The organism is Silvimonas terrae, from assembly GCF_014202765.1.
GTDB lineage: Bacteria > Pseudomonadota > Gammaproteobacteria > Burkholderiales > Chitinibacteraceae > Silvimonas > Silvimonas terrae.
Window position 1 is genome coordinate 233,195 of the sequence record NZ_JACHHN010000005.1, and the last position, 98,400, is coordinate 331,594.

Annotated in this window: 78 protein-coding genes, 1 tRNA gene, 1 pseudogene and 5 riboswitches (1 of these 85 running past the window's edge); of the genes and pseudogenes, 20 read left to right on the forward strand and 60 right to left on the reverse strand. The window is 60.2% G+C overall.

The window, feature by feature from the left end; translation table 11 throughout:
- The 9 genes from HNQ50_RS13905 to HNQ50_RS22495 all read right to left on the reverse strand — a co-directional run.
- A protein-coding gene (locus tag HNQ50_RS13905) for a nucleotide-binding protein (protein ID WP_184101746.1) crosses the window boundary here: on the reverse strand, positions 1 to 129 show its 5' end (the start). It extends 522 nt beyond the left edge of the window; 129 of the gene's 651 nt are visible here — the first part of the coding sequence; it begins with the start codon at positions 127 to 129; its stop codon lies off the left edge, out of view.
- Positions 126 to 734 (reverse strand): aminoacyl-tRNA hydrolase, encoded by a 609-nt coding sequence (gene pth / locus HNQ50_RS13910; protein WP_184101748.1) that lies wholly within the window; start codon positions 732 to 734, stop codon positions 126 to 128. Before pth ends, HNQ50_RS13905 begins: the two co-directional genes overlap by 4 nt.
- Before the next feature lie 83 nt (positions 735 to 817).
- Complete coding sequence (locus tag HNQ50_RS13915) at positions 818 to 1,411, reverse strand: hypothetical protein (RefSeq protein WP_184101750.1); 594 nt, start codon at positions 1,409 to 1,411, stop codon at positions 818 to 820.
- 160 nt (positions 1,412 to 1,571) lie between these two features.
- A complete protein-coding gene (locus HNQ50_RS13920) occupies positions 1,572 to 2,153 on the reverse strand; it encodes a 50S ribosomal protein L25/general stress protein Ctc (protein WP_184101752.1) in 582 nt (193 codons plus the stop codon).
- A 148-nt stretch (positions 2,154 to 2,301) separates the two neighbouring features.
- On the reverse strand, positions 2,302 to 3,252 hold the full coding sequence (locus tag HNQ50_RS13925) for a ribose-phosphate pyrophosphokinase (protein ID WP_184101754.1): 951 nt from the start codon (positions 3,250 to 3,252) through the stop codon (positions 2,302 to 2,304).
- Positions 3,253 to 3,317: 65 nt separating this feature from the next.
- Positions 3,318 to 3,394: transfer RNA gene (locus HNQ50_RS13930), tRNA-Gln, on the reverse strand.
- A gap of 19 nt (positions 3,395 to 3,413) precedes the next feature.
- Positions 3,414 to 4,322 (reverse strand): 4-(cytidine 5'-diphospho)-2-C-methyl-D-erythritol kinase, encoded by a 909-nt coding sequence (ispE, locus tag HNQ50_RS13935; protein ID WP_184101755.1) that lies wholly within the window; start codon positions 4,320 to 4,322, stop codon positions 3,414 to 3,416.
- Positions 4,310 to 4,864: a lipoprotein insertase outer membrane protein LolB gene (gene lolB / locus HNQ50_RS13940; protein WP_246428731.1), complete on the reverse strand. Its 555-nt coding sequence runs from the start codon at positions 4,862 to 4,864 to the stop codon at positions 4,310 to 4,312. Before lolB ends, ispE begins: the two co-directional genes overlap by 13 nt.
- Positions 4,864 to 6,579, reverse strand: a complete 1,716-nt coding sequence (locus tag HNQ50_RS22495) for a tetratricopeptide repeat protein (protein ID WP_184101759.1) — start codon at positions 6,577 to 6,579, stop codon at positions 4,864 to 4,866. The genes lolB and HNQ50_RS22495 overlap by 1 nt, the downstream gene beginning before the upstream one ends.
- A 284-nt stretch (positions 6,580 to 6,863) precedes the next feature.
- On the opposite strand from HNQ50_RS22495, the gene mutM reads away from it, so the two are divergent.
- The 4 genes from mutM (at position 6,864) to HNQ50_RS13965 (ending at position 11,612) form a co-directional block, all read left to right on the forward strand.
- Entirely contained in the window at positions 6,864 to 7,679 is an 816-nt protein-coding gene (mutM, locus tag HNQ50_RS13950; RefSeq protein ID WP_184101761.1) for a bifunctional DNA-formamidopyrimidine glycosylase/DNA-(apurinic or apyrimidinic site) lyase, read from the forward strand.
- Between the two features lie 136 nt (positions 7,680 to 7,815).
- Entirely contained in the window at positions 7,816 to 9,825 is a 2,010-nt protein-coding gene (locus HNQ50_RS13955) for a dynamin family protein (RefSeq protein WP_184101764.1), read from the forward strand.
- A 133-nt stretch (positions 9,826 to 9,958) separates the two neighbouring features.
- On the forward strand, positions 9,959 to 10,717 hold the full coding sequence (locus HNQ50_RS13960) for a copper homeostasis protein CutC (protein ID WP_184101766.1): 759 nt from the start codon (positions 9,959 to 9,961) through the stop codon (positions 10,715 to 10,717).
- A 268-nt stretch (positions 10,718 to 10,985) separates the two neighbouring features.
- Positions 10,986 to 11,612 carry an acid-shock protein gene (locus tag HNQ50_RS13965; RefSeq protein ID WP_184101768.1) on the forward strand — a complete coding sequence of 209 codons (627 nt, stop codon included), beginning with the start codon at positions 10,986 to 10,988 and terminating at the stop codon, positions 11,610 to 11,612.
- A 64-nt stretch (positions 11,613 to 11,676) separates the two neighbouring features.
- Here the strand turns inward: HNQ50_RS13965 and HNQ50_RS13970 are convergent, their stop codons facing one another.
- Positions 11,677 to 12,156, reverse strand: a complete 480-nt coding sequence (locus HNQ50_RS13970) for a GNAT family N-acetyltransferase (protein WP_184101770.1) — start codon at positions 12,154 to 12,156, stop codon at positions 11,677 to 11,679.
- 109 nt (positions 12,157 to 12,265) lie between these two features.
- Positions 12,266 to 13,684, reverse strand: a complete 1,419-nt coding sequence (ahcY, locus tag HNQ50_RS13975; protein WP_308419163.1) for an adenosylhomocysteinase — start codon at positions 13,682 to 13,684, stop codon at positions 12,266 to 12,268.
- 116 nt (positions 13,685 to 13,800) lie between these two features.
- A riboswitch (S-adenosyl-L-homocysteine riboswitch) is annotated at positions 13,801 to 13,869 on the reverse strand.
- A 963-nt stretch (positions 13,870 to 14,832) separates the two neighbouring features.
- Positions 14,833 to 14,929: riboswitch (glycine riboswitch) on the forward strand.
- Positions 14,930 to 14,964: 35 nt separating this feature from the next.
- Positions 14,965 to 15,076, forward strand: a riboswitch (glycine riboswitch).
- 47 nt (positions 15,077 to 15,123) lie between these two features.
- On the opposite strand from ahcY, the gene gcvT reads away from it, so the two are divergent.
- The 3 genes from gcvT (at position 15,124) to gcvP (ending at position 19,796) form a co-directional block, all read left to right on the forward strand.
- The gene (gcvT, locus tag HNQ50_RS13980) at positions 15,124 to 16,212 is read left to right on the forward strand and encodes a glycine cleavage system aminomethyltransferase GcvT (RefSeq protein ID WP_184101772.1); all 1,089 of its coding nucleotides are present in this window, start codon (positions 15,124 to 15,126) and stop codon (positions 16,210 to 16,212) included.
- A gap of 88 nt (positions 16,213 to 16,300) precedes the next feature.
- On the forward strand, positions 16,301 to 16,687 hold the full coding sequence (gcvH, locus tag HNQ50_RS13985; protein WP_184101774.1) for a glycine cleavage system protein GcvH: 387 nt from the start codon (positions 16,301 to 16,303) through the stop codon (positions 16,685 to 16,687).
- 250 nt (positions 16,688 to 16,937) lie between these two features.
- Complete coding sequence (gene gcvP, locus HNQ50_RS13990; RefSeq protein ID WP_184101776.1) at positions 16,938 to 19,796, forward strand: aminomethyl-transferring glycine dehydrogenase; 2,859 nt, start codon at positions 16,938 to 16,940, stop codon at positions 19,794 to 19,796.
- 64 nt (positions 19,797 to 19,860) lie between these two features.
- Here gcvP and HNQ50_RS13995 read toward each other — a convergent pair whose 3' ends face one another.
- Positions 19,861 to 20,115 carry a Txe/YoeB family addiction module toxin gene (locus tag HNQ50_RS13995; protein WP_184101778.1) on the reverse strand — a complete coding sequence of 85 codons (255 nt, stop codon included), beginning with the start codon at positions 20,113 to 20,115 and terminating at the stop codon, positions 19,861 to 19,863.
- Complete coding sequence (locus tag HNQ50_RS14000) at positions 20,099 to 20,395, reverse strand: type II toxin-antitoxin system prevent-host-death family antitoxin (protein WP_246428716.1); 297 nt, start codon at positions 20,393 to 20,395, stop codon at positions 20,099 to 20,101. Before HNQ50_RS14000 ends, HNQ50_RS13995 begins: the two co-directional genes overlap by 17 nt.
- A 213-nt stretch (positions 20,396 to 20,608) precedes the next feature.
- On the opposite strand from HNQ50_RS14000, the gene HNQ50_RS14005 reads away from it, so the two are divergent.
- Complete coding sequence (locus tag HNQ50_RS14005; RefSeq protein WP_221303181.1) at positions 20,609 to 21,076, forward strand: DUF1203 domain-containing protein; 468 nt, start codon at positions 20,609 to 20,611, stop codon at positions 21,074 to 21,076.
- Between the two features lie 119 nt (positions 21,077 to 21,195).
- On the opposite strand, the gene HNQ50_RS14010 is transcribed toward HNQ50_RS14005, so the two are convergent.
- The 14 genes from HNQ50_RS14010 to HNQ50_RS14075 form a co-directional block, all read right to left on the reverse strand.
- Complete coding sequence (locus HNQ50_RS14010; protein ID WP_184101780.1) at positions 21,196 to 22,290, reverse strand: sulfate/molybdate ABC transporter ATP-binding protein; 1,095 nt, start codon at positions 22,288 to 22,290, stop codon at positions 21,196 to 21,198.
- Positions 22,291 to 22,349: 59 nt separating this feature from the next.
- On the reverse strand, positions 22,350 to 23,216 hold the full coding sequence (gene cysW / locus HNQ50_RS14015) for a sulfate ABC transporter permease subunit CysW (protein ID WP_184101782.1): 867 nt from the start codon (positions 23,214 to 23,216) through the stop codon (positions 22,350 to 22,352).
- 3 nt (positions 23,217 to 23,219) lie between these two features.
- Complete coding sequence (gene cysT / locus HNQ50_RS14020) at positions 23,220 to 24,053, reverse strand: sulfate ABC transporter permease subunit CysT (RefSeq protein WP_188705245.1); 834 nt, start codon at positions 24,051 to 24,053, stop codon at positions 23,220 to 23,222.
- A gap of 111 nt (positions 24,054 to 24,164) precedes the next feature.
- Positions 24,165 to 25,175, reverse strand: a complete 1,011-nt coding sequence (locus tag HNQ50_RS14025; protein ID WP_184101786.1) for a sulfate ABC transporter substrate-binding protein — start codon at positions 25,173 to 25,175, stop codon at positions 24,165 to 24,167.
- Between the two features lie 337 nt (positions 25,176 to 25,512).
- On the reverse strand, positions 25,513 to 25,728 hold the full coding sequence (locus HNQ50_RS14030; protein ID WP_184101788.1) for a TOBE domain-containing protein: 216 nt from the start codon (positions 25,726 to 25,728) through the stop codon (positions 25,513 to 25,515).
- Between the two features lie 119 nt (positions 25,729 to 25,847).
- Complete coding sequence (locus HNQ50_RS14035) at positions 25,848 to 26,657, reverse strand: ATP-binding cassette domain-containing protein (RefSeq protein ID WP_184101790.1); 810 nt, start codon at positions 26,655 to 26,657, stop codon at positions 25,848 to 25,850.
- An 18-nt stretch (positions 26,658 to 26,675) separates the two neighbouring features.
- A complete protein-coding gene (gene ssuC, locus HNQ50_RS14040) occupies positions 26,676 to 27,455 on the reverse strand; it encodes an aliphatic sulfonate ABC transporter permease SsuC (protein WP_184101792.1) in 780 nt (259 codons plus the stop codon).
- Between the two features lie 980 nt (positions 27,456 to 28,435).
- Entirely contained in the window at positions 28,436 to 29,590 is a 1,155-nt protein-coding gene (gene ssuD, locus HNQ50_RS14045; RefSeq protein WP_221303182.1) for an FMNH2-dependent alkanesulfonate monooxygenase, read from the reverse strand.
- 30 nt (positions 29,591 to 29,620) lie between these two features.
- Positions 29,621 to 30,553 (reverse strand): sulfonate ABC transporter substrate-binding protein, encoded by a 933-nt coding sequence (locus tag HNQ50_RS14050; protein WP_184101794.1) that lies wholly within the window; start codon positions 30,551 to 30,553, stop codon positions 29,621 to 29,623.
- A gap of 17 nt (positions 30,554 to 30,570) precedes the next feature.
- The gene (locus tag HNQ50_RS14055) at positions 30,571 to 31,503 is read right to left on the reverse strand and encodes a sulfonate ABC transporter substrate-binding protein (RefSeq protein WP_184101796.1); all 933 of its coding nucleotides are present in this window, start codon (positions 31,501 to 31,503) and stop codon (positions 30,571 to 30,573) included.
- A gap of 34 nt (positions 31,504 to 31,537) precedes the next feature.
- Positions 31,538 to 32,131 (reverse strand): NADPH-dependent FMN reductase, encoded by a 594-nt coding sequence (gene ssuE / locus HNQ50_RS14060; RefSeq protein WP_184101798.1) that lies wholly within the window; start codon positions 32,129 to 32,131, stop codon positions 31,538 to 31,540.
- A 177-nt stretch (positions 32,132 to 32,308) separates the two neighbouring features.
- The gene (locus HNQ50_RS14065; RefSeq protein ID WP_184101800.1) at positions 32,309 to 32,764 is read right to left on the reverse strand and encodes a DUF1090 domain-containing protein; all 456 of its coding nucleotides are present in this window, start codon (positions 32,762 to 32,764) and stop codon (positions 32,309 to 32,311) included.
- A gap of 94 nt (positions 32,765 to 32,858) precedes the next feature.
- Positions 32,859 to 34,124, reverse strand: a complete 1,266-nt coding sequence (locus HNQ50_RS14070) for a voltage-gated chloride channel family protein (RefSeq protein ID WP_184101802.1) — start codon at positions 34,122 to 34,124, stop codon at positions 32,859 to 32,861.
- Between the two features lie 76 nt (positions 34,125 to 34,200).
- A riboswitch (Fluoride riboswitch) is annotated at positions 34,201 to 34,273 on the reverse strand.
- Between the two features lie 27 nt (positions 34,274 to 34,300).
- Entirely contained in the window at positions 34,301 to 35,221 is a 921-nt protein-coding gene (locus HNQ50_RS14075) for a LysR family transcriptional regulator (RefSeq protein ID WP_184101804.1), read from the reverse strand.
- A gap of 108 nt (positions 35,222 to 35,329) precedes the next feature.
- On the opposite strand from HNQ50_RS14075, the gene HNQ50_RS14080 reads away from it, so the two are divergent.
- Positions 35,330 to 36,346 (forward strand): bile acid:sodium symporter family protein, encoded by a 1,017-nt coding sequence (locus tag HNQ50_RS14080; RefSeq protein WP_184101806.1) that lies wholly within the window; start codon positions 35,330 to 35,332, stop codon positions 36,344 to 36,346.
- Between the two features lie 6 nt (positions 36,347 to 36,352).
- Here the strand turns inward: HNQ50_RS14080 and HNQ50_RS21950 are convergent, their stop codons facing one another.
- The 8 genes from HNQ50_RS21950 to HNQ50_RS14115 form a co-directional block, all read right to left on the reverse strand.
- Positions 36,353 to 37,072, reverse strand: a complete 720-nt coding sequence (locus tag HNQ50_RS21950; RefSeq protein ID WP_221303183.1) for a Gfo/Idh/MocA family protein — start codon at positions 37,070 to 37,072, stop codon at positions 36,353 to 36,355.
- A 23-nt stretch (positions 37,073 to 37,095) separates the two neighbouring features.
- On the reverse strand, positions 37,096 to 37,497 hold the full coding sequence (locus HNQ50_RS21955; RefSeq protein ID WP_221303184.1) for a Gfo/Idh/MocA family protein: 402 nt from the start codon (positions 37,495 to 37,497) through the stop codon (positions 37,096 to 37,098).
- A gap of 23 nt (positions 37,498 to 37,520) precedes the next feature.
- Positions 37,521 to 38,570, reverse strand: a complete 1,050-nt coding sequence (locus tag HNQ50_RS14090; protein ID WP_184101808.1) for a sugar phosphate isomerase/epimerase family protein — start codon at positions 38,568 to 38,570, stop codon at positions 37,521 to 37,523.
- Positions 38,571 to 38,640: 70 nt separating this feature from the next.
- On the reverse strand, positions 38,641 to 39,603 hold the full coding sequence (locus tag HNQ50_RS14095; RefSeq protein ID WP_184101810.1) for a substrate-binding domain-containing protein: 963 nt from the start codon (positions 39,601 to 39,603) through the stop codon (positions 38,641 to 38,643).
- A 91-nt stretch (positions 39,604 to 39,694) separates the two neighbouring features.
- Positions 39,695 to 40,696, reverse strand: a complete 1,002-nt coding sequence (locus tag HNQ50_RS14100; protein WP_184101812.1) for an ABC transporter permease — start codon at positions 40,694 to 40,696, stop codon at positions 39,695 to 39,697.
- The gene (locus HNQ50_RS14105; protein WP_184101814.1) at positions 40,677 to 42,164 is read right to left on the reverse strand and encodes a sugar ABC transporter ATP-binding protein; all 1,488 of its coding nucleotides are present in this window, start codon (positions 42,162 to 42,164) and stop codon (positions 40,677 to 40,679) included. The genes HNQ50_RS14100 and HNQ50_RS14105 overlap by 20 nt, the downstream gene beginning before the upstream one ends.
- 30 nt (positions 42,165 to 42,194) lie before the next feature.
- Positions 42,195 to 43,223, reverse strand: coding sequence for a LacI family DNA-binding transcriptional regulator (locus HNQ50_RS14110; RefSeq protein ID WP_184101816.1), 1,029 nt, complete (start codon positions 43,221 to 43,223; stop codon positions 42,195 to 42,197).
- 1,219 nt (positions 43,224 to 44,442) lie between these two features.
- Positions 44,443 to 45,441: a sodium:calcium antiporter gene (locus tag HNQ50_RS14115; protein WP_184101818.1), complete on the reverse strand. Its 999-nt coding sequence runs from the start codon at positions 45,439 to 45,441 to the stop codon at positions 44,443 to 44,445.
- A gap of 2 nt (positions 45,442 to 45,443) precedes the next feature.
- Positions 45,444 to 45,663: riboswitch (yybP-ykoY riboswitch) on the reverse strand.
- Positions 45,664 to 45,764: 101 nt separating this feature from the next.
- Here HNQ50_RS14115 and HNQ50_RS14120 point away from each other — a divergent pair.
- The gene (locus HNQ50_RS14120; protein ID WP_184101820.1) at positions 45,765 to 46,895 is read left to right on the forward strand and encodes a Card1-like endonuclease domain-containing protein; all 1,131 of its coding nucleotides are present in this window, start codon (positions 45,765 to 45,767) and stop codon (positions 46,893 to 46,895) included.
- 155 nt (positions 46,896 to 47,050) lie between these two features.
- Here HNQ50_RS14120 and HNQ50_RS14125 read toward each other — a convergent pair whose 3' ends face one another.
- From HNQ50_RS14125 to HNQ50_RS14165, 9 genes and pseudogenes are all read right to left on the reverse strand, one after another.
- Positions 47,051 to 47,941 carry a DUF4434 domain-containing protein gene (locus tag HNQ50_RS14125; RefSeq protein WP_184101822.1) on the reverse strand — a complete coding sequence of 297 codons (891 nt, stop codon included), beginning with the start codon at positions 47,939 to 47,941 and terminating at the stop codon, positions 47,051 to 47,053.
- Positions 47,941 to 50,964, reverse strand: a complete 3,024-nt coding sequence (locus tag HNQ50_RS14130) for an NfrA family protein (RefSeq protein ID WP_184101824.1) — start codon at positions 50,962 to 50,964, stop codon at positions 47,941 to 47,943. The genes HNQ50_RS14125 and HNQ50_RS14130 overlap by 1 nt, the downstream gene beginning before the upstream one ends.
- A complete protein-coding gene (gene nfrB, locus HNQ50_RS14135; RefSeq protein ID WP_184101826.1) occupies positions 50,961 to 53,198 on the reverse strand; it encodes a cyclic di-3',5'-guanylate-activated glycosyltransferase NfrB in 2,238 nt (745 codons plus the stop codon). Before nfrB ends, HNQ50_RS14130 begins: the two co-directional genes overlap by 4 nt.
- A gap of 14 nt (positions 53,199 to 53,212) precedes the next feature.
- Positions 53,213 to 54,307 carry a non-hydrolyzing UDP-N-acetylglucosamine 2-epimerase gene (gene wecB, locus HNQ50_RS14140; RefSeq protein WP_184101827.1) on the reverse strand — a complete coding sequence of 365 codons (1,095 nt, stop codon included), beginning with the start codon at positions 54,305 to 54,307 and terminating at the stop codon, positions 53,213 to 53,215.
- 347 nt (positions 54,308 to 54,654) lie between these two features.
- Positions 54,655 to 55,701, reverse strand: a complete 1,047-nt coding sequence (locus HNQ50_RS14145; protein ID WP_184101828.1) for an OmpA family protein — start codon at positions 55,699 to 55,701, stop codon at positions 54,655 to 54,657.
- Between the two features lie 467 nt (positions 55,702 to 56,168).
- Positions 56,169 to 56,729 carry a hypothetical protein gene (locus HNQ50_RS14150; protein ID WP_184101829.1) on the reverse strand — a complete coding sequence of 187 codons (561 nt, stop codon included), beginning with the start codon at positions 56,727 to 56,729 and terminating at the stop codon, positions 56,169 to 56,171.
- A gap of 5 nt (positions 56,730 to 56,734) precedes the next feature.
- Positions 56,735 to 57,001, reverse strand: a pseudogene (locus HNQ50_RS21960) (methyl-accepting chemotaxis protein); the annotation flags it as partial.
- A 523-nt stretch (positions 57,002 to 57,524) separates the two neighbouring features.
- Positions 57,525 to 57,890 (reverse strand): response regulator, encoded by a 366-nt coding sequence (locus HNQ50_RS14160; protein ID WP_184101830.1) that lies wholly within the window; start codon positions 57,888 to 57,890, stop codon positions 57,525 to 57,527.
- Positions 57,891 to 57,947: 57 nt separating this feature from the next.
- Positions 57,948 to 60,320, reverse strand: a complete 2,373-nt coding sequence (locus HNQ50_RS14165) for an ATP-binding protein (protein ID WP_184101831.1) — start codon at positions 60,318 to 60,320, stop codon at positions 57,948 to 57,950.
- Positions 60,321 to 60,771: 451 nt separating this feature from the next.
- Between HNQ50_RS14165 and HNQ50_RS14170 the strand changes: the two genes are divergently transcribed.
- Complete coding sequence (locus HNQ50_RS14170) at positions 60,772 to 61,380, forward strand: putative metalloprotease CJM1_0395 family protein (RefSeq protein WP_184101832.1); 609 nt, start codon at positions 60,772 to 60,774, stop codon at positions 61,378 to 61,380.
- Between the two features lie 45 nt (positions 61,381 to 61,425).
- Here HNQ50_RS14170 and HNQ50_RS14175 read toward each other — a convergent pair whose 3' ends face one another.
- The 4 genes from HNQ50_RS14175 to HNQ50_RS14190 all read right to left on the reverse strand — a co-directional run bounded on the left by HNQ50_RS14175 (position 61,426) and on the right by HNQ50_RS14190 (position 65,258).
- Entirely contained in the window at positions 61,426 to 62,169 is a 744-nt protein-coding gene (locus HNQ50_RS14175; RefSeq protein ID WP_184101833.1) for a DUF2278 family protein, read from the reverse strand.
- Positions 62,170 to 62,190: 21 nt separating this feature from the next.
- Positions 62,191 to 63,900, reverse strand: coding sequence for a phospholipase D-like domain-containing protein (locus HNQ50_RS14180; protein WP_184101834.1), 1,710 nt, complete (start codon positions 63,898 to 63,900; stop codon positions 62,191 to 62,193).
- Positions 63,901 to 64,092: 192 nt separating this feature from the next.
- On the reverse strand, positions 64,093 to 64,803 hold the full coding sequence (locus HNQ50_RS14185) for a glutamine amidotransferase (RefSeq protein WP_184101835.1): 711 nt from the start codon (positions 64,801 to 64,803) through the stop codon (positions 64,093 to 64,095).
- Positions 64,804 to 64,919: 116 nt separating this feature from the next.
- Positions 64,920 to 65,258, reverse strand: a complete 339-nt coding sequence (locus tag HNQ50_RS14190) for a DUF1484 family protein (RefSeq protein ID WP_184101836.1) — start codon at positions 65,256 to 65,258, stop codon at positions 64,920 to 64,922.
- 1,115 nt (positions 65,259 to 66,373) lie between these two features.
- Between HNQ50_RS14190 and dinB the strand changes: the two genes are divergently transcribed.
- Positions 66,374 to 67,429, forward strand: coding sequence for a DNA polymerase IV (dinB, locus tag HNQ50_RS14195; protein ID WP_184101837.1), 1,056 nt, complete (start codon positions 66,374 to 66,376; stop codon positions 67,427 to 67,429).
- 328 nt (positions 67,430 to 67,757) lie between these two features.
- On the opposite strand, the gene HNQ50_RS14200 is transcribed toward dinB, so the two are convergent.
- Positions 67,758 to 68,882, reverse strand: coding sequence for a YbdK family carboxylate-amine ligase (locus HNQ50_RS14200; RefSeq protein ID WP_184101838.1), 1,125 nt, complete (start codon positions 68,880 to 68,882; stop codon positions 67,758 to 67,760).
- 91 nt (positions 68,883 to 68,973) lie between these two features.
- The gene (locus HNQ50_RS14205; protein ID WP_184101839.1) at positions 68,974 to 70,176 is read right to left on the reverse strand and encodes a cation:proton antiporter; all 1,203 of its coding nucleotides are present in this window, start codon (positions 70,174 to 70,176) and stop codon (positions 68,974 to 68,976) included.
- A 313-nt stretch (positions 70,177 to 70,489) separates the two neighbouring features.
- On the opposite strand from HNQ50_RS14205, the gene HNQ50_RS14210 reads away from it, so the two are divergent.
- The 6 genes from HNQ50_RS14210 (at position 70,490) to HNQ50_RS22500 (ending at position 75,749) form a co-directional block, all read left to right on the forward strand.
- Positions 70,490 to 71,917, forward strand: a complete 1,428-nt coding sequence (locus HNQ50_RS14210) for a sensor histidine kinase (RefSeq protein WP_184101840.1) — start codon at positions 70,490 to 70,492, stop codon at positions 71,915 to 71,917.
- Positions 71,904 to 72,479, forward strand: coding sequence for a hypothetical protein (locus tag HNQ50_RS14215; protein WP_184101841.1), 576 nt, complete (start codon positions 71,904 to 71,906; stop codon positions 72,477 to 72,479). Before HNQ50_RS14210 ends, HNQ50_RS14215 begins: the two co-directional genes overlap by 14 nt.
- Positions 72,480 to 72,482: 3 nt before the next feature.
- A complete protein-coding gene (locus tag HNQ50_RS14220) occupies positions 72,483 to 73,847 on the forward strand; it encodes a sigma 54-interacting transcriptional regulator (protein ID WP_184101842.1) in 1,365 nt (454 codons plus the stop codon).
- A 247-nt stretch (positions 73,848 to 74,094) separates the two neighbouring features.
- The gene (locus HNQ50_RS14225; RefSeq protein ID WP_184101843.1) at positions 74,095 to 74,241 is read left to right on the forward strand and encodes a hypothetical protein; all 147 of its coding nucleotides are present in this window, start codon (positions 74,095 to 74,097) and stop codon (positions 74,239 to 74,241) included.
- 174 nt (positions 74,242 to 74,415) lie between these two features.
- Positions 74,416 to 75,060, forward strand: coding sequence for a 4'-phosphopantetheinyl transferase family protein (locus HNQ50_RS14230; RefSeq protein WP_184101844.1), 645 nt, complete (start codon positions 74,416 to 74,418; stop codon positions 75,058 to 75,060).
- Positions 75,057 to 75,749, forward strand: coding sequence for a GNAT family N-acetyltransferase (locus HNQ50_RS22500; RefSeq protein WP_184101845.1), 693 nt, complete (start codon positions 75,057 to 75,059; stop codon positions 75,747 to 75,749). Before HNQ50_RS14230 ends, HNQ50_RS22500 begins: the two co-directional genes overlap by 4 nt.
- A gap of 124 nt (positions 75,750 to 75,873) precedes the next feature.
- Here HNQ50_RS22500 and serA read toward each other — a convergent pair whose 3' ends face one another.
- Entirely contained in the window at positions 75,874 to 77,103 is a 1,230-nt protein-coding gene (serA, locus tag HNQ50_RS14240; RefSeq protein WP_184101846.1) for a phosphoglycerate dehydrogenase, read from the reverse strand.
- Positions 77,104 to 78,040: 937 nt separating this feature from the next.
- Here serA and HNQ50_RS14245 point away from each other — a divergent pair.
- Positions 78,041 to 86,734 carry a glycoside hydrolase family 94 protein gene (locus HNQ50_RS14245; protein ID WP_221303185.1) on the forward strand — a complete coding sequence of 2,898 codons (8,694 nt, stop codon included), beginning with the start codon at positions 78,041 to 78,043 and terminating at the stop codon, positions 86,732 to 86,734.
- A 46-nt stretch (positions 86,735 to 86,780) separates the two neighbouring features.
- Here the strand turns inward: HNQ50_RS14245 and HNQ50_RS14250 are convergent, their stop codons facing one another.
- The 3 genes from HNQ50_RS14250 to phhA all read right to left on the reverse strand — a co-directional run bounded on the left by HNQ50_RS14250 (position 86,781) and on the right by phhA (position 88,544).
- Entirely contained in the window at positions 86,781 to 87,077 is a 297-nt protein-coding gene (locus HNQ50_RS14250) for a GIY-YIG nuclease family protein (protein ID WP_184101847.1), read from the reverse strand.
- A gap of 269 nt (positions 87,078 to 87,346) precedes the next feature.
- Complete coding sequence (locus HNQ50_RS14255) at positions 87,347 to 87,643, reverse strand: 4a-hydroxytetrahydrobiopterin dehydratase (protein WP_184101848.1); 297 nt, start codon at positions 87,641 to 87,643, stop codon at positions 87,347 to 87,349.
- A gap of 10 nt (positions 87,644 to 87,653) precedes the next feature.
- Positions 87,654 to 88,544, reverse strand: a complete 891-nt coding sequence (phhA, locus tag HNQ50_RS14260) for a phenylalanine 4-monooxygenase (RefSeq protein WP_184101849.1) — start codon at positions 88,542 to 88,544, stop codon at positions 87,654 to 87,656.
- A gap of 138 nt (positions 88,545 to 88,682) precedes the next feature.
- Here phhA and HNQ50_RS14265 point away from each other — a divergent pair, with 138 nt between their 5' ends.
- A complete protein-coding gene (locus HNQ50_RS14265; RefSeq protein WP_184101850.1) occupies positions 88,683 to 89,159 on the forward strand; it encodes an Lrp/AsnC family transcriptional regulator in 477 nt (158 codons plus the stop codon).
- 168 nt (positions 89,160 to 89,327) lie between these two features.
- On the opposite strand, the gene HNQ50_RS14270 is transcribed toward HNQ50_RS14265, so the two are convergent.
- The 6 genes from HNQ50_RS14270 to HNQ50_RS14295 all read right to left on the reverse strand — a co-directional run bounded on the left by HNQ50_RS14270 (position 89,328) and on the right by HNQ50_RS14295 (position 98,195).
- The gene (locus tag HNQ50_RS14270; RefSeq protein ID WP_184101851.1) at positions 89,328 to 89,468 is read right to left on the reverse strand and encodes a hypothetical protein; all 141 of its coding nucleotides are present in this window, start codon (positions 89,466 to 89,468) and stop codon (positions 89,328 to 89,330) included.
- A 209-nt stretch (positions 89,469 to 89,677) separates the two neighbouring features.
- Positions 89,678 to 92,722, reverse strand: a complete 3,045-nt coding sequence (gene ydiJ / locus HNQ50_RS14275) for a D-2-hydroxyglutarate dehydrogenase YdiJ (protein WP_184101852.1) — start codon at positions 92,720 to 92,722, stop codon at positions 89,678 to 89,680.
- 859 nt (positions 92,723 to 93,581) lie between these two features.
- Positions 93,582 to 94,625, reverse strand: coding sequence for a DUF1338 domain-containing protein (locus HNQ50_RS14280; protein ID WP_308419164.1), 1,044 nt, complete (start codon positions 94,623 to 94,625; stop codon positions 93,582 to 93,584).
- Positions 94,626 to 94,645: 20 nt separating this feature from the next.
- A complete protein-coding gene (gene astA / locus HNQ50_RS14285) occupies positions 94,646 to 95,674 on the reverse strand; it encodes an arginine N-succinyltransferase (protein WP_184101853.1) in 1,029 nt (342 codons plus the stop codon).
- The gene (gene astA / locus HNQ50_RS14290; protein ID WP_184101854.1) at positions 95,671 to 96,708 is read right to left on the reverse strand and encodes an arginine N-succinyltransferase; all 1,038 of its coding nucleotides are present in this window, start codon (positions 96,706 to 96,708) and stop codon (positions 95,671 to 95,673) included. Before astA (HNQ50_RS14290) ends, astA (HNQ50_RS14285) begins: the two co-directional genes overlap by 4 nt.
- Positions 96,709 to 96,974: 266 nt before the next feature.
- Positions 96,975 to 98,195, reverse strand: coding sequence for an aspartate aminotransferase family protein (locus tag HNQ50_RS14295; RefSeq protein WP_184101855.1), 1,221 nt, complete (start codon positions 98,193 to 98,195; stop codon positions 96,975 to 96,977).
- Positions 98,196 to 98,400 lie beyond the last annotated feature (205 nt).

Genomic DNA, 98,400 nt, shown 5'->3' on the forward strand with positions numbered 1-98,400 from the left:
TCGATCCAGATCGCCCAGCGCTACTTTCTCTCCTTGCCAGGCAAAATGGCCGGCAAGATTGGTAGCGAGAGTGGATTTACCACTGCCCCCTTTGGGGTTGGCGATGAGGATGGACAGCGGTGTGGTCATGGGGCGGGTTTGTGTGGTCTTTGTTTTGATTCGTCGGTATGCAGTTGTTGCATGGCGATATTCATTTCGCCCTTGAGCATGCGCGGTAACAGGTTCTGTGCCCGCAGCATGGCAGCATCAATCAGCTCTTGTTCTTCCCGGCGCGGTGGCTTGAGCACATAGCTCACCACTTCGCCGCGATCACCCGGGTGGCCTACGCCCAGGCGCAAGCGCCAGAAAGCGGGCGTAGACAAATGAGACTGGATGTCCTTGAGGCCATTGTGCCCCCCATTGCCGCCACCTTGCTTGAGTTTGACCTGGCCGGCCGGGATATCCATTTCGTCGTGCACCACCAGGATCTGGTCCGGCAGGATTTTGTAGAACTGAGCCAGGGCCACCACAGACAGACCGCTACGATTCATGAAAGTTTGCGGTTGCAGCAACCAGATGTCTTCCCCGTGCAAGCGGGCTTTGCCGGCAAGGCCGTGAAACTTGCTGTCGTGGCGCAGCGTGGCACCGCCTTCACGCGCCAGTTCATCGACAAACCAGAAACCGGCGTTGTGACGGGTGGCGGCATATTCGGCGCCCGGGTTACCGAGGCCGACGATCAATTTGATAGCAGACATAAATACATGGCCGGATGCATCGGTGACACATCCGGCTAAGAAAGACAAAAACCGATGATAAAGGCTGGCGCGAACGCCCGCCACTAGCGAGGTGGCATGAATGGAATATGACGGATGACCCGGGGCTCACCGCCAAGGGTTAGATAGAGGGCGCTGTCACTGTAGATCTGCGGGGAGTTCACCGTAACGCGCCAGCCACCACACCAGGCCCAGCCACTGTCCTGCTGCGAAAAGCGCCAGTCGCCTGCATAGGGATTGCGGTCAAAACGTTGCTCCCACAGCTTGTTACCTTGCGCATCCTTGAGGGAGACATCGTAATACGCGACACCACCATCATGCTGTTCGACGCGCCAGCCCGGCCAGCTGCCGATCAAATTGAGCGTCGCGCTGGATAACAGCTTTTCATGCGGAAGGGCGTTGGTGACCGTGCCACCGACATCCGTGAAATAAGGGCGATAGTCCAGTTGATCCTGGCGGGTATGAAACGGCGACACCCCCCAGCGCGGCCCTAGCCAGTACGCCAGCAGCAAGACCGCACAAAGTGCGAAGAAGCCCCGAAACCACGGGCGAAAGCGCCGGGGGGTGACGGGCATGCTGGCCAGCAAGTCGAGCGGGCTGGCGCGGTAGCGGCGGTAGTAGTCAACGGTGGAATCGGATTCCTGCTCGCTGTGGTACATCGAACCCCTCCATATACATTGTTTGCCTTATAAGTAAGTCCAACAATAGCAGCAGAAAAGCTCGCAGACAGCTAAAAGAACCCGAACTGACGTGATAGATACAAAAAAGCCGGCTGGAGAACCAGCCGGCTTTTTGGCAACGCAGATGAAGCGGGGCGAATCAGTCGCCGCCCTTCTTTGCGTTGAAGGTTGCAACGGCCAGATCTTCGCCGCGAACCAGGGAACGGAGCTCAACACCAGCCGGCAGCTTGAGGTCGGAGAGGTGAACCGATGCATTGCCTGCACCGACTTCGCTCAGATCAACTTCAATGAATTCCGGCAGTTTGGTGGCGGCGCAACGCACAACCACTTCGTTCAGGATGTAGCCGATGGTACCGCCATCCAGCTTCACGCCCGGAGCCACATCAGCGTTCTTGAAGTGCAGCGGCACTTTCAGTTCAACGCTGGTGTTGTCGTCAACGCGCTGGAAATCGATGTGCAAGATCAGTTGCTTGAACGGGTGGTATTGCACCGAACGCAGCAGAACCTGTTCAGCGGAACCATCCACGATCACTTTTACGAGTGCGGTGTGGAAAGCTTCGTCTTTCAGGGTGTACCACATGCTGTTGTGATCGAACTCGACCGCAACCGGGGTTTTGCTGCCACCGTAAATGATGCCGGGCACCTTGCCGCTGTTACGCAGGCGGCGGCTCGCACCAGTACCTTGCGCAGCACGTGCTTGTGCTTGAATTTCGAAAGTCATGGTTGTTACTCCATCTCAGTTAAACACTTCGCCACCCGCGACCAGGACTGGCAAAGGACCCGGGGGACTATTCCCCCAAATAACGCAAACGGTGAAACAGGTTTGCCCGTTTCACCGTTTTGTAAATCTTGTGCTGCCAGTTATGCAATCAGTCCACAAACAAGGAAGAGACAGACTCTTCGTTGTTGATGCGGCGCATGGTCTCAGCCAGCAAACCGGCAATCGAAACAATGCGGATACGATCGCACTGGCGGGCGGCTTCCGACAATGGAATCGTGTCGGTTACCACCACTTCATCCAGTTCAGACTGGACAATGCGTTCTACGGCGGCGCCGGAGAACACGGCGTGGGTTGCATAAGCAATCACACGGGCTGCGCCGTGGGCTTTCAGGGCCTGGGCGGCTTTGACCAGCGTGTTGGCAGTATCGATCATGTCATCGATGATCACGCAGGTACGGCCGGATACATCACCGATGATGTGCATGACTTCTGCCACGTTCGCCTTGGGGCGACGCTTGTCGATAATGGCCATGTCCACGGTCAACTGCTTGGCCATGGCACGGGCGCGCAGTACACCGCCAACGTCCGGGCTGACCACCATCAACTGGTCGTGGTTCTTGGCGCGGATATCAGCCAGCAGAACCGGCGTGGAGTAGATGTTGTCGACCGGGATATCAAAGAAACCCTGAATCTGGTCAGCGTGAACATCTACCGTCAGGACGCGGTCAACACCCGCAACCTGCAACATGTTGGCGATCACCTTGGCCGAAATCGGCACACGGGCAGAACGCGGACGACGATCCTGGCGGGCGTAACCGAAATACGGAATCGCCGCAGTAATGCGCCCGGCCGAAGCGCGCTTGAGCGCGTCGACCATCAGCATGACTTCCATGATATTGTCGTTGGTCGGCACACACGTCGATTGCAGGACAAACACGTCGCGACCGCGCACGTTTTCCAGCAATTCAACCGTGACCTCACCATCCGAGAAGCGGCCAACTGTGGCGCGACCCAGAGAAATGTCGAGGTGATTGACGACACTTTCGGCAAGCTTGGGATTAGCGTTGCCGGTAAATACCATGAGGCTGTCGTAAGCCATTTTATGCGCCCTGAAAAAACGAAAAGCGTGTAACCGTAGGAGTACACGCTTTTCTATCTTCTAACTGGCAGGGGAAGAAGGATTCGAACCTTCGCATGTCGGAATCAAAATCCGATGCCTTAACCAACTTGGCGACTCCCCTATAAGAACCTGCCAATCAACTACTCACTGGCAAATTCACGAAGCTTATGCTGAGCGATGGACCTGATTGCAAACCCGGTCATCTCTTCAGGAGTCGAGGATATTACATTATCCGCGTCGCTTTGTGAAGCACATATTGTGAACACGCAGCTTCCTGATCCAGTCATCCGCGCGGGCCCGAACTGGCTTAGCCATTTCAGACATTCAGCAATACGCGGCTGCTGACTCATTGCTACTGCCTGCAAATCATTTCGCGTTGCAGCAACGTTGAGGCCGCGCATTGTGATTGAGGGCGTATTTCTTGTCAAGCGTTCATCTTTAAAAATTGCCGGGGTCGAAACATGGACTTGCGGGTGCAGCACCGCAAACCAGGCATCTGGCGTGTCATAGGCAGACATGATTTCGCCTACGCCTTCAACAAACGCATTACGGCCAAAGATGAAGAAAGGCACATCTGCACCCAGTTTCAGACCCAGTGTCATCAAGGCCTGGCGCGACAGTTTCACACCCCACAACTGGTTCAGCGCCAGCAACACGGTGGCGGCATCTGAGCTACCGCCGCCCATGCCGCCGCCCATGGGAATGCGCTTTTCCACCCGGATATCGACACCCGCACTGATATTGGCGTGTTGTTGCAAGAGGCGCGCCGCGCGCACGGTCAGATCATCTTGCGGGTCGACGCCCGGCAGCGGGTTGTGATGGACCACATCCTGGTCGGTACGTACACGCAGTTCGATGGTGTCGTTCAGATCAACCAATTGAAAGACCGACTGCAGCAGATGATAACCATCCGCCCGCCGGCCAATGATGTGCAAAAACAGATTGAGCTTGGCCGGTGCCGGAAAACTGCGCCAACCCTCGGGCGAGGGCGGAAAGTGGGCCAGCAGGGCAGATTCGGGAAGAGATGCGGGATGAATTACGGTAGCCATTGCCAGTCAGAAACCACGATTTTCAAATCCAGCCCGTTCTGGCTGGCGTGAATGCGCCACGGCAGTTTGCCTTCCCGACCTGCGTCGCGCAGATCGGTGGCGTCGATTTCCCAACCGTTTTGCGAAATATGTACACCGTCGCTGGTCGGCGTGACCTGCGCGGGCGTGGCCGGATCTGCCTTGCCGCGCAGCCACCAGCGCATGCCTTGCACCGGCAATTGCCAACCGGTGCGCGCTTGCAGCAGTTCTTCCGGGCTACCCGCGCTGGTTTCCTTACCACTGGAGTCCATCAGATGCGCGCTATTGGCGTCAAAAGTCAGCCTGGCGACGGTTTGGCCCAGCGGTGTACCCAAGTCCAGTGCCGCTTGCTGGCCATCATCACGCCAGGTGAAATTGGCGATCTGCGAGTCATTGGGTACGCGCAGGGCGACACGGCCGGTGGCGACCAGTTCACCGGCCCGCGTCGGGGCAGCCGGCGGCGTAGCACAAGCGGCCAGCCAGAGTACGGCCAGCAAACACCATAAACCCTTGAACCCACGCATCACGGCTTGCCGATTTCCTGACCAATGGCGATCACCGATTCGTTATCCGGGTCCAGTTTTTGGGCTTCGGCCATGACTTTGTGCGCGTCGCTTTTCTCGCCCATCTTGTACAGCGTGGCCGCCAGGTGAGCGCCCACTTCCGGATCGGGCATGGCCTTGTAGGCACGGGTCAGCAGGTCACGCGCCTCGGCAAGGCGGTTTTGTTTGTAGCGCAGCCAGCCCAGGCTATCCATGATCACGGGGTTGTTCGGGTCCAGCGTATTGGCTTTTTCCAGATAACCATTGGCTTCGTCAAAGCGGTCCGTGCGGTTGGCCAGCGTATAACCCAGCGCGTTCAGGCCCTGGGCGTTATCCGGTTGCAGTTCCAGATACTTGTGCAGATCCGCTTCTGCGGCCGGTACGTTGTGCTGCAGATCCGCAATCAAGGAGCGCTCGTAGAGCAGGTCGGCGTTTTTCGGGTCTTTGTTGATGGCATCCGTCAGCACTTGCCAGGCTTTGTCGTAGTTCTTCACCTCCCGCCATACCTGCGATTCCAGCAGGGTCTGGCGGGTTTGTTGTTCCGTGGTCAGGGCCACGTTTTCGTGGATCAGGTCGATGGCTTTTTCCGGCTGGCCGGAGTGGGCATACAGGCGGATCAGGCGCTCGGTGGCGGCGTCATGCATATCGCCTTCCACACTTTGATACCACGCAATGGCATCCTGGTTCTGCCCGCGGATTTCAGCAATCTGGCCCAGGTAGATACGCAGGTTGTTAGTGGTGCGCGGGCTCTTTTGTACTGCGGCATTCAGGTGCAACTGGGCGGTTTCAAAGTCGCGCAGCTCCAGCGATACAAGGCCGGAGCCGACCAGCGCTTCCAGATTATCTGGCTGGATTTTCAGAATGCCGTTGTATTCGTCCAGCGCATCCTTGACCTGTTTGTTGATCACCAGCTCACGTGCCAATGCGTTGCGGATGGCCAATGAATCCGGGTTCTTGCGCAGGGCCGAGCGCAAAAAGTCCACCCGCTCTTGTGATGGGCGATCAGACATTAATTGCACGCGGTACAGCACTGCCGGCTCCCAGCCTGGGCGCAGTGCGTCGGCGGCATCGACTTCCTTGACCGCGTCAGGGACACGGTTGGTATTGGCGTAGGCCACGGCACGGGCAAAGTGGGCTTCGGGCAAGTTCAGATACGGCGCAGTGACGTCTTCCGTGAGCTTGGCGGCGGCGTTGCGGTCGGTGTTTTTGTCCCACAGCGTATGCATGCGCAGGAAGAACGAAGGTGCATCCTGCGGTTTGGATTTAAGCAGCGCTTCCAGATGCGGCTTGGCTTCATCCAGACGGTTGGCGCGCAACAGCAAGCTGAGCATGACCTGCTGCGGGGCGATGGCATTGGGTGAGGCATTGATCCATTGGTTGGCCGAGTCCATGGCCAGGTTGAGCTGGCCTGCACCAATAGCGACTTCCGTGGCGCGCTTGGCTACCCGTGGGTCATGTGTGCGGCGGGCCAGATCGTTCCAGGTTTGCGCACTGAGTGTCGGCTGCCCGCGTTGCAGGGCGATATCCCCCACCAGGAAGCGCAGCACCAGTTCGTCGGTGAGTTCTTCATTGGGTAGCGGACCGTCTGCATTGGCAGCATCTTGTGCGGCGCTGGCGTCATCCGCGGCCGGCGCGCTGGCGGTCGGCGCTTTGCCACCCGCAGCCGGCTGGCCTACCGTCGCACAACCGGCAAGCACCGAGAGGCTCAGGCATACAAGAGTCAGGAGGGGTTTCCGGGAAAACGGAAAAGGCATGGCAAAGTCCGGCGGGTGGTGGAGTATGTGTCGCAGGCAATGACAGCGGCTGCGGCATGGTGCGGGCCGTATCATGATCCGGCCCGTGCTGCTTCATATTAAGGTAAATTCCGTCGCGAAGTCCAAGGCGTGAGGTGATAGTCCTTGCGCAACTTTTTAACCCCGTTGTGTTATGACGTGCGAAGGACAATCTATGTTCCATCTGTCTTTCACCGCCAGGTTGGATCATGCCTGAATTACCCGAAGTGGAAACGACGCGTCGCGGCATCAGCGACGCCTTGACCGGCAATACCGTTGCAGCCGTGACCATCCGTGATCCGCGCTTGCGCTGGCCGGTGCCCGATACGCTGCACAGCCTGCTGCAAGGGCAGCGGATTGTGTCGGTGGACCGGCGTGCCAAATATCTGCTGATCGGCTTTGCGCACGGTACGTTGATTGTCCATCTGGGCATGAGCGGCACCTTGCGGCTGGTCACGGCCGCGCGCCCGGTTGAAAAACATGACCATATTGACCTTATGCTGGAAGACGGCCGCATTTTGCGTTATCGCGATCCGCGCCGTTTTGGCTGCATGCTCTGGCACGAAGCCGCTGCGGCCACGCACCCCTTGCTGGCCAGACTGGGACCAGAGCCGTTATCTGATACTTTTGACGCCAGCTATCTGCAAGACGAGATCGCCCGTCGGCAGGCCGCGATCAAGCTGGTCATCATGGATCAACATGTCGTCGTTGGCGTCGGCAATATTTATGCGTCCGAGGCCTTGTTCCGTGCGCGCATTCACCCGGAGCGGCCAGCGGCCACACTGAAGAAACGTGAAATTGGCGCCCTGGTTGACGCCATCAAGGGCACTTTGTCAGATGCCATCCGCGCTGGCGGCACCACGCTGCGCGACTACGTGGATAGCAGTGGCAATACCGGGTATTTCCAGTTGCAGACATACGCCTACGACCGGGCGGGCGAGCCATGCCGGGTGTGCGCCAGGCCGATTGTGGAAATCCGCCAGGGTCAGCGCGCAACATTCTTCTGCTCAAACTGCCAGAAATAGTTCAGAAATAGTTGATTCCATTATCATTAGTCAGCGGATTGTGCGAATGTGCGTTAATCACGCGATCTGACTGATACGCAGGCGCCCGCAGTGCGGCCTGCCCCAAAGAGAGCCCGCCAAGGGCACGAGGACCGAGATGAGCACCGACTACCTCCATCGTGACGAGATAGCCGCCAACGATGTAGACAGCAACGATCGCCTTGCTGGTGATTTCCAGGCGTATAGCAGCTGGCGTGGCCAGTTGTCGCAACGGGTGGCGCACCTGTCGCGCTGGTTGTCCGAGCAAGACCTGGAAGACGCCCAAACGCAGTTGCGCATCCAGACGCTGCTGGAAAAACTCAAGGACGACAAACTCAATATCGCGTTTGTTGCCGAGTTCTCTCGTGGCAAGTCAGAACTGATCAACGCCATTTTCTTTGCGCACTATGGCAAGCGTGTGCTGCCGTCTTCGGCTGGCCGCACCACCATGTGCCCGACGGAAATCCTGTACGACCCAAGCCGTCCGCCCTCGATCCAGTTGTTGCCGATTGAGACCCGCGCCCAAAACGTGACCACCAGCGAATATCGCCGGTATACCGAAGAATGGGCCACCACCGAGCTTGAGATTGATGACGCCGACGCCATGCTGGCGGCGCTGGGTCAGGTGGGGCACACCAAGCGTGTCTCGATTGAAGTTGCCAAGAGCTTTGGCCTGTTTGATGAGGATGATCCCGATCAGGTGATCATGGTCAGTGCGGATGGCATGGTGGAAATCCCGGCCTGGCGTCACGCCGTGATCAATTTCCCGCATCCGTTGCTGGAGCAGGGCCTGGTGATTCTGGATACCCCGGGCCTGAATGCGATCGGTACCGAACCAGAACTGACGCTCAACCTGCTGCCCAACGCGCACGCCATTCTGTTTATCTTGTCTGCCGACACCGGCGTGACCAAGAGCGACATTGATGTCTGGCGCAACCACATTGGCAAGGCACAGGCGGGTTCGCGCGGCCGGTTGGTGGTGCTGAACAAGATTGACGGTCTGTGGGATGAACTCAAGACCCCGGCCCAGATTGATGCCGAAATTGACCGTCAGGTGGCGACCACCGCCAACCTGCTGGGTGTGGGCACCAATCAGGTGTTCCCGGTCTCCGCGCAGAAAGCGCTGGTAGCCAAGGTGCAACACGATGACGCGCTGCTGCAACGCGCGCACCTGATGGATCTGGAAGCCGCGCTGTCGGGTGAGTTGCTGCCAGCCAAGCAGGACATCGTGCGGGACAGCACGATCACCGAAGTGGAAGACATTGTGATGGCGACCCGCAATTTGCTGGGTACGCGCCGCACCAGCCTGCTGGAGCAACTGGACGAACTGGCCCGCCTGCGCGGCAAGAACCAGGACGTGGTCATGCAGATGATGGACAAGGTGCAGACCGACAAGCGTCACTTTGAACAAGGTCTGGTGCGCTTTCAGGCGCTGCGCAGCATCTTCAGCCAGCAAACCAACCAATTGCTGACGCTGTTGGGCATGGATTCGCTCAAGGCGGAGATCGCCCGCATTCGCGACGAAATGGAACGCAGCTGGTTCTCCTTTGGCGAAGGCGGCCTGCGCGCCACTATGGAACGCTTCTTCAAGGACACCAACGCCAACATCGCCAGCTCTGCCGAACAGGTGGCAGAAATCCAGGCCATGATGGCGGCCATGTACAAGAAGTTCAGCGAGGAACACGGTCTGGGCCAGGTCACACCGCCGCCGTTCTCCACGCTCAAGTACCACAAGGAAATCGCCCGCCTGGAGAAATCCTTCCGCGAGCATTTCAACACCGTGGGCCGGCTGCTGACCACCAGCCAGAGCCGCATCACCCGCAAGTTCTTCGAAACCGTCGCCAGCCGTGTGGTGTATGTGTTCGAAGTGGCCAACCGTGATGTGGAGAACTGGCTCAAGGCCGTGATGGCGCCGATGGAAACCCAGGTCCGTGAGCACCAGTTGCAGTTGCGTCGCCGCCTGGAAAGCATCAAGCGCATCCACAAGGCGACTGATACGCTGGAAGGCCGTATCGAAGAGCTGGAAGACATGGATCGCCAGCTGACCAGCCAGATGGAAGACCTGGATCAGTGCCATCGTCAGGTGCTGGCCGCGCTCAATAGCGAGATCGGTCGCCTGGCTGCCTGATCCGGTTCTCATCCGGTTCTTGCTTGTCTCTCGTAACGCCCGCAAAAGTTCTTGCGGGCGTTTTGTATTTTGCGCTTTGTATCGGTCAGCTGATTCGTTTACGCTTGCCCGACATTATATCGGAGCACCCGCTATGGCCCATCAAGACATCCTGCTGGAAATCTGTGCGGGCTCGGTGACTTCTTGTCTGGCCGCGCAGGAAGGTGGCGCCAGCCGTGTCGAGTTCTGCGACAACCTGCTGGAAGGCGGCACGACCCCTTCTCACGGGGCCATTGCCGCAGCGCGTGACCGCCTGTGGATCACCCTCAATGTCATCATTCGCCCGCGTGGCGGTGATTTTCTGTATTCAGATGTCGAGTTCGAAGTGATGCAACGCGATATCCTGGCCTGCAAAAAACTGGGTGTGGATGGCGTGGTCATTGGCCTGCTGACCGCCGAGGGCGATATCGACGTGGCGCGGACCAAGCAACTGGTCGAGCTGGCCATGCCCATGCAAGTGACTTTCCACCGCGCTTTTGATGTCGCGCGTGATCCGGTACAAGCCCTCAAGGATGTCATCAGCACCGGCTGCAACCGTCTGTTGACTTCTGGCCAGGCCCCCATGGCGCCAGAAGGGGCCCAACTGATCCGTCAATTGCGTGAACAGGCTGGCAACAAGCTGGTGGTGATGCCCGGCGCTGGGGTGCGCGTAAACAATATTGCGGATCTGGTGCGGGCGACCGGCTGCCAGGAGTTCCATACTTCCGGCCGGGCGCCATTCCCCAGCGGGATGCTGTACCGCAATGAGCGGGTCAAGATGGGGGCGCCGGGGCAGGATGAATACGCCATCGTTGAGACCTCCGCACCGCTGGTACAAGAGATTCTGGCGAATGCCCGCAGCGCGCTGGATTGATGATCTGTCCGGACCCCAAACAAAAACCCGCCTTCACGGCGGGTTTTTGTTTGCCTGGCAGGGCAATGTCGGCTGTCAGATAACAGCGGACACGATGAGGCACAACGGGAAAATTCTTAAATGGTTGACATGATTACCATTTGTTTCTCCTGCAGAACACGTCCTCACATACAAGCGGCGTGCGCTCTGTAATTCTGTGAGCGTGGACGGGCCACTCAACAAACCCGGCCCGAGCCCAGACAAAAGATTGACCCTTAGGAGAAATACCATGAAAGCCCTGATCGCCCTCGCTACTGCTGCTGGCCTGCTGTTCGGTACCCCGGTTTTTGCCGCTGACGCCAGCGCACCGGCGACCGCATCTGCACCGGCTGTTCATCACCACAAGACGACCAAGCATCACGCCAAGAAGGCGTCCGCTGCTTCGGCAACTGAACAAAAAGCGCAAGCCAAAAAACACAAAAAGGCTTCCGCCGCTTCCACCGTAGCCCAAAAGGCCCAAGCCAAGAAGCACAAGAAGGCATCCGCTGCTTCCGTAGCTCAAAAAGCACAGGCCAAGAAACATCATCACAAGAAGGCTGTAGCTGCACAAAAGGCCCAAGCCAAGAAGCACAAGAAGGCATCTGCCGCTTCCGTAGCCCAAAAAGCGCAAGCCAAGAAACATCATCACAAGAAGGCTGTAGCCGCACAAAAGGCGCAAGCCAAGAAGCACAAGAAAGCATCTGCCGCTTCCGTAGCCCAAAAGGCCCAAGCCAAGAAGCACAAGAAGGCATCCGCTGCTTCCGTAGCCCAAAAGGCCCAAGCCAAGAAGCATAAGAAGGCATCCGCCGCTTCTGCTGCACAAAAGGCGCAAGCTAAAAAGCATCACGCCAAGAAGCACGCTGCCAAGAAGGCCTAAGTTTTCAGCAGGCCAAGGCACCCGCCAAAACCCCCTCACGCGAGGGGGTTTTTTTATTGTCCGTTTACAACGGCGTGTTCATGAAAACGGACTGAATGGTCAGGCCGTGTTTTTCATAAAAGTGGATGGCATTCTGGTTAAAGCTGAACACTTGCAAATAAAGCGTAACGGCGCCTTGTTCTTGCGCCCAGGTGCGCGCGGCGCTCAATAGTCGTTCACCTATCCCCTGACGGCGATGGCTGGCGGCGACCACAATCGTCCCGATCCGGGCCTCACGGCGGGCACGGATAAACGGCGGGATTGGGGGCTCGTTCGCCTTGATCGTGATGAACCCGCACACCACCTCATCGCGCTGCGCCACCAGGACTGTACCCTCAGCGGCATCAATCGCAGAACGCCACCAGTTTTGCGTGGCTTCATCATCTGGACTGGTCAGAACAAACACGTCTGGCGCACCTGCGTGATGTTCACGATTGATTTCGTCAGCAAGCCGGCAAACAGCGGGCAGATCGGTAGCGATGGCAGGGCGGATCAAGAGAGGCATGGCACAGTGGATTGCAAACAAAGGCGCAAACCTTATCACGCAGCACGCAGAGATGAAAAAACCGGCCCTCAGCGGGCCGGTTTTGTGTGGCAGGCACTGATCTGCTTGCTTAGTAGCGATAGTGCGCCGGCTTGTACGGGCCGTTCTTGGGCACGCCAATGTAGGCGGCTTGTTCGTCCGACAATTCGGTCAGGTTGGCACCGATCTTGGCCAGATGCAGGCGGGCGACCTTTTCATCCAGATGCTTGGGCAGTACGTATACGCCGACCGGATACTGTTCTTGCTTGGTGAAGAGTTCGATCTGCGCCAGCACCTGGTTGGCAAACGAGTTGGACATCACGAACGACGGGTGGCCGGTGGCGCAGCCCAGGTTCACCAGACGACCTTCCGCCAGCAAGATGATGCGCTTGCCGTCCGGGAAAATGATGTGGTCGACCTGCGGCTTGATGTTTTCCCACTCGTACTGACGCAGCGAAGCCACTTCAATTTCGCTGTCAAAGTGACCAATGTTGCAAACAATGGCGTTGTTGCGCATGGCTTTAAGGTGATCATGCGCGATCACGCCGACGTTGCCGGTCGTGGTCACAAAGATGTCTGCCTGGCCGGCGACATCATCCATGCGCACGACACGGTAGCCTTCCATGGCGGCTTGCAGGGCGCAGATCGGGTCGATTTCGGTAACCCATACGGTCGCACCCAGGCCACGCAGGGATTGCGCGCAACCCTTGCCCACATCGCCATAACCCAGCACCACGGCCACTTTACCGGCGATCATCACGTCGGTAGCACGCTTGATACCGTCCACCAGCGATTCGCGGCAGCCGTACAGGTTGTCGAACTTGGACTTGGTGACCGAATCATTCACGTTGATCGCCGGGAAAGCCAGGCGACCCTGTTCGTGCATCTGATACAGACGATGTACGCCGGTGGTGGTTTCTTCTGTCACGCCCTGGATATGGGCCAGGCGGGTGGAGTACCAGCTACCATCTTTGGCGATCTGCGCCTTGATGGCAGCGTAGAGCACGGTCTCTTCTTCGTTGGTCGGGTTGCCCACCAGGCTGATGTCTTTCTCGGCGCGGGCACCCAGATGCAGCAGCAAGGTGGCGTCGCCACCGTCATCCAGAATCATGTTGGCGAATTCGCCATTCGGCCATTCAAAGATCTGGTGGGTGAACTGCCAGTATTCTTCCAGCGACTCGCCCTTGAACGCGAACACTGGCGTGCCCTTGCCCTTGAAGCCGTTGGCGGCAATACCGGCAGCAGCGTGATCTTGCGTCGAGAAGATGTTGCACGATGCCCAGCGTACATCGGCACCCAGTTCTTGCAGGGTTTCGATCAGCACGGCGGTCTGGATGGTCATGTGCAGCGAACCGGCAATGCGTGCGCCCTTGAGCGGCTGGCTGGCACGGCCTTCCTCACGCACGGCCATCAGACCCGGCATTTCGGTCTCGGCAATACGGATTTCCTTGCGGCCCCAACTGGCCAGCGAGAGATCAGCTACTTTGAAATCGGTGAAATTATCAGCCACAGCGATACGTCCTTTGCGATGTGGCCGGAAGAAGGGCGGGGTGAGCAGTCACCTGAAAACCTGCGCGTGTGATGACAGAATCATCTGGCAGGTTGAGCCCGTGTCCGGCACGGTTGATCAGGTGAGCGCCGTTGAGACTCCGGGCCTGGGGCAGATGGGATTTAGCCTCGCAGCGCTCCCCGGAAGTGGGCGGATTATAGCAAATAATATTTTGCTGCGCGGGGTGGGGGGCTGGAGCGGTAGCGACGCTCCAGCGTCGCAGGGTGTGTTAGCGCCTGACGGCGCGGTTGGTTTTGATACCGGCGGTGGCCGGAGCACGTTACTTTCTTTGCTTCGTCAAAGAAAGTAACCAAAGAAAGACGACCCCTGCGACAGCGCCCGCTACACGGGTTCCCTGCGCTTCTCGTGAGGGCCGGCTGGCTCCAGGGAACTCGCTACGCTCAAACACCCTTACGCCGAAACCCCGGCCCTCACTGCGATGCTCGGCGCTGCCGGAGGGGAGGTAAGTCAAAAGCAACTTCAAAAGCCAAAGCCAAAGCCAAAGCCACCCCAACCCCAACCCCAACCCCAACCCCAACCCCGCAAGCCATCTGTATGCAAGAACGGTTTACCTCACCCACCACGTCGTCATTCCGGCCTTGAGCCGGAATCCAGTCCGCAGCCCAACGGGCTGCCTGCGGTGGATTGTCACTGTGCTCCGAATCCACCCTATAAAACCCGCATCCAGACGATTTGGCCGTTGCCGTTGCCGTTGTTTTTGATTTTCTCCCCCATTAAAGCCCAGCGCCGAAGGAGTGGAGGGAGACCTTAGGCTCCCGACCGACTGAGGGCAGCCCGGAGGGCCGCCAGGCTGGGTCGCCTTTCTTTTGGTTACTTTTCTTTGGCGAAGCAAAGAAAAGTGACGTGCTCCGGCCACCGCCGGTATCAAATGCTTTTCAAACCCGCGCCGTAAGGCGCTAACAACTGTAGTGGTTCTCGCCAGAGAACGGAGCCGTTCCGGCCCCTGCTGGATTCCGGCTCAAGGCCGGAATGACGAGGCGTTGGGAGCGACTACCCAGTCATCCGTGGCAAACAACCCTTTCCCCGTTGTAAACACAATCACCCGTACGAACGGCAGTTGCCAACTCCCCACCCCATCCGCATAATCGCGCCGTCATGCAGGAGAGCGTCTTACCCGCAACGGGAAGGCCGCCGAAGGCGCAAGCGCACCCGCAATCGCTCAGGCAAAAGGACTGCGTGACCTTTGAGTGCAGATCACGGTTCCAACCCGCTGGTCGAGTACGAAAAACTCTGGAGAGCTGTGCCGCACAAGGCACACACCGAAGGGGCTAAGGGCTGTGTCGCACAACGACTCAGCCTGAAAATCTCAGGTGCCGGGACAGAGGGGTGTGGTACCCACAAGTACGCCGTACTTGTCATCCACGCACCTGGAATGTCCGATGACGCACGCTCTGAAGCAAACGCCGCTGTACCAGTCCCACGTTGATGCTGGCGCGAAGATGGTTGATTTCGCTGGCTGGTCCATGCCGATCCACTACGGCTCCCAACTCAAAGAACACGAAGCTGTACGCGCCGATGCCGGTGTGTTTGATGTCTCGCACATGGTGGTGCTCGATATCACGGGCGGCGATGCCAAAGCCTGGCTGCAGCACATTCTGGCCAATGACGTTGCCAAACTGGGGTTTGTCGGCAAGGCGTTGTACTCCGGCATGCTGACCGAGCAGGGCACGGTGATCGATGATCTGATCGTGTATCTGTCTGAAACCGGCTACCGCATGGTGGTCAACGCCGGCACGCGCGAGAAAGATCTGGCCTGGCTGGCCAAAACCAGCGCGGGTCGCGATGTACAACTAAACGTGCGCGACGATCTGGCGATGCTGGCCATTCAGGGCCCCAATGCCATTGATAAAGTCTGCGCCATCATGCCGCAATGGGCCGAGGCGATTCGTGGCCTCAAGGTATTCCAGGGCCTGCCGTTTGGTGAATGGTTCGTGGCCCGCACCGGTTACACCGGCGAAGACGGCCTGGAAATCATGTTGCCCGCCACCGACGCCCCGGTGTTCTTTGCTGAATTGATCAAGGGTGGTGTCGCCCCGATTGGCCTGGGCGCACGCGATACCTTGCGTCTGGAAGCCGGCATGAATCTCTATGGTCACGACATGGACGAAACCATCAGCCCGCTGCAGGCCGGCATGGGCTGGACCGTGGCTTGGGCGCCGGCAGAGCGTGATTTCATTGGCCGCAGTGTGATCGAAGCCGAAAAGAATGCCGGCGTTGCCATGAAACAAGTTGGCCTGGTGCTGACCGAGCGTGGCGTGCTGCGCGAGGGCATGCGCGTCGCCACGCCACATGGTGATGGCGTGATCACCAGCGGCACGTTTTCCCCGACCTTGAAACATTCCATTGCCATTGCCCGCGTGCCGGCAAGCACTGACAGCTCCGCAGAGGTCGATCTGCGTGGCACACTCACGCCTGTGCGCGTGGTCAAGCTGCCTTTTGTGCGCAACGGCAAGCAAGTCTTTGAATAAACCAGTGTACCGCGCGGCCAGTCCCGGCAAGGGCTGGCCGCTCAGAGCGGTGCAGTGAACCAAACCATCTGATCAAGAGAGAACCGACATGCTGGATATCCCTGCAGAACTGAAATACGCCGCCAGCCACGAGTGGATGCGTCTGGAAGCCGACGGCACCGTCACCGTGGGTATTACCCATCACGCCCAGGAATTGCTGGGCGATCTGGTGTTTGTTGAACTGCCCAAGGTCGGCACGACGCTGGCCAAGGACGAACAAGCCGGTGTGGTCGAGTCGGTCAAGGCCGCCTCTGACGTGTACGCCCCGATTGCTGGCGAAATCGTTGCCATCAACGGTGAACTGGAAAGCGCGCCGGAAATCGCCAACACCGAGCCGTACACCGGCGGTTGGTTCTTCCGCCTGAAGCCGGCCAACGTGGCTGACCTCGACAGCATGTTGAGCGCAGAAGACTACGCGCGAGAACTGGGCGCATAAGCCTGATAGATCACTCGTAGCCCGGATGAAGCCCGAATGGGCGGGAATCCGGGGTGGCAGTGTCGGCAAGAACATTTTTTGCTGGCGTGGCGACCCCGGATTCCCGGCCCGCAGGGCCTTCATCCGGGCTAAGGGTAATAACGCATTACCCGCAGTACCACTTGCCCGAACCACAGCTTGACTCAAATGGCCGCTCACCCCAACGCACTGTTGCCGCAGTGCTTTGCGGTGAGCGGCGATGGAACGCACGATGACGCTCTCTGAACTGTTTCACCACGGCGATTTTATCGATCGCCATATTGGCATCGACACCACCGATGCTGCCGCCATGCTGGCAACGCTGGGCCTGAAAACCAGGGCCGAGCTGGTCGACCAGACCGTGCCTGCCGGTATCCGCTTCAACCAGAAGCTGGCGCTGCCGGATGCTATCTCGGAAACCGAGGCGTTGATTCGCCTGAAAGAGATTGCCGGCAAGAACCGCGTCAACAAATCGTACATTGGCCTGGGTTATTACCCGACACGCTTGCCAAACGTCATTTTGCGCAACGTGCTGGAAAACCCCGGCTGGTACACAGCGTACACGCCCTACCAGGCCGAAATCGCCCAAGGCCGCCTTGAGGCGCTCTTGAACTACCAGCAAGTCATCATCGACCTGACCGGTCTGGAACTGGCTAACGCCAGTTTGCTGGATGAAGCCACCGCCGCCGCCGAAGCCATGGCCATGGCCCGCCGCGTGTCCAAAGCCGCATCCAACCGTTTCTTTGTGGATGAACGCGTCCTGCCGCAAACGCTGGATGTACTGAAAACCCGCGCCACTTACTTTGGTTTCGAACTGGTCAGCGGCCATCCGGAAAGCGCCGGTGCAGACGAATACTTTGGCGCACTGTTCCAGTACCCGGGCGAAAACGGTCAACTGCTCGATCTGACCCCGCACATTACCGCTGCCAAGGCTAAAGGTGCGGTGGCGATTGTTGCCGCCGACCTGATGGCGATGGTCATGCTCAAATCCCCGGCCGAAATGGGCGCGGATGTTGCCGTCGGCAACACGCAGCGCTTTGGTGTGCCGATGGGCTTTGGTGGTCCGCACGCTGCGTACTTTGCGTTCAAGGATGAGATGAAGCGCTCCGCCCCAGGCCGCATCATTGGCGTGTCAATTGATGCCGCTGGCAAGCCGGCGCTGCGCATGGCGCTGCAAACGCGCGAACAACATATCCGCCGCGAGAAGGCGAACTCCAACATCTGTACGTCCCAAGTACTGCTGGCCAATATCGCCGGCATGTACGCCGTCTACCACGGCCCGGTGGGCGTGAAGCGCATTGCCGCACGTATCCATCGCCTTGCCACCCTGTTTGCGGCCGGCGTGAAACAGTCGGGCGGCAAGCTGGTGTTTGATACCTTCTACGACACCGTGCAGGTGGATCTGGGCAGCAAGGCCGATGCCGTGTACGAAGCCGCGCTGGGTGCCGGCATCAACCTGCGCCGCGCCAGCAAGGGCGTGCTGGGCGTCGCGTTTCACGAAAAGGCTACGGAGCGTGATCTGGAAACGTTGCTGGGCCTGTTTACCGGCAAGGTGTTTGATCTGGCTGATCTGGACGCCGCAGTGACCGAGGACTTTGTGCCGGCTGGCCTCAAGCGCCAATCTGCCATCCTGACCCACCCGGTATTCAACACCCACCATAGCGAGCACGAGATGCTGCGCTATCTGAAGAAGCTGGAAAACAAAGACCTGGCGCTCAATCACTCGATGATTTCGCTGGGCTCTTGCACCATGAAGCTCAACGCCACCAGCGAGATGATCCCCATCACCTGGCCGGAATTTGCCGAGCTGCACCCGTTTGCCCCGGTCGATCAAACCCGTGGTTATCTGGAGATGATTGACGGCCTCGCTGAACAGCTCAAAGCCATTACCGGTTTCGACGCCATCAGCATGCAGCCGAACTCTGGCGCGCAGGGTGAATACGCCGGCCTGCTGGCCATCCGCCGCTATCACGAAAGCCGTGGCGACGCGAAGCGCACAGTGTGCCTGATCCCGCGCTCTGCCCACGGCACCAACCCCGCTACCGCGCAGATGATGGGCATGGAGGTGGTGGTGGTCGATTGCGACGAGCAAGGCAATATCGACGTGGCGGACCTCAAACGTAAAACCGAGGAGCACGCCGCCGATCTGGCTGCGCTGATGCTGACTTACCCGTCCACTCACGGCGTGTTTGAAGAAGCGGTGAAGGAAGTGTGCGATCTGGTTCACGCGCATGGCGGCCAGGTGTACATGGATGGCGCCAACCTGAACGCGCAAGTGGGCCTGTGCCGCCCGGCCGATATTGGCGCGGATGTCTCGCACATGAACCTGCACAAGACCTTCTGCATTCCGCACGGCGGCGGCGGCCCGGGCATGGGCCCGATTGGCCTGAAGGCGCATCTGGCCCCGTTCATGGCCAGCCACGTCGTCACTCCGGTGCCGGGCGCACAGAGCGGCCAGGGCGCGGTCAGCGCCGCACCGTTTGGCAGTGCCAGTATCCTGCCGATTTCGTGGATGTACGTGACCATGATGGGCGCGGATGGCCTGCGTCAGGCCACGGAAGCCGCGCTCTTGAACGCCAACTACGTCGCCACCCGACTGGCGGACCACTACCCGGTGCTGTACACCGGCAGCCACGGCCGCGTTGCGCACGAGTGCATCATTGACCTGCGCCCGCTCAAGGCGGCCAGCGGCGTGACCGAGGTGGATATCGCCAAGCGCCTGATGGACTACGGCTTCCACGCCCCGACCATGAGCTTCCCGGTCGCCGGCACGCTGATGATCGAGCCGACCGAGTCCGAATCCAAAGCCGAGCTGGATCGCTTCATCGACGCCATGATCTCCATCCGCGCCGAGGCCGATAAGGTGCAGAACGGTGTCTGGCCGAAGGAAGACAACCCGCTGCGCAACGCCCCGCACACGCAGGCCGATGTGACCGGAGAATGGGCTCACCCATACACCCGCCAGGAAGCCGTGTTCCCGCTGCCGTATGTGGCGGACAACAAGTTCTGGCCGACCGTGAAGCGCATCGATGACGTATTTGGCGACCGTAACCTGGTATGCAGCTGCCCGAGTACGGATAACTACGGTTGAGTTGATGGTGGTTGCTAGCAAAGAAAAAGCCCGCGTGATGCGGGCTTTTTTCATGGTGTGATGCTCAGTAGTGATCCCGGCATTGCGCAATCAGCAGGGTGTCGCCATCCACGGCATAGACCAGGCGGTGCCGGTCATCAATTCGCCGCGACCAGAACCCGGATAGCTGGTGTTTGAGCTGCTCTGGTTTGCCTATGCCGGCAAACGGTTCCCGGATCGTTGCGGCGATCAGTTGGTTGATCCGTTTCAAGATCGCCCGGTCAGTGGCTTGCCAGTGCAGATAGTCTTCCCACGCAGATTCATCACACTTGATCTGCATCGTCGATCAACTCGCGTACTTGACCTTGACCGGCCCGCAAACGTTCCACCGAATTCATCAGACGTTTGGCGTTCGTCGGGCTGCGTAGCAGGTAAGCGGTTTCTTCCAGTGCTTGATAATCATCCAGCGACATGATCACCACGGGCTTGCCCCGTTGGGTGGTAACCACAACCGGGCTACGGTCATCGTTCACTTTGCGCATGACTTCGGCCAGGTTCTGGCGGGTGTAGGTGTAGGTCAAGGCATCCATCGCGCATTCTCCGTACAGAACATCGTACATTCTATAGCCCTCCTGAAAGCATGGATAGTGCTTTGCAAATCTGTGAGCCTTGGATATCAGCAGAGTGCGCGAGCTGCGGTTATGACGGAGAACAAGCCTCTGGCTAGAGATCATTGGCTTTAACGCGTATTGAGATCATTCAAAAGCAACAAGCAGATATTTCCTGGCGGCCAACCGGGTAAAAATCTTCTCACCCACCCAGAGGAGCCCATCATGGCTTTTTGCGTTACCGGTGTAGACCCCACCCCGTTTGCCCACTTGTATGGCATGTCTGATGAGGGCTTGAAAGAACACCAAGCCCTGCGCCGCGTTGCCAATGGCCCATCCGGTTTCCCGGAACGCACGCAAATGCGCGATGCCACTGTGGGCGAGTCTTTGCTGCTGGTGAACTTCACCCATCAGCCAGCCCATAGTCCGTATCAGTCCAGCCATGCCATCTTTATTGCGGAAGGGGCGGAAACGACCGTCACCGTGCACAACCGCGTGCCGGAGTACCTGAGCAAACGGTTGATTTCGCTACGGGCGTTTGATGGGGATGATCTGATTGCGGCGGCGGATATTGCCTCTGGTCATGATCTGACGGTGCTGATCCAGCGCTATCTGGCCATGCCCAATGTGCGGTACTTGCATGCGCATTTCGCCAAATACGGCTGCTTTGCTGCACGGATAGACCGGGCATGAAAAAGGCCACCGCAAGGTGGCCTTTTTAGTTGAAACCGTAGGGTGGATTCGGAGCAGGGCGACAATCCACCTGCGCAAAGGTGGATTGCTTCGCGAATCCACCCTACAGGAGTAATCACCTAGATACCGCCGCCCGCGCTCCATTCTGCGGTTGGCGTGGCGGCGCGGTGCTCCGGCACGTACACCCGCGCTTCACGCGGTTGCAGGTAGACCGACTCGCCCACTTGCCAGCCGCCGGTCTGTTGCTGCTCCCGCGTGAGTTCGACCTCAACGGCATCCTGATCGGCCACATCCAGTTCCAGCCGCACGGTCGCGCCCAGCAGGCGGATATGCTGGATGGTGCCTTGCAATGCGCCGGGACCGGCTTCACGGACCAGATCAATCTCGTGCGGGCGCACGTAGACCATGGCTTTGTCACCCACGCTTTCCGGTGCGGCAAAGCGGGTATCGCCCACTTGCGCCCAGCCTTCATGCACGCGGGAATGAAACAGATTCACATCACCCAGGAACTGGTACACAAACGGCGTGGCCGGTTTGTCGTAGACCTCGGTCGGTGAGCCCAGTTGTTCGATCTTGCCCTTGTTCATGACCACCACGCGGTCGGCCACTTCCAGTGCTTCTTCCTGATCGTGCGTCACAAACACGCTGGTAATGTGCATTTCGTCATGCAGGCGGCGCAACCAGCGGCGCAGTTCCTTGCGCACTTTGGTGTCGAGCGCACCGAACGGTTCATCCAGCAGCAGCACTTTGGGTTCCACCGCCAGCGCGCGCGCCAGGGCAATCCGCTGGCGCTGCCCACCGGACAACTGCGCCGGGTAGCGGTCGGCCAGCCAGTCCAGTTGCACCAGGTTCAGAAGATCATGCACCTTCTTTTTGATCACTTCGTCGGACGGACGCTGGTTGCGCGGACGCACGCGCAGGCCAAAGGCCACGTTCTCGAACACGGTCATATGGCGGAACAGGGCGTAGTGCTGGAACACGAAACCCACATTGCGTTCACGCACGTGTTTTTCGGTGGTGTCTTCGCCGTGGAACAGAATCTGGCCGTCATCCGGTGTTTCCAGGCCGGCAATGATCCGCAGCAGCGTGGTCTTGCCGCAGCCGGATGGGCCCAGCAAGGCCAGCAGTTCGCCGGTTTTGACTTCCAGGTTGATGTTGTCCAGCGCGGTGAAGTTGCCAAAGCGCTTGGCGATATTACGAATCTCGATACTCATTGGCGTTGCCTGTGAGGAGTGAGGGGAGAGGCGTGAGGTGTAAAACCTCGCCGCACCCGTTAACTGTTAACTGCGTTGGCGCGATCACGTTCGGCCAACTGCTCTGTTCGCCATTCCACCCAGCTCTTCACCGCCAGGGTGACGAGGGCCAACAAAGCCAGGATGGAAGCGCAGGCAAAGGCGCCGACAAAGTTGTACTCGTTGTACAGAATCTCGACATGCAGCGGGATGGTGTTGGTCTCGCCACGGATATGGCCAGAAACCACGGACACCGCACCAAACTCGCCCATCGCCCGGGCATTGGCCAGGATCACGCCGTACAGCAAACCCCACTTGATATTGGGCAGCGTCACGCGCCAGAAAGTTTGCCAGCCCGACGCACCCAGACTGAGCGCGGCTTGTTCTTCTTCCGAGCCTTGCGCTTCCATCAGCGGGATCAGTTCGCGTGCCACAAACGGGAAAGTGACAAACACGGTCGCCAGCACAATGCCGGGCACGGCAAACACAATCTTGATGTTGTGATCAGACAACCACGGGCCCAGCCAGCCTTGCGCGCCAAACATCAGCATGTAGATCAAACCGGCGACCACGGGCGAGACCGAGAACGGCAGGTCGATCAGCGTGACCAGCACGCTCTTGCCCTTGAAATCAAACTTGGCAATGGCCCACGCGGCAGCGACGCCAAAGGTCAGGTTCAGCGGCACGGAAATGGCGGCGGCAATCAGGGTCAGCTTGATGGCAGACCAGGCATCCGGCTCTTTGAGCGCGTCAAAGTACAGATCAAAACCTTTGCGTAGCGCTTCGGTAAACACCGACACCAGCGGCAAGGCCAGGAAAAAAGCAATGAATAACAAAGCCAGCGTGGTCAGCAACCAGCGCACGGGCCGCGATTCGGTGGTCACAATGGAACGGGGTGTTTGCGCCATGGCTTACTTCCTCCGCCCAAGGCGTTTGGCGGCCCACCATTGCAGGCCATTGATGACCAGCAACAAGGCAAACGACACCGCCAGCATCACCACGGCAATCGCCGTGGCACCGACATAGTCGTATTGCTCCAGCTTGGAGATGATCATCAGCGGGGTAATCTCGGACACAAACGGCATGTTGCCGGCAATAAAGATGACCGAACCGTACTCACCAATGGCGCGGGCAAAGGCCAGCGCAAAGCCGGTTAACAGCGCCGGTAACAAGGTTGGCAGGATGACCTTGCCAAACACCTGCCAGCGCGTGGCACCCAGACTGGCGGCGGCTTCTTCCAGTTCTTTTTCCAGGTCTTCCAGCACCGGCTGCACCGTGCGTACTACAAAGGGCAGCGTGACAAAGGTCAGTGCAATCACCACACCGATCCGGGTAAAGGCGATCTTGATATCAAACGGCGCAAATAACTGACCCACCCAGCCATTGGGCGCGTAGATGGTCGCCAAAGAAATACCGGCCACGGCGGTGGGCAGTGCAAACGGCAGATCGACCATGGCATCAATGAAGCGCTTGCCAAAGAACTGGTAACGCACCAGCACCCAGGCAATCAGCAACCCACCAAACAGGTTCAGCAGCGCGGCAATCAGCGACGCGCCAAAGGTCAGTTGGTATGAGGCCACCACACGTGGATCAGAAATGGTGTGCCAGAACTGCGCCACCGGCATTTGCGTGCTTTTTAAAATCAGCGCCGCCAGCGGGATCAAGACGATCACCGACAGATAAAGCAGCGTGTAGCCCAGCGCCAGGTTAAAGCCCGGCAGCACGCTGTGTTGTTTGAAAGCCAAGGTGGATTCCTTGAGGAGAGCGGGTGTTATGTAGGGTGGATTCGCGAAGCAATCCACCATTGCAACGGTGGATTGTCGCTACCGCTCCGAATCCACCCTACAACTGACGTCTTACTTCCTGGCCACGGAGGCCGCGATCTTGTCGTACACGCCGCCATCGGCAAAGTACTTGGCCTGAGCGGCTTGCCAGCCGCCAAAGTCGTTAATGCCAAACAATTTCACGTTGGGGAACTGGCTGGCGTGCTTGGCAAAGACGGCCTTGTCACGCGGGCGCAGATAGTTGTCGGCGGCGATTTCCTGCGCTTCCGGGCTCCACAGCCAGGACAGGTATTCTTGCGCGGCTTTGCGGGTGCCTTTCTTGTCGACTACCTTGTCCACCAGTGCCACCGGCGGCTCGGCTTCAATCGATACGGATGGGTACACCACATCAAAGTTACCGCGACCAAATTCGCGCGCGATCATTTCGGCTTCGTTCTCAAACGTCACCAGCACATCGCCAATACCGCGCTGCATAAAGGTGGTGGTGGCGCCACGGCCACCGGCTTCCAGCACCGGCACATTCTTCAGAATGGCCGCTTCAAAGTCGGTGGCCTTTTGTTCATTGCCACCCGGCTGGCGCAGCGCATAGCCCCACGCGGCCAGGAAGGTATAACGGCCATTTCCGGAGGTTTTCGGGTTCGGGAAGATCACCTGCACACCCGGGCGGGTCAGATCGTTCCAGTCCTTGATGCCCTTGGGGTTGCCCTTCTTGACGATCAACACCTGTAACGAGGTAAACGGTGCCGAGTTATCCGGCAGGCGTTTTGCCCAATCCGGCGGCAACAGCTTGGCCTTGTCGGCGATCGCATCAATATCGTTATGCTGGTTCATGGTCACCACGTCGGCCTCCAGCCCGTCAATCACCGAACGCGCTTGCTTGCTGGACGCGCCGTGCGACATCTGGATGGTGGCTTTTTCCTTGAACTTGTCCTGATAGTGCTTCTGGAACGCCGGGTTGTAATCCTTGTAGAAGTCACGCATCACGTCATACGACACGTTTAGCAAAGTGACATCGGCAAAGGCCGGTACGGCAACAGCCACAGCGACGGCGGCAACGATCAGGCGGGTGACAAGGCGGGACATGGGAACCTCTAGGTATGATATTTGAGCAGAATTCTCGCTGATTCTTATATTCCCACAAAGGCTGATTTGCTACTTGTATATATCTGGTTGCGGAAAAGCCAACAATGGCGCGGGTTACGGGGTTTTTCAGGCGACCAGCTTGCAAAACAAACAGCTTCGTAGCCCGGATGGAGCGTAGCGGGAATCCGGGGTGGCGATGCTTGCAAGCCTTACTGGCCAGCAGTGCGACCCCGGATTCCCGGCCTGTCGGCCTTCATCCGGGCTACGGTGTCGGCCTGGTCACAAACAAACAGGGCGCAATATGCGCCCTGTTTGTTTGCTCCAGCCGGAAAAGCCATTACAGCGTGGCAATCGACACCTCGGTCGATTTCACGAAAGCAATCACTTCGCTGCCTGGCTTCAGGCCCAGTTCTTTCACTGAACGGGTGGTGATGACGGAGGTGACGATGCCGGACGGGGTGGTGACATCCACTTCCGACAGCACCGGGCCTTCGATGATTTCTTTGATGGTGCCGCGGAACTGGTTACGAACGTTGATTTGTTGAATTGCCATGATGGTGTGCTCCAGTAGTTGTGGTTGTGTCTGATGTTGGGGTGGTGACAAACTCAGCGTAACAGTAGCGTTTTATACATCAAAGTAATTTGATATTTGTTTGTTATTCCAATTTGTGATTAAAGAGCCCAACGCAATGCGGCTGGAACAATTGGTTCTGTAGCGGCAGGCAAGGCATCGAGTGCGCCGATGTCGGGCAAGGCCAGCACGCGGTTCAGAATGCGTTCTTCCAGGGCGGCAAAGGTGGCCGTGCCACGCGCACGCGGGCGGGGAAGTTCCACCGCCTGATCCAGGCCAATATGGCCTTCTTCGATCAGGATTACGCGATCCGCCAGCGCTACCGCTTCCTGAACATCGTGCGTGACCAGCAACACGGTAAAGCCGTGGTGTTGCCACAAGCGTTCAATGAGTTGATGCATCTCGATGCGGGTCAGCGCGTCGAGCGCACCCAGCGGTTCATCCAGCAGCAGCAAGCGCGGGCGATGGATCAACGCGCGGGCCAACGCCACACGCTGGCGCTGTCCGCCAGAAAGTTGCGCCGGCCACTTGTGCGCGTGTTCAGACAAACCCACCTCAGCCAGCGCGGCGACCGCCCGGTCGTGCCAGTCGCCACTCAAGCCAAGACCGACGTTCTGCAACACGCTTTTCCACGGCAACAGGCGTGCGTCCTGGAACATCAGGCGGGTGTCATTTTTGGCAGCGTTGTGCGGTTTACCATCGGCCTCAATCAAACCCGCGCTGGCTTGATCCAGACCGGCGACCAGGCGCAACAGTGTCGATTTGCCGCAACCAGAACGCCCGACCAGCGCGACGAACTCGCCCGCATGCAAGGTCAGGTCCAGTTCATGCAGAACCGTTTTCTGCTCAAAGCGCTTGCCGACGCCGGTCAACTGCAGCGCCACGCCGTTCACGGTAAAAGGTGCGTTCATGGAGTTGCTCCGGTCCATTTATTGATACGCCGGGTGCCAGCGCAGCCAGCGGCGTTCCAGCAAGCGCGCTACTGCATCGCTGGCTTTGCCCAAAAGGGCGTATAGCAAGATCGACAGCACCACGACATCCGTCTGCAGAAACTCTCGCGCATTGGTGGCGAGGTAGCCAATGCCGGTACTGGCCGAGATGGTCTCCGCCACAATCAACAGAATCCACGCAAAGCCCAGCGCAAAACGCACGCCCACCAGAATGGAGGGCAGCGCACCGGGCAGGATGACGTCCCGGAACAGCGGCCAGCCCTTCAGGCCGTAGCTGCGCGCCATTTCTACAAGGCCGGCATCCACTGAACGGATGCCGTGGTAGGTGTTGATGTACACCGGAAACAGCGTGCCAAAGGCCACCAGAAACAGCTTGGCGCTCTCATCAATGCCAAACCACAGGATGACCAGCGGGATCAGCGCCAGTGGCGGGATGGTGCGAATCATCTGCACGGTGCTGTCGAGCAGCAACTCACTACGTTTTGAAAGCCCGGTGATCAGCCCCAGTGCCAGACCAATACCGCCGCCAATGGCAAAGCCGATCATGGCGCGGATGAAGCTGATCTTCAGATGCAGCCAGAGTTGGCCGGACGCCGCCAGATCCTTGCCGGCCTTGAGTACGGCCAGCGGGGAGGGCATGACGCGGCTGTCGATTTCGCCCGCGCTGGCGGCGAACTGCCAGGCGAGGATGATGAGCGCCGGGACTAGCCAGGGGAGGAGGGTTTGGCCTAGCCGGCTGGTTTTTTGTTTGCCTGACATTTGGGTGTTGCTCCGGCGTTGTCTGGGTTTGTTAGCGCCTTGCGGCGCGGTGGTTTGGATCAAGGGAGGCACGTAGGGTGGATTCGGAGCGTTAGCGACAATCCACCTTGGCGACTGCAAAACCTTGAACATCTGTTTTTTTGCGCCTTGCGGCGCGATTGTTTGAATACCGGCGGTGGCCGGAGCACGTTACTTTCTTTGGGGCCGCCGAGGTGCTTCGCCACCTCGGCGGCCCCCCCGTACTTCGCTGCGATGCTCGGCGCTGCCGGAGGGGAGGCACATCAAAAGCAACGGCAACATCAAAAAACCAAAACAACTCCAACCCCCACAAACCATTTGCAGGCAAGAATGACTTGCTTTGCCCACCACTTCGTCATTCCGGCCCTGAGCCGGAATCCAGTCCGCAGCCCAACGGGCTGCTTATGGTCGCTACCTCGCTGCAACTTCCATCTGGTAAGAGCAAGTGTCACTGTGGGGGTACGGGCACGCTCTGGATTCACCTCACGGCTACAAACCGGTGTCAGCGCCTGTGGCGCAAGTATTTAGAACTGGATTCCGGCTCAAGGCCGGAATGACGAGTCAGTGGGATGCGCGTTGAATTGGCCGTTGCCGTTGCCGTTGCCGTTGCCGTTGCCGTTGCCTTTGGGGTTGCCTTTGGGGTTGCTGTTGTTGTTGGGGTTGCTTTTGATTTTCTTCCCCGTCAAAGCCAAGCGCCGAAGGAGTGGAGGGAGACCTTAGGCTCCCGACCGACTGAGGGAAGCCCGGAGGGCCGCCAGGCTGGGGTCGCCTTTCTTTGGTTACTTTCTTTGGCGAAGCAAAGAAAGTAACGTGGGCCCGGCACCCCGGGTATCAAATGCTTTTAAAAGGCCCGCGCCGTCAGGCGCTAACACGCAAACATCGCAACGGTGGATTGTCGCTACGCTCCGAATCCACCCTACCAGGACGGACCACAAAGATCGCGGCAATCTGGCCGCAAAAAGTCAACTCGCCGCCACCTTCACCGCCGGCGGCAAATCATTCCCCACAATCTCCCCAAACGGCCCCGTCAAATTCGCCTTCGCCGGCGCCCGGGTCTGTTCAGACAAAGGCAACAGCGGGAACACCAGTTCGGCAAACCGGTAGGCCTCTTCCAGGTGCGGGTAGCCGCTGAAAATAAAGCTCTCAATGCCCAGATCCGCGTATTCCTTGATCCGCGCGGCCACTTCTTCCGGGCTGCCGACCAGCGCGGTGCCGGCCCCGCCGCGCACCAGACCCACGCCGGCCCACAGATTGGGGGCGACTTCCAGCTTGTCGCGGCGGCCGCCGTGCAAAGCGGCCATGCGTTGCTGGCCCACCGAGTCAAAGCGGGAGAAGGCTTTCTGCGCGGCGGCGATGGTGTCATCGGTCACGTGGCTGATCAGCTCATCTGCCGCAGCCCAGGCGGCTTCAGAGGTCTCGCGCACAATCACATGCAGACGGATGCCAAACTTCACCTTGCGGCCCAGTTTTGCGGCTTTCTCGCGCACCACGGCAATCTTTTCGGCCACGGCGGCGGGCGGTTCGCCCCAGGTCAGGTAGACATCCACTTGTTCGGCAGCTAGGTCAACGGCGGCCTCGGACGACCCACCAAAGTACAGCGGCGGGTAAGGCGTTTGCACTGGCGGGTAGAGCGTTTTGGCGCCTTGCACCTTCAGGTGCTTGCCTTCAAAGTCCACTGACTCGCCTTCCAGCACGCCGCGCCAGATTTTCAGGAATTCGTCGGTGACTTCGTAACGCTCGTTGTGATCCAGCCAGATACCGTCGCCGGCTTGTTCATCCGGATCGCCCCCGGTCACCACGTTGATCAGCACGCGGCCGTTGGAAATGCGGTCCAGGGTCGCGGCCATGCGCGCAGATACGGTGGGCGAGATAATGCCGGGGCGAATGGCGACCAGATAGCGCAGGCGCTCGGTCAGCGGTGCCAGGCTGCTGGCGACTACCCAGGCGTCTTCGCAAGAACGGCCGGTCGGGATCAGCACGCCGTAATAACCCAGTTCATCGGCGGCCTGGGCAATCTGTTTCAGGTAATGATGGTTGACGCTGCGTGCGCCGTGGCCGGTGCCCAGATAGCGGCCATCGCCGTGGGTGGGCAGAAACCAGAAGATATTCAGACTCATGATGATGTTCCTTGTCAGTATCCGGATGGGTCAGTGGCGGATCACAATGTCGGCCACGTTCACGGGGCGCGGAATCAGCCCTTCGGTGGCAAAGCGGTCGGCCAGTTTTTGTTGTTCAGCAATGGTTTTGTCGTCCAGCCAGCGCACGCGGTAATCCGGGTGGCGGGCCAGAACCTGTTCAAAGGTCGCTTGATCCAGGCCCACGTAGGCCGACAGCAAATGCGCGGCCTCCGCGTTGTGCTGTTCGATGTAATCGTTGTTGCGGGTGAGGGCATCGAACACGATGTCCAGCAGTGGTTTGTTCTTTTGCGCAAAGTCGCGGCTGGCCAGGTAGAACGTCTGGTTGCTGGTCAAGCCTTCACCGCTGGCCAGCACCCGCACCGCCCCGGATTTCTCGGCGGCGGCAAAGTACGGGTCCCAGATGGCCCAGGCATCGACCGCGCCACGCTCAAACGCTGCGCGAGCATCGGCCGGCGCCAGGTAGGCAGGCTGGATGTCATCCCACTTCAGGCCGGCTTTATCCAGCGCCCGCAGTAACAGTGCGTGCGAGCTGGAGCCTTTTTGCAGGGCGATGCGCCGGCCTTTCAGATCAGCCAGCGTCTTGATGCCCGAGGTTTTGGGCACCAGGATCGCCGCTGCTTGCGGCTTGGCCGGCTCGTAGCCGACGTACACCAGCTTGCTGCCGGCGGCTTGCGAAAACAGCGGCGGCGTGTCGCCGGTCATGCCAAAGTCCACCGACCCGGCGTTGAGTGCTTCCAGCAATTGCGGGCCGGCCGGGAACTCCACCCACTTCACCGTCAGGCCCGGCTGTTGTTCCAGCACGCCCCGGCTTTTCAGCACAATCAGGTTGAAAGAGCTTTTCTGGTAGCCGATGCGCAGCTCTTGCGCCCGCGCCGGCAAGGCGGCGACAAGGGCAAGGGTTGCGATGGCCAGCCAGCGGCCCGCTTGGGTCAACAGGGTCATGAACTGGCTCTTGTCTGTTATTTGATCAGCGCGTCCTGGACCTTCACCGCCACCGGGATCAGGCCCAGATCATGGAAGGTGTCGGCAATTTTCTGCTGCTGGCCTGCCACTTGCGGGGTGATGGGCTGCAGGCCCATGGTGTTGCGCGGCAAGGTGGCGTTGACGACGTCCAGCGGCAGGCCAATTTGCCCGGCCAGTTCTTTGGCGGCTTCGGCGTTGTTGGCGTTGGCCCATTGATCGGTCGCTTGCAGTTCTGCCAGCAAGGTCTTGGCAATGGCCGGTTGGGCGGTAATGAATTTGCGGGCAGCCAGGATGAACTGGTAGTTATTCACCAGACCCTTGCCATCGCGCAGTGTGCGCACTGGCAACTGGGCTTCGGCCGCAGCCAGGTACGGGTCCCAGATCACCCAGGCATCGACCGCGCCTTTGGCAAAGGCGGCGCGGGCATCGGCGGGCGGCAGGTAGACGGTCTGGATGTCAGCGGGTTTCAGGCCGGCTTCTTCCAGCGCGCGTACCAGCAGGTAATGCACGTTGGAGCCCTTGTTCAATGCCACTTTCTTGCCCTTCAGGTCTTTGACTGACTTGATGGCGGAATCTTTGGGCACCAGGATGGCCTCCGCGCTGGGCGCGGGTGGTTCAAACGCCACGTACACCAGTTGCGCGCCGGCGGCCTGGGCAAACACGGGCGGGGCTTCACCGGTCAGGCCGAAATCGACGGCGCCGACGTTCAGTGCTTCCAGCAATTGCGGGCCGCCGGGGAACTCGGTCCAGGTCACTTTCCAGCCCTGGCTTTCCAGTTTTTTCTCCAGCGTGCCGCGCGCTTTCAAGAGCGTGAACACGCCGTATTTCTGATAACCAATGCGCAAGGTCTGGTCTGCGGCCTGTGCCGGGGTGGTGAGCGCCAGGCCTAGCACCAGCGGGGCGAGGGCGGCAAAGAGTTTGCGTAACATGTGTTTCTCCAGGGCGGTGATGTTGTGATGTGGCCTACAGGCTGACCCGACCCAGGCGCAGTTGCGCATGCAAGGTGTCCGGGTCTAGCTGGATGCGCCCAGGGTTGGGCAGGTGGGCAATGAAGCGGGCCAGTGCGACATGCAGCCGATCGTCGATCTCGGGCGAGAGCTGCAGAATGTCCCCTTCCCAGGTCAGTTCTTTTTCGGTGGCGTAGATGCCGCCAAGGACATGGCGGGCTTTCAGTGCGGTCAGCACGGGTTGCAGTGCGTAATCCACGGCCAGCATGTGGGCCGGGCTGCCGCCTGTGGCCAGCGGCAAGACCACGTGGTGGGCCAGTGCCCGTTCCGGCAGCAAATCCAGCACCACTTTGAGCGCGCCGCTGTAGGCGGCCTTGTAGACCGGGGTGCTGACCAGCAGGCCATCGGCGCTGGCAATGGCGTCTTGCAAGCGGGTAATAGCGGGGTGATCAAACTGGGCGTAAAGCAGCGCTTCCGCCGGGAAATCGCTCAGCGTAAACGGCTGAACGGTGATGCCTTGTTGTACCAGCACCTGGGCGGCACGGTTAAGCAGCCCCTGTGAACGGGAACGCGCGCTGGGGCTGCCGGAGAGGGTGACGACCACGGGCATTTAAATTCCTTTTCGAGCTATCAAGTTTGTTTGATCTGTCGAGTTGGGAATTTAAAACGCGCATCTTATTTCCACAAAGACTTTTGGATGTCTTTTTTATTCTATAAAGAGATAAGATGCCATGTGGTTATATCAACATGCGCCACCACCCCCCAGGCGGGTGGCGCTTTGCCATGATCAGGATTGCGCCTGGCGCAGGGCGTCCAGCTCGTTCTGGGCGCGCGTCAGATCTGCCCGTGCTTCGGTCACATCATCCTGGGCATCCATGACCTTGCCTTGCAGCTTGCGCACCTGGCGTTCATCGCCTGTGGCGCGGGCGCGATCCAGATCGCGTTGATAACGGGTCAGTTCCTGCTGTTCTTCGGTCAGCTCACGCTGGTGATCGGCCACTTTGCGCTGGAGCTTGTCCACTTTGGCGGCATGCTCGGCCGCCATGCGCTCTGGTGTGCAATAGCGGTTGACCTGATCGAGGGCGGTACGCAGGCCGGCGGCCTGGTGGGTATTGTGGTGCGCCTCGGCATAATTCAATTGCCGGGTGATGTTTTGCTGGCGCTCCACACAGCTATCATCGGCCAGCGCCAGCGGGCTGACGGCGGTGGTGGCAAGAAGGGCAATGGCAAAGTGTTTTTTCATGATGTCCTCACGGTCCTCAACATGGGGGCGCCATTCTCGGTATTTGTGGCGCAACATTTTGAGAGGCCGTCAGGATCAGCACGGGTTCCCGCTGTTATTTACCTTCGGCAATAGTGTGATGTCGCCGCCATTTGCCTTCACCCGGCCGTTGCGCCTTGTAAATGCCGGTATTGCCAGAGAATAGCCAGGCCATCACACACGCGCCGGCGGCATAAACACCGATCTCGCCACCAAACAGTTCAACCGCCATCACGGCAGAAGCAATGGGCGTATTGGCCGCGCCAGCAAACACCGCCACCAGGCCCAGAGCAGCAAACAGGCCGATCGGCATATGCAGCAACGGCGCAATCACATTACCCAGCGTGGCGCCCACATAGAATAGCGGTGTGACCTCACCGCCCTTGAAGCCGCTGGCCAGCGACCACACCGTGGCCGCGCCCTTGGCCAGAAAATCCCACGGCAGCACCGGGTGCTGGAAGGCTTCCACAATCACCGGCACGCCCAGACCCAGATAGCGCTCGGCATGCGTTACCCACATGACCAGTGCAAACACGGCCCCCCCACCCAGCGCGCGCAGGGGCGAGTATGGAAATATCTGCTTGAGCAGGGCAGTCAACGCATGCGTGCTGCGCGCAAACGCCATACCGGCCAGGCCAAACAAGGCCCCGGCAATCAAGGTGGCTGCCATGGTCCAGACCGTGAGGGCCGGGATTACGCCTGCGACATAATGCGTATGATGCGCACCCCATGCCAGGCAGACCTGGTCGGCGGCGACGGCGGCGATCAGGCACGGGAACAGTGCCTCATAACGCAAGCGGCCAATCGCCAGCACTTCCAGCCCGAACAGGGCGCCCGCCAGGGGCACACCAAAAATGGAGGCAAAACCGGCAGACAACCCACTCATCAACAGAATGCGGCGGTTTTCTGGCGTCAGTTTGAAAAGGCGGGTGAGTTGGTCGGCAAGCGCACCGCCCATTTGCACCGCTGTACCTTCCCGACCCACCGATGCCCCGACCAGATGCGACACCAGCGTGCCACCCAGCACAAACGGGGCCATGCGCAGGGGGATCATCTTTTGCGGATCATGGATTTCATCGATCAGCAGGTTATTGCCGGCCTCCACGCTGGAACCGTACTTGAGGTAAATCCAGGCAACCGCAGCACCCGCCAGGGGGAGCAAAGCCAGTAACCAGGGGTGGGCCAGGCGGGTGTTGGTGCATTGATCCAGCGCCCACAAAAAGAACGCAGAGGCGCTGCCACTGAGCGCGCCGACGATCATGGCCATGAAAGTCCAGCTGGCGCTGTAAAACACCAGGCCGCGCAGCTCAAGAACAAAATGGGTAAGGGAATGAGGTTTCATCTGCAATCCGGACAAATATTGTTATGCGTATGTCCCGGATGGCCAGGCGTGCCTGCCGATCAGCTCCATTCCGGAACATTCAACAGACATCATCAGCCCCGCAGTGATTGCCGGGCGGTTCAGGGAGGCATGCCATCTCCCGAGCGGCCCAGTATACCGAGCACATTGGCATGCGCTCAAGACGTGCTGGCACCGGCTTGCGGCGGATACAACGTTGCCGCCATCTGCCGGATCAACCGCCATATCACCTGTGCGGCCGGGGAGAGCGAGCGATTACGCCGCCGTGCCAGCATGATGTGGCGTGTGACGGTGGGGGTGAGCGGCCGCACGGTCAGGCCGGAATCTGCCGGCAGCGGCAGGGCCAGCCGGGGCATGACCGCAATGCCGATGCCGGTTTGCAGCATGTGAAACACCGTCGTGGGGTGGCCCAGTTCTTGTACCACTTCACAGGTGACCTCCTGCCGCGCCAGCGCCTGGTCGATCAACGGCCGGCTGCCGGAGGCGTAATCCAGCAGCACCAGTTTCTGTCGATCCAGGTCTTGCCAGTGCACATTGGTTTTGGCGGCCAGCAAGTGCGTTTGTGGCAGGATCAGGCAGAACGGGTCTTCCATGATCGACTCAGTATGCAGTTCTTCCACCTGTTGGGGTTCGACGATCACGCCAAAATCCACATCGCCGTTGAGCACGCTGATGATATTGGCGCGCTGTACCTGATCATGCAGTACCAGCGAGATGTGCGGATAACGCTGGAGTGAGTCCGCCACGCAGGCGGGCATCAGGTTGGCCGAGATGGTCGGGCTGCTGGCCACCCGCACACGGCCACAGCGTTGTTCGCCGACATTGCGCGCCGCCTGCAGCGTGGTTTCCAGCTCGTCAATCAGCCGGCCCACCTCACCCACCAGGCTTGCCCCTTCCGCCGTCAGTTGCACCTCGCGCGTGGTGCGATCCAGCAGGCGGATGCCGATTTCGCTTTCCAGTTCGCGAATACACCGGCTCACCGCCGGTTGAGTCAGACCGATGATGTCGCCCGCCCGGCTAAAGTTGCGGTATTCGGCGACGGCGAGGAAGACGCGCAACTGGCGCAGGGAAACATTCATACGTTCAAATCATGAATTAATCAGATAAATGAATTTGTAGTTTATCTGCCTTTTTGATTCAATGGCTTGTCAAATCTTCAATGCCACGCGCATAACCGGATCCGCATCATGAAACGCCCGCGCTTTCTGCCCGACAACTTCACCCTGGCGCTGATCGCCACCGTGACCCTTGCCAGCTTCTTGCCGGTGCAAGGGCACACGGCTGTTGCGTTTGGCTGGGTGACCAACTTTGCCATCGGGCTGCTGTTCTTTCTGCACGGTGCCAAACTCTCGCGCGAGGCGGTGGTGGCGGGCGCGACGCACTGGCGGCTGCACGGCGTGGTCATGCTCTCTACCTTTGTGATGTTCCCGCTCATTGGTGTGGCGCTCAAACCGCTGCTTTCGCCGCTGGTGACCCCGGACCTGTACCTGGGCATTCTGTTTTTGTGTGCACTGCCCTCTACCGTGCAGTCGTCCATTGCGTTTACTTCCATGGCGCGCGGCAATGTGCCGGCGGCCATTTGCAGTGCTTCGGCCTCCAACCTGTTTGGCATTTTCCTCACGCCGGTCATTGTCGGCTTGATGATTAGCGGGACGGGCAAAGCCGGTTTTTCTTTCGACTCAGTGTTGAGCATTATTGAGCAACTGCTGGTGCCGTTTGTGGCCGGCCAGATCGCCCGCAAGTGGATTGGCACCTGGGTCGACAAGCACAAGGCCGTGCTCAAGTACGTCGATCAGGGCTCGATCCTGCTGGTGGTCTACGCCGCATTCAGTGAAGCCGTGGTGCAAGGTTTGTGGCACAACACACCGCTGTCTGCACTGGCCGCCATTGTCGTGATCAACATCGCCTTGCTGGCGGTGGTGCTGTTCCTCACCACCTGGGGTAGCCGCACGCTGGGGTTCAACAAGGAAGACGAGATCACCATAGTGTTCTGCGGCTCCAAAAAGAGCCTCGCCAGCGGTGTGCCGATTGCCAACGTATTGTTTGCTGGCCATGCGGTGGGGGCCATCGTGCTGCCGCTGATGTTGTTTCACCAGATTCAGTTGATGACCTGCGCGGTGCTGGCGCAACGCTATGCGCGGCGTAAAGAAGATCGGGCTGCCCGGCACGGTACAACGCCGGTCCCGGCGCCAGCGGCCAAATAAATGGCGTTAGATTCCGGTCCACTGGCCATTGGCTTTGCTGCTGGCCAGTACCGCTGCAATAAACCGCATACCGGCAACGCCATCATCCACGGTCGTTAACAAGCGCGCGGTTTCAGGAATGGGCCGACCCTCGTTGATGGCATTGATTTGCAGCGCCGCATCCAGGTAAAGCTGGGCAAAGGCTTCCAGATAGCCTTCCGGATGGCCCGGCGGGATGCGGGTGGCATGCCGGGCTTCTTCACTGTCTACCCGGCCCCGCGTTAACTGTTGGGTGGCGCCGCCCAAAGGGGTGTGTTGCAGCACATTGGGGTTTTGCTGATCAAATGCGATGCCGCCCCTGGTGCCGTAGATGCGCAGGCGCAGCGCGTTTTCTTCGCCCGCTGCCACCTGGCTGGCCCACAACATGCCGCGTGCGCCATTGGCATAACGCAGCATGGCCTGCACGTGATCATCCAGCCGGCGGCCCGGCACAAAGGTGTGGGCCTCCGCACTCAGGCTTTCCGGTGTCATGCCGCTGACGTAGGCGGCCAGGTGATAAGCATGGGTGCCGATGTCGCCCAGGCAACCGGCTGGCCCGGCGCGGGAAGGGTCTGCCCGCCACAGTGCCTGTTTGTTGTCGGTCAGCTCCAGCGGCTCGGACAACCAGTCTTGCGCGTATTCGACCTGAATCACCCGGATATCCCCCAGCGCACCGCTGGCCACCAGTTGCCGGGCATGGCGCACCATAGGGTAGCCGGAGTAGGTATGCGTCAGCGCAAACAGGCGTTGCTGCTGGCGTGACAGCGTTTGCAGTGCCAGGCTTCATCCAGCGAGACCGACAACGGTTTGTCGCAGATCACATGAATGCCGGCCTGCAGAAACGCTGTGGCCACGGGCGCATGCAAATGATTGGGGGTGACAATGGCGACCACATCAATGCCATCTTCACGCGCTGCTTCGGCCGTGGCCATCTGCTGAAAGTCTGTATAACTACGGGCCGGGTCCAGCCCCAGGCTGAGGGCGCTTTGCCGGGCGCGGTCAGCGTCAGCGGACAACGCGCCGGCGACCAGCGTGTAGCAATCATCCAGTCGTGCGGCCATGCGGTGCACTGCGCCGATGAATGCGCCAGTGCCGCCACCGACCATGCCCAGTTTCAAACGTGCTTGCGTCATATGCTGTGTCCTTGGGATGTGGGTCAGAGGCCCAGCAGGGTGTTCAGTTGGGCTTGATCGACACCGCTGCCGGCAAAGTCGTCAAAAGCGCGATTGGCCACGCGGATGATATGTTCGCGGATAAACGCAGCGCCTTCGCGCGCGCCCACTTCCGGGTGTTTCAGGCAGCATTCCCATTCCAGCACGGCCCAACCGGGGAAATCGTATTGCGCCATTTTTGAAAAAAGCGCGGAAAAGTCGATCTGCCCGTCGCCCAAAGAGCGAAAACGTCCGGCGCGTTCTACCCAGCCGCTGTAACCGCCGTAGACGCCCTGGCGACCATCCGGGCGGAACTCGGCGTCTTTCACATGAAATGCCTTGATGCGCGCGTGATAGATATCCACAAACGCCAGGTAATCGAGTTGCTGCAGCACCATATGGCTGGGGTCATACAGGATGTTGGCGCGCGGATGCTGGTCCACGGCGGCCAGAAACCGCTCGAAGGTCACGCCATCGTGCAGGTCTTCGCCGGGATGAAGCTCATAGCAGACGTCCACGCCGGCATCGGCAAAGGTATCCAGAATGGGCCGCCAGCGCCGGGCGAGTTCGGCAAATGCGGTTTCCACCAATCCGGCTGGCCGCTGCGGCCACGGATAAAAGTAAGGCCAGGCCAGCGCGCCGGAGAACGTCACATGCGCGTTCAAACCCAAGCGTTGTGAGGCCTTGGCCGCCAGTTTGAGTTGTTCAATAGCCCACTCGGTTCTGGCCGCCGGATTACCGCGCACGTGTTCGGCGGCAAAGCCATCAAACAGGCTGTCGTAGGCGGGGTGAACGGCCACCAGTTGCCCCTGCAGATGCGTAGAGAGTTCTGAGATCTGCACCCCGTAACCGGCCAGCATGCCGACCATGTCATCGCAATAGGTTTGACTGCTGGCGGCGGTGGCAAGGTCGATCAGACGCGGGTCTGCCGGCACCTGGATGGCCTCGTAACCCAGACTGGCGGCCCAGTGTGCCAGGCGCGGCAGGGTATCAAATGGCGCCGCATCGCCCATGAACTGCGCCAGAAAAATCGCCGGTCCCTTGATGGTTTTCATGATGGGCTGTCCTGGATATTCAAGATAACGCGGGGCCGCCAGGCGCCCCGCGCACCACACATTGCCCCGTTCAGAACGGGGAATTGGGGAAATAAAACTGTTTGGCGTTTTCTTTGGTAATCAGTACAGATGGAATGATGGTGGTGGCCGGCAGCGCTTCACCCTTGAGCCGGGCTTCTGCGGTCAGCTTGACGGCGTCGTAGATGAACTTGGGCGAGTACGAGACATCAGCCTGGATCAGTTTGTTGCTGTCATCCAGAATCGTCTTGACCATGCCTTTGGAACCCGCGCCACCAAACACGATCTTGATATCCGTGCGTTTGGCCTGATCGATGGCTTTCAGTACGCCGACCGCCATATCGTCATCCGCCGCCCAGATGGCATCAATATTCTTGAAGCGCGTCAGGTAATCCTGCGTGACCTTGAAGGCATCGTCGCGATTCCAGTTGGCGTATTTGGCATCCAGAATCTTGATGTCCGGGTGGGCCTTGAGCACGCCGCTAAAGGCATCGAAACGCTCGTTATCCAGCGTGGTCGGAATACCGCGCAACGCCACGATATTGCCTTTGCCATTGAGCTTTTTGGCAATGTACTCGGCCGGCAGTTTGCCGAATGCGGTGTTGTCCCCGGCCACATAGGCATCTTGCGCGCTGGTGTCAGTCAGACCGCGATCCACCACCGTGACATACACGCCCTTTTTCTTCACCTGCGCCACCGGCTGCGTGAGCGAGGCCGATTCATACGGAAAAATCACCAGGGCGTTGATCTTGTTGACCGTCACCAGATCCTGCAACTGGTTGGCTTGTTCTGGTGCGTTGGCGGCCGTTTTGACGATGATCTTCAAGCCAGGATGGGCTTTTTCCAGATCCTTTTTGGCCTCATTGGCCCACCACACAATGCCGCCGGTAAAGCCGTGGTCGGCCGTTGGAATGGAAACACCCAATGTGACCGGATCGGCCGCGCGGGCCGGTGACGTCATGAGGGCGGCCAGCGCCAGGACACCGGCGCTCAATCCCAGGGTAAAGCGTTTCATGGTGCAGTTACTCCTCTTGGCTGGCGCGATGCGCCTTGTGGTGTTGCACAGAGTCGCCGGTGGTGCTGGCTTGCGAGCCGTGGCCCGCCGGTTAGTCGTTGCGGCGCCCCCTTTGCAGGAACGCCACAACGATAATCACCGCGCCCTGAACCGCTGCGTTCAGGTACACGCTGATGATGCTGGTGAGGTTGAGAATGTTGTTGATGACGGAAAGCAGAATCGCCCCGATAACCGTACCAATGACGCGGCCTTCGCCCCCCTTGAGTGCGGTACCGCCGACGACCACGGCGGCAATGGCTTCCAGTTCCCACAACAGGCCGGTGGTCGGCGTGGCAGAGCCCAGGCGCGGCACGTACAAGACGGTGGCGACGCCCACACACAAACCCAGAAAGATGTAGGTGACGATCTTCACCACATCCACGCGGATGGCTGCATACCGGGCGACTTGTTCGTTGGAGCCAATGGCCTGTACATGCCGGCCAAATGCCGTGCGGTTGAGGATCAACGCCCCACCCGCCGCCATGATCAGAAAAACCCAGATGGGCACCGGTACTCCCAGCAAGCTGGCGTAATACACCGGGCCGTACAGATTGTTGAGCGAGTCATCCAGCGTCAGCGCGCCGCCATCGGCCAGCCAGGTGAGCACCGCCCGGAAGATCCCCAGCGTGCCCAGCGTGACGATAAAGGGCTCGATTCGACCCTTGGTAATCAGCAAACCATGCATCAGCCCGAACAACGCACCCAGGATCAGCGCCAGCACCATTCCCAGCAGCACAATCAGCATGGGCGCCATGCCGCTGCCTGCCAGTTTGTTCATCAGCACAATCATGCTGCCGGCAATCAGTGCCGCCATCGACCCGACTGAGAGGTCGATCCCGCCAGAGATGATCACAAAGGTCATGCCCACCGCGATGATGCCAATGAAGGCCGTGCGGGTGAGCACGTTCATCATGTTGTCCACGGTGGCAAAATCCCGGTTCAGCGCCGTACCTGCCAGGCACAGGATGATGAGCCCGATCAGCGGCCCCACCGCCTGGATGCGAGCCAGCCAGCGGGCGGAACGACGCGGCGTGTCAGTGAGTGCCGGTTGCATGGGCGATCAATTCCTCTTCAGTCAGCTGGTCCATACCCAGCGTGGTTTGCAACTGGCCTGCCCGCATCACCGCCACGCGGTGGCACAAGCCAATCAGCTCGATCAGTTCGCTGGAGATCACAATCACCGCGCGTCCTTGCTGCGCCAGGGCGTGGATCTGGAAGTAGATGTCCCGTTTGGCGCCCACGTCCACCCCGCGCGTGGGTTCATCCAGAATGATGACGCGCGGGTCCGGATGCAGGAATTTGGCCAGCGCCAGCTTTTGCTGATTGCCGCCAGACAATGAGCGCGCCCGCGCGGCCAGATTGCCGGTGCGGATGCCGAACTCGTCTTTGGCATGTGCCATGGCGGCGCGCTCGGCTTGCAAGTCCAGTAGTGGGTGGGCGTAGTGCTCCAGCATCAGCATGGTCAGGTTCTGGGCCAGCCCCATGCTGACATGCAGACCTTTGCCCTTGCGATCTTCACTGAGGTAGGTGACGCCCAGTTTCACGGCCTGTTGCGGCGTGTTGAGGGTGACCGGTTGACCACTCATGCTGACGGTACCCGCACTGCGTTTGCGCAGACCCAGCAATCCTTCAAAGGTCTCGGTGCGCCCTGCACCCACCAGTCCGGCAAAGCCCAGGATTTCACCCGCCCGTACCGTAAAAGAGATGTCTGCAGACCAGCCAGGTACGCTGAGCCCGCTCACGGCCAGCGCCACGGGTGCAGCGGACGCGGGCGGCGTTTTTTCGGGGAACATGTCTGACAATTCGCGCCCGACCATCAAATTGGCCATTTGCTGGCGGGTCAGGCTGTCGGTCGGGGCGCGGGTGATAAAGCGGCCGTCGCGCATGACAACGATCTCGTCCGTAATGGCTTCAATCTCGTCCAGCTTGTGCGAGATATAAACCAGCGTGACCCCGTCAGCCTTCAACTGCCGCATCAGTTCAAACAAGCGCCGGGTTTCGGTCGGCGTGAGTGTCGCGGTGGGCTCATCCATGATCAGCACGCGGGCGTGGCGCGAGAGCGCACGGGCGATTTCCACCAGTTGTTTCTCGGCCACGATCAGATTGCGCACCGGGGTGTCCGGGTTGATCACCAGCCCCACTTGCTTGAGATATCGGGCGGCTTGCTGGCGCATGGCGCGGTCATCCAGCAGCCAGCCTTTGCGCTGTTCATGCCCCAGGAAAATGTTCTGCGCCACGCTCAGATGCTCGGCCAGATTGAACTCCTGGTGGATCAGCACCACGCCTTCGCCCTCGGCCTGGCGCGATGATTTAAAGCTGACCAGGCGGTCATCCAGGCGGATTTCGCCAGCGCTGGCATGCTCATAGCCAGAGAGGATTTTCATCAGCGTGGATTTACCCGCGCCGTTCTCACCCAGTACGCCATAAATGCGGCCCGGCGGTAGCTCAAAGCTCACGCCGTGCAGCACCCGTACCGGGCCGAAATCCTTGTAAATGTCATCAAACCGCACCGAAACACTCATGATTGAGCCCGTTCTGGTTGATCTGCGTGCTTACATCGCCTGACTGCTTTGTCGTACCACCAACTGATGATCCAGCAATAAACCCGGCACAGTGGCCTCGGGCTGGGCCAGTCGCTGCAACAACAACCGTGCCCCCGTCATCCCCAGTTCCCGCATGGGCTGGGCGATGGTGGTTAGCGCCGGTTCTACCTGTGCGGCCAGCGCAATATTGTCAAAACCCACCACGGCCACATCCTGCGGCACCCGTTTTCCGGCTGCCCGCAAACCGGCCAGCACGCCGATCGCCAGCGTGTCTGACACCGCAAAAATCGCGGTCGGCGGCGTCGTGCGTTGCATCAGCGCCTGGGCCGCCCGGTTACCGCTGTCGTAATCGAGCCCTGCCACGTTCACGCACCAGTCGGCGGCTGGACTCACCCCGGCGGCGGTTAATGCATCCAGCCAGCCTTGCTTGCGTTGCCGCGCATACAGCCAGGTTTCATCAGAGTTGATCAGCGCCACGTGCCGATGGCCTTGTGCCAGCAAATGGGTGACTGCGTCATACGCGGCGCGGCGGTTATCAATCCCCACATAGGGCACGGCCACATCCGGGTCGAATTCGCAGCACGCCACCCAGGGCAATCCCGGTGAGGCCTCAATCAACGCGTGCTGCACGGTATCCGGGTCCAGGCAGATCGCACCGTCGGCCCGCCGCCGCGCCAGCAATTCAAAATAACTTTGCTCCCGGCCACTATCGGCGCCGGTATCACACAACAGCACAAAGTAGTTGTGCTCACGCGCCACCGCGTCGATGCCGCGCACGATCTCGGCATAAAACGGGTTGCCGACATCGGGCACCAGCGTCAGCAGCAAGCGGCTTTCTGCCGTGCGCAAATTGCGGGCCAGTGCGTTAACGCGATAACCCAAGGCGTTGACCGACGCCATGACCTTGTCACGCGTGGCCGGTTTGACCACGGTCTGATCGTTGAGCACCCGTGAAACCGTCGCCACCGACACTCCCGCGTGCTCCGCAACGGCGGAGATGGAGACGGTTTGAGGGACATCCGGTGCGCGTGGCGGCATGGATTTTTCTGTTGAATGTAATCGATTACATTTCTAGAAGGCATGGTTGCCGGATACAAGAAATTTCGATGGTGCAGTGCAAGGATTAGTTTGTTGGAGGGAGGGGCTGCTGCGTGCAGGCGGCGGCGGCATGCCTGGTGTGTATTGATATTTCTGAGAAAGCGGGAAGCCACCAGGGCAATGGGTGTTAGCGCCTTGCGGCGCGGAGGTTTACATGTCGGGGGTTGCCCGACAGCAAGGTACTTTCTTTTGGGTCGCCAGCCTCGGCGGCCCCAAAGAAAGTAACCAAAGAAAAGGCGACCCCTGCGACAGCGCCCCTCGGGGGTTCCCTGCGCTTCTCGCAAGGCGCGGCTGGCTCCAGCCCCGCTGCAACGACCATCTGGTGCGCCTGTGTCTTTGTGGGGGTACCCACCAAGGGGCAGGAACTCGGCCTTTGGCCTCAAACACCCCTCCGCCGAAACCCCGCGCTTTGCTGCGATGCTCGGCACTGCCGGAGGGGAGGTACGTCAAAAGCAACGGCAACGGCAACGGCAACGGCAACGGCAACGGCAACGGCAACGGCAACCGCAACGGCAACCCCAACCCCAACCCCAACCCCAACCCCAACCCCAACCCCGCAAACCGTCTACCCGCAAGAATGGCTCACCCTGCCCACCACTTCATCATTCCGACCTTGAGCCGGAATCCAGTCCGCAGCCCAACGGGCTGCCTGCGGTGGATTGTCGCTACACTCCGAATCCACCCTACAAAACTGTCTACCCGCAAGAATGGCTCATCTTGCCTACCACTTCGTCATTCCGGCCTTGAGCCGGAATCCAGTCCGCAGCCCAACGGGCTGCTTGCGGTGGATGACCGCGAATATCCTGCATTGTCCTGAATGGCATGCATGTATCGCAGCTGGATTCCGGCTCAAGGCCGGAATGACGAGTCAGTGGGGTGCGTATTGAATTGGCCGTTGCCGTTGCCGTTGCCGTTGCTTTTGACTTTCCTCCCCCATTAAAGCCCAGCGCCGAAGAAGGGAGGGAGACCTCAGGCTCCCGACCGACTGAGGGCAGCCCGGAGGGCCGCCAGGCTGGGGTCGCCTTTCTTTTGGTTACTTTTCTTGGGGCCGCCGAGGCTGGCGACGCAAAGAAAAGTAACGTGCTCCCGCCACCGCGGGTATGTAAACGCCTTTCAAACCCGCGCCGCAAGGCGCTTACACCCCGCTGTTCAACACCGCTTACCCATAAAAATGCACCCCCACATACACCGCAAACGCCAGGTACAACCCCCCCACCATCACCAGCCGGCTACAGTCCACCTGTCCGCGGCGGAAGATGTTCCACAGAAAGACGATAGCCAACCCGGTGATCAGGCCGGAGACCAGCAACAGTGCATCAAATAGCCAAGGGGTAAAGAAGATACCCAAAGCGCTGGGAATGGTGGCCTGGATCATCATGGCGCCAGAGATATTGGCCAGTGCCAGACGTTCCTTGCCCTGGCGGACCCAGATCAGCGTGTTCATGATTTCCGGTAGTTCGGTTGCGACCGGGCTGAGTAGCAGCGCGACGATGTGCGGGGCGATGCCGAAGGCGACGCCGATCGTTTCCAGCTGGGCGACAAAGGTGTGCGACGCCACGGCAATGACACCCAGCGCCAGCAGCGATTGCAGCGCGGCCCAACCCATGGTGGCGTTGTGTGGGCGAATCTTCAGGTCTTCCAGTTCTTCTTCTTCCGGGGCCGTGTCGGCGTTGGTGATTTCCCGCCACACATACAGGGCATACGCCGCCAGGAACAACACGCCCAGCCAGGGCTTGATGGCAAACGCCACCAGACCCAATGCCACCTTGAAGACAAAAATGGACAGGAACGCCAACTGGTCGCCCGCCAGACGTTTGCTGTCAACCTGCACGGTACGGTCTGGCCGGCCCAGCCGGCGGCGATTGAGCCACAGCGCGCCGCCCACCACGGCATAGGCCACGGTCGCCAGTACCAGCGGGCCGCCCATGGCGGCACCCACGCCAATGTCGCGGGCTTTGTCGGTCTGGCCGAACACCACGGCGGTAAAGGTGACGGCGCTTTCGGGCAGGGCGGTGCCGAACGCGGCCAGCACGGTGCCGACGGCAGTGGCGCCCAGCTTCATGTGGCGACCGCACCATTCGATACCGTTCACGAAGAATTCACAGGCCAGGTAAATAGCCAGCGCAGAGGCAAAAAACAGGATGATGGTCAGGAGCATGAGAGCAACGCAGGCCGGGCAAGCAAGATAAACCAATGGCGCAACGATACGGCTTGCCCGGCGTGGCAAAGCGCATCGTGGCCAAAGGTCTCGCCGGGCAACCGGATGAAGGATCCGGTCACTAATCACGCCATGAAGCGGGGGCTTCAAGTTTGTTGACGTGATCTCTTCTCTGGCAGGCCAGAGCCTGCAGGAAGATAGCTACTCCCCAATGACAACGGAGCGGATTGTACATCGTTTGTCGTATCAGGCAAGCGTGTAAGCGACATCCAACCATTTTGCGATATATGCTACGCCAGCCCCGCAGCCCGCCAAGGACACCGATGCACCGCCACCTGATTGCATTTGCTGATGCGCCTGAACCCGATCTGATCACCCCCGCACTGGATCAGCGTTTCAAGATTCGCAATGTCACCTTGCTGGCGGATGCCACGCATATCGAGCGCGCCAATTACATGGCCAGCGTGTGCCGGGAGGCCAATTTGCATACCTCGGTGATGCCGATCCCGCATGGCTGGCATCCGGAGCCGATTCGCGTGCGGCTCAAGGAAATCATTGCCGGCGGCGAGTTGCCATATGTGTTCAACCTGTCTGGCGCCAATCCCATTCACAGTGCGATTGCCCATGAAGTGGCGCTGGGGCATCAGGTGCCCGCGTTTGTGGTGAACCCGTCCAGCGACCAGATTCATTGGCTGGCGCACCCGCCGCATGACCTGCCCAGTGATGATGGCAATGTGGAAGACCGGCTGACGCTGGAAAGCTACTTTGCCGTGTACGGGATCGGGATTGTGTCCTGTAGCCGCCGGCTGCATCGGCCCAAGGCGCAGATGGATGCCGCGGCGGACGTGCTGGCGCATCTGTCGGTCGATCACCCGGAGCTCATCAACAAGCTCAACGGTGTGTGTTCACTACTGACCGCCGAGCACGAAACCCGCTTGCCCATTCCCAACGAGCCGGCGCTGATCTCGGCCCTGCGCGCCACCGGCTTGTGCCAGATTCTGCCGGATTTGCGGTTACGGCTGGATCAGTTTGATGCGCGTCAGTTTTTGGGGGGCGGCTGGTTTGAATGGTGGCTGCTGCGCCAGGTTGAAGTCCTGGCAGGGGAGTTGCCGATTCAGGATGCCGCCGCCAGCGTGCGGGTGCGTTTACCCAATGATGTCTCCAACGAGTTCGACGTCGTGATCCTGTGCAACAACCACTTGTATGTGATTGAAGCCAAAACCATCAACGCTGGCATGGCTGACAAGGGCGTTGGCCTGACCACGCTGTTCAAGCTCGACAGTCTTTCAAGCCTGGGCGGCATGCGGGCGGAGGCCATGCTGGCCAGCCTGTCTTTGCCCACCCTGCGCGAGGCCAGCCGTGCGCAAGCCCAGGAAATTGCCATTGTGGCAGGGGACGAGTTGACTGCCGTGCAGGCGCGCTTGCGGGACTGGCTGGCGCAGACCGAATTCTGACCGCCGTAGCCCGGATGAAGCGCAGCGGGAATCCGGGGTGGCAACGTGGGCAAGAACGACGTGTGCCGATGGCCGTCATTTTTGAGATAGCAGGGCGTGCTCAGCAAGCCCTGTCAGCCCGGATTCCCGCCTCCGGCGCCATCCGGGCTACGGGGTCAGTGCGGCAGGTTCACAAACGGCAGATAGCGTAAAGAGAAGAACACGCTGTCACCCTGGCATGGCGTGCGTTGCTGCAACAGCTTGCGCACTTCATCCGTAGAGCGCCGTTCGGCCTGAAAGGCGTCGTCCGCGCCCACCTGGCGGAAAATCTCGTAAATCACGCCTTGTGCGGCGGGTTTGCTGCAATCGGCCAGCGCATGCAGATACACGCCACGCTCGGCCGCGTTGAGCTTGCCCGTGCCGGCGCCATCCTGCACCCATAGTTTGACGTCACTTTGCTGCGCAGTTTGGCGCATCAGGTCGGCAAACTGATCCGGGGCCATATGCCCGGCAAAGAAACTGCTGGCGTAGACCGGTTTGTCGGCCGCGTGCCGGATCAGCCGGCTGGACTGACCCAGCCATTGACCCAGGCTGGTACGGGCTTCGGTATCGCGCCAGCGCACATCGTCAATTTCCAGCGGTACATACCAACCACTGATCGCTTCTGCGCCCAGCCGTTTCACCCAGTATTGCGCCAGTGTCGCATCGGCGTACGCGTGGCTGCGCAACCAGGTATCCAGAATCCGCGCCGGTTGTTGCTGGCGGATAAAAAAGTCCGGATCACCATTGAGCCCTACCACCAGTTTGAGCCCGGCGGCGCGGGCGTTCGCCATGCGGGCGGCCAGCCAGTCTTTTTCTTGTGGCGTACTAAAGGCGTCGCCGTTTTGTGTCCACTGCACCACCAGGGTGTCGATGCCTGCGTCGTGCACGCTTTTGAAAATGGCAGGCCAGTTGTCATCCGGCACGTCGTGATCGCGGGTTTGCGGCTGATAAAAGATGGCGGTCATGGCCTGGGCCACGGCGGGCAGGCTCAAGAAGGCCAGCAGGGCGAGTCGGGCGGCACGCATCACCACAGTCCTCCAAAAGTCAGAAACACGGTGTTGTCTTCGTTCAGATAGGTGTTGAACGCGTGCTGGAATTCCAGTCCCACGCTGATCTTGCTGGGGTAGGCGTCGTAGCGTTTTTCGCCATACCAGTAGTTCCAGCGGGCGCCCACGCCAGCCCGCACATCCCGGCTGTAGGCGTGCTGGTCAATCAGGTTGTACTGCACATGGGTATATGGTTCGATGGTCTGGCCGCGTTCAATCTTCTGGTGATAGCTCACCCGGTAATCGGCGGTGGCGGCGGTGCGTTCTTGATGCAGGTAATACGCGGCGTCCAGATACAGGTTCTGTGCGACCCAGCCGGTGCCGGATTCATGCCAGTCGTCGCTGTATTTGCCGTCATTCAGGAGTGATGCGCTGGCGCGGAGCATGAAGTCAGACACGGTATCGCGGCTGCGATCCAGCGGGGTCTGGTATTCGGCGGCCAGAAAAAACGTCCAGTCGCGCAAGGGCTTCCAGCGCAGGCCGGTGCCCAGCATGGGTGAGTAGATGGGCAATGCCTGATAGCTGTCGTTGTCGTTGCCGCTGCCGGCAAATACGCGGGCGTAGGCTTCCAGCGTTTTGCCATCGCGGATTGCCGGGTCGCCCAGGCGGTAGTCGGCCTCGACTTGCGAATAACTGCGGTAGGCGTTGCCTGGTTCCGGTGCGTTGGCAATAGACCCCGCGTTGGTGCCGGCAAAGGCGCCGGCAGAGAAACTCCAGCGGCGGCCCAGGTCTTCATGCAGGCGCTTGAAGCCGAATTCTTCATCCAGCTCAGCGTCGCTGCGCTCCGGGTACGGGATGGTTTCATACCAATCGATCACGTCACGGGCATAGGCACGGGCGGCGGTGTTATCGACCATGCGCTGACTGCTGTAGACCAGTTGCTGGGTGATGGCGATGTCGTCCGGGTAAGACGCGCGGGCGTTTTCCAGTGCCACGCGGGAGCGCCGGGCGTCGCCGGCAAACCAGTAAGCGTAGCCCAGAGTGGCTTGCAGGTCCGTATCGTCCGGTGCCAGCACCTCGGCTTTTTTCAACGAGGCCACGGCCTCGTGATATTGCTTGTCGCCGCTTTGCAGCACCGCGAGGCGCACGTAATACTTTGCGTCTTCGCGTTGGGCCAGGGCGCGTTCCAGCGCATCGCGTTCATCTTCCCGATTGGTCGCGTCCTGAGCGCGTAGCCACCAGTATTCGTCATCCCGGACCGCGCCGCGCTCCTCATAGGCATCCAGCCAGGCTTTGGCGGCAGGTTTGTCGCCGGCCGCCAGCGCGGTATTGGCCGCAGAGACCAGCTCTGCCGGCATCAGATCATCCACCTTGATGGCTTGCCAGGCGCTCAACGCGGCGGGGTAGTCCTGCGTGGCAAACGCGGCGTAGGCCAGTGAGCGTTGGCTGTAGGCATCGTTTTCCCGCTGCAGGGCTTGCTGGTAACTGTATTGGGCCAGGCCGGGTTGATCCGGCATATAACAGTTACCCAGGCGCATCCAGTCGTCGTGGTTGTAGCCGGTAGAGAGGTCACCCAACAGCGTGTGGACCTTGTTGCAATCTTGCAGGCCGGCAAACAGTGCCGCCTGGTGGCCGCGCTGGCCCGGCGTGGAGAGCGGGTTGGCCAGCATGGCCTTGTCGTCGGCATTGAGCAGTGCCGGGTCATCGTTGACGAGACCAGACAGACGCTGCAGCAAGATACTGCGACGGGCAGGCTGGGCGTTGTCGAACGGATAGGCACTGAGCAATAAACGGGCTGCCTGTTGCTGGCCGCCAGCGGCAATCAACTGGTAGCTCAGCGTATCGAGCAATACCGGATCATCGCCGGCGCGGTCCAGCATGGTCAGCGCCTGGTTGCCGGCGGTATCCAGCTGGTTGGCTTTCAGGCTCAGCGTGAAGCGTTCTGGCAGCATGTCGCCGGCGGGTAGTTGCTCCAGCAAGCGTTGGGCCCCATTGTCATCGCCCTGGCCCAGCAAGAGCGGCACCATGATGCGTGCTTGTTCTTGTTTGTTGATGGCAAATACCGGCACGTAGCTGGCAAAAAGCGTGCTGTTCTCGACAGATGCCTGTTGCAGCAGATTCATCCATTGCCGTTCGTTATCCGGGCTTTGAAAACGGGGCTTCTTGCCGCCCAGAAACCGGGCCAGGCTGGCGACATTGCCGCGTTGGGCCAGCGCCTGCGCGTAGGCCAGTTGATCGCGCGGGCGGGTGGTGCCGGCCTGGCTCAGCAGTTTTTCGGCATCGCTGAAGCGCCCCTGGGCCAGCAACAGATTGATCCACTGGCTGCGTTCGTTCACCGTCAACTGGCCGCTGGTATCCAGAATCGCCAGTTGATTGAGTGCGCGCTCGGTATCGCGCAGATAAATGGCGCGTTGAACCAGCGCATGGCGCAGGGCAATGCCTTCTGGCGCGGCGGCAAAGTCTGCGTTATCCAGCTCTTTTTGTGCGTCAGCCAGCTTGCCCAGCCGCAACGCCGCGTTACCGGCAATGGCCTTGCACACCGGGGTGGCGTCATTCTGGCAATCGCCACCGGCTGGCGCGGGCACCATATTGGGCGTGGTGGCTTCTGCCGTGGTCACGGCCGCTGGCGGGGTTTCTGCTTGCGGCACGGCAGGTGTGGCAGTTTCGGGCGGGGTTGCGGCGGCGGTTTGCTCGCCTTGCAATACGGCCAGTGCAGTGACAATGCGCGCATCACGCGGGGATACTTTCTGTGCGCGCGTCAGCACCGTCATGGCTTGATCGGGTTGGCCATTGCGCTGGTAGGCTTCGGCCAGATAAAGCGCCAGGGTGGCGTTATCCGGGGCCAGTTTCAGCGCAGCATCAAATTCGGTGATCGCGCCGTTAAAATCGCCGCGTTGCTGCAAACTGAATGCTTTTTGCAAGTGCGGGTAAATGATGAAACGACGGTAACCGCTCACCTCACTGCCCAGATCAATATGCTGGGCAGCTTCTGGCGCGGCCAGTGTCGGGCCGGCCAGGGCCAGGGCAAGCAGTGCGGGCAGGAGTCTGAGTCTGGTTTTCATGCGGCGGTAGAGCGTAGCTGTTCAAGACTGGAAGCATTGATGCCGGCTTCAATCAACAAGGCGGGCATGGTGGATTGCAATTCATGTTGCAGATGCAGCGCCTGTTGCAGCACTTCGGCCCGGATCACCCCCTGGCCGACGAGGAACTCGCCCAGGCTCTCCGTTGTGCGCTCATGCCGCAGCAGCAGCGCCTTGAGCGCGGCAGCATCAATATGGCCCAGCGACATCAGAATTTCGGCAAACAGCACTTGCTGGTGGACATAGCGTTGCCACAACCGGCTGGCGGGCTCGGCGGTGATCAGCCCGGCGCGCAGGGCGGCATCCAGCAAACCGCGCGGGTCTTCCTGGTGGTAGGGCACGTACCAGTGGCGCAGGCCCACGGTGACTTCGCCGCGCAGGGCAATGACGTAGCGCACCGGGCGCGCCAACTTGCGAGAGAGTGCGGCCAGCGATACCGGGTCGATGTCTGATTCACTGGCAACCACCAGCGTCTTGCCTTCTTCACGCAGCGGCAAAATGGCGTAATGCAGCGCCACGCTGGCGGGAATGGTCTTGATCAAGGCGGGTTTGAGTTGCCAGGCGTCGACCGCTTCTACGGTGACATGACTTTGCATCGCCACAGCCTGGGCCAGTTGTTCGGCACTGATCAAGCCCTTGTGGACCAGCCAGCTTCCCAGCTTGAGGCCGTCGGCCCGGTGACGCGGCAGGGCGTCCGCCAGTTGCGCCTCGGTGATGGCCTGCTGTTCGATCAGGATGCTGCCTAGCGGACGGCGAGCCCGGTTCTCTCCGCCGACGCTGGGGAAATCATGCGTGGTTTTGTCCCATGCCACCCGGCGCGGATCGCCCTGCGCAATGATCTGGGACAGCGCCCGCCAGTTGGCCAGGAAGTTGATGATGTTGCCCCAGAACAGGCGCGGAATCGCCATCAAGCCCTGGCCGATGCCGTAATAGGCGCTGACAAAGATGATCCGCTGCAACATGCGGTTGGCCATCAGAAAGAAGTTGATCCACAGCAGCAAGACCAGCCAGCGATCACCCTCAAAGATGGACAAAAAGCGGTAGGCATCCGGCCAGTAATGCTGGTACAGCCACAGCGCGGAGAGCTGGATCAGGATCAGCGACGCAATAAAGCTCACAAAGTTACTGATGGCGCCTTTACGGTCACGCCACAGAAAGTAGTTGAGCGTCATATTGCGGGTCCAGCCATGGGTCTTGAACCCCTGGTAGACAATGCCGATGATCCAGCGCGACTTTTGCCGTACGGCTGTGTGCAGCGTGTCCGGAAAATACTCGCGTACACAGATCACGCTGGAATCCCGCGCGGTCTGCCCCAGTAAACGGCGGGCCAGCCCAGGCTGTTTGTCGTCCCGCAAGACCGGGAAGCGCACAAACACTTCTTCCATGCCCTTGGCTTTGAGCCTGAAGCCAATGTCATAGTCTTCGGTCAGGCTTTGCACATCAAAAGCAATGCCATCGCCTTCTGCCAACAGGGCAATCACGGCGCGGCGGCTGAAACACGTGCCGACACCGGCGCTGGGGACTTGCCCGGCCACGGCTTCGCGCACCGGAACATCTTTGCCGTGCAGTTCGGCAAACTCGTCCAGATAAGACAGGCTGGTAAAGTTGGTCCAGTGCCGCTCAAACGGATAAACCGGAATCTGGATCAGGTCTTTGCGGCCGACCAGGTAGTTGAAGAGCCGCAATTCCATATCTGAAATCACGTCTTCAGCATCGTGCAGAATAAACCCGGCAAATTCAAAACTGGCGCGGCGTTCAAACTGCAAGATGGCGTCCAGCACATTGTTCAGGCAATCGGCCTTGCTGGTCGGGCCGGGCCGGGCGCATACCACTTTGTGGACATTGGGAAAGCGCGCGCAGACCTCATCTACATCCCGCTGGGTATCCGGGTCGTTGGGGTAGGTGCCGACAAAGATGTGGTAGTTCTCGTAATCCAGCGTGGTGGCCGCCAGCTCCGCCATCTTGCCGATCACGCCCGTCTCTTGCCAGGCCGGCACCATGATGGCCAGCGGTTTTTCGTCCGGCTCATACAACGCCAGATAATCCAGCCGCTGGTGCTCGCGGTAGATCGTTACCCAGCGCCAGAAGCGGCGACACCAGTACACGACGTCAATAAACAGATCATCGACGCCGCTGACCAGCATCATGACCGCCACCGTAATGGCGATCAGCTTGAGCCCGTACAGATAGGTGGAAAAGAGATCCAGCAGTGACATGGTTTACCCCGTGCTCAGGCCAGATCACGTTCCAGCGTGGCGATGATGCGTTCGCACGCTTTGCCATCACCAAACGGGTTGCCGGCGCGCGCCATAGCCTGCCAGGCGTCCTGGTTTTGCCAGAGGGCTTCGACTGTATCGACGACTTTGGCCCGTTGGGTGCCGACCAGTTGTGCGCAACCGGCTTCCAGGGCCTCGGGCCGCTCGGTTTCTTCGCGCAGGACCAGCAGTGGCACGCCGAAAGTCGGCGCTTCTTCCTGCAGACCGCCAGAGTCGGTCAGCACCAGCCAGGCATCGGCCAGGGCTTGTTGCATCTCCAGGTAATCCAGCGGATTGATCAGTTTGACGTTGGGCACGTGGCCCAGAATGGCATGCACCGGTTGTTGCACGACGGGGTTCAGATGTACCGGGAACAGGATCTGCAGTTCCGGATGGCGCTCAGCGATGGTGGCCAGGGCGTAGCAGACTTCATTGATGTCATGCCCCCAGTTTTCCCGCCGGTGAGTGGTCACCAGCAAATGCCCGCGGCCTTCAATCTTGCGGCCAATGCCACGGTGGGTGATCACCCAGTTTTGCGCATCGACCACGGTGTTGCCGGTCAGCGTAATCAGCTTGTCGGCAATGTTCTCTTTGAGCAGCGCAGCGCGGGCGCGTTCTGTGGGCGGGAAATGAAACCGGGCAATCCGGCCAATCATTTGCCGCAGGATTTCTTCGGGGAAGGGGCGTGCCGGATTGTAGGTGCGCAAACCGGCTTCGACGTGCGCAACCGGCACATGGTGATAGAACGCGGTCAGCGCGCCCAGAAAGGCGCTTTCTGTATCGCCTTGTACCACGGCCAGCGACCAGGGCTCTTGCATGACCTGTTCCAGTTGGGCGCGGCAGCCAATGGAAAACTCGGCGAGGGTGCTGCCGCGACGTGCCAGTTTTATATCCGGTTTGATATCAAAGCAGGCCAGGATTTGCTCCGCCATATCACCATGCTGGCCGGTGTGCAGCCATTGGACCCGGGTATCCGGGCGCGTTTTAAGCGCGTGATACAGCGGTGCCAGCTTGATGATTTCGGGACGAGTGCCGGAGACCAGCAACAGGTTGCGAGCAGGGGTTCCCATAGGAATATTCCTAAAAATGACCTGCCCATATGTAACCGCTTTTCCGTCGTAGAACCCAGTTAAATAGGTGTTATTTGACCTGGCAACTATTGTCTATACATTTATGCGTATTAGTAGACGGTTTTATTCATCCAGCGATTAAGGCCAGGCAGGCAAAGCAAGAGCGGAGCGCGCGAGTTTGACGTCTATAAACAGCCATGAGGTCAGGCCGGATACGGCATACAGCGCCTTTTACAAACTAGATGCCAGATTGCAAAGCAGCAAGCCTGAGATCATTACCGTTGAAATCGCCGGAAAAAGACCAAAAAAAACCGGGCTCAAAGGCCCGGTTTTTAAAATCAGCTAGCTTAGTTACAGCGCTGGCTGGTTTCGTTTTTGGTGAAGCGGATTTCCACGCGGCGGTTCTGGGCGCGGCCGGCTTCGCTGGCATTGTCTGCCACCGGTTGTTCCGGGCCGTAGCCGTTGCTGATGATGCGGTTGGCATCAATACCGTGAGCAACCAGGTACTGCTTGACTGCCAGTGCGCGGTTGGTGGAAAGCTTGGAGTTCAGCTTGGCGCTACCACGGCTGTCGGTAAAGCCGGCTACTTCAAAGCGGACATCCGGGTTGGCTTTGGCGCCAGCCACAATGGTGTCGAGCTTGCTGTAGGCGTCTGCCTTGAGCTTGGAGGATGCGTTGGCAAAGCTGGCGCCATCAATACGCACCGGGGTGCTGGTGGTCACGTCATTGCATTTCGGGGCCACGACCACCGGTTTGGCTTCCGGCTTGGGTTCAGGCTTCGGGATCACCGGGGCCACGACGGCCGGCATAACCAGCGGAGCTTCATTGCGGGCGCCAAAATAGTAGTTCAGGCCAACCGTGAAGTTGTTGTTGGTCAGCTTGGCGCCGTCATCATCGCGAGCGCGCGATGCAGTCCATTCACCAGTCAGGCCCAGATTCGGGGTCAGCTTGTATTCGACGCCCAGGCCGGCGTGCATGCCGTCAGCCTTGCCGTTTTCTTCGCCGGTACCCTTGGCCCAGGCGTAGCCGACCTTGGCATATGGCATCCAGCGGTCAAATTGCATACCCAGTTTCAGGTCGGCGCCGTAGACCTGGCTACCGAATTTGTCCGAATAACCAGGATACTGCTTGAGGTCATGGTCAGTCTTGTTGTTGTAGTCATAGAACGCATCCACGCCCATGATGATGTCTTTGGCGACTTCCGCGTTGTAACCAGCCTCAACGCCGACGGTCGCTGTAGCTTCCTGGGTGGTATCAAAGTCACCACCTGACCCGCGGGACAGGTTCACACCCGTCTTGCCGCCAACATAAAAACCGGTGAAATCGTCGGCACTCATGGCATGCGCGCTAGCCAGGGCACCCACAATGGCCAAAGCCATGACGTTCTGTTTCATTTACTGCTCCTGTTTACTGTGATTTGCGGTCATTTAAAGACGCGCGGCAGCTAACAGGGTTACTGCAAAGTCATGCCTCTACGCGTCAGGCTGGCAATACTGCGCAGGTCAATGAAAGTTAACTATCGGATTTGGCTCAAAAAAACAGACTTGATGCCGTGGCCAGATTTCCATCAAAAATAGCGGTGCCTCCATCTGGTTCACCTTAATCACGTGTGTTTTAAAACCACGATTTTTCAGGAGAATGTACCTGGATTGCGGGTTGCAAACGGCATAGGCGTGTTTTGGGCCTGGGCCGCGGGAGCCCGGATCGTCGCCGGTTGATTTGGCCTGGCAGGTTCTGGCAAAGGCCTCACGCCTGTTTTTTAAGAATTTTCTGTAAGAAAAAAAGGGGGTCGATGGTGCCGGGATGCATACCCTCTGGGCACTGAGCGCCCTGATTTCCGGGCAAACAAATCAAAACAGAATCAGAACAACTCCAGCTCGCCCGCGCTGGTGTCTTCTTCCACCAGACGTGGCAACACAAAATCCACCTGGGCAGAACGATCCGGGCAGAAACACAGCGTGAGGCCGAACTGCATCTGGCTGTTGACCGAAACCGCCAGAGAGACGATTTCATCCGGGTTGATACCTGAGAGGTAGTCGCGGCAACTGGGTTCCAGCACAAACGGGGTCGACATGCCCACATGCCGGAAACCCGTGCACAAGCTGCGGTTCACCGCACCGCAAATCATGTTGACGAGTTCCGAGCAGGCATCGTGCAGCGCCTGGCCTTCCAGTTGTGGCGTCGGGCTGCGGGTCAGGCGGCCCAGATGTGCGCTGCTGGCTTCATCTGCCCCGAACTCGAACACCGCCACAATCCGGAACAGGTATGAAGAAATATTCAGCACGACCAGATGCCCGGCAGCGGTAGTGCTGATCTGGGCGCGTTCTACGCGGATATCGTCCTCCGGCGTGCTGCGACTGTGCTCGGCGAGGGCGTTTTCAAAAAGCTGGCTGATGGCAGTAATGGCACCGGGGGTAAACATGATGATCAGCCCGCCGTTGCCATGGCGGCATCAATTTTGGCGGCCGCCGCCCGCAAACCAAACACCGCGTTGCGGATCATGTTGCTGCTGGCCTGCATGTCCTGGAAGGTGGTGGTGGTGATCAAGTCATTCTTGTGCAGATTCTGCTGGTACTGCCGGGCCACGTCGGCGCTGGTCAGCGCCAGATTGCGTACCCCATCGGCCACCACCGCAAAACCACGGCCATGTTCACCGGCACGCGCGGCTTCAATGGCGGCGTTCAGGGCCAGCATCACCACATTCTTGACGATGCGGGCAAACTCTTCGTTCTGGCTTTTGAGTTCACGGTTATTCACCAGGATCACCTGCAACTCGTCGTGCCAGCGCTCCACCACCTGGACGATGCCCAGCAAGGATTCAATATCCTGGCGCAACAGCGCATGTTCTTCGGCCAGCGTGGCATTCAGTTCTGCTGCCCGCGCGGCGTACTGCTGTCCCAGTTCATCCATCACGCTCTGGCGTGCTGCGGCTTCGCGCCCCGCCCAGGCGTGTTCATCAGCTGCGCGTGCGCTGGCGGCATCGGCCAGCGCGCGGTGCAAGGTGTCCAGCTCTTGCTGCCACTGACGCTGTTGTTGCGCCACATCTTGCGGATTGGGGCGGTTTTCCAGTTCGGCGATGCGCCGGTCTTGTGCGCGGCGCAGCAGGTCAAAATCCTGCTGGCGCTGGCGGGCGCGCCAGCCCGTAAACACAGCGCCAATCAACAGCCCGGCCAGCAAAAAGGCCGCGTAGAACCCGATTTCCATGAATGATCCAGGTTCAGCTTGCCAGTTTCTTGAAGGTAGCCACCACAGAGGCCCCGTTGAATGGCTTGACGATCCAGCCCTTGATGCCGGCCGCCTTGCCGCGTTCCTTCATGACCGGGCTGTTTTCCGTGGTCAACATGATGATGTTCACCGCGCTGTTGTTGAGTTCGCCACGGATTTTCTCGGCCATGGTCAGGCCATCCATATTGGGCATGTTGACGTCGCTGACCACCAGCTTGATGCCGCTGTCGGCGCGCAGCTTGTCCAGCCCGTCTTTGCCGTCCACCGCCACGGTCACGCTCATGCCGCTGGCTTTAAGAAACTCGCTGACTTCGGTGCGGACGGTGCTTGAATCGTCCACGATCAGGACTTGTGCCATTTGAAAACTCCAGAGATCAATCGATCAATTGTCAGTAAAAGAGGATGAGGAACCCGCTCAGACCGGTACGGATTCACGTTCAGGCGGTCGCGCCAGCGGGGCGTCAATCTGCACCACAAAGCTCTCGGGCAGGGTCACCACGGTGGCAAACTGGCGGAACGGCGCGCCTTCGGCTTGATCTGTAAAGCGAATGGCAATGTCGCCATGCTCACGCTTGATGAAGTCGCGCACGGCATCCATGCCCACGCCCCGGCCAGAGATTTCGGTCACGCTTTGCGCTGTAGAGAAACCCGGCAAGAACACCAGATTGGCCGTTTCGTCGTCGTTCAGGCGGGTATCTGGTGCAATCAGGCCCTTGTGTGCGGCAATTTCCTTGATCTTGCCCAGGGCCAGACCGCGGCCATCGTCTTCCAGCGTGATATGCAACTTGCCGCCCTGCACCGTGACGCCCACCGCCAGCGTGCCGGTCGCGGGCTTGCCCACGGCCAGGCGCGTGTCTGGCGCTTCCAGCCCATGGTCGAGCGCGTTGCGCATCAGGTGCATGAACACATTTTTCAAGAGATAACCCGCGTGCGCCGGCATGACATAACCTTCATCGGCAAACACCACCAGCGGTGCGGCTTTGTCCAGCTCATGGGCCAGGCCCGGCAGCGAGTCGGTCACGCTGGATAACATATGCGGCAGCGTTTCCGTGCCCAGCAGGCGCAGTGTCTTGCGTACGGCGTCACGTGCTGCGATCAGTTCGTGCAGGTTGTTGGTGTTGACGTGTTCCAGGCGGTGCAGCGTGTCCAGAATCTGGGCTTTGTCGACCATGACATAGCGATCTGGCGCCGGCGTGTTCTGGCCTGCACCCTTGCGGCCCAGGCTCACTTCATTGATGCGCGCGTAATGGGTGACGGCGGCGCGTACAGCGGCCAGCTCGGCCAGCAATTGCTGCTGATCCCACACAATCACCGGTTGCGGCTGGCGCAGATTGTCGTAACTTTGCTCGGCCTCGTGCACTACGCTGGTCAGGTGGTTGAGCCCGTAAGTGCGGGCGTTGCCCTTGATGGTGTGCATGTTGCGGAACAACTGGTCGACCACGGCGATTTGCCGCTCTGCGGTCTCGCGGATCAGGATTTCGTTGTCGTCCACAAAGCGCAGCGTACCGATGATGAAGTCGTGGAATTTGTCCTGACGCACCGCCAGCACTTCACCAATCATCTCCAGTTCACGGCGCTGGTCGCTGGCCTCCAGCGCCAGCTTTCTGAGTTCGGTCACGTCACGCACGCACAGCATCATGCGGGCGGTGTTGCCCAGCTCGTCGGTAATGGGCGACCAGTTCAGGTCCAGCACTTTTACCCGGCCATCGGCCATGGTTTTTTCCACTTCGCCTACCATCAGATGCTGGTTGAACTCAAAGTTCATGGCATCTTCGTCAATACACGCGCCCCACACCGCATCCACCTGCGCCAGCGCATCGGCAGACAGGTTGGTGTTGCTGAACACCACATCCATCACATGGCGGCCAGCAATATCCGTGGTTTCAAAAATGGTGCTCAGATAAGCCGAATATTCCGGGTGAATGATGCTGCCGGTCTGCACGGTCAAAATCCCCTGCGGCATGTGCTGCAGCATGGACTGGATATCCGCCGTTTTCTGGCGCAGCAGCGCAGAACTGGTCTGGATTTGTTCGATCATGGCGTTGAACGCCACCATGGAGCGGCCAATTTCATCTTTGCGATCTGCGGGCAGGCGCTGGCTGAAATCCTGGCTGGCGGCAATGCCGGTCATCATGGTCTGCATCTGGCCAATCGGGCGGGCAATCTGCCGGTACAGCAACAGGCCAACCGCACTGAGCAAGATGGCGGCGATCAGCGTCACGCCACTCACCGTCCGTACCGTACGGTCCAGGTTGTGATTCAGCGCGGCAATGGCGGCGTCCTTGCTGCGGTTCTTCTCTACCCGCAGGGTCTGCACAATCTGTTCCAGCTCGCCCTGGTACTGCGCCACACTGGCAAACAAGGTGGCGGCGGCAATTTCCTGCTGGCCAGACTGTTTGAAGTTACGAGTGTCTTCAATGGCCCCGAAGTAATTGGCCATGCTTTGCCGCGCTTGTTGTACCAGCTTGATCTGGGTGTCGTTGCTGGCCTGGCGTTGTTGCTGTTGCAGGCTCTGGCTCAATGCCGCCTGTTGTGCCTTGAGCGTATCGGCCGCCTGGGTGGCCGTGTTGTCGTCCGGGGCAAAGACCAGCGCCATGACGGTTTGTTGCACGTCCTTGAGACGAGCCATCAGATCGGCCGAGGCCAGGGTGCTGGGCACCACGCCCTCTGTCACCAGCCGTACCTCTGCCGCGTTGGCGCGTGACTGCACCACCGCATAACCGCCAATGGCCGCAATGGCGGCAAAGGTCAGTACCACAAGCAAAACAATGCGTTGCCGGATGGTCATCTTACTTGCCCTTTCGATATTTGCTTACAAATCAGCACGTGCGTGTTTGGCGATGCCATCCATCCTTGATCCGCATGCATAGCCCGTTCAGATACATCCAGAAAAACGGAAATACTTGTTTGTACAAGACAATGCGGAGAGGTGCGGCTGCAGAGGTGCCCGCCGTTGATGCAGGATGAACGGCAAGCAGGTCTGCATATTAGTAGATGGTTATGTACTATTTATTGTGATGTGCTGTCTGCTTATTGATGAAAGCCTGACAACTTGTGTGGAATCGATGAGGGTGAGTGGTATTGATCGCACTGGATTTCCCCCAAAAGGGCCCAACCAGGGCAGGCGGAAAATGGGGAAAGTGCGCGTGCAGGCCGCGTATCGCCTTATCCTTGCGGCGCTGACCCGGTAAGTAAGAAAATGGTGCGCATACAGTTACTTCTCTGTTTCTGGCGCTACCATGAATGCTGTGACCAGCTCTGTAGCCAGCACGCTCGTGCGCGCTGCCGCGCAAGCGGGGACGGCTACGCAGCAATCTGGCAACAGCACGAACAGCAACCAGAACACCAGCCAAAGCACCAGTCAAAACGGCCAGAGCGCCAACAGCACCAGTAGCGGCAACGCCGCTACGCCGCGCAGTGCCAATGGCCAGCCGCTGAACTTGCAGCAACAGCAGCAAGTAGACCAACTGCAGAAAATCGACAAAGACACCCGCGCGCATGAACAGGCCCACCTGGCGGCGGCGGGCGGGCTGGCGGTCAGTGGCCCCAACTACAACATGACCACCGGCCCGGATGGCAAGCAGTACGCTAACGGGGGCGATGTGCAGGTGGATGTCAGCGAGGGCCGAACGCCGGAAGAAACCGTGCGCAAAGCGCGGATTATTCAGGCGGCGGCACTGGCGCCGGTGGACCCGTCCTCACAGGATTTATCAGTGGCAGCCCAGGCCAGCGCCATGGAGGCCAAAGCGCAGGCGCAGATTGACCAGCGCACGCGCCAGGGCTCGCAAGTGGCGGGGGCTTATCAGCCGGATCTGCCATCCTTGTCCTCGTTCTCTGCGGTGGCGTAAGCCAAAAAACACGGTGCCCGCACCGCTTGTTCAGCGCCGCAGCACTCAAACCTTGCCAGGCAAAATCCGGTGCGCGTCCGGCGTCGGGTAGCCCCGCGCATCGGTCGGGATCAACTGGGTCTGGAAGGCGACAAACAACGCTTGAAACTGGCCGTCGACCTCCACCATCACCGCGCCATCCTGGTTAACGCCGTTTTCCCTGGAGTGATCCGGCATGTGCTGATTGTGTGGCACCACCGGGTTACCCTGGTTCATATGCGTTTCATGCAGCCCGTTTTGCTCTGGCTCAAACAGAAAACCAAAGCCGTACACCGTGACATCCTTGACGGGTTGCCAGCCCTTGCGCGGGTCTGTGCCGCTGCTGCCGTGATAAAGGTAATCCAGCCCCGGCCCGTCACGGTTCAGTTGCAGCATGGTGTCCAGCAAGCCGTTGATATCGTTGGTCTGGGTATCGGTATCGAGCAAGATCGGCCGCATGCCGGATAAATCCAGCAATTGATGATCGTGAACATAATCGAGCGTGGGAAAACCGCTCCGGTAAAGCCCCGGCGCCAGAGTGGTCAGGGCCGTGGTCATGGGATGGCGGAAATCTGTTTCCAGCGTATACAGCACGTGATAACCGGCCGCCCCTGCGCCCGGAAAAGTAGAGTCAGACTTCACATTGGTCAGCACCACAAATTCGTCTGCGCCGTTTTCGACCACGATGGCGTAATGCGGATTGCCCTTGTACCCAGTCAAAAAGGGTACGCCCAACTTGAGCTTGCCCTTGAACATGCAATATTCAGCCATGATGCATTTCCTTGGTGGCGATCAGGCGGCAAACCAGACTTGATCGTCTTTCTGGGTGGGGCTGGCCGGATCAAAGTATTTGTCCTGCCAGGCATCGTCACGGGCCAGACCAGAGAACGCATTGCTGCCCTGTTGATTGACGATGGAACGGAAGCGGTAATGGTCGTACACATCCATGATGTTGACGGCGTAGGCCGCCGCCAGCTCGCGGTGTCCTTGCACAATCAACAGGTTCTCATCGTTGTTGTAAGACGCCCGATAGCCCTGATTGTGGCTGCCCGTCACCACCACGCAGTGATCCGACGCCGGGTCAATCACCACAATCTTGCTGTGGATGATGGCGTGCCCGCCGGCGGACTTGAGCAACTCTTTTTGCCAGAAGGCAAACTGGTCGCCAATGGCGCTGGCGGCAATCACTTGCGTGGCATCGCCGCCGCGATGGATCAGCGTGGTGGAAAAATCCCCCACCGCACCGGGGTCGGTGACCGCGCCGCGCACAAACAGGCCCGGGTTCTTGTTCAGGCAGGCCGCCGCGTGATCCACCACGCTGGGGTGACCGGGTTCGAACTCCAGAAACAAAATGGCTTGCTGTGCCTGATCCATCAGCTCGAACACGGCCGCCAGATCTGGCGGCACCGCCTCGCCATTGGCCGGGTGGCTAACCCGGGCATGCGGCGTGTTAGGGGAAAACCAGACCGTGGCATGGGCCTGATCAATACTTACGCTGGCCCCCGGTTGCATATCGCTTTCCCGCAACTGTGGCCCCTGGCGTGCACCGGCGGTTTTGGTGTCGGCTTCCAGCCGCTGCCAGTACGTCAGATACGCGTTGGCCAGTTGCGGGTTCTCTACAATCAAGGCGTTGTTGGATTGGGCGCACACGCCGGTATCGGTCCAGTTGGTGCTGCCCAGCAGCACGGCCTGGGCTTTGCCTGCCTGATCGGTGTACACGCAAAACTTGTTGTGGCCGATATGGCCCGAGGGGACAAAGCGGTCAATCACCGTGACACCGGCCTGGTCGTGCAAATCTTGCCGCGCCCCCCGGTTGGTGTCGTCATCCGTGCCGGCGTTGGACAAAATCAGTTGCAGGCCTTCGCTGCCCAACAGCTTTTGCAACAGCTCCGGATCATTCAGTTCATACAACGCGGCATAACAAGTGCCGCCCTGCGTGCGGGCGCGATCCAGCAATTGCGTCAGCCCTTCAATGATCTGGCCGGCCAGCGCCTGGCGCAGCGGGCTGCCGGGCTGATCGATACGGTCTTTGAGCGCTGCCGCGCTGGGGCCGCCGCCGGTGCCTTGCGGCAGCGCATGCGCCACATATTGGGTAGACAGAATGCCCCGGTTGAAAAAGGTCTGGAACGCGCCGCGCTGTGGCGTCAGCGTCACCGGGGTCTGCGTGACCAGCGCCTGCGCAGTGAGCGGGGTAAGCGGGCCATCCGGCGTGCCGGTCATGGGCACGATGCGGTAGTAATACGTCTGACCGCGTTCTGCCGTCAGATCGCGCCATTCAAACTTCTGGATCGGCCAGACGGAGGTCGGCTGGCTGGTCCAGCCCGGATTGGTTTGCCCGGTAAATCCTACCCAGGAGGGCAGATCGGCCCAGTCGCCCTGGGCGCTATGACTGCGCTGGACGGCAAAGCCCAGGCAATGGGGGATTTTTTCCGTGTAACGCCAGACAATCTGCGCCACATCGTTATTGGCCACTGCAATGACCACAGATTTGGGAACAGCCATGACTCACCTCCGGCGCTCAGATGCGCGGCTGGGTTCTGGATTGCTCCCTGTATCGTGAAAGTTGAGTGCGTTTTCTTGTCGAGCCAGACGCGGGTTCCACATCCACACCGTCTGTGCAGAGCCCACTGTAGATGGCGCGGCGCCCAAGGCAAAGCGCAAACCATATTAAATATTTGTTGTGGTGCCGCCGCTTTAACCCGGCAGCGCCGCCAGCCAGTCTCGCCAGAACCGTTCTGCCGCCTGAGTCAGCGCCGGGGCGTGCAACTGGCTGGTCTGGCGCAGGCCAGACACATTGATACCGGCATGCGCCAGTTCACTGGCGTGCCCCACATACCAGCGCTCCAGCCCCTGTGCGGTCACTTCCGGATGGAACTGCACGCCCAGCGCCCAGTTGCCAATGCCAAACGCCTGGTGCGCATATTGTTCCGTCATGGCCAGATGCCGGGCACCGGCAGGCAAATCAAACGTATCGCCATGCCAATGCAGCACCGGCACGGCCGGTGACAACAAGTGGTTCATGGCCGGGCAATCTGCGCTGTGTGCGGTGCTCTGCAACGGCTTCCAGCCAATCTCCTGCCCCTCGTTACCCGGATACACTCGCGCGCCCAGTGCGGCCGCCATGAGTTGCGAACCCAGGCAAATGCCCAACGTCGGCCGTTGCGCCGCCAGACGTTTACGCAACAGCGCCAGTTCTTCGGTCAGGAACGGAAAATCATGCTGTTCATACACCCCGATCGGCCCGCCCAGCAGCACCACCAGATCCCACGCCAGCGCGTCAATCCAGCCCAGATTGGCGGTAGCGGCATCGCACCGTTCAATGTTGTAACCCGCGCGCAGCAGTTCAGGCTCAAGTGAACCGGCATCTTCAAACGCCACGTGATGGATGAGTAGAGCTGTTTTCATGAGGGTTCCGCAGTAATGGGTGTTTATTGCAACGCAACACGCCTATTCAAACATAGCCGCGTGCCAAAACAAAAGGGCCACGTTGTTGCGTGGCCCTGATTGACCAGACTCAACACTCAGAACAAGGCCGCAATCCCGCGGCAGGCCTCATCCAGATCATCAAACCACGGCATCAGCATGCCGCTTACTCCCCGGCTGGGCAGGGCCAGTTGCCCGGTTTCCTCCAGCAGGGTCAGGAACAAGGCCAGCCCATCGCGGGTGGCATAGAGCTGGGTGAGATGCTCGTTGATCACGTCTTCCACGGTTTTATCCAGCTCTTGCAGCAAGTGGAGATTTTGTGAAAGGCGCAACTGGCTGGCTTCATCCAGGGCCAATTCCTCGCTTAGCGCCACGGTTTGCTGCAACAAGGAACTGCGGCGTAACAGGGTGAGGTCTGAAGAGAGGGCGGCAATCATGGTTCACCTCCAAACAACAGGATGAATGTGATCAGCGTCATCACGGTGGGAACGAGTGAATCGAAAGTGATTTGGGGATTGCGCAACGGAGGCGCGGGTGTGCCTTGAGGGTGGTGCATTGAATGACCTCTGTTCGGACTAGACAGATAGCCACCACCCGCGCTGCGAAACGGGGTGGCGGAACCGAGCAGGGTTCGCAGACCGGGAACAGAGAAAACCGGCAGACCTTACGGTCTCCCCACTCGGCCCGCCATAGATACAGGCGTACCAAGTGCCGATGGATTGGAGATCACATCAAGTGTGATTGCAACCATCGGTCTGTTGCCGCAGGGCTGCGAAACCCTGGTCACGCTATTGAACGCGACGAAGCCATCTTGCCAGGCGGTTCGGCCCTCCCACATCGGACTAATCCGATTTGCATCCGAACCTTACGCAATCACCCGCACATTTGACCACAGACAAAAACCGCCGCCTAAGTAAATATGCCGTTGGGGTGACTCGTAGGGTGGATTCGCGCAGCAATCCACCATCGCCCAGGTGGATTGTCGCTAGCGCTCCGAATCCACCCTACGCACAGCCCCTCGTAGCCCGGATGAAGGCCGCAGGCCGGGAATCCGGGGTGGCAATGCCCGTAAATGCGCTATCGCCCGCATGGCAACCCCGGATTCCCGCTGCGCTTCATCCGGGCTACGGTGCTAAGTAAATATGCCGTTGGGGTGACACGTAGGGTGGATTCGCGCAGCAACCCACCGTCGCCCAGGTGGATTGTCGCTAGCGCTCCGAATCCACCCTACGCACAGCCCCTCGTAGCCCGGATGAAGGCCAACGGCCGGGAATCCGGGGTGGCAATGCCCCTAAATGCGCTATCGCCCGCATGGCAACCCCGGATTCCCGCTACGCTTCATCCGGGCTACGGTGCTAAGTAAATATACCGTTGGGGTGACGCGTAGGGTGGATTCGCGCAGTAATCCACCGTCGCCCAGGTGGATTGTCGCTAGCGCTCCGAATCCACCCTACGCATGCCATGTGTGCCCAAAAGAATGGCCAGGCGGCGCTTGAGCCTCATATAGAACGATCGTACAATAAGCGCATCTTTCCCAACCCGCCTTGCCGCCATGCAGCGCAAGATCATCCACATAGACTGCGACTGTTTTTACGCCTCGGTAGAAATGCGGGATAACCCGGCGCTGCGGGATGTGCCGTTGGCCATTGGCGGGGCGGCGGATCAGCGCGGGGTGGTGGCCACCTGCAACTATCCGGCGCGCAAGTTCGGGATTCATTCCGCCATGGCAACCGCCACGGCGCTCAAGCGTTGTCCGCAACTGGTGCTGGTGCCACCACGGTTTGAACGTTACCGGGAGGCGTCCCGCGCGGTGCAGCGCATCTTTGCCGATTTTACTGACCGTATCGAACCCCTGTCGCTGGATGAAGCGTATCTGGACGTCACGGGGTCTGCGCATTTTCAGGGTAGCGCCACGCTGATTGCCCAGGAAATCCGCCGCCGCATTGAGGCAGAGGTGGGCATTACCGCCAGCGCCGGCATTGCCGCCAACAAACTGCTGGCCAAGATCGCTAGCGACTGGAACAAGCCCAACGGTCAGTTTGTGGTGCGGCCAGAACAGGTGCACGAGTTCATCCGCGATTTGCCGGTGGCCAGGTTATGGGGCGTGGGCAAGGTTACCGCCGCCAAAATCAACCGCATGGGGGCGATGACCTGTGCGGACCTGCAAACCTGGCCGCTGGAAAAACTGGTTGCCACCTTTGGCAAGTTCGGGGCGTCGCTGCACAAGCAATGCCGGGGGCTGGATGAGCGGCCGGTGGAACGGGACGGTCGCCGCAAGTCGCTGTCGGTGGAGTACACCTATAACCAGGATCTGCCCGATCTGGCCGCGTGCATGGAAAAACTGCCGGCGTTGCTGGAAGATTTTGGCCGGCGCTTTGCGCGTTCTGGCGCAGAGGAACCGCCGCACAAGAGCTTTGTGAAGATCAAATATCATGACTTCACCCAGACCACGATGGAGTGTGTGTGCCATCAGCCCACCGCAGAAATCTTTGCGCAGTTGCTGGCACAAGCCTGGCCGCGCGGTGGCAAACCGGTGCGCTTGTTGGGGATTGGGGTGCGGTACGCCGACCACCCGCAAACCGGACCGATGAGTTTGTCCTTGTTGTGAACCACGCTTCATCCGGGCGACGAGGTGGTTCTTTTTCGCAAAGGCCACCTGCGGCGGCCCGTGGATTCCGGCGTTCGCCGGAATGACGCGGAGGTGGACCTGGTCAATATCGTAGGGTGGGTTCGCGCAGCAACCCACCAGTTCCGTAGCCCGGATGAAGCGAAGCGGGAATCCGGGGTGGCGATGCTGGCAAGAACGATGTTCAACGCTTGTCGTGGCTCGCAAGATGGCAGGCCGTTTCCAGCCCCACTGCAACTGACATCTGATGCATCAAGTGGCTTTGTGGGGATACCCACCAAGGGGCCGCGCCGCATCCGCCCTGCAGGGGTTAACTAGCTGGTGTCATCCAGCGGCGGGCCTGGTGGCGTACTACGTCGTTGATGGATTGTTCCTTCGCCATCGTGTCGCGCAGCCAGCGCGTGTCAGAGGCGTTCTCTTCGATTTCCCGCTGCAATACTTTCAGCCCGGCCTGGCCTTGCAGTTGTTCGGCATAGGGCATTACCCGTTGCAATGAGGCGAGGATATCGCTGGCAATATCGGTGTGCTGGCCGGTGTAGGGGTCGATCAGATTGCCTTGCGCGCCAAAGCGGCACGCCTGGAATCGGTTATAGGTGTACAGCTCGTAGACGTCGGACGACGGCTGGAATGGTCGCTCGGTCAGGTAGTACTGGCCCAGCGCCTGGGCATAGGCGGCCAGGGCGGCAGCTTTGCCGACGGTCAGCGGGGTATCGCAAATCCGTAGTTCCACCGTGCCGTAACCCGGTTTGGGGCGGATATCCCAGTAAAAGTCCTTCATGCTGCTGACCACGCCAAACTGTTTCATGCGCTCAAAAAAAGTGCGGAATTCGGCCCAGCTCTGGACAAAAGGCATGTGGCCGGAGAGCGGGAAGGCGTTGATGGCATTCAGGCGGGCGGTGTGAAACGCCGTGTCTTCACCCTGAGAGAACGGCGACGAGCCCGACAGCACAATAAAGTGCGGGATATGCCGGGACAGCATGTGCACCAGATAGACGGCATCGTCGCCATTGGGGCAGCCCAGATGCACGTGCTGCCCGAACACCACAAACTGCTTGGCCAGATAACCGTACAACTCAGAGAGCTGATGAAAGCGGGGCATGTCAAAGATGCGCTGCTCGCTCCACTGGTGGAAGGCATGCGTGCCGCCACCGGCCACGGCCAGGTTCAGCTTGCCGCACTGGCGGGTGACTTCATCGCGCAGGTCTTGCAGCTCTTGCAAAAGCTCATCGTAGCGGTGGTGGATGGAGGAATTGAGCTCGATCATGCTTTGCGCAATTTCTGGCTTGATCAGGTCTTTATACGGCGTTTTGCCGAGCAATCGCAGCAGATCAGGCGCACCGCGGGTCAGGTTGTAATCGCGGGTATTGAGCACCTGCAATTCCAGTTCTACCCCCATGGACATCCGGGGCGAGGCTTGGAAATCCATCTCGTCCATGTTGCTTCTCCTGCCGGCACACTCGTTGTGGCGGTGCGGGCTGGTTGGATTGGCCGCAGGCCGGTTTCGTTCCTTTGGCCCGGCTAGCCGTTCAGTTCTGGCGGGTTTCCCGCGCCATGCGCAACGCCAGTTGGGTGACAATGGGCCCAATCAACTCCAGCAGGGCCACCGAGCCCAGCACAATGGCCCGCAGCGTCTCGCCAAATTGCGGGTACAGGCGGGCTACGTCTTCTGCCAGGACCAGCGCCGTGCCAGAGACCGGCAGGAGCACCAGACCCAGCCAGGCGGATTTCTGGATGCCAAGGCCAGAGAAGGGCGAGATCAGCAGCACGCCCAGAAACTTGCCGACAAAGCGCGCCAGGGTAAACACCAGCGCGGCCAGACCGCCCAGCATCAAGGTGTGCCAGGACAAACTGGCGCCGGTGATGACAAACAGCACGGCCAGGAACAAAGAGGCATAACGCCCGGTATCGACCGCTGCGACACGGTGTTCGTGGTCCATGTTCTTGATGAACACGCCAAACACCAGCAGCGTGATCAGTACCGAAAAATGCAGTACGGAGGCAAAGCCAATGGCGGTCATGACCATGCCCAGCACCACGGCTTGCCGGCTGTCGCTGGTCCTGGAGGTCAGGCCGACCAGCCAGAGCGTGCTGCGCGCACCGACAAAACCCAGCAGAATTGAGCCTGCCACCACCCACAAAGGGTGCAGCAAGGCCAGTCGCCACGGCGCGCCCTGATCCAGGTGCAAAAACGCCAGCAACATGGAGACCGTGATGAAGGCGATCACGCCATTGGCCGCCACCAGATTCATGGCCCGGTCGGTCAACTGGCCTTCGGCATGGGTATCGCGCGCAATCATCCATAACACGGCCGGCGAGGTGGAAATACCAATCGCCGCCGCCATGCCAGAGAGCAGCGGGGGCTGACCCAGATACAGGAGCGCGCCGAACGCAAGCGCAAAACCCAGAATGCTTTCAGTGATGCAACTGACTGCAAGCCAGCGATCTTGCCTCCACCATTTAAAATCCAGCCGCTGGCCGAACTCGAATAACACCACGCCCAACGCAATATCCAGCAAAGGTCGCAACTTGAGCACGGTGGCGCTGTCGATGATCTCCAGGCCACTGTTACCCAACAGCATGCCCACCAGGGTAAAGCCGGTGATGCGCGGCAAAAAGCCGGATTTATGCACGGCACCGCCGCCGACAAAAGCGGCAACCAGCAAAATGCCGAAAAGAGCGACTACATTGAATTCAAAGGGAAAGGATGGCAAAAAATCCAGGTCTTGCATGCCAGGCTCCACGGTTGGATTCGGGCCGGGTTGGCCACCAGGACACCGGGGCACACGGGCCCCGGCAAGTGCAAAAGCGCGGATGGTCGGCGGTGCAGCCCCGCAAACCAGGACAAGGTAGACGGGCCGCAGACGGGCCCGAAGTTTTACGATTAAAGAACAAAAAGCGGACCGGTGTCGCGCGTTTTTTGCGTCAGGCAGCGGCCGCAATGACGGTCAAATTGGCGCAAAGCCAGACGGGGCGGGGCTTGACGGCGGGACCATTCGCCGGTGCAACACCAGATGCCAGGGTAGTCCTGGCGGAGCCTTGTTCATGCTGAAACTGTTTCCGCAATCATTGGGGTTCTGGTCCGTAACCCTGTTTTTGACCACGGTGGCGCTGTTGGGGGCCACCTCGGTCAACGCCTTGTGGATGATGGAAAGTCTGGGGCGCCAGAGCCGCAGTGCCGCGCAAAGTGCCGCCACGCTCACCGAGCAAGCGCAGCGCCTGCAAGAGCGCACGCTGACCATGGAGCGTAGCGCCCGCCAGTTCCTGATCCTGAACGACACCACCTTCCGTGACCGTTATATGGATGCCTGGAAAGAGGCACAAAGCGCCCTGCGCGCGGTCAAGGCCAACTCTGGCCTGCATCAGCCGGTGTTCAACGAATGGCTGGATACCTCGGAGACTGCAGGCGCGGTGCTGGCGCGTTCGTTTGACGAAGCCCAGAAGCAGCAGCGCTTTTTGTTTGCCCAACTGGCGCATCTGCGTGAACTCAATGACGAGATTGCGCTGGATGTGCGCAGCGGCATCGCCAGTCGCAATGACTCGTTTTTGCACGAACTTGATCGCCAGCGCACGCTGCTGATGTGGCAACTGATCGCCGTGGGTGGCATTGCCATTGTGTTGATCGTGGCGTGGCACTTTGGTTTTGCGCGGCCGTTGCGGCGCGTGGCAGATGCCATTCATCAGTTGGGTGAGAACCGGTTGGCCGATCCGGTCGTCATTGCAGGGCCGGGGGATTTGCGGCAGTTGGGGGTGCAACTGGATTGGTTGCGCCGCCGGCTGTTGTCGTCTGACGAAGAAAAAACCCGAGTGCTGCATCATGTTTCGCACGAACTTAAAACCCCGCTGGCTGCCCTGCGGGAAGGGGTCGCGCTGCTGGACGAAGGCATCATCGGCCCGCTGGAGCCGCGCCAGCGCGAGATTACCGGCATACTCCAGCAAAACGTGCTGACGCTGCAGGCGCGTATTGAAGACCTGTTGCGCTATCAGACCATTGCCTGGCAAGCCCGGCGCTTGACCCGCGCGGCGGTCGATGTGCGAGAAGTGCTTGAAAACACGGTGGAAGGCCAGAAACTGCAATGGCAGGCGCGCAACCTGACGGTGAGCGTGACCGGCCCCAACGCCGTGATCACCGCAGATGGCGAAAAGCTGTCGATGGTGGTGGGTAATCTGTTATCCAACGCCATCCGTTTCAGTCCGGATGGGGGCACAGTGGCACTGACCTGCATGCAGGCAGATGGCGACACCATTATTGAATGTGCGGATGAGGGGCCGGGTATTCCGGCTGCGGAAGCCGCACGCATCTTTGAGCCGTTTTACCGGGGTGGGGGCCAGCCGGCCGTAGCCTCGCCCGGTCACGGCATTGGATTATCCATTGTGCGCGAACTCGTCGAGGCGCATGGTGGCCTCGTTGAACTTGTCGCGGCGGGCCCAGGCGCCCGTTTCAGGATTACATTACCCGATGAATCGCATTAAACCCCGTTTCTCTTTCTGGCCGGCGCTGCTGTTGACCCTCGCCGCGCTGGGCGGGTGCGCGCAAGGCTGGGGTCTGCGCCATGCGCCTCTACCCGTCGTCGTGACCCCCACTCCCGCACCCACGCCGGAACCCACACCACCGCCGCCTGACCCCGTGCGTTTGCTGATCGACTACTACGGTCAGATTCGTAACCTGCCGGTGGCGGACCTGACTCGGCGCGCGGCTGAACTGGCGGCCGGCCCGCAAACCCCGGAAACCATGCTCAAGCAAGGGATCTTGCTGGCGCAAACCCGCAACGCGCCTGATCTGGCCCGCGCCATTACGCTGGCCGATACGGCGGCGCGTGCAGACAGCGGCTTGCGCACTGCCGCGCAGCTCTTGAGTCAGCAATGGAATGATCGCCGCAAGCTGGAAGACCAACTGGACAAGCAATCTGCTGCCAACAAAGAGGCCCAGCGCCGCGCCGATCAGCTCAAGGCGCAGCTGGATGCACTCAAGAATATCGAGAAAGACATGGCCGGAGACAAGGCTTCCGCACCTGCACCGGCCCGCAAGGAATAAAACATGGAAAAGCCGCACCTTTTGTTTGTGGACGACGACGCTGACATGCTGCGCCTGATGGCGCTGCGGCTGGAGGCTGGCGGCTATCGGGCCACCACCGTGGCTTCGGCTGAACAAGCCCTGGCGCAGATCGCCGTGGAATGCCCACAGCTGGTGATCAGCGACGTCCGTCTGCCCGGTCAGGATGGCATGGCGCTGTTTGAAGAAGTCCGCCAGCGCCACCCTGGTTTGCCAGTGATTCTGCTGACCGCCCACGGCACCATTCCGGATGCGGTCGAGGCCATGCAGCGTGGTGTGTTCTGTTATCTGACCAAGCCGTTTGACGCCCATGTATTGCTGGAGAAAATTGCCCAGGCGCTCAATCTGACGTCCTCCACCGGGCATACCCCGCAACAGGTCGATCAAGACTGGCGCTCTGGCATGATCAGCCGTAGCCAGATCATGGAAGAACTGCTGGGCGAGGCGCGGCTGGTGGCCGCCAGCGATGCCAGCGTGCTGATCCAGGGCGAGAGCGGCAGCGGCAAAGAAGTGCTGGCCCGCGCGCTGCACCGGGCCAGTCCACGCGGGCGGGGCCCGTTTGTGGCGGTGAACTGTGGGGCCATTCCGGAGCAACTGCTGGAGTCCGAACTGTTCGGCCACATCAAGGGTGCGTTTACCGGCGCGCTGGCCAATCACCGGGGTTTGTTCCAGGCGGCCAATGGCGGCACCCTGCTGCTGGATGAAATTGGCGACATGCCCTTGCCCTTGCAAGTCAAACTCTTGCGCGTGCTGCAGGAAAAAGCCGTGCGCCCGGTCGGGGCCAGTGAACCCGTGGCGGTCGATGTGCGCATTATCTCTGCCACGCACCGCGATCTGGACGCAGCCATTGCCGCTGGCCAGTTCCGCGAAGATTTGTACTACCGGCTCAACGTCGTGTCGCTGACGCTGCCGCCTTTGTCGGCCCGGCGCGAGGACATTGCCCTTTTGGCCAGCCACTTCCTGACCCAGATTGCCGCACGCTACAACAAGGCGGTGACGGGCTATGCGCCAGACGCGGTAGAAGCGCTGGTCTCGGCGGCGTGGCCGGGCAATGTGCGCCAGCTTTACAACGTGGTGGAACAAGTCTGCGCACTGGCGACGGCGCCAATCATTCCGTTGTCGCTGGTGCAGCGGGCCTTGCGCCTGCCGGCGCAGGGCATCTTGAACTACAACGACGCCAAATCCCGCTTCGAGCGTGATTACCTCACCCAACTGTTGAAAGTGGCCGACGGCAATGTCACCGATGCCGCAAGGATAGCCGGTCGCAACCGCACGGAGTTCTACCGCCTGTTGCAAAAACACGGCCTTAATCCGGGCCTGTTCCGCCAAGGCGGGGAGGGTGTCGCTTGATGGCGACGCCCATATTGCGCTGCAACGCACGTCAAACCGTGGCTTTGCCGGGTTTGACAGGCGGGCAGCGTCGGGATTTCACGACGATTTACCCCGCTTTTGCCCCCTCATCTCTGACGATTTCAGAGGGGGTCCTCGCAAACCCTTGATATTGTTGGCTTTAACAAAGCTGGCACGACCCTTGCATTAACTCCCTTACCTCCCAAGTTTTGAGGTTTTCGTTTTAACCACTGGAAAGGAGTACACGATGCAAATCCGTAAAACTCTCGTGAATGTCGCGCTGATCGCCGGTACCGTTTTGCTGGGCGCAACTGCCTATGCAGCCGGTACCTCTGGTACCTCTACCGGTGCGGATAATCCGCCGGCCAGCTCGCCACAGAGTCTCACTCGCTAAGGCTCTATCTCCCGTGACCGACTGACTCTGCGCTGGTTGACCGCAATGGTTGCCAGCGTGGGTCTGACGATGGGTGCTACCCCCCCAGTACCCACGTAAGCCCGCCCCATATGGGGTGGGCCTCTTTTTTTGTGCATAGGCCGTGACCGCCAGGCAGCGTGTAAACTGCCAACCATGCCTGTTGTGACCATCGCCCTTTTCCAGGATATCCACACCCTGCCGGATGACGCCTTGCTGGCGCTGCCCTGGTCTGACGCCACCCGTGCGCGACTGGCGCAAATCAGTCATGTCCCGCGTCAGCGACAACTCATGTTAGGCCGGCTGCTGTTGCTGCACATCGCCCGCACGGTGGCCAGCCCTGCGCTGCAACTGGCTGATCTGATCGAGCGTGAGGAAGCCAGCCCCTGTTTTGCCGGCTGGCCCACGCTGGCCATGTCGATCTCCCACACGGCATCCTGGTTAGGCGTCGCCGTGGCGCATGCCGCTGGTTTGCAATTGGGTCTGGATCTGGAACAGGCCCGCCCGCGCAAAGTGCTGGCCCTGGCGCGCCACGCCTGTGATGAGGCTGATCTGGCCTGGGTGGCATCCGCCGATGCAGCCAGCCAGAGCGAGCGCTTTTACCGGCTCTGGACCCTGCGCGAGGCGGCCTACAAAGGCGGTCTGCGCCAGCATGTCTATGGCGCACCTGCCATGCACGAATACGTCACCAACCCGCAGCCCTCTCATCACGGCGGTCTCTTGCCAGATCAGTTGTACTGGGCGGTGAGCTGCAACACGGCGGTGGATGTCCGCTTTGTGCGGCCGGAGCTGGCGCTGTGAGTACAGCCATTGCCTACCCGGATGCCAGCGCCCTGACCCCACTGGATTTATCCACCCTGGGTTTCCGGCAGGCCTCAGCGGGCGATGCCGCCGTGCTGGCTCCCTTGATTCACGACGCGGCGAGCACCGAATTTGCCTGGCTGTTTGATACGCCGCCGGCAGACGTCATTGCGTTTTTGCAGCATGCCCTGGGCGAACCGATGGGGCATTTTTCCTGGCAGCATTTGCGGGTAGCCACCCTGGCCGATCAGCCGGTCGCGGTCATGGGTGTGCAGGATGGCCGTGGTGGCTTGTTGAACGGCCCGTATCTGGCGGCGCAATTGATGCAACAATTTGGCTGGCGCCAAACCGGCAGCATCTTGCGGCGCGGCCTTGTTTTGCAACGGGAAGTGCCGGTGCCGCAGCAAGACCAGACCCTGATCGCCCACTGCGCCACTACGCCGCAATGGCGTCGGCAAGGCGTATTTGCCGCGCTGTTTGCGCATGCACTGCACCATGGCGCGCTGCCGGTGCGCAAAGGTCAGGACATCATTCTGGATGTGCTGGTGAGCAACACCAGTGCCACGGCGCTGTACCGCAAACTGGGGTTTGTGCCGATCGGCACCCGTTCCTTTGCCGCACCGGGCGTGCCCGATCACCTGTTTGCCCGGCGCATGCGCTATCGGGGCGTGCTGCCTGGCCGCGATTGACCGCCCGCCGCAGTAGCCCGGATGAAGGCCTGCAAGGCCGGGAATCCGGGGTTGCCGTGTCTGCAAGAAGTTGCAGGCGGTGCCACCCCGGATTCCCGCCTGCGGCTTCATCCGGGCTACGGGGTCAGAACAACAAACGCAGGCGGATGGTGCCTTCCACGCCAGAAAGCTTCTTCAGTGCGGTATCGCTGTAGTCTGAATCCACATCAATCACCACGTAACCGATCTCTGCATTGGTTTGCAGATACTGCGCGGCAATGTTGATTTGATCTGCCGACAACACGCTGTTGATGGCCGACAGCACCCCCGGAATATTGCGGTGAACATGCAGCACGCGCCGTTTGCTGGCCTGCTGCGGCAAGGCCACTTCCGGGAAATTGACGGACGACGTGGTGGTGCCGTTGTCAGAGTACTTGACCAGCTTTTCGGCCACTTCAATCCCGATATTGGCCTGGGCCTCTACCGTAGAACCGCCAATATGCGGGGTCAGGATGACGTTATCAAACTGGCGCAAGGGCGAGGCAAACTCTTCCTTGTTGTCCTTGGGCTCCACCGGGAACACATCAATGGCCGCCCCGGCCAGGTGTTTGCGCTCCAGCACTGCCGCCAGTGCATCAATATCCACCACCGTACCGCGTGCCGCATTGATCAGCACGGCGCCGGGTTTCATGGCGGCCAGTTCCGCCGGGCCGATCATGTTTTTGGTCGATGCTGTTTCCGGCACATGCAGCGTCACAATGTCGGACTGCCCCAGCAAGCTGTGCAGGTCAGCAATTTGCTGAGCGTTGCCCAGTGGCAGTTTGGATGCGGTATCAAAGAACGAGACACGCATGCCAAGGGCCTCGGCCAGAACCGACAACTGCGAGCCAATCGCCCCATAGCCAATAATGCCCAGTTGTTTGCCACGGACTTCATACGACGCACTGGCCGATTTGATCCAGCCGCCGCGGTGGCAACTGGCGTTTTTCTCCGGAATCCCGCGTAGCAGCAAGATGGCCTCGGCCAATACCAGTTCCGCTACCGAACGGGTGTTGGAATACGGCGCGTTGAACACTGCCACGCCCAGCTTTTGCGCGGCGGCCAGGTCTACCTGGTTAGTGCCGATACAAAAACACCCCACCGCGACCAGTTTTTGCGCGGCTTGCAGTACCTCTGCCGTGAGTTGCGTGCGGGAACGGATGCCGACGAAATGCGCATCGGCAATCTTTTGTTTGAGTTCATCGCCGGTCAGCGCGCCGGGTAAGGCTTCGATATTGGAATAACCCGCAGACTGGAATGCTTCGATAGCGCTGGGGTGGATGCCCTCCAGCAAGAGAATGCGGATTTTGTCTTTTTCCAGAGAGGTTTTGCTCATGAAGTCTCACCTTGTTACGGAGGATGGCAGAGCGCGCGGCTGCGCGGGATTGGGTTATGGGTGTGTCTTGTTCGATAACTGGCGGTGTCTGTGTTGCGATGTCTATGTAGGGTGGATTCGGAGCGTTAGCGACAATCCACCTTCATTGCCGTAAAACCCGAAGCTCTGTTAGCGCCTTTGGCGCGGGTCTTTTAAAAGCATTTGATACCGGCGGTGGCCGGAGCACGTCCCTTTCTTTGCGTCGCCAAAGAAAGGAACCAAAGAAAGGCGACCCCAGCCTGGCGGCCCTCCGGGCTTCCCTCAGTCGGTCGGGAGCCTTGGGTCTCCCTCCCTCCTTCGGCGCTGGGCTTTAATGGGGAGGCAAGTCAAAAGCAACCCCAACCCCAACCCCAACCTCGCAAACCGTCTGCTTGCAAGGGTGATGGGCTTAGCCCCCCAACCACCTCGTCATTCCCGCGGAGGCGGGAATCCAGCCGCCCACCAGCGGTGGGCTTTTCCTGGCAAGCCGCTTACGCTTCAAAAACCCAAAGCACCGACGTTCTTCGGCCGGGGCGCAACCTTGTGCCTCTAACTTGAAAAGTATGGGGCCGCCCGCAATCCAGACAAGCCCCACCCGACAAACAAAACATCCACCCGGCCAGCCTGACGCCAGCCGTAGGCGTCCACTGACATGCATGCCCCGCCACGCTGACAGACGGGGCAATTGAACATCTGCACACTGATGGACAGTAATGGCGCTCACAGATCAGGCGCCCGGATACCGGCTGGCGGGCTGGCATGCAGTCCTGCCGTGCCCTGGCAGGCGCTTTGCGCCAGACTGAACGTCTGACGACCGGCGTGCTGTACCGGTTTTGCCATTCGGGCAAGCATTCGATCTTTCTTCAGCACGCGCCCGCACCGTCAAGTTTGCGAGCGCACCAGCAGGGAGGCATGCACGTTGGCCACCATCGACCAGTCTTATGCCCGCCAGGCCGGGCGTCTGTGGAATAAATCCACGCTTCAAGAAGATGAAAACAACCTGCGCGGGTTTGCGGCGACAGAAGCGCCGCTGCGGGCAGAGCTCTTCAGCGCGGATCAGATGGAGCGGCATGGCCGCACGCTGGCGGCATCGCATCGCATTGGCGCGGCCTACCGCCAGGATCAGTTGATTGCCCGGCTGGCCGAGAACGAAGCCATTCTGGTGAATGCCTGCCGCGTGCTGACCAATACCAGCGGTGGCACCCGTTTGACGCCAGCGGGTGAATGGCTGCTGGATAACTTCTACCTGATTGAAGAACAGATCCGTACTGCCAAGCGGCATTTCCCCAAAGGGTACGGGCGCGGTTTGCCCAGGCTGGCCGAAGGGGAATCCGCCGGGCTGCCCCGAGTGTACGAGATTGCACTGGAAGCCATTGCCCATGGCGATGGCCGCTGGGATCTGGAAAGCCTGAGCCGCTATGTCTCGGCCTATCAGCAGGTGTCTGAGCTGACGCTGGGTGAGTTGTGGGCCATTCCGATCATGCTGCGTCTGGCGCTGATCGAAAACCTGCGCCGCGTCAGTGCCAGCATTGCCACCGACAGTGCAGACCGCAATCTGGCGGCCGACTGGGCCAGCCGCATGATCAAGGCATCAGAAGAAGACCCCAAAAGCCTGTTGTTGCTGGTGGCCGACATGGCGCGCACCGGGCCGGCGCTGGGTCATACCTTTGTGGCCGAGCTGGCACGGCGCTTGCAAGGGCAGGGCGCGGCGCTGGCGCTACCGTTGACCTGGATAGAGCAAGTGCTGGCCGAGCAAGGCCACACCATTGAACAAATGGTACTGGCCGAAAACCGCCAGCAGGCCGCCAACCAGTTATCCATCAGCAATTCCATTTCCAGCTTGCGCCTGTTGGGCGCGACCAACTGGCGGGAGTTTGTCGAAACGCTCAGCGTGGTCGAACAGATTCTGGTGTCCGACCCGGCCGGCATGTATACGCACATGGATTTCTCCACGCGTGACCAGTATCGGCACACGGTAGAGCGTACCGCCCGGCGCTCGCACATGGCGGAAAGCGCGGTGGCGCGCCAGGCCCTGGAGCTGGCGGCAGCGGCAGCCAGCAGCGGGCCGATGATCGATTCACCCATCCACACCGATCGCCAGGCGCATGTGGGGTTTTATCTGGTGGGAGATGGTCTGGTACGGCTGGAACAGGCCTGCAAGGCGCAGTTGCCATTGTGGCTCAAGTGCAAACGCGGGTTTGCCCGGGCGCCGGTGACTTGCTATCTGGGCGCGATTACCCTGGTGACACTGGGGGTGGCGCTGCCCATGTTGTACAAGGTGTGGCAGGCCGGCCTGAGCAATCCGGTGCTGTGGGTGGTGCTGACGGTCGCGCTGTTGCTGGCGGCCAGCCAGTTGGGCGTGGCGTTGATCAACCTCTTTGCCACGCACCTGGCTGTACCGCGCTTTTTGCCGCGGCTGGATTACAGCCGGGGCATTCCACCGGAATTGCGCACGCTGGTCGTGGTGCCGGGCATGCTGGGTAGCGTGTCGGGCGTTGAGCGGTTGGTGGATGACCTGGAAGTCCGTTTCCTGGGCAACCGCGATCCACACCTGCATTTTGCCCTGTTGACCGACTTTGCCGATGCGCCGGAAGAACACATGGGGGAGGACGATGCCCTTGTGACGCTGCTGACCTCCCGCATCAACGCCTTGAACAGCCAGTACCCGGCGCCGCGCGGCAACACTTTCTTTTTGTTCCACCGCCCGCGCCAGTACAACCCGGCCGAAGGCGTGTGGATGGGCTATGAGCGCAAACGCGGCAAGCTGGCGGCGCTCAATATGCTGCTGCGGGACGGCATTACCGCACCATTCTCTGTGGTGGTGGGGCAGACAGCGGTGCTCTCCAACATCAAATATGTCATTACCCTGGATACCGACACGCAACTCCCGCGTGATGCGGCGCGCCAGTTTGTCGGCACCATGGCGCACCCGCTCAATCATCCGCGTTATGACGAGCAACTGGGCCGGGTCGTGGAAGGCTATGGCATCTTGCAACCGCGCGTGGCAGAAAGCCTGCCGCCCGGTGGCCCCAGTATGTATGCCCGTTTGATCGGCAGCGAGCCGGGCATTGATCCGTATACCCGCACGGTGTCGGACGTTTACCAGGATCTGTTTGGCGAGGGCTCTTTCATTGGCAAGGGGATTTACGACGTCGCCACCTTTGAACAAGCGCTGGCCGGGCGGTTTCCGGAAAACACCGTGCTTAGTCATGACTTGCTGGAAGGCTGCTACGCCCGCTCCGGCCTGTTGAGTGATGTGGCGCTGTACGAAACCTCGCCCGATAACTACCTGACCGACATTCAACGCCGTACACGCTGGGTGCGGGGTGACTGGCAATTGTCTGGCTGGCTGTTCTTCAAGGTGAAGAACGAGCAGGGCGAGCGCGTGCCCAATCCGCTGAGCATCCTGTCGCGCTGGAAGCTCAAGGACAACCTGCGCCGTAGCCTGGTCCCGCTTTCTTTGGTCGTGCTGACCGTACTGGGGGCGACAGTGCTGCCCTTGCCGCGCCTGTGGCTGGGCACATTGCTGGCGGTGCTGTGGTTGCCGACCATTTTGTCGGCCTTGCTGGATCTGGCGCGCAAGCCGCGCGGCATTACCTGGCGGCAGCATCTATTTACCAATAGTCACATGATCTGGGTCCAGGCTACGCAACTGGGCCTGCGTCTGGCCACTTTGCCGCACGAAACCCTGATGACCACCGGTGCCATCTTGCGTACCCTGGGGCGGCAATGGATCACCCACCGGCATTTGCTGGAGTGGTCTACCTCTGAGGCCGCCCGCAGTTCCGCGCGTTATGACATCAAGACGTTTTTGCGTGCCATGTGGATTGGCCCGGCCGCCGCATTGGCCATTCTGGTGTGCGCGCCGCTGATTGATGTGACCTGGCTGGTGTTTGCCGCCATTCTGGCCGGCTTGTGGTTGTTGTCCCCGGTGCTGGCCTGGTGGATCAGCCAGCCGCCAACGGCCTTTGCCACGGAGCTGGATGTCGATCAGACCCGCCTGTTGCGCCGTACCGCGCGTAAAACCTGGCTGTTTTTTGAGACATTCGTCACCGCCCAGGAACACTGGCTGCCGCCCGACAACTTTCAGGAAGTGCCGGATGAAGGCGTGATTGCCCATCGCACCTCGCCCACCAATATTGGCCTGTCGCTGCTGGCCAACATGACAGCATATGACTTTGGCTATCTGTGCGGCGGCGCCATGCTGGAACGCACCACCAACACGCTCAATGGCATGCTCAGCCTGGAGCGCTACCGTGGCCATCTGTACAACTGGTACGACACCCGCAGCCTGCAACCGCTGGCGCCGCGTTATGTCTCGACGGTTGATAGCGGCAACCTGGCCGGGCACTTGCTGACGTTGCGCCAGGGCTTGCTGGCGCTGACCGAAGACCCGCTGATCCACCCGCAATTGTGGCGCGGGCTGGAAGATGGCGTGGCGCTGGTTGCCAGTCTGTGGCCGGTTGATCCGCCGCACGCACTGACGCAGATGCAGGCGCTCAGTAGCAGCGCGCGCAACGTGCCACCCGTGAGCCCGGCCGAAACGTATGCGGCACTCAAGACACTGGCACGAGAAGTGGATGTGTTGTGTGCGGTGCTGCCGGAGGGCGAAAACGCCTTGCGCCGTGCCGCAAGCTCATTGCAGCGGCAATGCCACACCACGCTGGGTGAGATTGAACATCTGTTGCCGTGGGCCACCTGGCCGGCCGAACAGCGTGCGCAAGTGGTGGCGCTCAACCACATGCCACTACTGCGTGACTTGCCCGGCTTTGCCGCAGTCGCCAGTGATGAATGGCACCTGCCGGCCGAGCAGGCAGAACAGATCAACGCCGCCAGCCGCCACGCCCAGGACCGGCTAGCCCTCATGAACGCCCTGGCGGTGCAAGCGCTGGAACTGGCGCAGATGGATTACGGCTTTTTGTATGATCCGTCCGTGCATTTGCTGGCGGTGGGTTACAACTGCGATGACAACCGGCGTGACAGCGGCCGCTACGACTTGCTGACCTCGGAAAACCGGTTGTGCAACTTTGTGGCGATTGCCCAGGGCCAGTTACCGCAAGAAAGCTGGTTTGCGCTGGGCCGGTTGCTGACGCTGGTCGATAACGAGCCGGTCATGGTGTCCTGGAGTGGCTCGATGTTCGAGTACCTCATGCCCATGCTGGTCATGCCGACTTACCCGGAAACCTTGCTGGATACCACCTGCCGCGCCGCCGTGCGTGCGCAGATCACCTACGGCAAGCAGGCCGATGTCCCGTGGGGGATTTCTGAATCCGGCTACAACACCACGGACGCCCACCTCAATTATCAGTACCGCGCCTTTGGTGTGCCCGGGCTGGGGCTCAAGCGCGGGCTGGTCGATGATCTGGTGATTGCGCCATATGCCACGGTGATGGCTTTGATGGTGGCCCCAACGGCCGCCTGCCAGAACCTGCAAAAGCTCTCCGGCATGGGCGCGGAAGGGGAATACGGCTATTACGAGGCCATTGATTACACGGCGGCCCGCCTGCCGCGCGGGCAGAAGCTGGCCATGGTGCGCTCCTTCATGGCCCACCACCAGGGCATGGCGTTCTTGTCGCTCTCTTACGCTTTGCTGGGTCAGCCCATGCTCAAGCGTTTTGCCGCCGATCCGCAGTGCCAGGCCACCATGCTGTTGCTGCAAGAACGCGTGCCCAAGACCGTCGCCGTGTATGCGCGCGCCGGGCAGTTTGCCAATAGCAGCGCCCAGGCCGAGGCCATTGAGGCATCCATCCGCGAGTTTGACCGGCCTGACACCCCTGCGCCAGAAGTCCAGTTGCTGTCCAACAGCCGCTATCACGTCATGGTGAATAACGCCGGCAGTGGTTACAGCCGCTGGAAAAACATGGCCGTCACGCGCTGGCAGGAAGATCCCACGCTGGATCAACTGGGCGTCTACTGCTATTTGCGTGATCTGGAAACGGGCTTGTTCTGGTCGTCTGCGGCGCGTCCATGCGGCATGCCGGGCGAGCATTTCCGCGCCATTTTCTCGGAAGCGCATGCAGAGTTTCACCGCCAGGATCAGCGTTATGACGTGAAGGGCGAGATTGTGGTCTCGCCGGAAGACGATATTGAATTGCGGCGCATGCGCATCACCAACCGCTCCCGCCGTCGCCGTGTGCTGGAAGTCACCAGCTATGCCGAAGTGGTGATCGCCCCGGTCAGTGCAGACAACGCCCATCCGGCGTTCAGCAAGTTGTTTGTCGAGAGCGAAATCCTGCCGGAACAGCAGGCGATTCTGTGCCACCGCCGTCGGCGTGAACAAAAAGAGCCACAACCGTATTTGCTGCATTTGATGGCCGTGCATGGTGCGGATGTCGATCACTTCTCGTGCGAGACCGACCGCGCGCGGTTTATTGGTCGCGGCAATACGCTGGCCTCGCCCACGGCGCTGACCGCCACCGGCAATCTCTCCAACACGCAAGGCGCCGTGCTGGACCCGATTGTCTCGGTACGGCATAACATCATTCTGGAACCAGAAGCCACCGTGACGCTCGATCTGGTGCTGGGCATGTCCGATACGCGGGATGGTGCGCTGGCACTCATTGAGAAATACCGTGACCAGCGCCTTGCGGATCGGGTGTTTGATCTGGCCTGGACGCATAACCTGGTGCTGCTGCGACAAATCAACGCCAGCGAAGCCGACGGCCAGTTGTACGGCCGTATGGCGGGCGCCATTCTCTACCCCAACGCCGCGCAACGGGCCGAAGTGGCCGTGCTGATGAGCAACCGGCGTGGTCAGTCTGGCCTGTGGGGTTACGCCATTTCTGGCGACCTGCCGATTGTGTTGTTACGCATTGCCGACCCCGGCCGCATTGACCTGGTGCGGCAAGTGGTACAGGCGCATGCCTACTGGCGGCTCAAGGGCCTGGCGGTGGACCTGGTGATCCTCAACGAAGACCACATGGGATACCGGCAATCCTTGCAGGACCAGATCATGGGGCTGATCTCGGCCGGCATCGAAGCCAGCATCAATGACAAGCCGGGCGGGATTTTTGTCCGCAATGGCGAGCAGATGTCGGTAGAAGACCGCACTTTGTTGCATACCGTGGCGCGCATCATCATTACCGACACGCGCGGCAGCCTGCAAGATCAGGTCACCCGTCGCGGCGCGCTCAGTGTGGCACCGCCGCCGCTGCCGGTGAACACCATCAGCAATAATGTGCCGCTGCCGGAAGCGCCACGCCGGGAAACCGTCAGCCTGCAGTTTCACAATGGCACGGGCGGTTTTTCGGCAGATGGCCGCGAATACGTCATCAGTACCCGTGATCACCAGCGCACGCCGGTACCGTGGTCCAACATGCTGGCGAACAGCGATTTTGGCACGATGATTTCTGAAAGCGGCATGGCGTATACCTGGCGCGGCAACGCGCATGAGTTCCGCCTGACGCCGTGGTACAACGACCCGGTGCAGGATACCGGCGGTGAAATCATCTACCTGCGGGATGAAGAAACCGGCAAGTACTGGTCGCCCACGCCGCTGCCCGCGCGTGGCACGGGTGAGTACATCACCCGCCACGGCTTTGGTTACAGCGTGTTTGAGCACGAAGAAAACGGGATTCGCACCGAATTGTGGGTCTATGTGGCACTGGACGCCCCGGTGAAGTTCTCTCGCCTCAAGATCAAGAATGTCTCTGGCCGCACCCGCAAACTGACCGCCACCGGATATGTGGAATGGACCCTGGGCGAGTTGCGCGCCAAGACCGCGCCGTTTGTGGTGACAGAAGTCTCTGCCACCAATGGCGCGCTCTACGCCCGCAACAGCTACACCGCCAGCGCGGGCACGCAGGTGGCGTTTTTTGATGTGGATGATCCCCTGCGGGAGATCACCGCAGATCGGCGCGAGTTTATCGGCCGGGGCGGCACGCATGCCCGGCCGGCGGCCATGGAGCGCACGCGTCTGTCTGGCCGCGTGGGGGCCGCGCTGGACCCCTGCGGCGCGATCCAGGTGCCTTTTGCGCTGGTCGATGGTCAGGAGCGGGAGATCACCTTCCGCCTGGGTGCGGGCCAGGACATGACGGAGGCCGACTCTCTGGTGCCCCGTCTGCGCGGAGCGGGCACCGCCACCGAGGCGCTGGAACATGTTCGCCAATACTGGCAACGCATGCTGGACACCGTACAAGTGCAGACCCCGGACCCGGCCATCAATGTGCTCGCCAATGGCTGGTTGGTATACCAGGTCCTGGCCTGCCGCCTGTGGGGCCGCAGCGGGTATTACCAGTCTGGCGGCGCCTATGGTTACCGCGATCAGATTCAGGACACCATGGCGCTGGTCCACGCCGAACCCGTGCGCATGCGGGAGCACCTGCTGCTGTGCGCCAGCCGCCAGTTTATGGATGGCGACGTGCAGCACTGGTGGCACCCGCCCACCGGCGCGGGTGTGCGCACCCGTTGCTCGGACGATTATCTGTGGCTGCCGATGGCGATCTGCCGCTATGTCGAAACCACCGGCGATACGGCCATTCTGGACGAAACCGTACCGTATCTCACCGGCCGGCCACTCAATCCGGATGAGGAAAACTGGTACGACCTGCCCGGCGTGACCGATGTCCGCGAGCCGCTATACCAGCACGGCATGCGTGCGCTGTTGCACGGCCTGCGCTACGGCCCGCACGATCTTCCGCTGATGGGTTCAGGCGACTGGAACGACGGCATGAACCTGGTGGGCGAACACGGCGTGGGCGAGAGCGTCTGGCTGGGCTTCTTCCTGTACGAGGTGCTCCAGCAATACGGCAAGCTGGCCCGGCAGCATGGTGACGTGGCCTTTGCCGAGCGCTGCGCCCAGGAGGCCGCGCAACTGCAACGTTCGCTGGAAACCCATGCCTGGGATGGTGAGTGGTACAAGCGGGCCTGGTTTGACGATGGCACGCCGCTGGGTACCTCCACCAATACCGAATGCCGCATCGACTCTATTGCGCAAAGCTGGTCGGTACTGTCTGGCGCGGGCGATCCGGAACGCGCCCACCGCGCCATGCAATCGCTCAACCAACATCTGGTACGGCGTGAAGACAAGCTGATCCAGTTGCTGGAGCCGCCGTTCGACAAGGGCCATCTGGAACCGGGCTATATCAAGGGTTACGTGCCGGGCGTGCGGGAGAACGGGGGGCAGTACACCCACGCCGCCGTCTGGGCGACCATGGCATTTGCCCACATGGGCGACAGCAAAAACGCCTGGGAACTGATGAACCTGATCAACCCGGTCAACCACGCGCGGGATGCGGCCGAAGTCGCGCAGTACAAAGTGGAACCGTATGTCGCCGCCGCCGATGTGTACGGCGTTGCCCCGCATACCGGCCGTGGCGGCTGGACCTGGTATACCGGGTCGGCGGGCTGGATGTACCGGCTGATCGTGGAATCACTGCTGGGCGTTCACCGCGAAGCCGACACCCTGCGCCTGACCCCGTTGCTACCGCCAGACTGGCCGGGATTTGAACTGACCTACCGCTTTGGTCAGAGCACCTGGCGCATTCACATCCGCCGCAGTGACCTGGCGCAAGCCCGGCTGACGGTGGATGGAGAGGAGCAGCAAGGGACGGTGTTGCAATTGAAGGATGACCACGCGGAGCATTGGGTGGAGTTGCAGTTGAGTGAGGCGTGAGGCGTGGGAGACTGGCATACCCTTTGCCAGCATCACGCCAACAAACCTACCCAAGGATGTCCGGCCACAAATCACGCCAGTCCGGGTTGGTGGACTCAATCAATTCCAGCTTCCAGGCGCGCCGCCACCATTTGAGTGTTTTCTCTCGGGCGATGGCGCTTTCCATGGTGGCGTGCATTTCATACCAGACCAGTGTTTTGACTTGATACCGGTGAGAGAAGCCGGCTGATGGTGATGCTTTATGTTGCCAGACGCGCTGGATCAGGTTGGATGTGACCCCTATATAGAGCGTGCCATTGCGGGCGCTGGCAAGGATATAGACGGCGGGCTGTCTGGCGGGCATTGCGGCTGGATTCCGGCGTTCGCCGGAATGACGAGTCAGGGGAGGGCTTGATCGTCGCAGCAATGACCAGCAGAAGTGAAGATAAACGCCGGTAGATTTGATGCAGGTTCAATTGTTGCAGGCAAAGGCTGACTAATTCGTGGTAAAGGCGGCGAGGCGGCGCTTCAAAGCCCGGCATCCCGCTACATCGTCATTCCGGCGAACGCCGGAATCCAGTGTGGCCACCGCAGGTGGCCTTACCGGACTACCGCCAGCAGTGCTTCGCCCCCTCACTGCCCCGCCAGTTCATCCATAAACCGCGCCATCTCAATATCCAGCGCCGACACCCCCTTGGCATCATGCGTGGTCAGGATGACTTCCACCCGGTTGTAGACGTTGAACCATTCCGGGTGGTGGTTCATTTGCTCTGCCTTGAGCGCCACGCGGCTCATGAAACCAAACGCGGCGTTGAAGTCCTTGAACTTGAAGTTGCGGCAGATAGCGTCCCGGTCTGGCACGCTTTGCCAGCCCGGCAGGCTTTGCAGCAGCGCGGTGCGTTCGGTTTCGGGGATTTTATGGGCGGTCATCGGGGGCTCCTCAGGCATCTTCGGTGTCTGGCCAGCCTTCCTGTGTGCCCTGATGCAGCACCTTGTCGCCGGGCAGGATATCCCCGGCGGGGATGTCTGGTCGGTCGGCAATGGCCGCGTAGAGCGGCGCAAAATCAGGTTCGGTGGCCTTGAACAGTTGCTCGAAACTGTCGATCACAAAATACGTTTTCTGGAACGAGTCATAGCGATAGCGGGTCTTCATGATCCGCATCAGATCAAACCCCAGCCGGTTGGGGCTGTCGCTTTCCAGACTGTAGTGGGACTCTGAACTGGAAGATAAAATCCCGGCGCCATAAATCCGCAGCCCTTTGGGGGTGTTGATCAGGCCGAATTCCACGGTAAACCAGTATAGCCGCGCCAGCATGTCCAGCCCGCCCAGGCTGTCAGCTTTGACACCGCCTTTGCCGTAGGCCTGTACATAATCGGCAAACACCGGGTTCATCAACAGCGGCACGTGACCGAACAGATCGTGAAAGATATCCGGCTCTGGCAGGTAATCCAGGCTGTCCGGTTCACGTATCCACCAGGTCACCGGAAAACGCCGGTGCGCCAGGTGTTCAAAGAACACATCCCCCGGAATCAGCCCGGGTACGGCGACCAGTTGCCAGCCGGTGGCGGCCATCAGGTGGCGATTGAGTTCGGCAAAGTCCGGAATGCGTTGCGGGCTGACTTCCAGTGCGGCAATGCCGTCCAGGTATTCATCACAGGCGCGGCCAGGCAACAGCGCCACCTGGCGCGCGTACAGCGTCGCCCACGTGGCGTGATCTGCTGCGGTGTAGCGGTCCAGCGGTTGGGGCATGGTGTAGTCGGTGTCGTGACTGAGCCCCGCGTTCTTGCGGACGGTGATGTCAGGCACGACAAATTCTTCAGCCTGGTTCATGGTGTTGTTCCTGTTTGCGCCATGTACACAGTCTACGGTGGAGTACACGCGCAATTTGCGCAAAATAGCCCCGTTTTTTCTCCACCTATGCGTGAAACATGCAATGATTGATCTATCCATGCATGGAATACGCACAAAATGCTCGACAAGTTTGACTATCAGATTCTGGAGCAGCTCCAGAAAGACGCCCGCGCCTCGCACCAGCAACTGAGCCAGCATGTGCCCTTGTCACCCTCGCAGATTGGCCGGCGTATCCAGCGCATGGAAGAATCTGGCGTGGTACGCGGCTACCGCGTGACGCTGGACCCGGAACTCTTGGGGCTATCAGTCCAGGCGTTTGTCAGCGTGATTCTGGAACGCCACGGTGAAGTGGCGATCCGCGAATTTGCTGCCGCCGTGCAGGCGATGCCGGAAGTGCTGGAAGGCTTTGGGATTACCGGCGACGCGGATTACTTGCTGCGGGTGATCGTGCCGGACCTGCCGGCGTTGTCGCGCTTTGTGATGCACAAACTCACCAGTTTGCCAGGGGTGCGCAGCGTGAAATCCAGCGTGGCGCTGGCGCCGGTGAAGCACACGGCGTCACTGCCATTGCCGATGCCGGTGGGGAAGGGGTGAGCACAGAGTGTGGGAAGGCATGCATCCCACTGGTTCGTCATTCCTGCGAAGGCAGCAAGTAGCAAGTAGCCCGGATGAAGCGCAGCGAGAATCCGGGGCAACAAAGTGAAGAGGTTCTTGTAAACGGCAGCCATCCCGGATTCCCGGCCCGATGGGCCTTCATCCGGGCTACGTCTGGATTTGCACTGCCTGCAACAGCGCCTGCACCGGGCGCCGCAAGTTAACCGCATCCACCAGCAAGTAGCCCGGATGAAGCGCAGCGAGAATCCGGGGCAACACAGTGAAGAGGTTCTCGTAAACGGCAGCCATCCCGGATTCCCGGTCCGATGGGCCTTCATCCGGGCTACGTCTGGATTTGCACTGCCTGTAACAGCGCCTGTATCGGGCGCCGCAAGTTAACCGCATCCACCAGCAAGTAGCCCGGATGAAGCGCAGCGAGAATCCGGGGCAACACAGTGAAGAGGTTCTTGTAAAGGGCCGCCATCCCGGATTCCCGGCCCGATGGGCCTTCATCCGGGCTACGTCTGGATTTGCACTGCCTGCAACAGCGCCTGCACCGGGTGCCGCAAGTTAACCCCATCCACCAGCCGCGTCTGGCAGCGGCAGGAATACCCCGTTGCCAGCAAATCATGCCCATCGCCATGGGTGGCAATCACAGGCGCCCAGCTCAGGCTGTAAATGTGTTCGGACATGGCCCGATTGGATGCCTCGTGCCCGTAGGTGCCGGCCATGCCGCAGCAGCCAGTGGCTTGTGTTGTGAGGGTGATGCCAAAGTGGCGGAACAGCTTTTGCCAGTCGCCCGGTGCGGCTGGCGCGCTGGTTTTTTCTGTACAGTGAGACAGCAGCGTTAGCGCGTTCCCGCTGGCGCTGCGTGCTGGCCAGCGGTCCAGTTGTCTGGCTAGCCATTCCTGCATCAACAATACGGACGGCGCGGCATCTTTGCCCAGTGTTTTGACGTACTCCGCGCGGTAAGCCAGCGTCATGGAGGGCTCCAGCCCGATCAAGGCAATGCCGGATGCGGCCAGCGCGCGCAGGTGCTCGGCATTTTTGTGGGCGACGCGGTCAAAGCGGCCCAGAAAACCATGCACGTGCAACGGTTTGCCATTGGGGACAAACGGCGCCAGCAACGGTGTGAAGCCCAGGGCGCGCAGCAGTTCAAAGGTATCCAGCAACAAGCCCGTTTCCAGGTAACTGGTGAACGCATCCTGCACCACAATCACGGTCTTGCTGCGGGTGGATTCGTCCAGGGTTTGCAGCAGCGCTGGCGTGGCCAGTTTGAAGCCACGCGCGGTCAGCGCCGCGACGGGGTGCGTGCCAGACAGCAAGGGGCTGTGCACCAGATTCAACTTCGCCAGCACGGCCTGGACCGGCGTGCTGCCGAGCACGGCGTTGTACAACGCGGGCCAGCGGGCGAACAGGGGCAGGGTGCTTTCCATGCTCCCGACCAGATAATCCTTGAACGGGCGCACATAACGGCCGTAATACAGTTCCATGAATCTGGCGCGGAACTCCGGGACATCGACCTTCACCGGGCATTGCGCCACACAGGATTTGCACGCCAGACAACCTTGCATGGCTTCCATGACTTCGTGGCTGAAATCGGCCTCGCCGCGCCGGCGGCCCAGTGTGTTACCCAGGCGTGCCGGCAGCATCAGCCAGCCATTGCGCTGGCGCAGGTGGGTGCTTTCAGCCACCGGGTCTACACCGGCCAGTGTCATTTGCCGTAACCATTCGCGCATCAGGGAGGCGCGGCCCTTGGGCGAATGGCGCCGCTCCCGCGTGCCTTTCCAGGAGGGGCACATGGCGTCGTCGGGGTCAAAGTTGTAGCACGCGCCGTTGCCGTTGCAATGCATGGCCTCGGCATAACGTTCGCGCACCACAATGGGAATCGTCCGGTCATGCTGGCCGCGTGTGGGCACGGCATCAATCTTGAGCAAGCCATCTGCCAGGGGCGATGCAATCTTGCCAGGGTTCAGCTGGTTGTGGGGGTCAAACGTCGCTTTGATCTTTTGCAGTGTGGGGTAGAGCGGGCCGAAGAAATGCGGCGCGTATTCAGAACGTACGCCCTTGCCGTGCTCGCCCCACAACAGGCCGTGGTACTTCTGCGTCAGCGCCACCACGGCATCGCTGATGGTGCGGATACGCTGTTCGTCAGCCGGGTCTTTCATATCCAGCGCCGGGCGCACGTGCAGCACGCCGGCATCCACATGCCCGAACATGCCATACGCCACACCGTGACTGTCGAGCAGCGCGCGGAACTCGGCAATGTAATCGGCCAGGTGTTCCGGCGGCACGGCGGTGTCTTCGACAAACGGGATCGGCCGCCGCTCGCCCTGCATATTGGCCAGCAAACCCACCGACTTCTTGCGCATATTCCACAATCGGCCTACGGCCGCTTCACCACGCGCCACAGTGTAGCCGCTGCGGCCGTGTGCCTGGCCCTGGTCATCCAGAATGCCGACGACTTCGGCCAGTTTGTTTTCCAGTGCGGCCTCGTCATCCGCAATGAATTCGACCAGATTGATGCCCAACGCCGCCGGGCCATCGTCATCCGGGAAGAACTCGGCCACACCGTGCCAGATGATGTCCTGCCGCGCCAGTCCCAGCACTTTGCTATCCACGGTTTCAATCGATGCGGCCTGCAAGGCCATCAGTGCTGGCGCATCGCGCAGGGCGGCATCAAACGTGGTGTAGCGCACGTTCACCAGCGCGCTGAATCTGGGGATGGGCAAAACGTTAAGTTTGACCTCCGTGACAAGGCCCAGGGTGCCTTCGGCACCGCACAGAATGGCGTTCAGATCGAACAAGCCATCTGCATTGCGGATATGCGCCAGGTCATACCCGGTAAGGCAACGGTTCAGTTTAGGGAAACGTGCCGCAATCAGATCGGCCTGATCCCGTGCTATGCCATCCAGCAAACGGTGGATTTCTCCGACCAGATCATTGCGCTGCTGGATGCCGATAAGGTCATCGGCCGGAAGGGGTTCTGAATGCCAGTGCGTGCCATCCAGCAACACGGTATCGAGTGCCAGCACGTGATCACGCGTTTTGCCATACAGACAAGAGCCCTGGCCGCTGGCATCGGTATTGACCATGCCGCCAATGGTGGCGCGGTTGGACGTAGACAACTCCGGCGCAAAAAACAGGCCATACGGCTTGAGCGTCGCGTTGAGCTGATCCTTGACCACCCCGGCCTCAACCCGCGCCCAGCGTTCTTCCGGATTGATTTCCAGAATGCGGTTCATATGGCGCGACAAATCCACCACGACACCCTGGGTCAGCGATTGTCCATTGGTGCCCGTACCGCCACCGCGCGGGCTGATCACCAGATGCCGGAAGCGTTCCTCCCGCAATACTTTGACGAGGCGGATGATGTCGTCGGCGTGCTTTGGCGTGACCACGACTTGTGGCCAGATCTGGTAGATGGAGTTGTCGGTGGCTGCAACGGTGCGGTCGGCATAGCTGGCCGAGAGCTCGCCCTCGAACCCGCGGGTGCGTAGCTCGGTGATGAAATCGAGGTAGAGCGGGTTGGCGACGGGGCGTTCTGCAAGGCGCGGGATCATGGTTTTTGCTGCGCTGAAGGGGTGTGGTTGATTGAATACTAAAACAGGGTGGCTGTGTGTTGGAAAGTTCTGCTTCGTGGTTTGGATGGGGCCGCCAGGTATGAACCCCGGGTTGCCTGCCTGGCCCCATTTGGTTGTGGATTGTTAGCGCCTTGCGGCGCGGTGGTTTTGATACCGGCGGTGGCCGGAGCATGTTACTTTCTTTGCTTCGCCACCTCGGCGGCCCCCTTGGGCCGGAATCCAGCCCGCAGCCCAACGGGCTGCTTGCGGTGGATTGTCGCTTTGCTCCGAATCCACCCTACGGATTTGGTATCCCGACGATTTGCGGCACGGTAGCCGGGATTGCCGCTTTTTTGGGCGGGCTGTCGGAGGGAGGCTTCATTGCACTTGCCAGCAAGGGCCACCTGCGGTGGCCGTGCTGGATTCCGGCTCAAGGCCGGAATGACGAGGTAGTGGAGTGCGTGTTGAATTGGCTGTTGCTGTTGCTGTTGCTGTTGCTGTTGGTGTTGCCTTTGACTTTCCTCCCCCATCAAAGCCCAGCGCCGAAGGAGTGGAGGGAGACCCAAGGCTCCCGACCGACTGAGGGAAGCCCGGAGGGCCGCCACCCCGCTGCAACTGCCATCCGGTACGCCAGTGGCTTTGTGGGGGTACCCACCAAGGGGCAGGCTGGGGTCGCCTTTCTTTGCCTACTTTCTTTGGCGAAGCAAAGAAAGTAGGGTGCTCCGGCCACCGCCGGTATCAAATGCTTTTCAAGCCTGCGCCATAGGCGCTAACAGAGGTTCGGGTTTTACGGCAATGAAGGTGGATTGTCGCTACGCTCCGAATCCACCCTACGCAGGTATCCCCCCATAAAAAGCAATCACCCTGGCGCCTGCGCCGCAGTCATCTTGAAAATCCCCTGCGCATTGCCGCTATCAAACCGCAAATCCAGATGCCTCGTACCACCTTCCCCCGTCAGCCAGTCCCGTGAGATGAACTCATAAAACGACCCTGGCACCACTTTCTTCACCACGCTCCCATCGGCCGCCTTGAACGCACGCTCCACCATCGCCGCCTTGAATGCGGTCTGGCGCACGGAGCCGGCGCTGGAAATTTCCACCTTGTCCTTGATCGGCGCGCCTTGTGCGCGCAGTTGTTCCGCCAGCGCAATCACGTCTGGAACCCGGTCGGTGGCGTGGTTAAAGCTGTTGCCTTCGGTGGCAATCCACGCCATTTCGGCGGATTCGGCCAGCAGGGTTTCGTAGGCGGCCAGCGGCGGGGTGTCGTGCTGGACGGCAAAACAGGCCACCAGGGCGGGCAGCAGTTTGAAGGCTTCATTCAGCGGTAGCGCACGTTGGGCGGCCAGTCTGGCCAACAGTGCCTGATGTTCGTCATCAAGCGGATCACGGCTGCTGCTGACCACGGCGTCTACCGCCTTGGCAAATGCCGGGGAGAACTGGTCGACATGCAGTTCAGAGACAAAAAACTGGGCGACGGTTTCCGGCGCGTCTTGATGACAGTAAGCGCGACCGGTCATTTTCAGGCGGGCCAGCGGGTAGACGGCGGCGACGGCAAAACCCAATGGTTCAAGGATGCGTTTGAAGGCGGCTTCACCCTGGGGCAAAGCGCCGGTGTCGGCGGCGGTGACGGTGCGCAGCGCGCCATGATCAAACACGACCTTCTCGCCCGCGGCCAGTTTGGCGTTCACATAGCGTTTGCCTTCCGGCACCGCGTCCAGGTTTTTGGCGAACAGTTGCATGTTCATGGCCTGGGCGATCAGCACACGCGGCACGCTGGCGACCGGGGCGGTCAACAAGGCGTCGTCGACATGGATCATGTCGAACAGCGTTTGCGTGGCGGGGGTGCCAATGGTGGCGTCCAGTAATTGCCATAGCTGGCTGTGGCGGGGATCGAGTGCGGTCACGGAGTGGTCATCCTTGTCAGTTAGCGCGGCGCCGGGTTCAGCGTCATGGCCCGTACGGTGCTACCGGCTGTGACATGCAGCGCGGCGGCTTGTTCGGGCGTCAGGGGCAGCACGCCGTTGTGCGGCACGCTGCGGGTGAGCATCACGCGAAAATCCGCTAGCTCACTGTTGGCGACAATCCAGCGGGTGTCGGATGTCGCTGGGGAATCAGCAATCTCGATGGTATACAGCGCGCTGTCATGCATGACGCGCAGGCTGTCGATGCGCGCTTCCAGCACCGGGCCGCCTTCAAAGATGTCGATATGTTGTTCGGCGCGCAGGCCTTCACTTTCCAGCAGGCGGCGAGCCGGTTCGGTGTCGATATGCGTTTTGCCGATACAGGCGCGGGCGTCTTCCGGCAGAAAATCCACGTATACGGGGTAACGTGGCATCAACTCGGCAAGGAAGGACTTTTTACCCTGCGCCACCAATTGATCGGCTTCGTTGAAACCGATGCGGTAAAAATGGGCACCCAAAGCACGCCAGAACGGGGATTCGCCGTGCTCGTCAAAATGCCCGCGCATTTCGGCGCAGAGGTGTTCAGAGAAGCGCTCCGGAAACTGTGCGATGAACATGAAGCGGGATTTGGACAACAGCGCGCCGTTGCCATTGACGCGCCAGTCCGGGCTAAGAAACAGCGTGCACAGTTCGGAATAACCGGTCAGCCCGTGCGACATATGGAGTTTATCCATGCGCGTATACAGGCCCATTTCACGGCTGGCATGCACAAAGGTGTCCATGCGATAGGTGTAAAAGGGTTGCTCCAGGCCGACGGCGACTTCCAGCCCGCACACGCCGACGGCTGCGCCGGTGGTGGTGTCTTCCATCATGAACAGGTAGCCCTGTTCGGCCAGCGACGCCAGGCCATCCACCGTGTGCTGTACGCGCTCTAGCCGGGCGCCCTGGACTTCCCGGTCAGGCTTGAGCGTGGTCATGCCGGGGCCGGCTTTGTGGGCCAGGTCTATCAGCGCATCCAGATCGGCCGGGGTGCAAATACGCATCACGATCATGCTGGCAACCCTCCTACCGGGGCGCAGCGCACCAGGTCGCCCTCCTGGATATCCAGCAGGTCGAACACCTCAGGCGGCAGGGTGAGCGTGGCGGGTGGCGTCTCCGGCAACATCACCACCACGCAGCGGAAATCCGTGGTGTAGAGGTTGCTGACCAGCCACGGCATGTTGCCGCCTTCCAGCTTGCCGCGCGTGGCATGACGCACGCTGCCCAGGCGTACGGACTGACAGACATCCAGGACGCCGGTCAGTACCGGGCCAGCATCGAAGATGTCGACAAACTTGTCGGGCTCCAGCCCTTCGGCCAGGTGGCATTCGTAATTGGGCAGGGCGTCGGTATGCGGCTCGCCCATCACGCGCTGGGCGTCTTCTGAGAGGAGTGGCACGTAGAGCGGATCGACCGGCATCATCTCGGCAATAAAGGTCCGGCTGCGCCCGCCGGATTCGATTTCCATCTGTTTGAAATCACGCTTGAAGAACTTGTAGCCCACGCCTTCCCAGAACGGCGAATGGCCTTGGGCGTCGGTGATGCCGGGCAGCACGGCGAAGATTTCATGGGTGAAGCGTTCACGGTGCTGGGCCGCAAACAGAATGCGTGCGCGTGACAACAAGTGCGCTGCCAGTGCGCTGTGTCGTTGCGTGGCGTGATCGACGTAAAAACCGGTCAGGCGGGTGCGGCCGGTCATCTCGTGCGAGAGCACCAGCGCATGCACCCGGTGATTGACCTTGAGCGCGCGCGAGGCATGCACGACCACTTCGTTGCGGAACACATAAAAGGGTTCAGAGAACCCCGCCATGGCGACAATGCTGGCCGTACCGTGCAAGCGCCCGGTCACCGAGTCTTCCAGCACAAACAGATAGGTTTCTTCGCCAGGGTATTCGATCTCGCTTTCCAGCGAGTCGGTAGAGTGCTGCACATGCTGCGCCAGCCGTTGATGATCAGGCGGCAAGGAATGCAGCACCGGGCCGGTTTCGCGCGCCATGCGCTCCAGCTCTTCCAGGTCTGACGGTTTGCCGGGGCGGACGAACAGCATCTCGAGCGGCTCCAGTGAGGGCGGCGAAGAAAAGCCCTCTGGCTGCGTTGCGCTCACTGGCCGTACCTGTATGTACTGTCTGCGTTCGCGCGCCTTGCCAGAGAACTTTTCTTCACCGCCCAAAGTTGTGGGTTTTTTTATGTAATTTGAATTGTAGTCGGCGATAGCACGCCGGGCGCAAGGCAAACCGCGCGACGGTGGTCGCGTCGCGCGGTGTTGAAACCCGGCGCGGATAGCACCGGGTTTGCCATCTCAATGCGTGCGCATCAGGCGGTTTGCGTCACTTGCGCGGCAACCTCTGCCACGGCCAGCTCGAACCGCCTGAGGCCTTCGTTCAGGTCTTCGACCGGAATCACCAGCGACGGTGCAAAGCGCACCACGTTGGTCCCGGCCACCAAGGTCACCAGGCCGTGTCTGGCCGCTGCGTTCAGCACATCCTTGGCTTTGCCGTGCAGCGCGGGGATCAGTTCTGCGCCAATCAACAGGCCTTGACCACGAATCTCGGTGAACACCTTGTGCTTGTGGTTGATGGCCTTGAGCCCATCCACCAGCCAGTGGTGGCGTTGTTTGACGCCAGCCAGCGTGTCCGGGTGGCTGACAATCTCGATCACCTTGTCGGCCACGGCGCAGACCAGCGGGTTGCCGCCATAGGTAGAACCATGGGTGCCGACGACGAAGGTCGCGGCGATCTCTTTGGTGGTCAGCATGGCGCCAATCGGCAGGCCATTACCCAGCGCTTTGGCGCTGGTCAGAATATCTGGCGTGACGCCGTATTCCATATAGCTGAACAGCGAGCCGGAGCGGCCGACGCCAATCTGCACTTCATCAAAAATCAGCAGCGCGCCGTGCTTGTCGCACAGGTCACGCAGTTTTTGCAGATACGCTTTGGTCGCCGGCGTAATACCGCCTTCGCCTTGCACCGGCTCCACGATCACCGCTGCCGTGCCCCAGTGAATGGTGGCTTCTGCGGCGGCAATATCGTTGAACTGGATGTGCGCCAGGTTGCCTGGCAGCGGGCCAAAGCCTTCGGTGTACTTGGGCTGCCCGCCGACTGACACGGTAAACAGCGTGCGTCCGTGGAATGACTGCTTGCAGGACACAATCTGCGTTTTTTCCGGGTTGCGATCCACCGCGTATTTGCGCGCCAGCTTGAGCGCTGCTTCATTGGCTTCTGCGCCGGAATTACAAAAGAACACGCGTTCGGCAAAGGTGTTTTCGGTCAAGCGACGCGCCAGACGCAGCGCGGGCTCGTTGGTATGCGTATTCGACAGATGCCACAAGCGATCGGCTTGCTCATGCAGCACAGCGGTTAGTTCCGGATGACGGTGACCCAGGCTGGTGACGGCAATGCCACAGGCAAAATCAATGTATTGCTTGCCCTCCTGATCCGTCAGCCGCGACCCCAGACCGGATACCGGAATGAACGCAGCCGGTGCGTAATTGGGCACCATCACTTCATCAAAGGTTTTACGGGTAACGGCAGACATGAAACGGCTCCGGCTTCAGAACGGGATAAAGGAGCGCTCATTGTAGGGCGGGCTCAAAAACGGCAATTGCGTGAGAACGACAGGCATCTGCGTGTTTGAGACAGATCAAAGAGTGAGGAGTGAGGAGTGAGGAGTGAGGAGTGAGGAGTGAGGAGTGAGGAGTGAGGAGTGAGGAGTGAGGAGTGAGGAGTGAGGAGTGAGGAGT

Excerpts from the sequence above, each read along its gene's own strand:
- HNQ50_RS14265 (WP_184101850.1), top strand. The coding sequence starts at position 88,683 with ATGCTCGACAAGTTTGACTATCAGATTCTGGAGCAGCTCCAGAAAGAC.
- mutM (WP_184101761.1), top strand. The coding sequence starts at position 6,864 with ATGCCTGAATTACCCGAAGTGGAAACGACGCGTCGCGGCATCAGCGAC.
- HNQ50_RS13970 (WP_184101770.1), bottom strand. The coding sequence starts at position 12,156 with ATGCCTCTCTTGATCCGCCCTGCCATCGCTACCGATCTGCCCGCTGTT.
- HNQ50_RS14075 (WP_184101804.1), bottom strand. The coding sequence starts at position 35,221 with ATGAATGTTTCCCTGCGCCAGTTGCGCGTCTTCCTCGCCGTCGCCGAA.
- HNQ50_RS14165 (WP_184101831.1), bottom strand. The coding sequence starts at position 60,320 with ATGACCATCCGGCAACGCATTGTTTTGCTTGTGGTACTGACCTTTGCC.
- wecB (WP_184101827.1), bottom strand. The coding sequence starts at position 54,307 with ATGGGAACCCCTGCTCGCAACCTGTTGCTGGTCTCCGGCACTCGTCCC.
- HNQ50_RS14120 (WP_184101820.1), top strand. The coding sequence starts at position 45,765 with ATGCACCGCCACCTGATTGCATTTGCTGATGCGCCTGAACCCGATCTG.
- ssuC (WP_184101792.1), bottom strand. The coding sequence starts at position 27,455 with ATGTCAGGCAAACAAAAAACCAGCCGGCTAGGCCAAACCCTCCTCCCC.
- ydiJ (WP_184101852.1), bottom strand. The coding sequence starts at position 92,722 with ATGATCCCGCGCCTTGCAGAACGCCCCGTCGCCAACCCGCTCTACCTC.
- HNQ50_RS21950 (WP_221303183.1), bottom strand. The coding sequence starts at position 37,072 with ATGGTGCGCCATGCCCGGCAACTGGTGGCCAGCGGTGCGCTGGGGGAT.
- HNQ50_RS13920 (WP_184101752.1), bottom strand. The coding sequence starts at position 2,153 with ATGACTTTCGAAATTCAAGCACAAGCACGTGCTGCGCAAGGTACTGGT.
- HNQ50_RS13960 (WP_184101766.1), top strand. The coding sequence starts at position 9,959 with ATGGCCCATCAAGACATCCTGCTGGAAATCTGTGCGGGCTCGGTGACT.
- gcvP (WP_184101776.1), top strand. The coding sequence starts at position 16,938 with ATGACGCTCTCTGAACTGTTTCACCACGGCGATTTTATCGATCGCCAT.
- HNQ50_RS14230 (WP_184101844.1), top strand. The coding sequence starts at position 74,416 with ATGCCTGTTGTGACCATCGCCCTTTTCCAGGATATCCACACCCTGCCG.
- HNQ50_RS14115 (WP_184101818.1), bottom strand. The coding sequence starts at position 45,441 with ATGCTCCTGACCATCATCCTGTTTTTTGCCTCTGCGCTGGCTATTTAC.
- astA (WP_184101853.1), bottom strand. The coding sequence starts at position 95,674 with ATGATCGTGATGCGTATTTGCACCCCGGCCGATCTGGATGCGCTGATA.
- HNQ50_RS14005 (WP_221303181.1), top strand. The coding sequence starts at position 20,609 with ATGGCTTTTTGCGTTACCGGTGTAGACCCCACCCCGTTTGCCCACTTG.
- HNQ50_RS13995 (WP_184101778.1), bottom strand. The coding sequence starts at position 20,115 with ATGCAGATCAAGTGTGATGAATCTGCGTGGGAAGACTATCTGCACTGG.
- HNQ50_RS21955 (WP_221303184.1), bottom strand. The coding sequence starts at position 37,497 with ATGACGCAAGCACGTTTGAAACTGGGCATGGTCGGTGGCGGCACTGGC.
- HNQ50_RS14170 (WP_184101832.1), top strand. The coding sequence starts at position 60,772 with ATGAATGCTGTGACCAGCTCTGTAGCCAGCACGCTCGTGCGCGCTGCC.
- HNQ50_RS14105 (WP_184101814.1), bottom strand. The coding sequence starts at position 42,164 with ATGAGTGTTTCGGTGCGGTTTGATGACATTTACAAGGATTTCGGCCCG.
- HNQ50_RS14125 (WP_184101822.1), bottom strand. The coding sequence starts at position 47,941 with ATGCGTGCCGCCCGACTCGCCCTGCTGGCCTTCTTGAGCCTGCCCGCC.
- HNQ50_RS14225 (WP_184101843.1), top strand. The coding sequence starts at position 74,095 with ATGCAAATCCGTAAAACTCTCGTGAATGTCGCGCTGATCGCCGGTACC.
- HNQ50_RS14150 (WP_184101829.1), bottom strand. The coding sequence starts at position 56,729 with ATGTTTACCCCCGGTGCCATTACTGCCATCAGCCAGCTTTTTGAAAAC.
- HNQ50_RS14205 (WP_184101839.1), bottom strand. The coding sequence starts at position 70,176 with ATGCAAGACCTGGATTTTTTGCCATCCTTTCCCTTTGAATTCAATGTA.
- serA (WP_184101846.1), bottom strand. The coding sequence starts at position 77,103 with ATGAGCAAAACCTCTCTGGAAAAAGACAAAATCCGCATTCTCTTGCTG.
- HNQ50_RS14110 (WP_184101816.1), bottom strand. The coding sequence starts at position 43,223 with ATGCCGCCACGCGCACCGGATGTCCCTCAAACCGTCTCCATCTCCGCC.
- HNQ50_RS14210 (WP_184101840.1), top strand. The coding sequence starts at position 70,490 with ATGCTGAAACTGTTTCCGCAATCATTGGGGTTCTGGTCCGTAACCCTG.
- HNQ50_RS13965 (WP_184101768.1), top strand. The coding sequence starts at position 10,986 with ATGAAAGCCCTGATCGCCCTCGCTACTGCTGCTGGCCTGCTGTTCGGT.
- HNQ50_RS14080 (WP_184101806.1), top strand. The coding sequence starts at position 35,330 with ATGAAACGCCCGCGCTTTCTGCCCGACAACTTCACCCTGGCGCTGATC.
- ispE (WP_184101755.1), bottom strand. The coding sequence starts at position 4,322 with ATGGCTACCGTAATTCATCCCGCATCTCTTCCCGAATCTGCCCTGCTG.
- HNQ50_RS14215 (WP_184101841.1), top strand. The coding sequence starts at position 71,904 with ATGAATCGCATTAAACCCCGTTTCTCTTTCTGGCCGGCGCTGCTGTTG.
- dinB (WP_184101837.1), top strand. The coding sequence starts at position 66,374 with ATGCAGCGCAAGATCATCCACATAGACTGCGACTGTTTTTACGCCTCG.
- HNQ50_RS14010 (WP_184101780.1), bottom strand. The coding sequence starts at position 22,290 with ATGAGTATCGAGATTCGTAATATCGCCAAGCGCTTTGGCAACTTCACC.
- HNQ50_RS14220 (WP_184101842.1), top strand. The coding sequence starts at position 72,483 with ATGGAAAAGCCGCACCTTTTGTTTGTGGACGACGACGCTGACATGCTG.
- astA (WP_184101854.1), bottom strand. The coding sequence starts at position 96,708 with ATGCTGTTCGTCCGCCCCGGCAAACCGTCAGACCTGGAAGAGCTGGAG.
- lolB (WP_246428731.1), bottom strand. The coding sequence starts at position 4,864 with ATGCGTGGGTTCAAGGGTTTATGGTGTTTGCTGGCCGTACTCTGGCTG.
- HNQ50_RS13915 (WP_184101750.1), bottom strand. The coding sequence starts at position 1,411 with ATGTACCACAGCGAGCAGGAATCCGATTCCACCGTTGACTACTACCGC.
- HNQ50_RS14270 (WP_184101851.1), bottom strand. The coding sequence starts at position 89,468 with ATGGCTGCCGTTTACGAGAACCTCTTCACTGTGTTGCCCCGGATTCTC.
- HNQ50_RS14250 (WP_184101847.1), bottom strand. The coding sequence starts at position 87,077 with ATGCCCGCCAGACAGCCCGCCGTCTATATCCTTGCCAGCGCCCGCAAT.
- HNQ50_RS14295 (WP_184101855.1), bottom strand. The coding sequence starts at position 98,195 with ATGTCTGCCGTTACCCGTAAAACCTTTGATGAAGTGATGGTGCCCAAT.
- HNQ50_RS14160 (WP_184101830.1), bottom strand. The coding sequence starts at position 57,890 with ATGGCACAAGTCCTGATCGTGGACGATTCAAGCACCGTCCGCACCGAA.
- HNQ50_RS14180 (WP_184101834.1), bottom strand. The coding sequence starts at position 63,900 with ATGGCTGTTCCCAAATCTGTGGTCATTGCAGTGGCCAATAACGATGTG.
- ssuE (WP_184101798.1), bottom strand. The coding sequence starts at position 32,131 with ATGCCCGTGGTCGTCACCCTCTCCGGCAGCCCCAGCGCGCGTTCCCGT.
- HNQ50_RS14175 (WP_184101833.1), bottom strand. The coding sequence starts at position 62,169 with ATGGCTGAATATTGCATGTTCAAGGGCAAGCTCAAGTTGGGCGTACCC.
- HNQ50_RS14030 (WP_184101788.1), bottom strand. The coding sequence starts at position 25,728 with ATGGCAATTCAACAAATCAACGTTCGTAACCAGTTCCGCGGCACCATC.
- HNQ50_RS14025 (WP_184101786.1), bottom strand. The coding sequence starts at position 25,175 with ATGTCCCGCCTTGTCACCCGCCTGATCGTTGCCGCCGTCGCTGTGGCT.
- HNQ50_RS14055 (WP_184101796.1), bottom strand. The coding sequence starts at position 31,503 with ATGTTACGCAAACTCTTTGCCGCCCTCGCCCCGCTGGTGCTAGGCCTG.
- HNQ50_RS14200 (WP_184101838.1), bottom strand. The coding sequence starts at position 68,882 with ATGGACGAGATGGATTTCCAAGCCTCGCCCCGGATGTCCATGGGGGTA.
- pth (WP_184101748.1), bottom strand. The coding sequence starts at position 734 with ATGTCTGCTATCAAATTGATCGTCGGCCTCGGTAACCCGGGCGCCGAA.
- HNQ50_RS14255 (WP_184101848.1), bottom strand. The coding sequence starts at position 87,643 with ATGACCGCCCATAAAATCCCCGAAACCGAACGCACCGCGCTGCTGCAA.
- HNQ50_RS14190 (WP_184101836.1), bottom strand. The coding sequence starts at position 65,258 with ATGATTGCCGCCCTCTCTTCAGACCTCACCCTGTTACGCCGCAGTTCC.
- HNQ50_RS14065 (WP_184101800.1), bottom strand. The coding sequence starts at position 32,764 with ATGAAAAAACACTTTGCCATTGCCCTTCTTGCCACCACCGCCGTCAGC.
- HNQ50_RS14145 (WP_184101828.1), bottom strand. The coding sequence starts at position 55,701 with ATGAAACAGAACGTCATGGCTTTGGCCATTGTGGGTGCCCTGGCTAGC.
- cysW (WP_184101782.1), bottom strand. The coding sequence starts at position 23,216 with ATGGCGCAAACACCCCGTTCCATTGTGACCACCGAATCGCGGCCCGTG.
- HNQ50_RS14185 (WP_184101835.1), bottom strand. The coding sequence starts at position 64,803 with ATGAAAACAGCTCTACTCATCCATCACGTGGCGTTTGAAGATGCCGGT.
- HNQ50_RS14035 (WP_184101790.1), bottom strand. The coding sequence starts at position 26,657 with ATGAACGCACCTTTTACCGTGAACGGCGTGGCGCTGCAGTTGACCGGC.
- HNQ50_RS13925 (WP_184101754.1), bottom strand. The coding sequence starts at position 3,252 with ATGGCTTACGACAGCCTCATGGTATTTACCGGCAACGCTAATCCCAAG.
- HNQ50_RS14095 (WP_184101810.1), bottom strand. The coding sequence starts at position 39,603 with ATGAAACGCTTTACCCTGGGATTGAGCGCCGGTGTCCTGGCGCTGGCC.
- phhA (WP_184101849.1), bottom strand. The coding sequence starts at position 88,544 with ATGAACCAGGCTGAAGAATTTGTCGTGCCTGACATCACCGTCCGCAAG.
- HNQ50_RS14070 (WP_184101802.1), bottom strand. The coding sequence starts at position 34,124 with ATGAAACCTCATTCCCTTACCCATTTTGTTCTTGAGCTGCGCGGCCTG.
- HNQ50_RS14130 (WP_184101824.1), bottom strand. The coding sequence starts at position 50,964 with ATGAAAACCAGACTCAGACTCCTGCCCGCACTGCTTGCCCTGGCCCTG.
- gcvT (WP_184101772.1), top strand. The coding sequence starts at position 15,124 with ATGACGCACGCTCTGAAGCAAACGCCGCTGTACCAGTCCCACGTTGAT.
- HNQ50_RS13955 (WP_184101764.1), top strand. The coding sequence starts at position 7,816 with ATGAGCACCGACTACCTCCATCGTGACGAGATAGCCGCCAACGATGTA.
- nfrB (WP_184101826.1), bottom strand. The coding sequence starts at position 53,198 with ATGTCACTGCTGGATCTCTTTTCCACCTATCTGTACGGGCTCAAGCTG.
- HNQ50_RS14050 (WP_184101794.1), bottom strand. The coding sequence starts at position 30,553 with ATGACCCTGTTGACCCAAGCGGGCCGCTGGCTGGCCATCGCAACCCTT.
- HNQ50_RS14100 (WP_184101812.1), bottom strand. The coding sequence starts at position 40,696 with ATGCAACCGGCACTCACTGACACGCCGCGTCGTTCCGCCCGCTGGCTG.
- ssuD (WP_221303182.1), bottom strand. The coding sequence starts at position 29,590 with ATGAGTCTGAATATCTTCTGGTTTCTGCCCACCCACGGCGATGGCCGC.
- gcvH (WP_184101774.1), top strand. The coding sequence starts at position 16,301 with ATGCTGGATATCCCTGCAGAACTGAAATACGCCGCCAGCCACGAGTGG.
- HNQ50_RS14090 (WP_184101808.1), bottom strand. The coding sequence starts at position 38,570 with ATGAAAACCATCAAGGGACCGGCGATTTTTCTGGCGCAGTTCATGGGC.
- HNQ50_RS14000 (WP_246428716.1), bottom strand. The coding sequence starts at position 20,395 with ATGTACGATGTTCTGTACGGAGAATGCGCGATGGATGCCTTGACCTAC.